Below are 95067 nucleotides of genomic sequence, written 5' to 3'. Positions count from 1 at the left end.
CCAAGAACATTCTGTTGAACGAAGGTCTACGGGCTTGGATGGCTCCTCAAGACCAACCCCACGAGCACTTTGAGTTCCCTGAGGAAGTTCTACCTCGCGGTAACGCTCTGTAAAACAATATTAAGGATGAGTGCTGAATTCTCAATCTTCAGCATTCATCGCTCCTGGTTTATCATCCATCATTTTGAAAGAGGTACTACCCAGTGGTAACACTCTCTAGTAATTCAATAGTTGCGGGAAATCGTGACCAAGAATCATCAGGTTTTGCCTGGTGGGCTGGTAATGCCCGTCTGATCAACCTCTCCGGTAAATTGCTGGGTGCTCACGTTGCCCACTCTGGACTCATTGTCTTCTGGGCTGGAGCTATGACCTTGTTTGAGGTCGCTCACTTTGTACCCGAAAAGCCCATGTACGAACAGGGCTTAATTCTACTGCCTCACCTAGCCACTCTGGGCTGGGGTGTTGGCCCTGGTGGTGAAGTTATCGATACCTTCCCGTACTTTGTGGTCGGTGTGCTGCACTTAATCTCCTCTGCCGTTTTGGGCTTAGGCGGTATCTACCACGCGGTTCGCGGTCCAGAAACCTTAGAAGAGTACTCTTCCTTCTTCGGTTATGACTGGAAAGACAAGAACAAGATGACCACCATTTTGGGTTTCCACCTGATCGTGTTGGGATTGGGTGCCCTCCTGTTGGTTGCCAAGGCGATGTTCTTTGGTGGTGTGTATGATACTTGGGCACCCGGTGGTGGTGACGTTCGTGTCATTACCAACCCGACTCTGAACCCAGCCATTATCTTCGGTTACCTGCTGAAGGCTCCCTTCGGTGGCGAAGGCTGGATTATCAGCGTCAACAACATGGAAGACATCATCGGCGGTCACATTTGGGTCGGTCTGACCTGTATCGCTGGTGGCATTTGGCACATCCTCACCAAGCCCTTCGCTTGGTCTCGTCGCGCCTCCATCTGGTCTGGAGAAGCTTACCTCTCCTACAGCTTAGGTGCACTGTCCCTAATGGGCTTTGTTGCTGCTTGCTTTGTCTGGTTCAACAACACCGCTTACCCCAGCGAATTTTACGGTCCTACTGGCCCTGAGGCTTCTCAAGCTCAAGCCCTGACCTTTTTAATTCGTGACCAACGCCTAGGTGCGAACGTCGGTTCTGCTCAAGGTCCAACCGGTCTAGGTAAATACCTGATGCGCTCTCCTACCGGCGAAATCATCTTCGGTGGTGAAACGATGCGCTTCTGGGATTTCCAAGGCCCCTGGTTGGAGCCTCTACGCGGTCCCAATGGTCTTGACCTGAACAAGATCAACAATGATATTCAACCTTGGCAAGCTCGTCGTGCGGCTGAGTACATGACCCATGCTCCTCTGGGTTCTCTCAACTCGGTGGGTGGCGTGGCTACGGAGATTAACTCCTTCAACTACGTGTCTCCTCGTTCTTGGTTGGCTTGTTTCCACTTTGTGATGGGCTTCTTCTTCCTGGTGGGTCACCTCTGGCACGCGGGTCGCGCTCGTGCGGCGGCGGCTGGATTTGAGAAAGGAATCGACCGTGCTACTGAGCCGGTGCTGTCCATGCCCGACCTTGACTAGGTTGCTAGATTCTCACAAAAGCTAAAGCTGAGATATTTGAAAGGCTCCTGCCTATGCAGGAGCTTTTTCTTTTTCTTACGACTTACGCACAAACACCACCTTTAGAGGCAATCCCTCTGTGGTTGCCCTGCTTTTACCCAAGATGTAGAGGCAAGGCGTAAATTCTTTTCTGGTGAAGCTTAGCCCAAGCTGAACGGGAAAAGAATTGCTCCCCTTGTAAAGCCGAATCCCCAAAAAATTTACAAAAATTATTTTTATTCTTAAGTACTAAAATATATCATCAAGAATCATTATCTTGAAGTTAACTTAAATACAAATTTAATAACAAAAAATAAAAATGAGTCCTCCGAAAAAACCAAGAGCATGTCGGACTTTCTGGCTTGTGGGGGATTGTTACATCCCATAACGAGTTGCAGGCGTCAGTCAGCTATAGCCGAACAACTGTCAATTGCGCCCGCCCAGGCAAAAATCAGCGCACAACAGTAACCGTTACATTGCCTGACTCGATCTAGTCCGTAAAAGATCAGACTGAGGAATAACGATTGGAAAGGACTAGGATGAAGCAGCCATAGTTCATCATTCATCCGAATTTATTCCCACCAACAATAAACCCCTTTTTCCCTAATGATTTAGAAGGAGGTTTAGTTTGAAGATTCTTCTTGTAGATGACGATACTCTGCTTGCCAAGACTAGCCCTACACCGATTCAATGTACCGAAGCTCATCAAATCTACATTACAAATGAATAAACGGAAGTTTCCCGGCACTGCCAATCCGGAAATGCAGACGTAGTAATTATGGATGTTAATGTGCTTGGTGCAGAGTGGAAAGATAAATCAGTCAGTGTAGCAGACTTATCACGCTTGCTTAAAACTCAACCCCCAACGACTCACATTCCCATTATTTTGATGACGGCCTATGCTTTGGTCAATGAACAGCAATATCTGCTAAAAACCTCACAAATTGTTTTTTTATGCTAGACAAATTTTGGACTTTGATTCATTTTTAGAAGAACTTAATCAACTTGTAAAACCAGATAAAATAGAGGAAATTCCTAAGATTTGTAACTGTTGGTTACTCAGGAATTTCTGAAACTTCTTAAAAGGATCGATAAATGTACAATTTGGCTATATTAGATGACAATAGTGGCTTTTGCCAAGTGATGCAATGCTTCTTAAGTAATTATTTTCAAGTCTCTACTTTTACGGAGACAAAATTTTTTTTGGAAGGGATGAAATCGCAGGTATATGATTTAGTTCTTATTGATCTAAGTATTATTCCAAATCAAGAAATGAAAATTTACAATGGTTGTGAATTAATTAAATATTTAAAAGAAACTTTAAAAAACCCTCCTGTACTTGTTTTATTTACAGGATGGATCGCGAGAAATCCTTTGGAAGAAGGTAGAGAAATCTGCCCTTTAGCTGATGGATTTTTAGCGAAAGATTCTGACATTGACGAAATGTTGCAGGAAATTAATAGACTTCTCGCTTCTCGAACAACTTAACAAACCGATAGAAGGTGATAGTTTTTTATTGAAACTTCGGATTCGGATGATTAGAGAACATAGTAAATTAAAAATTTTCTATCAAGCCAATTGTTGGCTGTTAGATTAATCTTCCCAGCTCCCCAACATCAGTCGTCACTTCATTCAATAAGCGACAAAACAACTGACTTGAACAATGAAAGGGAATTTTTAAGGGCAATTACGCTGACTACCTCTAATTCTAGTAGTGTTGAGGGATTGGGACTGGCCGCAACTCGGTTAACGCCTTCTCTTCATCCAGATTTTTCATTGCCATTTCCAAGTCATGGGTTAGTTTTTCAGCGCTTTTCTTGGTTGATTGGGTGCAATAATTCGCCACCTTTAAAGGCTTTCCAATGGTTACTGTGGCATCACAGCGCCAGTGCGGGATAGGATTGCTATAACGAAGGCTAATCGGTACGATGACCAAATTTTGACCCAGTTTACTGGCCTCCGCTTGCAGGGCAATACGAGCCATACCGGGTTTAAGGGGTTGAACATGACCATCCCGGAAAATATCGCCTTCGGGAAAGATTACCAGTGCTTCACCCTGGCGCAGGAGTTCAAGGCTGTGACGGAAACTGCCCACTCCTGGATGCCGAGTATTCACGGGAAATCCTCCCATGCGCCGGATGAACCAACCTTGTATCCCTTTTATTTCATCTTCTGAAACCATGTATCGCAAATCTCGTCCGGTGACATGTTTTCCCGCTGCATAGGGAATGAGCAATGCATCCCAACGAGAACGATGGGTAGGAGCTAAGATAACTGGACCTGTGGTAGGGAGGTTTTCTTGTCCCGTCACTTTCAGATGACGGAAGTAAAGCGGCATGAGAATCCAACGAGCCAAGGGGTAGAGGATCAGAGTTAACCAGTGGCAAACACGGGAAGTAACAGGAGTTGCTTTTGCCGGAGTTAACTTCTCGCCAGTGTATTCTACCCGTTGGGTCCTTACTTGAGTGCGTTCGCGGGAGTCGAGTTGAATCATCAGGTTTCATGCATCCTTCTCTTCACTCTTACCTTAGGGTTTGTGAGCAACTCCTGTCTCCTACTAAGGGGACACTTCTGTCGCTGTCATGAGTAAGATTGTGCGATGCGATATTTATCGGTGACGCCGATGAGTAAACCAAGATTGCAATTGCTGGCGACAGGCTGATTCCATAATTCCAGCAATGACGGGCAATCGATGATTCGAGCAGGCACTCTCAGGAATATTAGCCACGGTGCGGATTGTGCCAGTTTTGGGATCGTCCACTCCATAAACGAGCAAACCCAGCCTTGCTAAAACAATCGCGCCGGCACACATGGGACAAGGTTCTAGAGTCACGTAGAGGGTGCAAGTATTGAGATGCCAGGTTTGTAGCGCTTGCCCTGCCGCCCTCAGAGCGAGAATTTCAGCATGGGCGGTTGGGTCTTTGTCACGCTCTCGGCGATTTTCGGCTACCGCAATGAGGTGATTATTGGCGTCAACGATAACGGCACCGACTGGCACTTCTCCTGCATTGCCCGCTGACTGGGCAAGTACGATCGCACGGCTCATCCATTGTCGATGCACGAGATATACTGGGTCTTCAATGGAGGGTGGGGTAATTTCGGAAACCAAGGATTTTAAGCCGTAGCTGGCTGTGCGAGCAGGGGGTCTAACTGACCTTTCGTATCTAAGGCATGGAGGTCATCACAGCCACCCAAATGCTGGTCGTTGATGAAAATTTGTGGCACTGTCCGACGACCATTCGCCCGTTCAGCCATTTTGCTTCTAGCCGCTTCGTCACCGTCGATTTTGTACTCTGTGTAGTTGACGCCTTTCCACCACAGCAGCATCTTGGCGCGGATGCAGAAGGGGCAAGTTTGCCACGTATAGATTTCAACGTTAGCTTTCACACGGTCTGGATGGCGTCCTAAAAGAGGATTGAGGAAGTCGAGCATCTTCTAAAATTGCGGATTTTATTGGCTTTCATTAAGCCTAAAGCAATTACTTAATTCCTGAATGTAGTGTTAATGTAGCGAGTTGAAACTGGCGATTCTCCATCCACACGAATTCAGTATTCTTGACACTCCTCGGCTTAAAGGCGCGAGCATGCTTTCGTCACGTGGAGCGCAACTCGCCCAATTCCACCCTTTCTGTCATGGTCATACACGTCTTACAGAAGAACGCTCCTTGATCCTCTAAAACTTAGAAAATCTTAAGAATTCTCAGGATTTCAGCTCCAGAGGCACCATTCCGTTGTCATACACCAGAAGTATACTGCTGAGATTGCAGCAAAACTTAACATGACTCTCAGAGTTCACTGACTTCTAGGGGTACCCCCTCTGATAGACTTGAAAACTGGAATAGCCAGACAAAACGTCGCAAAATCAAGCAGTTGGGAGAACGGGTGTCGTGGAAAACACATTAGGTTTAGAGATTATTGAAGTTGTCGAACAAGCCGCGATCGCATCGGCCCGATGGATGGGTAAAGGCGACAAAAACACCGCTGACCATGTGGCAGTGGAAGCCATGCGGGAGCGGATGAACAAAATTTACATGCGCGGTCGCATCGTGATTGGAGAAGGGGAGCGAGACGACGCCCCCATGCTCTACATTGGTGAAGAAGTCGGCATTTGTACCCGCGAGGATGCCCACACCGTCTGCAATCCAGACGAACTGGTTGAGATTGACATTGCCGTTGATCCCTGCGAAGGCACCAACCTAGTCGCTTACGGGCAACCCGGTTCCATGGCTGTGTTGGCAATTGCTGAGAAAGGGGGTTTGTTTGCTGCCCCTGACTTTTACATGAAAAAGCTGGCAGCACCACCACAGGCCGCAGGACATGTCGATATTAACAAGTCAGCCACCGAAAACCTGAAAATTCTCTCTGAGTGCTTGAATCGCTCGATTGAAGAACTGGTCGTCGTGGTGATGAAGCGCGATCGCCATAACGAACTGATTAAAGAAATTCGCGAAGCGGGTGCCAGAGTGCGGCTGATTAGCGACGGGGATGTCTCTGCTGCCATCTCCTGTGCCTTTGCGGGTACCAATATTCATGCTCTGATGGGAATTGGTGCTGCGCCCGAAGGCGTCATCTCAGCCGCCGCGATGCGCTGCTTGGGTGGACACTTCCAGGGTCAATTGATTTATGACCCAGCCGTTGTCAAAACCGGTCTGATTGGGGAAAGCAAAGAGAGCAACCTGGATCGGCTCAAATCCATGAATATTAACGATCCAGACAAGGTGTACAACTCCGACGAACTCGCCTCTGGTCAAACCGTACTGTTTGCGGCGAGTGGAATTACCCCAGGCACTCTGATGGAAGGCGTCCGCTTCTTCCATGGTGGGGCACGCACCCAAAGCCTGGTCATTTCCAGCCAGTCACGGACGGCACGGTTTGTGGACACTATCCATATGTGGGATGAACCTAAGTACATCCAACTGAGGTAGGAATACTGGGTTACAACAAGTTATGAAGGATGAAGTAAGAAGGAGTTCAAACTTCATCCTTCTATGTTCAGAGTTTAATCTCTGGTTTAAATAAACCTTTTTTCCAACACTTCACACACACTTTAACTTCACAAATACTTTATGAACTTTTCCCGCCAGGAAACCCTATCCCAAGAGTGGCTAGGGAAGAAAGCGGGAAAGAAGCTAAATCCGCCCTTTTAACCCAGGCACAAAACTATCAGCTATGGCTGAATAGGGAAACAATTTTGGAACCCAACACAAAGATACAAGCAATTGCCATGTATAGGGTTTGGGTTTCTCAGGGAAAGGAGTGACAAAGCATAGTCTGACTCTGAGAGCATTTTAGGGCTACGGTCAATTAGCCAGCTTGTTTCAGCCCAGAATCTTGGCTAGGGACAAGCTTCATCCCAAGAGTGGGTGAAGCAGTTGACTCGATGGTTAGATAAGTCTAAATTTTTGAGATTAGACGGGTTGAACCATCCCTCATAATATTGACAAATTGACAAACCTCGTGACATCCGACCGCCAAGACGACAAATAGTTGGAGAGAACATGAATATCGCAGTCGTAGGTCTAAGCCACAAGACAGCGCCAGTTGAAGTTCGGGAAAAACTGAGCATTCAAGAAGCGAAAGTGGAAAGCGTGACGCAACAGCTATGTAGTTACCCACACATTGAAGAAGTCGCCATACTCAGCACTTGCAATCGCCTAGAAATTTACATCGTTGCCACAGAAACTGCACAAGGCGTTCAAGAATTGACCCAGTTTCTTTCAGAATTAGGTCAAATTCCCTTACACCAGCTACGACATCACCTGTTTATCTTGTTGCATCAAGATGCCGTGATGCATCTGATGCGCGTGGCAGCCGGTCTTGACAGCTTAGTTTTGGGAGAAGGGCAGATTCTAGCCCAGGTCAAAAATACCCATAAACTCGGTCAACAGTATAAGGGGATCGGACGTCTACTCAACCGACTCTTTAAACAGGCGCTTACGGCTGGTAAGCGCGTCCGCACAGAAACCAGCATTGGGACAGGTGCCGTTTCTATTAGTTCTGCGGCGGTAGAATTGGCTCAGATGAAAGTGCAGAACTTAGCCGCCTGCCGCGTTGCGATTATTGGTGCAGGTAAGATGTCCCGCCTGCTGGTGCAACACCTCTTGGCGAAAGGGGCGGCAAGCATCTCGATTATTAATCGTTCTCAGGGGCGATCCAAAGAATTAGCCAACCAGTTTCCAGATGCCGATCTAGAACTCTATCCTCTTTCGGAAATGATGAGGACGATCGCATCCTCGGATTTGGTGTTTACGAGTACCGCCTCCACTGATCCGTTGCTTGATCGGACAAAGCTGGAAGCCACGCTGGAGCCGCATCAGCCATTGATGTTGTTTGATATCTCTGTACCTCGGAATGTCGCGGCGGATGTGAATGAGCTAGAAAACGTACAAGCCTTTAATGTGGATGACTTGAAAGCCGTGGTGGCGCAGAACCAAGAAAGCCGCCGCAAGATGGCGATGGAAGCCGAAGTGCTTTTAGACGAAGAAGTAGAAGCCTTTGAAGTGTGGTGGCGATCGCTCGATACCGTGAGTACCATTAGCTGCCTGCGCGACAAAATAGAAACCATCCGCGAACAAGAGTTAGAGAAAGCCCTATCGCGCCTAGGGTCAGAATTTGCCGAAAAACATCAAGAAATCATCGAAGCCTTAACACGGGGGATTGTTAATAAAATTCTCCACGACCCGATGGTACAGTTACGGGCAGAGCAAGATATCGAAGCCAGACGCCGAGCCATGCAATCGTTACAAATACTCTTCAACTTGGATAGTGGGGAGCAATTTAGCTAATTAGTCAACAGGGTGGCAAGTTGAAGGTTAATAGGTTGCAGGTTACAGGTTAGAAAACTAGGAGAGATTTTTCAACTTTCAATCTTCAACTTTCTAACCTTCAACTGTTTGATCCATGACTAATGACCAACACAAACCCTTCAAAAACCGAATTTTTCGATTGATTACTTTGCTACTAGGCGTTTGGTTCGCCTGGGATTTACTGTCTCACCTGGTAGCTGAAGTTTTATGGTTCAACGAACTGGGTTACTTACCCGCGTACCTCAAACGCTTGGCATGTCAGCTTGGTGTATGGGTCATAGTGTGCGTTACATCGGCTGGATTTTTACTAGGAAACTTGTTTCTTGCCAATCGCTTTAAGTATTCCGACACCAGCTTAATCTCTAAACTGGCACCTGAGGAACCCACGGTCAGTAGCCAGCGCCTTGCCAGGATGAATTTAAGGCTGCATCCGTTACCCCAAACAGCCCCCCGCTCCATTAGAGAGGGGACGGGCACGGCGTTTCAGGCTGACGTTCCAAAGTCTTCTCTCCCCTTGAACATGCGATCGCTCCTAGTAGCGGTGTTCTTGCTCAGCTTACTGGTAGGGGTGATGCTGCTGCACTACGCGCCGATTGGCGTCTCGCTTTGGCATCGCGACATGAGTCGGCTTAATGTTACGCCCCTACTGCCACAAGCCTTTGATTGGACATCTGTACAAGCGCTGGTTCAGCAACCGTGGAACAAAGAGATTTGGCAGATTGGGGTACTTGTGGTGGTTGTAGTTGCCCTGATTGTGAATCCCCAGTTTTGGTTAACCGCGATCGCTTCAGCCCTTTCGTTGTTCTTTGCGCTGGTTCTATCCGCTCAATGGAGCCGGATTTTACTGTACTTCTACCCCACCCTCTTTGAAGCTAATGAGCCACTCTTCGGTCGTGACATCAGCTTTTATATCTTTAGCTTTCCAGTCTGGCAGCTATTTGACTTTTGGTTAGGCGGACTTTTCCTGTTTGGTTTAGTGGCGGTATTGCTGATTTATCTGCTCTCAGGTGATAGTTTTTCCCAGGGGAAATTTCCCGGATTTTCTCCAAGTCAACTGCGTCACTTGTACGCCTTAGGAGCAGGAACGGTGGCGATAGTCGCTGTCCGCTATTGGCTGTCACGCTACGAATTACTGTATTCCACCCGTGGCGTTACCTACGGTGCTAGCTATACCGATGTCACCGCTCAATTACCCGTCAATACAGCACTAAGCCTCTTAACGGTCGCGATCGCGCTTTGGCTATTCGTACAAACGATTTTTGGGTTCCGGCATTTCCAAACCAGTGGACGCAGGGAACTGATCGCATTGGGACTGTACCTAGGGGTGAGTGTGGTGGCAGGTGTGGCTTTACCAGTCGCACTACAACGCTTCGGTGTTGAACCCAATGAAATAGCCGTCGAACGACCTTATATTGCCCGTAGCATTGCCCTAACCAGAGCCGCATTTGACTTGGAGGATATTGAAGTAGAAACGTTTAATCCCCAAGGCGCACTGACTAATAACATTCTGGAAAACAATGAGCTGACGATTCGTAATATCCGTCTGTGGGATACGCGCCCTATCCTACAAACCAACCGTCAGTTGCAACAAATCCGACCCTACTATAGATTTTCCAATGGGGATATTGACCGTTACACCCTGAAAGTAGACGCCAAGGGTATTTCTCCCCTCGCGGCAAGAACAGAAGGTGAGGGGCAACAGACCGAAAAAACTAATCGCTCTGCTACGGAACCGCTGGCGACGGAACGACAACAAGTAGTGATTTCGGCGCGGGAATTAGACTATCAAGGTGTCCCCCCACAAGCAAAAACCTGGGTTAACCAACACTTAATTTATACTCACGGCTATGGTTTTACTCTCAGCCCTGTCAATACAGTTGCCGAAGGGGGACTCCCAGCCTATTTCGTGAAGGATATTGGCACAGGTGCAGATGGAGGAGTTGAGGGGGCGTTAACGACATCCAGTCCTCTGATTCGGGACAGTATTCCCATTGGTGCGCCTCGAATTTACTACGGAGAGATCGCCAATACTTATGTAATGACTTCCACCAGAGTCAAGGAATTTGACTATCCCAGTGGGGATGAAAACGTCTATAACAGTTACGACGGCACGGGTGGTATTGCGATTGGTTCGCTGTGGCGTAGGGTTTTGTTTGCTCAGTATCTCAACGACTGGCAAATGCTGCTGACACGGGACTTTACACCTCAAACCAAGCTGCTGTTCCGTCGCAACATTAACCAACGGATTCGAGCGATCGCTCCGTTTCTTCAGTATGACCGCGAACCTTACTTGGTGGCTGCCGGTGCTGGTAAAGCCAATGACGCCCAAAAGCCGAATTATCTCTATTGGATTGTCGATGCTTATACGACTAGCGATCGCTACCCCTACTCCGACCCTGGCAAATATGGTTTTAATTACATCCGTAATTCTGTCAAAATCGTCATTGATGCTTACAACGGTTCTACTGACTTTTACATTGCCGATCCCCAAGACCCGATTATTAGGAGCTGGAGCGCGGTTTTCCCGGCACTGTTTAAACCCCTAAGCGCCATGCCCGTTACTCTACAGAGCCATATCCGATATCCCCTGGACTTTTTCAGCGCCCAATCGGAACGGTTGCTGACTTATCATATGACCGACCCCCAGGTATTCTACAATCGGGAAGACCAGTGGCGGATTCCCCAAGAGATTTACGCAGCTAAATCGCAGCCGGTGGAACCCTACTACCTAATCATGAGGCTGCCAACTGCCACCTCAGAAGAGTTTATTTTGCTCCACCCCTATACTCCAGTAACGCGCAATAACTTAATTGGATGGCTGGCGGCTCGATCTGATGGTGACCAATACGGTAATTTGCTGTTATATCAGTTTCCGAAGCAGGAACTTGTCTACGGGCCAGAACAAATCGAAGCTTTAATTAATCAAGACCCGGTCATTTCTCAGCAAATTTCGTTGTGGAATCGCCAGGGGTCACGGGCGATTCAGGGTAATCTGTTGGTGATTCCGATTGAGCGATCGCTGCTTTATGTGGAACCGCTTTATCTGGAAGCGGAGCAAAATAGTCTGCCAACTTTAGTCAGGGTGATTGTGGTTTACGAGAACCGCATTGTCATGGCTCCAACCTTGGAAAAAGCACTCCAAGCCATCTTCCAGCCCCCACAACAGGAAACTCCAGCCATTATTCGTCCGGTAGAAGAACCCAGCGTGCCTTAAGAGCCATGTTCATACGGATGAAAGCTTGGTAATTATTGGATTGGTTCTGAGGGTGGCACCTGTGCGGCCTGTAACTAGCCACAGGAGGGCGCGAACGACATCACGCAGAACGTGGAACTCAGATTCAAGGGGTTTGTCGGATGGGATAGTAACGGGGGTAAAGGTAATACCTTGGCTACCGAAAACGATAGTCGCGATCGCTTTTGCCCTGGACATGTGAAAGTCTGAGGTGATCAGGTATATATGTTGAATATGGCGGCGTTTGAGGTCTTCGACTAAAGAGGTAAAGTTAGTTACGGTATCAACAGCCCGATTGTCGAGGTGAACTCTACTGTCTGGGATGCCTGCGGCGCGAAAAATGGGACGCGCTAGATCGGGGGATGTACCCGAAGAGACCCAGATTTCTAGGGAAGGGTAGTATTTGGCAAATTGGGCAGTGAATTCTTCTCGATCTCGACCTCCGCCGAGGGTAAGGATGCCTTGGGGGTGGGGAGCTTGGTAGGATGCGATCGCAAGACGCATGGGAATGATACTCAGCAGCAGTAAGAAGGCACAGCTAACTAAACCTAACCAGTGAGATTTCCGACACTTGCGACGAAAGCGCTTTATTGGCTGCTCTGATAGAGGCACTATGCGTTGAGGAATGACTTTACTTTGCCGCTAATAATTATGCCCAAAAATTATAGGGGTGTCATTTATTCTCGCTTGAGAGAATTTTAAGGATTCAAGCCTCTGTCAATTCTGGATTGCTACTCTTTGCCAAGGGAGTTTGGGGAATTTCTGCGTAACTCTTGCCCTTGTTAGTGTAGGTGTGCAATCTCTCAGTTTCGATTAAACGAATCGAGAGCATAATTTCTGCAAGCATTCGCTGAAAGGCATAATACCAGCCAGCCCAACCGTCAAGGATGCCTTTGTTCAGGATGAGGCAGTAGAACAGGATCACGAAAGGAGCTAGGATTTTTTGCTGCCGGATGCGATCGCCAAAACTCAGTTCACTATCCGGTGTCTCCAGTAATTTCTTGCTCTCAATAATCATGTATCGGTCTTGCGCCCATAGCCATCGGCTCAGAGGCTTGCGATCATCATGATGAATATACGACGAAAGTTTAGCCGACTTTCCGTTTACATGCAGTTTCTGTGTATGCCCATCATCAAAATAAATCGCTTTTTCTCTTCTAAATAGGGCTTCGCGAGGTGGCAGCAACGTACCGCGAAGCGGCTTGCCAAAAACACAATACTTGAACCGAACAAAATAGCTATCTACTAACGAATCTTTTGCTACAGCCTCAATTTCAACAATTAATTCATCGGTGACTATATAGTCAGCGTCCAGAGAAAGTACCCACTCTGTTTCTACTTGCTGTAAACCATGGTTCCATTGATTGGCGTGGGTATAGAATTCCCGCTGAAATACCTCTACTTGAGGATAGGTCTGCAAAATATCTAGAGTTTTATCCGTGCTGTAACTATCAACGACTACAATCCTTTTTGCCCAAGTAAGCTGTTTCAATGATCGCTCAATATTAGGAGCTTCGTTGTAGGTCAGAATTAAAGGAGTAACTTTTTCAAGCATTGTTATCTACTATCTGTAACATAACCTAAAAACTAATACAGATATTGATTCCTGAATCAGGAATATTAACCTCAAATTAATGGAATAAATTATTGAATTTTTAAAATTTAAACTATTGTATTACAAGGCAGCAATAGGCTGCCTTATAGGGATAAAAATCAATTTTTTCTGAATTCTGGATTCTGAATTCAGACTTCTATCCCTAAGTTAGAGTTAAACTTACTAATATTCTTTAACCATGCTAGTTTTACTTGATGGTTTACTACTCAGTAACTCTTCAAAATCAGCTAGGTAGAGACCAGCTACTTGTTCATAGCTATATTGCAAGGCAGTTTGAGCCGCTTTGAGCCCCATTTGGCAAGTGGTTTCCCAATTCAGTATTGCTGAAGCTAAGGCCATAGAAAGATTTTTGGCAGCATCTGGGCTACGGTGTTCAAAGAAATATCCAGTTTTACCCTCTTCAATAAAATCCCTAAAACAAGCTAAATCTGAAATCACCGGAACAAGGCCAGTAGCCATTGCTTCTAGGGGGGCGACTCCAAAAGACTCTCCTTTCTCAGCTAATGAGGGATAGCAAAACAGATCGGCATCACGGTAAGCGTCAACTAGTTTGTCAAGGTCAAAAATCGCTGGGGAAAACTCCACAGACAACCCTTTAACTTTGGAGTGTAAAGTACGTAGATAGTCTTCACCACCCCCGCCTTGACTCTCTTTAACTGGTCCCAGAATTCGTAACTTTACCTGAGGAAGTTGCTTGGTCAAGATAGCAAAAGCATCCAACAACAGGTGAATTCCCTTTTCTGGATGTATTCTGCCTACGTATAAAATAGTTTTGTTTTCTCTCACAGGACGAGGAGAAATCGGTGGAGAAAATACGCGGGTATCGATGGGATTGGGCATCACTCGAATTCGAGAAGTAGCAGCTGGGTACTGGTGTGCGATCGCTTCTTGTATTGCTCGCGAAGCCGCAGCAATGCGAGTTGCACCTGCGTATAAGTAATATTGCCCCTTAGGAAACCGATTGGCATTAATCACAATCCGACCAGCATTAGGTCGTAGTGCCCATGCGAAGACAGGCAGCCAGAAATCATTGATAACCAAGATATCAGCGCGGGGCAGGACTGGAATCATCGCCAGCGCATAAACCAAGTCTTTGAGCAAATCCCGTGCAATTGAGCGACTTTGGGGAAAGCCGATGTGTCTGGCATACCTCACACCATTGAGAGTCTCTTGCTGAGGCTGACCTGGGTAGGAGCGGCTTAAGATAGTTACCTGGTGACCAATCGCCGCGAATTCTTCTGCCAAACCTTGCCAGAGACGGGGTACTGCACCTCCCTGCAACGGAGGAACCGGAAGCCAAGGACCAGTAACGATAGAAATTTTCACTTTAGCCTCTTTCGTGACACACATCCAACTGAAGACAACCAGGAGGGTCACCGCCGCCAAGAATCCAGCGATAAACACTAGACATATCCTGAGCGATCGCATCCCAAGAGTATTTCGTTTCTACTAGATTTCGCCCTCTCAACCCCATTGCTTTGAGTTCTTGAGAAGATAACTGCATCCCTTCAGCTAAAGCAGACGTCAAAGCTTGCTGGTTATTCTCGATCCACCAACCACACTGGTAAGTGGATAAATCTTGCCAGGGAGCACCCTTGGTCGTTATGGCAGGAACTGCATATGCTAAAGCTTCTGCCACCGCTATGCCAAAGTTTTCTGAATGGGTGGGTAAAACAAACAAATCCGCATTTCCTAAAGCTGCTTTCTTTTCTTCCCCAGTCAGCATTCCCGTAAACGTAACTCGTTCGCTTAAGGACAACTCGGCTGTAAGCGACTCTAATTCAGCTTGGTAACCAATCAAATCTGGCCCAGCAATCAGGAGATGCCAGTCGGTAAACTGAGCAGATAGTTTTTGCCAAACTTGCAGTAAGTGATCTAACCCTTTTTTGGGATGAATCCTGGACAAAAATAACAGCCATTTTTTTGAATAAAGTTCGGGGAATAATTGGGTTAATACTTCTCTACAAGGTTGATTACTCAAGTCAGGAACATGGACGCCATTAGGAATTAGAGCAATCGGTTGCTGAAAGCCAAGATGACGAATAGAACTAGCTTCTTCAACAGAAGTAGCATGAAAAACAGCGGCACTCTTGAGATTTTTTTGTTCGTATAAAATCCAAGCAAGCCACTTCTTGATTCGACTACGCTTTAAAGACCAAGACTCCAGCATTCCTCTGGGAGAAATCAGCAACGGTAGATGATTGCCTACTGCGGATTGACGGGCATAAAGATTGGGAAACATCCACAAGCCGTGGTTGTGAATTAGATTCAATTCGGTGGAGGCTAATTGTCCAAGGGCACGCATCGCTTTGGGGTGAAACCCTCGAAGATACCTAGCAATTGGAGTTGCTGGATAACTGTGTAACATTATTCCTTCTGCTGCTACTTGCTTACCAAGTTGTTGGTAGTCAAGAGTAAATAAATGAGAGATTATCCCTTGTTGAGAAAGGGTTTCAGCCAAGCTCGTGACCGAGAGAGCTGGTCCGCCTATGCGTTCGTTAATGCTTGCTACGACATGGCAAACGTGTGGCTGGTCGACAGCCGTTTTTGGAGGCGAAACAGAAGGAGATGGAACTTCGTTGCAAGAAATCAAGGGAATACCAGCAGATGTTAAAACTCCATGTACAGCTACTGAACATAGCTGTACTACTCATTTCTACAGAACCTCTCCTGGCAATCAGGAAAAGTTTATGGGGAGTAATTGCTCTTGACTTGCTCCCACCAATATTGAAGAATTGCTAGACTCCAGAGACGATACCAAGCCTTTAAAGATATGTTTTTGGGGCAATCAACTTGACGGAAATAGTCATGCCATTCTGTTGTTAGCCATCGTTGGAAGGGGAAGGAAAACCCCTGTTTCAGACGGTTGAGTACGCAACTGGGTAATTCAGGAACAGATTGAATCAACAGCTGCTTTTTGGGAGCGAGGCGAATGTTGCTCTTAATTGAGGCGATCGCGTCAATTAAAACGTGGTCAACGAAAGGAACCCGCAGTTCTAAACCCCAAGCCATACTCATCACATCGCTATCTCGTTGCAGCTGATTACGCATATAGCGACTGATTTCTAGGAGGCTGACTTCATCTTCTAGAGAAGGTAAATTTGGGACGAAACTGTGTGTACCGCGCTTGGGTAACGTCCGATCGGGAAGATAGTGCTGGGCGATCGCGCAGGCTTCTGAATGAGAGAAAATACCTCGCAGACTGCGGTAAGCCGCAGCTGAATTCGGCGTTTGCTGCAAGAAGTCACCCACGCGCATCATTTGTGATGATCTTCCCCAATGGGCTAATGCCATCCCAGTGGCACTCCGGAGCGGATGAATAGCCTGAAGCCGTTGACTCCATTGCACCATTTGCGGGACTTTTTGAAACGACTGGTATCCCCCAAACAGCTCATCTCCGCCCAAACCAGAAAGGACAACTTTTGTCCCGTCGTTGTGAGCAATTTGAGAGACACAGAAAGTATTGAAGCCATCGATAGTTGGTTGATCGATGGCTTCTAAAAATTTGGGGAATAATGCCCGACCCGCTGAAGCCGTGATTTTGTATTCTGTATGCTCGGTGTCAAATTTTTCGGCAACTTTCCTAGCAATTTCCCCCTCATTCCACTCCGCCTCTTCAAAGGCGATTGAGTAGGTGCGTAACTGACTCTTCTGAGTTTCACGGGCTAAGACGAGAACGGCTGTTGAGTCGATGCCGCCACTGAGAAATATACCCACCGGCACATCACTAACAAAGTGATGCTCAATCGAGTCAATCAGGGCAGCGCGAACTTTCTCTTGAGCTTCTGGTAATGAAGTTATTTCTCCACCAAAGTTGATTTGCCAATACTGGTGCTGACTCAGTTCGCCAGATTTCCAATACAGACAATGGGCAGCTTCTAAGCAATGAATTCCCTCAATTAACGTATGTGGTTCTGGTACTGAACCGTTGATCAGATAGCCATACAATCCCTCCGTGCTGAGGCTGAGAGTCGGCAATTTTGAAGCAAGAATGGCTCTGATTTCTGAGGCAAATACGAGGGTTGAACCGCTTTGCCAGTAGTACAGGGGTTTGATACCAAGTGGATCGCGGGCTAGAAAGCCGATTTTTTCTAAGTCATCCCAAATCGCAAAGGCAAACATCCCTCGCAACTGCTTTACACAGTCAGTACCGAAGTGCTGGTAGAGTTTGAGAATGACCTCAGTATCGGTTTGAGAATGGAATTGTTCTCCTCGCGCCATCAGCTTAGAGCGCAATTCTCGGAAATTATAAATTTCGCCATTGAAGGTAATCCAGTAGCGTCCATCAGCACTCGACATCGGCTGATGACCTGCTGGGCTGAGGTCGAGGATGGAAAGGCGAGTGTGAGTGATCGCGGCCTGCCGATCTGTTGAAATATAGATACCCCGATCGTCTGGACCCCGGTGACGCAATGCGCTTTGCATCTGTGCGACCAAAGTTTCCAGGTTGTCTCGATCAGAACCACTAGTCAGGATTCCGGCAATACCACACATATATCAATTCCTTGCGATTAGGTGGACAAGCAGTAGGGTTCTATGTAACTGGCAAGGGTTTGTTGGAAGCGATTGAAGCCAAAGGTATCGATCGCTTTTTGACGTAAGGCTTCAGGTTGGTAGATGAGTGGATGGGGATAAGCGCCTTGTAAAATCTCAATTAGCTTTTGAGCGATCACATTCGTATCATCCGGGTCAACCAAAACTCCCAGTTCCCCGTGACAAAGCGCATCTACCGCACCATCCCGATCTCCTCCCAATGCTGGCTTGCCACAGGCTAGGGCTTCCAGGTAAACGATGCCAAAACCCTCTCGTTTGCTGGGCATTGCGAACACGTCGCACAAGTTGTAATAGTCACCAAGCTCCTGATCAGGAATAAACCCAGCTAACGTCACGCAGTCTTGCAACTGTAATTGAGCGATAAGTTGTTCAATTCGAGGTCGGTCATTGCCTTTTCCAACTAGGATGTAGTGGACATCAGGAATTACTTGACGGATTTGGGGCAGTGCTTCAAGAATGCGGTCATATCCCTTATACCGCTCAGCTTCTGCTAGCCGTGCCACCGTTAAAATAACAGGCTGTTCGGGCTTCAATCCGTATTGTGTTAATAAATGAGTCGGTTTAGGCGCAATTGACCAGCAATTCGCCTCAAACGTACAGGGCAACAGTGATATTTTGGCTGGATCGAGATTTTGCTCTTTAACGATGCGATCGCGAGTGTAACCGCTAATCGAGAGAATTTTATCCGCATGGTGCAGAGCAGTCTGTAAGGCAGGTTTCTCAACATTCCAGCTCTCTACTCCATAAACCGTAATCCAGTAAGGAATACCCGTGAGCTGCTTCAACCAATAGGCTGCTACTGCAAAATTCAGATGATTGACCATCACTAATTTGGGTCGTTGCCAAAGGCCCAATCCCAAAATTTGAGCAGCAAAAGCAGGTGTCCGCAAAGATGAAGTCCAAGTCCCAGAAAAGTGAAACTGTGCATTAGCTGGGCAGGAGAAATCTTCAGGTAAGCGCGTGTCGTGTTTTAAAAAGACTTCGTAGCTGACATTTACCCCTAGCTTTTGTAAGGCTTGTAGCCAAAATTCGGAGTAAACCTGAATACCTCCCTTAAACTCAAATAGATTGGGAAACCATAAGTGAAAATGACTTGGATTTGAGGCTACGGGAAGCATAAAATACAAACTACTCCAACGTTGGATTGAGCAACAATAATTGAGTTTTAATCCGGATACTGGGTCAGTGCAGTAAGATGAGTTAAAGCATCTTTCACTCCTTGAGTAACTTGGGTATAGCTATAATTGGCAATGATTTTGCGGCTTTCTTCGCCCCATCTTTGTAGTCGCTCTCGATCCGAAAAAGCTTCTTTAAGGCAAGCAGCCAGTGCCGACACATCACCAGCCGGAAAAACTAGTCCGTTTCCGTAGGGGTGAATCAAGTCTTGAGCGCAGCCAACGTGAGTACTAGCGATGACAGCACGAGACATACACATGGCTTCGTTGATTACAAGTCCCCAAGTTTCGCTATAGCTAGGTAAGACTACCAAATCACCAGCAGCGTATGTACGAGGCATGAGTGTCTGGTTTTGAAAAGGGGCAAAGTGAATGTATGGATGACTTGCCGCCTGGGTTCTCAGTTCACTTTCTAAAGCTCCAGCTCCTACGAACAGGAGTGATACCTGGGAGAGGTTTGCCTGTAAAAAGGCTTGTAGCAACGTACCTGGTCTTTTTATATCCTCAAATTTCCCAGCAAATAGGATGACGGAGTGGTTTTCGGGAATTCCTAGTTTCTGCTTCCATAGAGTAGCTTGGTGAGTAGCTTCCTCCGCTTGAGCGAAGAAGCGATCATTATCTACGGCATGTGGAGAGAAAAATAGTCTTTGGGGTGGAACACCGTGCTGACGGAAGTAATTATAATTAGCTTTACCAACATAGAGACAGGCTGCAAAACGTCGATAAATTAGGGAGATAAACTTCCGACGCAGCCATTCTTTAGCACCAGTCCTGGATAGAAGCCTATGGGAATCACCCCGGAACAGTAGCGGTGCTTGGCGGCAATTCCAGCGCCAGAGAAAATCATAAAGACTGGCATAGTTATAACTCATCAGAAGTACGACATCCGGTTTGTAAAGATTGACTCGTTCCAACAGGGATGGATTTTGTAATCCCCAAAAGTGATGAGTACCTGGATTAGAGCTTATATTTGGCACAAACTCGTAATCATATCCGGTTAATAGGGGGATATCCCACTGAATGGACTGTTTAAAACCTACGTCTACCTGTTCGCTTACACCAAAATCCCACAGATAAAAAATTTTAATCGAAAAATCATTTTCAGCAACTAGCTGACGAAACCACGGAGCATAGTACTGAATAGGATGAGAAGTAATAATCGCCAGTTTATTCATATAATTAATTTCTATAAATTTGCTATTCGGCAGAAATGAGGTAATTCTCTTGATTAGTACTTGAAAACCCTTTCAATCGATAAACTTTCATGAATACAAAATTAATTCCAACTAAAGTCACGCTAGATTGAAATAGTGCTGCGACATAAACACCAGCAGTCCATTCCGTTTGGGAGGCAAAACTTACTAAGAGAATATTAAAAAGGGAACGAGCGGATAGGACGGGTGTGTTTAAACTCCAACGAGTAGCCTGTCCAAGGGCTGCCCCTAAAATAATTCCAACTCCACCACAACCTAAAAGCCCAAAATTTGCATAAGCTTCAGCTATTAAACCCCAACCAATAGTAGTTGTTAAAGTTCCTTCCTCAGTCTGGAGACCATAATAAATACTTAATATATGAGTACCTTCATGGCTCCGAATTTTATTTGAATTTAAAAACCGAGGAAGTATCAGCTGAGGAAGAATTGAATAAGTTTTTCCATATAAATAAGGTAAATCACTAGGTGTTTTACCCTGAGCAATAAGTAGCATGTGGATTACACTCGATCTCTCTAAAGAAGAGGTTTTCTCCTCAGTTTTAGGCTGTGTTTTATCTTGTCTAAAGTTGTCAAATGAATAACCCACCCATTCGCTATACCAAGCCGGATATTCCCAAGGTTGCAAGAGGCGGCTTTGGTTACCAAACCAATATTTTGCTCGCATCCCGTCTTTGCCAGAGTGCAAGAGTGAGAGACAGACAAAAACTATAAGGATAGTTATTATCGGTATTTGATTGCGACCTAAAACAAAAGCAATCGTACTAACAGAAAAGATAACAATATTTTCTCTTAAAATTAGACCAGCACCACTGCTGATGATTAATAAAAACAAAGCCACTAGAAAATAAATAGCTTGATTCCTTGAAAGTTCTCTTGTTCCTAACCGATAAGATAGAACAAAAACTGATAAGATACTCAGTCCCAAAACAGCACCTCGAATTAGAGTAAAAGCTCCACCCGAAAGGATAAACCAGCCCCCAAGGGAATACATATTAAAGAAAACACCAATAACTAGAATAAATAGGAAAAAACTTTCACCCTTCTTTTCTCGGAGGGCACGATAAGCTTTTGGGTAAGGAGGAGGAGACTTCACAAATTGAAACCAGGTAAAGGTTCCTAATCCTAGAAAGATAGTAACTGTAATGCTTGCAAATAGATGATTTTCCGGAGAATAAGTAATAATTACAGGATGTTTAGTAACTAATGGCAGGGCATGTGTCCAAAGAAAAGTCAGAGCAAATAAGGGATAAACTGGCATTCCCAGCGCTTTTCCTGAACACCAAAGATAAAAAGGATATAAAGAAGCAATCCCAATTAAAATTGCTCCAGCAATACTAAGAATTGAATAGGTGTCTACGGTATAAAGCTCTACGAGGAATAAAACTATAACGCCTACCCAAAAAGCTTTGAGTAAAGGTCGCCGTTGATAACGGACGGCAATTGGATGATTGTTCGATGCTTGGGGAGGTAACTTTAAGTTAATACCCATAAGGTTTAAAGTTTATTCGCGAAACGAAGACACTGGTCAAAGACAGCACATTGCTGACGAGTCATCTCACGCGCCGTATAAGGTTGAAACTCTGACCAGTTAGTTTCAGGCTGATATCCTTTTGGAATAGAAAATAGCCAATTGAGATGAGCCGTTACATCGGTTAGCAAATCTGCTGGATTTTGATTAGAGTTGAACGTAACAATCTGTCCCGCATGACAACGTTGCAGAATATTGACGACAGAACTCTGTTGGTGAAAAAGAGCAAAGATTGGCTTTTGAGCCAGAATGCAAGGGTAGAGTTTGGAGGCTGTGTAGCTTGGGTCGTCGGAACCAATCAGAAGGATGGCGTCGCTGTCTACGAGAATCTGTAAAGCTTCAAAATAAGCAACACGATGAGGGTGTTCTTCTACCAGATCAGCAATTCCTACTTCTTGGGCAATTGGCTCTACTGTTTTAACCGCTCGATCGCCTGGTGCGTAACTGGTGCCGACGAAATGCAGTTTGACTGAATTCCATGGTTCGGGATGGCGATCGCGCTCAGATTGAATGCCTGAAAATAAAGCTCGCAGCGCTAAAGCCATATCGCTCCCAGCTCGACCCACATAAACCCAATGCCGCTTGCCATCCTTGGGGTCAAAGATGGTTTGCTGAACGTTGAGGGAGGGAAGCTGCTTGAAATCAGTTTCAGGCGCACCAAAGGGTAGAACTGTAAATTGGTCTTCGTACAACCAGGGATATCGTTGAAGTAAGGTTTTCGGGTATTCAGACGAAACACTGATTACGTGGCTGGCATGACGCAGGGCCAAAGGTTCAAGCATTTGCGCCTGGAATTGAGCAAAACCATACTTAAATTGACCTCCAGGGGGCATGGAAGACCCCGGACGCTTGTGGTAATCGCTCAGCCAAGGGTCTTGGAAGTCGAGAACATAAGGCACTCCAAAACGCTTGTGCCATTTGGGGCCAAGCGCCATTGCGGTAAACACAGTAGTGGAGAAATAGACGAGATCGAATTTCTCTTTGGCTAGAATGCGATCGCCTGCTCTGAGCAGAGACGGAAAACACCGCAGACCCAGGCTGCTCATACCAATGCGCTTGGTGTATTTGACTGGGAATGCTCCCGTGCGGCAGACGGGTATGTGGCTGGGTACTGTCTGCTCTAATAAGGGGTCACGCACACCCTCAATGCAATCGGGTTGGACAGTCAGAATATGAGATTCCCAGCCAAATTCCTCAAAGTAGGGCAATGACATCCGCACCCGTTGATGGTCAGGAGCGTTAATCGGGGGAAAATGAGGACTGACAATCAAAACTCGATGGCTCAAGGCTTAACCCTCTTACAGGTGCTACCTACTGATACGAGCCTTACGTTACTTAATCAGGACAAAGGAATATCATAGTTGGGTTCATAACGCAAGATTGCTGCGTGTTTTGTCCGCAACATTTGCCCTAATTAGGCTGTGATACAGTTGCTCATACTTATCCAAAATCACTGAAGCTGAGAAGCAATGTTCTGCCCGTTGGCGGCAGTTGTGGCGGTCTATTTGAGGCAAGTTTTGGATGGCGGTGCAAGCTTGCTCTACGTTGTTGACGAGATAGCCATCAGTGCCATGACGCACAATCTCAGGCAAGGCCCCCAAAGGGCAAGAAATAACAGGTGTACCACAGGCTAAAGCTTCGGCAAAGACTATGCCAAAGGGTTCTTCCCATTCAATCGGCACAATCATCGCGGCAGCTTTACCAAGCAAAGCGTTTTTTTGTTCGTCGTTAACAGGCCCGATGTACTCGATGCCATTGTGTCCCAAATGAGGAACAATTTCTTCTTGCCAGTAGCGTCCTTCTTCGCCACTGGTGCCGTGGTTGCCAGCAATTAACAGGCGACGTTTAGTGAGACGAGCAGCTGCGATCGCATTATGCGCTCCTTTAATCTGTTCTACCCGACTCAGGAAAACTAAGGGAGCATCAGGGGCAACGGTGGGCTGGAAGGTGTACTTTTCTATCTCTACGCAATTGTGAATCGGATGCCAAACACCACCAGAGGCTCGACCTTGGCGACAAATATGGTCGCTGCAACCCGTGAACGTGAGGGAATTTCCTGCCAGCTTTACCCCCCAGCTAGTGGTGCGATGGCTGGGGCGGCGTTGGTAGGACATTACCTTGGCAAGGGGAGAGCGTAAAAGCGGCAAAAGATAGAGGATGCGGGAAAAGCTATGTACTAGGTCGGGCTGAAATTGCCGAACGGCTGACCACAATGCAGCAGTGTTCTGCAAGGCATCGAATTTATCTTGGGAACGCAGACCAGGCCAGGGAAATAGTTGATGGGCTGGTGATGTGGAGCCTCGGTGGGCGACTAGTCCGACTGTGTGACCGCGAGCTTGCAGGCTGGTGACTAGAAGATCGACAATGCGCTCAATGCCGCCATAAAGTTGTGGCGGTACAGGCAGTTCAGGGTCAGCAGTGAGTAAGATACGCATTTTAGGCTGTCCAGCGTTTGTCGGCTCGAAGAGGACTATGGCGTGGCACAAAGATAAAATCGGCTTGCCACAAAGCTTGATCTAGAGGACGACGAGTGAGAGCACCGATGTCATAAGCTACCCAATCACGCTCATTGAGCCATGCAACTAGCTCGGCAAATAGAGGCACGTCTTTATAAATATCCAAGAGGTTTACTTCTGCTAGGATTGCCTGCATATTTGGCAGAGATGTCTCAGCGCCCTTAAGCACTTCCAACTCGTAACCTTGAACATCCAGCTTGAGTAAATCAGGACTGCGATCACCAAAATGCTCTTGAACGATTTGGTCTACCGTCCGCACTGGCTGGAAAGTCACTGGGAAGTTTTGAGGACTATGGTCAACTAGCACGGAGGAGCCTGTTTCAGACTCATGAAATGGTATTTTGTCGAGCGCTTTTGCTCCTAGCAAACCTGGGAATACTTGTATGGCTGGGTTACGAGACGCTAGCTGCTGAAGTTGAATGACTTTATGCTCTAGCGGTTCAAAGCAGGCTACCTTGGCATTAGACCATATACCCAGGCAACATTTGGCAAATTCACCTTCATAAGCACCAACATCAAAGATTTGAGCAGGCTGGAAGCCAACCTTAGCAAGGCGTTCTAGCGCAAATGGAATTTGTGGCACTTGCAGCCTGCGGGCGAGGCGCTCACGGATATAGGAGCGAATGGACATACATTTAAAAAGGGGGAAATGAAAACCAGGCGATACTTAGCCACTACGATACCTTCGCCATTACATGAATTTCATGGTCACGGGCAATCACTTCGTAGCTATATCCTCTTTGAGTTAGCCATTCCAGCACTGTTTCTGGAGTCACACCCAATTTAGCTAAGGCGATCGGATGCAGGCTGAGGCATAAGCGCGGTTGATATTGGCGGAGGGTCTGTTCAGCACCTTTCAACACATCCCACTCTGCCCCTTCTACGTCGATTTTGATTAGGGAGGGAATCAATCCTAACTCTGCAACTTCTGCATCCAAAGTATTAACTTGAACGGTTACCTTGTTAAAACCTTCTACTGGTACAAGACCGTTCATTCCTTCTGCTTGTTCAGGTAAGCAATAAAAGTCTGTTGTACCAGGCTTGGCACCACAACAGAGAGTGCGGCAAATCGTTTGCTCTGACCCTCCATTCCATTGCAGATGCTGCATGAAATAAGTGCGAGTAAACTCATGGGGTTCGTAGGCAATGACCCGGCCTTGGGAGCCAATTTTTTGCAGGGCAATTAGAGTGTAAGTGCCAATATGTGCACCAATGTCATAAACTACATCTCCTGGATTTAAGCTGGCGGCAAAGGCACGATAGGATTCAGCTTCTACAGCTTCCCAATTTCGAGTAGCAAAGATTGGATGAAGCCGCAAAGAATGACTCCCGACAGTTACAGGAAGCCCATTTTTACCCGCCAAACTGGTTAAAAGTTTCAAGTAAGGTTGACGCAATAGCCCCCACAGTGGAGTTAAAGAACTTAATCCTGGCGCATGGCGGACAGTTTGGGCAAATAGGCGAAGATTTGAGAGCATGTTAATGATTGATGGGTACTGTATCGTCAACGGCTGCTGTGTCGGCACTTTGACAAGAAACCAGTAGTGACGACCTAACTTGAGCAGCAACTTCAGCAAGAGTAGGAGCAGATTGAGCGATTGCAGAAATTTCTCTCTGGGCTGAATGGGCTACTTCAGGCATTAACATTTCTAGAGCAAGCCTTGCCAAGGATTCTGGAGTTTCAGCTAGAGGTAAATTGCCCTCACGCCAGGTATAACCACGACATCCTGCTGAAGTTGTTACCACCGGAATCTGCCAACCGAGGGCGACTGCCAATTTTGTACTGCACCCTCGTGCGTAGCAAAAAATCGGATGGACAAAGCAACTCCAAGTGCTAGCCTCTTTCTCTAGTTCTTCATCAGAAAGCCTTCCTAGATATTCCACCAGAGGAAAACGCTTTGTAATAGTACTCGCTGCTGCTGTAGGACCGCCTACAATTCTCAGATGCACGTCCTGATCAGCTATTTTTTGAAGTGCTTCCAGAAAAAGAGTTAAACCTTCTACTGTGGGGGGGTGATCTAAAGTACCGACAAAACCGAGTCTTTTTGGATTTGGCTGCCAATTTAAGGGTCGTTCAGAGATGGTACGAGGCAACCAAGTTACCCGTTTTGCACCCAACCAGCGTTCAATTTCTACCTCAAATGGGGCAAGACAAAAGACATGATCGATATCTTGCCGCTGTTTACATTCCGCCACTAACTGTTGGACGAGAATTCTCCAATCAGTAACGTTTGCTTGACTGAAAGCATCACCACCTCCCCTAGCGCGAATCGCGTGGAGGTAATCAACACTGGCTAAACCCACAGAAAATAGGACTATCTTATACTTATTTCCCAATCTGGCACGTAAGGGTTTCACTAAAGCTGATGTTTCTTCTCCATTGAGAAAGATAAAAATAGCACTAATTTTTTCAGCTTTGGCAATAACTTCATCAACTAGGTTAGGTGGCAAAGCATCTGTATAAGGCTCTGGCCATAACTTCCGCTTCAAACGTACCCAAAGCCTACGATCCCACTCATAACTGATAATAGATGTAGTCAATCCTGCTAGTTGTAAAGTTTTCAGATTTTCTTGCGTCCAAATTTGAACCCCTCCACCTGCTGGTTTGAGTGAAGAGGCACTAGAAACAAACACGGATGGGACTGAGTTTAAGGAAAAATTTCTAGGGAATTCCGTCATTATACTTATACGTAATCAACAAAATTTATATCAACCGTGCCTTGTTTCATACCTGCAACCTTAAGGAGATGCTTGATAAATCTTATACTTGGCGAGATGCCCACAAATTGCTTTCTGGAAGTGGATCGCTCAGTGTCCAAGCTTTACCTTCGACTGTTCGCAAGTGGTAACCAAGTCCTTGAAGGTTCTCTACGAGGAGAGACGTTTTTTCTGTAACCTTGGCAGGTGTGCTTAGCACTTCCAAAATTAGATTTTCAACACTATCTGAATAATGCTTCAATCCGTTTATGGCTTCAAGTTCGTAGCCTTCTACATCAATTTTTAATAACTTAACTCTGTTAATTTTATTTTCTTCAAATACATTATCTAGTCTGACTAAAGGAACCTGGAATTTCTGAGATTGGTTGTTTACAGGGTCTAAACAGAGGGAAAGACGAGCTTTATCTGTTGCTGATTGGTTGTGGAGCGCGATCGTACCATTTTGATTGCTGACAGCCGCTACGTAAACTAAAATATTATCAAAATTATTTGCCTGCCAGTTAGTCAAAATTTTATGGCAATTATAAGGTTGAGGTTCTATGGCAATAACCCGTCCACTATCACCAATAAAGTGCCGAGCAATTAAAGTATGAAATCCCACATGGGTACCTACATCTATATAGGTATCTCCTGGAGAAAGGATTTTGCTATATAGAGCAGTTGTTAAAGGTTCTACGCAGCCATCTTTAATGAGCGAAATCTGCGTCCACTCTAGAGGATCTAGCTCCATGATTAACCCGTAGATAACCTTTGAAAGCTTGGGTTTCAATAGGGAGTTTTGGAGTAAACCTCCAATCCGAGCTTTACCTTTAAAGTAAGGTAAATTTAAAAAGGATTGATAAAAGTTTAAGAACATATCTCAAAGTTAGATAATTGATCTAAGTGATATAGTTTGGTTTTTTCTGACGTATTGGAAGTAATTTCCTGCACAAGTTAAATGGAATATGTCACCAGGATATAATCTCTGGAAGAAAATCTTATGCTGTTTAAGCTATACAGCAATGCCTCTAACTTGTCAGGAAATTCACTTATGACTTTTAATGTCGTAGGTCAATGGATGTCTTTTCACACCACCAATGTTCTTCGTGGTCTACAGCTATGACTTTGATTTGGTATCCAGCCATCTCCAGGTATTCCCGAACCTCTGACACGGAATGCCCATAACAGGGTAAGGTTGGGGGATGAACACTGATTAACAACTGTGGTGAGAGTTCTTGTAAAAACTTCTGTGCCCCACGCAAAACTAGAAGTTCTGCCCCCTCAACATCACATTTCAATAGAATTGGTCTACTAGGAGGATTGTTGGCAAAAAATAATCCATCTAAGCTATGGGTTGGAATGGTGCTGTCTGTATTGGTGTCAATGCAGATATAAGCCGTTGTGCCTGGATCGCCGGTGACAGAACTCGTTGATAATAATTCGTGAGTTGTTGCACTTGCTGCGCTCAACCCCAAGCCGCTCAAATGTTGTTCAGAGACGAATCCATGAACTAACTGAAGACGATTTCCACTAGCATACTGACACATCCGCTCGCTAGCTTTCAAACTAGCTAGATCAGAGTCAAATGCGATAACTTCTACTTGTTCACTAGCGAATAGACTAACAATGCTGAAAATACCAACAGCGGAGCCAATGTCTATAAATAGAGCGTTAGGATTCTTTTGTAGCCAACTGACTGTTGCTTTGACTGTTTCAGGTTCATAAGTTTCCCAGTATGCTCCGCAAAACGCAGGGGGCATAGAGACAGTGCAGCAACCACTCACGGAAACGGTAACACCTCTACCTCCAAGATTGAGCAATTGATGGTACGGTTTGCGTAATAATTCCCAAAGCCACTCAGCCCGTTCAATAGCTGGAGCATGTCGAATTGATTGGGCAATAGTACGAATGCTAGTCACAGTTTTGAACCTCTCCTAAAATTTTAAGATAACGTTGAGCGCACTTTTCCAAGGTTAGGTTTTCCAAAATATAGTCACGGGGAGTAAATTTATGACTATTAAGTTTGTCTAAAAATTCTTCTGCCTTTGGAGGAAATTCGCTGATGTTGTTGAACTTAACTCCACAGCGATTATCCCAGTAAGGGACTGAACTAACAGAGGTAAACTTAATCTTGTCAGGGAAATAGGATGGATCTTGCCAAAATCCACCTCGATCCCAAGCTAGGATGGGAACTCCACAGGCGAGAGCCTGTTGATAGGCAATACCTTGAGTTTCATGCTCACAGAGAAATACCATTGCTTTACTTCTACCTAGCAGAGAGTGAAACTCTTCTTCTCGATAGAAGCCATAGCGAATTACTTCTACTTTCAAACCCCACTTCTCCAGACAGGATTTTATAGGAGAAATTAATTCAGTTTCGTAACGGTCATACTCCCACCGAACTTTGTCGTATAGCAGGATATCTATATCTTTTTCATCAATCGGCACAGGTACCCATTTATCTGTGTCGATTCCCACAGGCCATGCGAGGACTTTATCACTGTAGTAGGGTTCAAACATTTTTCTATGCCATTCCCCAGGAACCAAGACTCTGCTGATGGGTAAGCGATTTAGCAGTTCAGGGTCATCACAGGGATGTGAAAAGACGGCGGCTCCAAATACAATCGGGTTTTTCCATTTAATCTTGTCTAGAACATGGGGCTTCCCGATAATACAAGCAACTTCTTCAGGATGTTTTTGAATATAACGATAGTCATTGACTCGGTAAGAAATACCAAGCCGATCTAAACCTGCACAGAGATTTAAAAAAACCCGCGTTTGACCCCCAGGATTTGGTTTGCCACGCATGAGGCGGCGGATGAGGCGACGGGGATAACGGTCTAATGGTAGCCAGCGATCGCCGTCCGGTATTTCATAGAAAAGGTTGAGTGGTTTCATGACACGGCTTCTTGATAGGCGATAATAAGCTTTCTATCTACATTTCGATTTCTGGTAGCACCCATTCCACGATTAGACTTATTAATTTAACGCTGTAAATATATGCAGTTTAGGCACAGAGTTGCGGCGAAATAAAGCCAAAGTATTACGTCTAAATTGCAGAATTTTCTCAGTATTGCGAAACCCTAAGTGAGTGTATAACTTGCCGAGCAATCCAGGTTGAGGGGGTTGAAAATCAGCGTCTAAGCGATAAATCCACTCAGCAACTTCACAAGCTTCATCCAGGTGGGTATACGCAATCCAATGTGCCAAATGCCAGAGCATGTGACAAACTGCTTTACAGCGGCGTGGAGTTAGCTCATTTCTCTCAGCAAGTTTGCTCAGGCACTTCTTGTAGATCGTCAGATGATGTAGATTTGTAGTTGTTGCTCTCATTCCTTGGGGAAATTGTAGGCGGCTTTGGGAATGATGACGATGACAAAGGATAGGTTGTGAATGGATGGCAACCTTAGGGTTTGCCATAGCAACCTCAATGACAAACTGACGGTCATCAAGCGCACCGAACTCTGGGCGGTGGGGAATATCTTTAAGAAATTCTTTACGGAATAAATAAGCCGAGTAATGAGAACTGTCACACTCTCCCAATTGTTGAGCTACAAAGTCATCACACTCAGTCCAGTCAACTTTATGCAGGAGTTTCTCATCTTCTGAATACATTTCGTAGCCACCAACAACTACGTCGGCTTCCTGCGCTATTGCCAGTTCAAATTGTCGATCAATCGCTCCCGGACAGAGCCAATCATCTGAGTCCAGAAAGCGCACGTACTCGCCTTGTGCGATCGCAAAGGCGCGATTTACGGCCCAGCCTTTACCCCAGTTCTCCTGCCGCAGGCTAATGATATCGGGTTGAGTCTGTAGCCATTCCCAAGTACCGTCAGTGCTACCATCATCGACCACAATGATTTCAGTGGAGCATTGAGTGTTGCGACACGACTCTACGCCTTTGGCAAGACACCAAAGACGATTGTATGTAGGAATGATTACAGAAACGTTGGTTGTCATGTTAGGTTTTAGCTGCCTAATGTTTCAGATGGAATCAAAACTGCGGTTAATAATTTCCGAGCTAATCCTAAAGTTGGTCGTTCAATCACTAAATCTGGATGCGTCCAACACGCACTTATTAGGGCTTTTAGGGCTGGCCATTTACCCTGAGTTAAAAATATTTTTTCTATTTCTAACCGGAGATAATGACGTATCCGACGACGGCTAACTGTAGTAAGATAGAGTTTGTCTTTAAATGACTTTACGTGTGCTACTTCCAACAGGGGAAGACTTGCTAACTCTGCCCAAAAAACATTGGTTATTTTAGACCCTTTGGCATCTTTATGATGGCGATAAAACGCTAAAGTTGCATCAAATTTGATAACTTGATAACCATGCTTGATTAATCTATGCCAAAATTCAAAATCCATAGAAAAAACTAGACGCTCACTAAATCGGTGAGGAATAGAATTCTCTGGCTGTGTCCAAAAAGTTGCTGGTTGTGGGCATAGTGCATCATTGCTAATAGCATCAATTAAATTCACTGGAGGTGTAGGAACCTCGATGCTAAAAATTTCCTTAGAGCTATAACCCATTTGACAGTTCCCTAAAATCAGAATGGGTTGTTCTGAGTGAGCTCCTGCAAGGCGTGCTACTTGCTCTAATGATGAGGGTAGAAAACAATCATCACTGTTCAAATAACCCCGCAAAAATCCCGATGCACGTTCAAATCCCTTATTAATGGCATGTGTTTGTCCGTTATCTTTTTCCGAGCGCCACAAAGATATCCAATTCGCGTATTTTTCTAGAATTGAAACGGTGTTGTCGGTAGAACCACCATCCATAACGATGTATTCCAAATTGGGGTAGTTCTGAAGCAACACGGAGCGAATTGTCTCTTCTATAAACTCCCCCTGATTATAGGAAGGCGTGACGATAGTTACTTTAGGCCACGGCTTACCATCTGGCAGGGTTGATGGTAAGGGTGGAGTCTGTTCAGTCCAAGGCCAGCCAGTGTGCCCGTCCGGTGGTGAGGGTAAAGATGAAAGCAGACCTGTTTCCGAGTAAGATACACTCGTTAAGGTAGTACTAGATTTCTCAAGGACTTGATAGTTCATCTGAATGTTTAACTCAGCAGAAGAATGTTAGGTGTAGGGAATCTACTCAGATCAATGCTGGTCTAAGAGCTACCTTGGGCAATTTCCAGGAAGCGATAGCCAAAAGCTTGTATTTCATTGAAATTATTGGCTTTAGCAATAACTTCTTGTTCTAGATCGGGGCCAGCTGAAAGATGTTCCCACCACTCTGCTATTTGGATAGCTAAACTTTCAGGAGAGTTACGTTCAAATAAAAGACTATTCGGAGGATTTTGCTCCAAATGAACGGGTATATCTGAAAGAATAATTGCCTTTCCTAAGCATCTGGCATCCTCAACAACAGTACTCCATCCCTCAAATAGGGAGGGTTGAATCACTGCAAGTGAACGCCGCATGAGCTGAATTTGGGAAAGGCGTGGAATCAGTCCCAGTAGATACACCTGCTTGGCAATATCTAACTGGTGAAGAGTTTGCAGAATCGTATCAATGTAGTCAGGTTGGCGTCGATCATACAGATGACCGGTGCAAACCACGATGGGATAAATTGACTTCTCCTGTAATAGTTTTAGAGCTTTAAAGACAATCAGATGATTTTTGTGTTTCCAGAACTGATTACTTACTAAAAAGAAGCGGTCAGGTAGACAATACTCTTTCTGTATCTGCTGTGCATCTGTTTCATACCATTCAGATGGCGGACAGCTCTTAAAGGATAGAACTTTTGACTTATGCGCTGCTTCTGGGAAAAATTTCTGGAAGTCTGCCTCAGCTGTTTTACTACTCATTACAACACTAGATGCGTAACGAGCCGTGAGTTTATATGAGCTGTCTCTCCATTCAAGCTCTGATTCAGTAAAAAATTGAGGTAAATATTTATGCTGAAAATCGGCGATCCATGCGGCTGAGCGATAGGATTTAGGACTTCCGCATTGAGAGAAGGAGGGATAAAGAAAATCAATATTATTTTTCTCTATCAAAGCATCGAAGCGAGGATTATCTTGCTTAAATAATGTTTCTATTAGCTTCCAGCGAAGACGATTTGATGGCGTTAGAGGCTCTAGATCGACTTCTAGGTCATAAATATCCTTGAGGTACGGAAAAATTTCACTGTACAGACTTGAATCAAGTGATTTGCTAGTAATCAAACACAGTTCAAACGTGGAGCGAACTTCTTCGGGAAGACTACCTAGAGCCAAGATGATATTTTTGATATATTGCGTGCCGCCGATCCAGTCTCGACCGCCTTGCATGATTAGAGCAATTCGTAGGGGTTTTGTCATACACCAACTAACTCCGCACGACACCAGTTTGCAAACGTTTTAACACCCCGTTCTAAGGGGACGGAAGGAGTAAATCCTAGAGTCTTTAATTTCGAGATATCGGCCTGCCAGTTGAGGGGAGTTCCGGCAGGGACAACACCATCAAACTGAGGAGAGCAGTCGGCGTCTAATGCCTCTAGAACCAGATTAGCTAACTGTGCGATCGCAACTTCTCGACCGCTGCCAAGGTTGTAAACTTCTCCTTGCATCGGGGCGGAAGTGGCAACCACGCTCAAGGCTCTGGCAATATCAAGAGCATGGATGAAGTCCCGACTTTCTTGCCCAGTTCCCTGTAAAGTGAGGGAGTTTTGAGTAATGACTTTTTGGCAAATATCCCAGAGGACTTGACGACGTAAGCCGGGGCCATAAGCCGAGAAAATTCTGAGGCTAGCTGTTGGCAAGCCATACACTTTGGCAAACTCTAGACATAACTGCTCACACTGCCATTTGTGGAAGCCATAGGGGGACAGGGGAGCAGAGGACTGAGTTTCGCTCACTGGCAGTGATTCGGGGTTGCCGTAAACTGCTGCACTAGAGAGAAAAATGAAGCGGCAGCTAGGGACATTGAGCCGCAGAGCATTCAGTATCTCAAAGGTCAGCGCTGTACTAGCATAAAAGTCCGCAGCTGGGTCAGTGAGAGATAAACCTACCGAGGCGCGACCCGCACAATGGATGCAAACTTGAGGGGTGCGTTCTTGCAGCAAGCCATTAAGTGCTGGATCTGGCAGTTGCAGGCGTTGATAAGCTGACAGATTAGCTAGGGGGGCATTCTCAGGAGGAGAGTTGTCAATACCAATGACAGACCAGCCTTGCTCTGAGAAATGACGCGCAACGTAGCGACCAATAAAGCCTGCAACACCTGTTATTAAAATGGACTTGGATTGAGTAGTCACAAGCTGTGTTGAATCTCCTTTTCAGATATATTATTTACTACTACAAAGCGACTGCTAGCCTATCAGGGAAAAGTAGCTGTCCATATGGATAATTACTTAAAGTTCCAAAGTTTTAAGTTACTTTTTGACAGCTATAAATGAATAGTGGCGACCAGGACTATTTGACTTTTGAGAGGCATACCAACCATAAAACTGCTGGATAGCTCTGGTGGAAGCCAGACAGCTAGCTATTTTTTCACCAGTGCGCTGAGCCAACCAAAGTTCGACCTTAGCCTGAAATTCTCCTTGAGTCATGGGTGCATAATTAATTGCACTCTCTAGAGGGCCAAGAACTTTTTTCAGCTTTAAGCCCGATGCTTGAATTGCATCTGTATACTCTTTCAAGAGAAAAGCATTTTCTCCACCATAGAGAGAATGCAAGGCATGGGACTCGAAAAAGAGTGGTAAATCTTCTTCTCGGGAAATAACGTGTTCGCGAGTACCGACAAAGACTCCGCCTGGTTTTAATACTCGTGCTGCTTCCCGACAAAGTTGTGTTAAGTCACGGGCATGATGTAACACGGCTCGTCCATAAACAATATCAAAAGTATTGTCTTGAAAGGGTAAGGTTTCGCCGTATTCTTGAATGATTTGAATTGGCAGCTGACTGCAATCGGATAAAGACTGGATAGCTTTCGCACCAACAAGTGGGCTTGGATCGGGTTCCAATGCTGTTACTGTACATCCGGCTTTGGCAAAAGCATAGCTTGAAATCCCTCTGCCTGCCCCCAAATCTAATACATGTCCTGGGATATTCTTTCTCAGCAGTTTTATTAGAGTTAGCCATTCTTCACTATCGCTGAATCGTTCAGCAGCAAGCTCTAATGGGTCATCATAATAACAATAACGTACAAGCTCTTGTTTATCAGGCTGCTCTCTTAACCATTGCACAGCCTCTTCCCATGTTATTAAATTAGCGCTCATTTTCTGGAATCTCCCGAATTACACGAGCTGGATTACCAGCAACAATTGTCCATGCCGGAACATCTTTGGTCACAACTGAACCTGCTCCGACTATTGCACCCTCCCCAATCGTGACCCCTTTGAGAATTACAGAGTTGAAGCCAATCCAAACTTTACTAGATATTTTTACAGGGGCAATTTTCACATGAGTCCAATCTTTTTTGCCGACTCGCCAATTGACTACATCGTCTGCCCGTTGTGAAAAGGATAGGGAGTGAGAATTATGATCGACAATAGTTACCCCCCAGGAAATCATTACGTCGTCGCCAATTTCTATACTTTTTGCTGCAATAATAGAGCCGTTTATAAACGTTTTTTTGCCAATCGATATACGAGCATTTTCTCTGTCAAATTTTAGAGAGCCAGGCACATTAGTCTGTTCTTCTACAGTGACTAAACAGCCATCTTTCAATACTAAGCCTGAAATGTTTAACTCTGAGGAAGCATCGAGCTTAACATTGGAAGGGATTTTATTTTTTAAATTAGATTCGTTATCTAGGTTATTAGCAATTTTACGCAAGAGCCTAGCTATGAAATTTATTGTCTTCATGGGTTACTACTTACCTAGCTATTTCTACCCAAGGAAGATTGAGAAGGACAACTCCATGAGCCTGTCCTTTATACAAGGCCATATTACTTCCTGTCTCTTCAATCTGGAAACTCACAATCGAACTATGATGAGTTAAAACCTCAACATTTGGGATGTGAGCTGCAACCTCGATAGTGTAAGAACCGGGCGCAAGAAATAGAGAAGGAATCTTAATTTGGGAAGCCTGATGACCTGCTGGTACCTCAAATGCTGCACTAGAGGACGATCTATTAGTAGTAAAAATAGGAGTTCCGAATGAATTATAGACTCGCAATGATACTTCCAGGTTTTTGATGGTTTGATGTGCCTGATACTCAAGAATAATTGTTATTGCCTCTCTGGTATCAAACATAGAGGTTATATGGTCTTGGGAATTGAGCAGAGACAAACGCTTAAAACAAAATTTATCATCTGAATTAGTAGAATCAAAAACCACTTCTCCAGACGTTTCAGAGCCGTGCAGTAAGTACTTCGCCGTTATCTGTTCAGCATCACCTTCCATCTCTACATGTCCCTGAATCAACCAAATAGCCCGTTGACATAACGTCGTGATTGTGGACATGGTATGACTGACAAACAATACAGTCCGCCCTTCTTTCCCTACGTCCTCCATCTTCTCTAAACACTTCTTCTGAAATGCAGCATCTCCAACGGCAAGCACCTCATCTACAATCAAAATTTCCGGTTCCAAATGTGCCGCTACCGAAAATGCTAAGCGCACGTACATTCCTGAGGAATACCGCTTCACGGGTGTATCTAAAAACTTCTCTACCTCAGCAAAAGCGACAATTTCATCAAATTTCCTCTTAATCTCAGCCTTGCTCATCCCTAGAATCGCGCCGTTGAGATAGATATTCTCTCTACCCGTTAATTCTGGGTGAAATCCCGTTCCAACTTCCAATAAACTAGCTACACGTCCCTTAATCCGGATACTGCCGTTCGTTGGCTCAGTAATCCGACTTAAAATCTTTAATAAGGTTGATTTACCTGCACCATTGCGACCGATAATGCCAACGCGATCGCCTTGCTTAATTTCAAACGAAACATCCTTCAGTGCCCAAAAGTCGTCAATAGCTGGGTCAGACATCTTTTTGCCAAAAGGCTTTAGAAACTTGCGCCCAGCAGACTTAGCACTATTAGAAATTACATCCCGCAGTGCCGTGTAACGTTCCTGCTTTTGGTGACCAAGGGTATATTTCTTTCCCAGGTTTTCAACCCGAATGACTGTATCAGACATAATTCAGAATAGTTACCACTTTAGGAATGCATGGTTTCTTCTACTTCATCAGGACAAAAAATACTTATAGATTCTGTCAAGCGAGTGCCGCTAGTTTAGTGTCTTGCTAATACTTCCCGATCGCTAAAGGTTTCCTTAGCAATAACCTACCAACAGAGATTTTCTGATAAGTTCTAAATCACATCTGCAAACGTGCGTTCGACCTTCCGAAAATACCAGACGCCACTAATTAAAAAAAGTGCCACTAATCCCATAGAGATTGTAAATCCCGGTAAGTAAAGGTTTGATTCCCCGCCTAAAATTGCCCAGCGGAAACCATCAATTACTCCCACCATAGGATTTAAAGAATAGAGCCAACCCCACTGGGGAAACCGTTCAAGCACGACGCTGCTACTAAATCCAACAGGCGAAATATATAAGCCGAACTGCACAATAAACGGCACAATATAGCGAAAATCGCGGTATTTTACATTCAGTGCCGCCAACCACAACCCCGCACCTATCGAGGCGGCAAAGGCAATACCAATAAACAGCGGTAGCGTCAAAATGCGCCAGGTAGGTACAAAGTTATACCAAGCCATTAGCCCCAGCAAAATCATCCCCGAAACCAGAAAATCCACAAAACTGACAATCACCGCACTGGCAGGTACAATCAAGCGGGGAAAGTAGACTTTGGAAATCAAATTGGCATTACTAATTAAGCTATTACTGCATTCAGACAGGGCATTGGCAAAAAACTGCCAGGGTAGCATGGCTGAAAACACCAAAATCGGGTAAGGCGCACCCTCAGACGGTAACTTTGCCAATGTGCCAAACACCACCGTGAAGACCACCATCGTTAAGAACGGTCGAATCAGCGCCCAAGCCATGCCAATGATTGTCTGCTTGTAGCGCACTAAAATATCGCGCCAAGCCAGGAAGTAAAATAACTCTCGGTATCGCCAGATATCTTTCCAATACTGGCTTTCGCTACGACCGGCTTCGATAATCAGTTCTTTAGTGTGCATCTTGTGGAGTAAAGAATTGCTCAGAATTGTTACAACTGATAATGCTCTGTTGGCATTAAAAGCCGTTGCTCATGCAGCAAGTGTCAGATGGATACGCTACACTTCCACAAAAGGTAGCTGGGTATTGCCCAGCCGATAGAAGACTGGCATTAACTCAAATAAAACCCCTGTCGAGCATCGATTGCTGCTAATGTGAGCGAGCGATCGCTTCTATTCTTTCCTACAGTTCCTACTAACCTGAATCAGGATAAATGCTGAGCGAAGGCTAACGCCAGGGTTTCCCTAGCTCCTGCAATGCCGCTAGGCTAGCGTCACGCCAACACTCGTTACCTTGCGATCGCCCCTTGTTAGGTGCCGTAGGCCATCGCCCAACACGGCTAACCTGTAGCACTTTATGAAATTTACATAAATTACTAATAAAATTTATATTCTTCAACGTTCCAGTAACTATCTGGTGAGTCCAGATTAGTTCTTACTATACGTTTCCCAACATAGCTATACATTGACTGACTCACTGTACGGACTTTAGGAATTTTATTGAGTCTCAATTTCAGTGCAATACTTCTGGGGTAGTTAGGCGACCAGTTTAATAAAGCCCGCATTTGGGTTAGGGATTTTTGAGCTTCTACTAAATATTGCTCAATCTGACGACTCCTTTGATTGGGTTGATAGCGAAATCCACCCAGTGGCGAAGGAGTTCCGTATAAGTCTGCATGGGAGTAAAAGCGAGACCATAGGTCAAAGTCGCCAGCTAAACTAAACTCAGTAGCAATAGAGCCACCCACTTTTTGCCAAAGGTTACGCCTCCAAAATGTCGATTCTTGTTGAATCCAACCTAGAGCCGTTTTATATGAACCAGGTAGATAAAAACCATCAAGATAAGCTTTTCTTGAGTAGCCAATGATCGAACCAATTCCATAACAAAAGCCATGCCAGTCCCAATAAGCGGGAGAGAGGGTGGTTAACCAATCGACTTCAGGCAGTTCAGACATGATACTCGCCACTGTTTTTAGCGTCCAAGAAAAATACATGTCGTCGCTGTTAAGCCATCCCATAATCTCACCACTAGAGTGAGCAAACCCTTTGTTAATGGCATCGTATTGCCCAGCATCAGGTTCGCTACACCAGAAATGAAGATGCTTTTCGTATTTTTTGATAATTTCTACACTACCGTCTGTAGAACCGCCATCAATGATAATGTACTCAAGGTTGGGATATCCCTGGCTGAGAATGCTCTGAATCGTTGCTTCAATAAATTCAGCCTGATTAAAAGAAGGAGTGACTAGAGAAATTTTAGGGAAATCCTTAACCATAACAACTCTGAATCCTTCTTAGCTGAGTAATTTTTTAGTCAGCTCTGCTCTTTGTTCTCGTGTTGCATAAAAATGATATTTTCTTAGCTGGCTTTGCTCACGCACAAAAGCGATATCAACTTGAGACATCGCTCCGTCTAACAAACGGTATTGCAAGTCAAATATATCATACGGGACAAAGCCTAAATTTTTCATAAAACTCAGGCAATCATAGACTTGTGGCCCACCTTTGAAAAACTCAAAAAATGAGACTTCAAGAATAATAAATTCTGTGTCTTTCAAGACTGTCTGTGCGCCCTTTAAGACCTCTAGCTCGGAGCCTTGTGTATCAATTTTTATCAGATATGGGCCTTCACTACCTCGCTCGGAGCAAATATTATCCAGTGTCATTGCAGGAATCGTCCGCTCCACCCCATTGACATCAGAATCCTCATCTTCTTTATAAAGGGATGAGCCTACCAGGTCAGGATGGACGTTGAGCACCAGTTTACCAGGTGTAGCTGTCGCGGCAGCAATAATATATTCAGCTTGCTCCAGCTTATCCACCAAAGAATTAAGGTGGGGGATGTATTCTTCAAGTGGTTCAATAAGGATATGTATGGCTTCAGGAAATACCTCATATAAGGCAAGAGTTCCACTAGCTGCACCAACATCAATGATGGTTTTAGGTTGAAGCCCATTTTGGCAAGCTTGGCGAAGACAACCGTACATTGATGCTCTAGGAGTTTGTTCGATCGCTTGTCTGTGGCGGTAAATCTCAAAACCTAATAATTTCAAAGATTTTCTAATTATTTTTTTGGTTAAATTAAACATTTTATAATCCTTATGTCAAAATGTAATTCTTAATAAAAAATTCAATGAATTCTATTACTTTATCAAAGCTTATTCAGTTGCTGACTGAATGATAAACCTCCACAGTTTTAGCTACAGTTTTATCCCAACTAAAAGTTTTTGCTCTTTGGTGTCCCTTGGTAATTAAGCGTTCGCGTTCTGTGGGATTATCGAGCAAAAACATCATAATATCAGTTAGAGCGCTAACTGACTTGGGGTTAAACATTAAACCAGCATCTCCTACGACTTCAGGAATACTGGAGCAGTTGGATGCAACAACCGGGGTTCCGCAGGACATCGCTTCTAGAGTAGGAATGCCAAAACCTTCATAGAGGGAAGGATAGACAAAAGCAATACTGCAACGATAAAGTTTGGCTAGATGGGCGTCGTTAGCATAGGTGTAGAGTTCAATGCGATCACTTAATTTGAGTTCAGCAATTCGTTTGATCTCTGTTTCCGAAAACGGGTAACCAACAACACAAAGCATAACATCGGGATTAATAGATGCTACGTTAGCAAAAGCTAATAATAAGGTATCAAAGTTTTTATAGCTAGCGTCACGGCTACCTACATAAAGATAGTATGGACGAGAGGGAACGGAGTCATCTCCCCAAGACAGACTTGAATCTATTCCGGCTGCAAGATAAGTAACCGTTATTTTATCTTCCGGTACGGAATACCAGTGCATTAAATCTTTCTTTGTATTTTCAGAAATACAGATTAGTCTATCCGCTGACGAAATGGCTTTACGTTTTAGTTCAACATGTTCACCCTTGGGATCGATTTTGTCACGAAATATTTCATGAACCATATCATAGACTGTCAACACAATAGGATAACGATATTGGTTGAGTTCTTGCTTTGAAAGTAACGAATAGTAGGTTGGATGAGCAAGATCGAAGGAATTGAACGTTGCGATCGTTTGGAAATAATGCTTCTCTAATTGGTGATATAGCCTTACTGGTCGAAATAATTTATACTCCCAAATTTTTAGATTTGAATGAACTGGATAAATAATATTTTGATGCTGAACTATAGTTAAATTAGGAATAAAATTTAGGGGTATCCTACTAATCAAATTAGTAAAATACCGAATCACACCTCCCGGTGTGTGTTCATTATAAATCTTATAAATTTTACCATCATAGAGAATACGCATTATCCCCGCTTTTTATTCCCCTAATATTTTCAAAGAACTGAATTTCACGCTCTCTTGCTATTTCAAATAAATCACTATCTTCAGTATGAAAAACACAAATATCACAGTAACGGTGCCCCAATCGACCTGAGAAATATAAGTGAAGCTCTTCCAAAAGTCTATAGTTATTAATATTGGCAGATAGCATTAAATCTCCAAAATTGTCATAAATTAATAAATTTTTATAACCATAGTTACTCAAATCATCGAAAATAGAAGTTCCATTATCTCCTTGCTCGGCTAAAAAAAATGGGTCATATTCAAAAAAGATGATAGGTTTTGCGCTTTTAAGAAAATCAGCAGCACCTCTGAGGATTTTGCAATCAAAACCGTCAGTGTCCACTTTAATCATTTTAGACTGGCAAAACGATGGATAATCTTTTAAAACATCTGATAGTTTTTTGACTTCTATAATGTTTTCTCCTACCATATTCTCACTGAGATGGGCTGTACCACCCTGTTTTATAGCGGTTCCTCTAATACTATTACTGGATTCTCCTAGGTAGGCTTGAACTATATGAACTTCTGAAAAAAAAGTAGCATTTTTTTCTAATACAGATAAAAACTGCTCATCTCCTTCAATACACAAAATAGGAAATTCAGCTTCTTTTCTCAAAAGAGCAATAGAGTCACCAATATTAGCTCCAACATCAATAAACTTTAGATGTTTATATTTTTCTTTTACATACTTGGCAAGTCTTGCAAGATTTGAAGAGTATAGAGGATAAGTTTTTAGGATAAAGGGTAATTGGTGAGAAAAAGGAAAGAGTAAATCAAAGCCAGCTATTTTATAGCTAATCAAAGGATCGCTCAACTTGATGATTTTATAAAATAGTCTAGTAAAGATGTTCGCCTTGAGCCTATTTAATTGAGTCTCATAAGAGGCATTAAGCACCTGATAGTAAACAAAGTGAAGCCAATAATTAATGCTGTTTTGCATTTTTAAATATAAATATTACATTCAAAAAATACACTGATAAAACAAGATCATAAACATTAAAAAAATTGCCTATACAGCGATATTCTATCATGCTATAAAGCGCAATAATTAATTTTTGAATGCCAAGAAGGAAAAATGACGACCAGGAGTATCCAACTTTTTCGAGAGATGCCAGCCATAAAAGTCTTGTACGAATTCTTGGGAAGCCAGCAAACTAGATAGTTTGGTACCAATGCGAAAATGAGTAAGCATGGATGTAGTCATCGATTGAAACTCTTGTTGGGTCATGGGTGCATAATTAAGTACACTCTCATAATGACCCATCACTTTTTGAATCTTTAATCCTGCTGAGCTAATGGCGTCTGTATACTCTTGCAATAGATACGCGTTTTCTTCTCCGTAGAGAGAGTGTAAAGCGTGAGAATCTAAAAAGATTTGCAGGTCTTCTTTTCTAGAAATGACGTGTTCGCGAGCCGCTAGAAAAACACCACCGCACCTCAAGACTCGTGCGGCCTCTTTACAAAACTGTTTTAGATCTTGGGCGTGATGGAGTACCGCTCGTGCGTACACAACATCAAAATAATTATTTTGAAAGGGTAATGTTTCGCCGTATTCTTGAACAATTTCAATAGGCAAATTGGTCTTATCAACTAAATCCTGAATAGCTTTAGCCCCAACTAACGAACTAGGGTCAGGTTCTAGGGCAGTGACGGAGCATCCAGCTTTAGCAAAGGCATAACTAACAATTCCTCTTCCTGCCCCAATGTCTAATACTTTGCCAGGAAGATGTTTTCGCAATAGATGCTTTATCGCGTTCCATTCCTCGCTATTACTAAACCGCTCAGCCGCTGATTCTAAGGGATCATCGTAATAACAATGATATACAAGTTCTTGTTGATCGGGCTGCTGCCGTAACCAACTTACGGCTTGTTCTAAGGTATAAGGAAATTGGCTATTCATATAAAGTCTCACTTCCACAGCTCTAAAGCAGCAACAGCCCTACTAGCAGCAGCATAGTCAGGGTCATAATCTTTCGTGCTTTCTGGATTAAAATATTTTGTATCATGGATATTGAAACCTTCAAATTTTTGGCAATATTGCTTATTGCTAAGTGTCCAACCACCTGATTCATAGCAGTAATAAGTTTCAATAAACTTATCGGGAGCAAAATTATCGATCAACAGGTTAATCATCTTAGCATCAAACTGTTGATACCAGCCAAAATCTGTGTATTTACCATAAGGTACAGTAATATAAACTTTTCCTCCCGGTTTGGTTACTCTCTTCAGTTCTGTTATAGCTTTCAAAAAATCAAATTTATTTTTTTCGACAAAGTCTGGATTGGATGAATAAATTGAGTTATCCATTCCCAAATGTTCAATAGTTGATATTGAAACAACATCATCAAAGAAATTTTCCTTAAATGGGAGGTCGCGGAGGTCGCAAAATGCATAAGAGATTCGTTTGTGCCAGTAACAATCCGCTTCAGGTTCTAAGGTTACAATTGTAATGTCCTTTTTTAAGAGATTTTGGTGTTGGAGGATATAGCTAAAATTAAGGGCTGAACCCGCATCAAGCAATTTACCCGGTTCTTGAGTAATACGTGAAATAAACCAAGGATATTCAACAACTCTATCATCCAAAAATTCACCATAGCCTTGAGGTAATGGCAAACAATTCTTAAAATCATCTATAAGATGATTGTCATTAAGTGATTGACTAATAAATTTCTCTTTAAATAGAGAATATCCTTCTGTCCAAGGTTTGCGGTTATTGTTTATATATAAATCTATTTGACGCTTTTGCTCTCGGATATAAAGCCAAGTACGCCATTTGTCATAGATTCGCATTATTAAAGATTGAGTATTCATAGAATATTTTTGGATGAGACTTTTAAAACTTAACCATATTAGTTAACTCGGTGTATATTTTTTTTATATTCACACTTACTAAATTAGGGTTTTTCATATTTCTAGGACAGAGGACAGAGTTGAATGTATAATTATCAGCCTCTGTGTCCCTAACGACCAATGGCGAATGTTTTATTTCCCAAATATTAGTGAGTGGCAATGTTGACAAGGGATTTTCACTATTAGAAGTATGTGTTCCATCGATCCCAAAACCGATATTAGATACAAGATTTGAATCAGGCAATATTGCTAGACCATTTTGACACCAGCAGGCATAAACCCACTGATAATCCCACGTATCTACAGCATCCTTAAATACTCGTTCAAAGATGTCTATCCAGTACTTTTGTTCATAGGAATCTTCGCACCAAGAAGAAAGTATTTCTAAAGTTTTATATGGTGACCAAGTTTTTATATGAACATCATAGTGTTTCCAGGCTCTACGCCAAGAAGCCCAGCCCCAAATATGGGGATATTTTGAGAAGTAGTAACTATATTCAGTTCGACTCTGACCAAATTGAAAATTATTCCCGCTAATATGCATAATCCGTTCATCATGTCGGTAATGCTCGATCAGAGTCTGACAAAAATAGAAAAAAGACGGTGCTGGCAAACAATCATCTTCTAAAATAATTGCTTCTTCAACCTGTGAGAAAACCCAATCTAATCCGCTAGAAACGCGATGTTTACATCCCAAATTTATTTCTGAAAAATTAGTTAAAACTTCACAATCCCAATCAACTCGCTCAATAACTGCCCTGGCTTGTCGGCACTTCTCTGCTTCTTCAGGGAAGCGAGGGCCATCCGCAACTACCAGCAACTTCTTCGGTTTAGCTTGAGCGATCGCATCAAAGACAATACTTGTTAAATCAGGGCGATTGAAGATGAGAAAAGCAACAGGTGTATTGAGCATAAGTCAACTTTTTGCTTTGAAAATTAGAGTACAAACAGACTTTGCATATAGCTGATAATCTTGCTTATCCATAAATATAGCTAACTTTGATTCATCGATTTCTTTTAAAGAGGATAAGTTCAGATCTTCGACTAAAACTAGTTTAGGTCTATATTTTCGCCAATCATTTGATTTTAAAACTTGGTAATCTAAACCTTCAACATCAATATTCAAAAAATCAATTTCTTGATTTCCAGGTAAATATTTATCTAATATTTCTGCTAATCTATAAGTCTGCAATTTTTCCTGAGCAATAATCTTATAATGCCTCAGCCCATCCCGCTCATGAGCCGTTTTTTCACAAAAACCATTTAAAGCAGGTTCATTAAATTTGTAATAAGTCAACGTTTGATTGTTATCAGAAATAGGAAATTCTAAATTAATATCCTCAGGTCTAAGTTTATGAAAATTTTCCATACTTCCTGGCATAGCATCAAGATTAATACCTCGCCACCCTTTTAAATAAAAGTAATAGGTATTAGAAAATCGCTGGGGATGATGTGCGCCTACATCCACATAAAAACCTTGGGTTTGTTCGGAAAAAAATCTTGCCAACATCATATCCTCACCTTCCTGGGAGTAGGAGAGATTATGATAAAGATATAGCTCTTTGGGATAAAGATAAAATTGCTCAGGAAAACAAGTTACTTGAAAGGCTACTTTTAATCTTCTTAACGCACCCCTAATGGTTGGCATGGATAGACTTATTTCCTATAAAATGAATTCAAGAGTTTACTCTGGGTTTGCCACTTGAACTAAACTACCAATCCCATATTCTGGCTGTAGTTCAGAGCGAGATTTTAGAGAAAAACTTCGATCTAAGAATATAGAAGTTGTCCAGGTGTAATAATTAATTGGGCCTAATCCCGTAAAGTCAACTTGAATTAAACCTGCCTCTCTTAAACAGGTTGTTGTCTTAGGAAACCAATCCGAGTTATCCAGTATGATTAACCCACCTGGGGCAAGGCATTGAACAGCTACCTCAGCACAGGATAGTCTGTGAACACCATCAATTACAATTACATCATACTTTCTATGCTCTTTAAAAATTGAATTAACATAATCCTTCTCCTCTTCAATTAGAAGTAGTTCTTGATTTGAATTCATTTCGCTTTTTAGGGATACATACCATTCCTTATCGCTTTCGATGCTAATTACACTTCTAGCTTTTTTAGCCCAAAACAAAGAACTATTTCCAGCCCCATACTCAAAAATATCCTTATCTTGATAATCTAGTTGATTTAAATATTCAAAAGCTGGATAAGTATACCAAGGAATTGGATCTCCTGCTTTACTCAAGGGCTTGTTTTCCTGAACAGATAGCAAGTGACCATATTCTATCTCAACAGTTTCTATTGTCCAGAGGAATCTATCAATTCCAATAGTTTTTATGTGATTCCATATTTTTTGAAATTTACGAGCATTATAAACTTCTTTCCATACTTTAGATTTCAGAGAAGTCGGAACAAGCTTTTTAATAATTTGAGGTGGCGAATATAGCATTTTGCTGATCTACTTTGATTAAGCTTGCTTAACTAACTATATTGAAAAATATTTTATAAAAGCGCTTGCAAATTTGGCTTAACTCCCCAACTGGCTTCAACCAGGCAAACCCCATGAGTGATTTGTGGCACCTCACCACACCCATAAAAATCTCCATCAAGGACGGTAAAATTGGCGGCATCTTCCATGAAATCTAAATAAAGTCCATCAAAACCCTGATTGGGCATCACACTATAGGTGATTTTGTAGGTGGATGGGGGTAAAGGCAAGCGTCTAATTTGGCATACAAAAGCTCCCTTTTCAGGGAGAATCCCAAAATCTTCCTGAGATAAACGATTATGTTGAAGAAAAACAGCTACATCTAACTGAGTTTTCACGATAAGACCAATCAGAATATTTGTGAGTTTAATAGGTGAATAATTCTCAAAATAAAAGTATATATTTAATTCTTGTCCACAAGTTACAGCATCGAGAAGATTTCCCTCTTTGTCTCTGATTTCAATCGCGACAACCCTAACTTCACCTGAACCTTGCCGATCAGTTCGTTCTTTTAGAGAACTCACACTTGTGGATAAATTCGTTAGGTACTGGGTTAAGCATTCGGTTTGGCTACCGATATACTGTAGCTTTCCTTGATGTAGGACAATACCGTGTTGACACAATTTTTCGACAGCTGCCATATTATGACTCACAAATAAAACGGTTCGCCCTTCTTTCCCCACATCTTCCATCTTCCCCAAGCACTTTTTCTGAAACGCTGCATCCCCTACCGCTAGCACCTCATCCACAATTAAAATCTCAGGTTCTAAATGAGCGGCTACTGCAAAGGCTAAACGCACATACATGCCAGAAGAATAACGCTTAACAGGCGTATCAAGAAACTTTTCAACTTCCGCAAAAGCGACAATCTCATCAAATTTCTTTTTGATTTCTACCTTACTCATCCCCAGAATGGCACCGTTAAGATAGATATTCTCTCTCCCCGTCAACTCTGGATGAAAGCCTGTTCCCACTTCTAAAAGACTGGCAACTCGCCCTTTAATCGAAATACGCCCAGTCGTCGGCTCCGTAATTCGGCTTAAAATTTTTAAGAGCGTGGATTTTCCTGCGCCGTTACGACCAATAATCCCAACGCGCTCGCCTTGCTGAATTTCAAACGACACATCCTTGAGTGCCCAAAACTCTTCAACGGTTGGGTCAACAATCTTTTCTTTTGAGGGCTTCCACAACTTATGCCCCAATGACTTGGCACCATTAGATATTACATCTCGAAGTGAGATGTAACCCTCTTGTCTCTGGTGACCAATGATGTACTTCTTACTCAGGCTTTCAACCCGAATCACCGTATCAGACATTACAGCAATCTCCAAGAAAGCCCACAGCCTTTAGGTGTGGAATTGCTGCATACTCCAAGAGTACACCAAATGAGTTTACAAGTGAAACGAGGGATTCGTCATCCTGATCTTCGGAGGAATTAGTGTAGCGATGCAAGTCAAGCGCACATCACAACCGATGAGGCGAGAGTATGCCCCATTTTAAATGACATCGGCGAATGTGCGTTCTACCTTACGAAAATACCAAATACCCGTCGCCAACAGCACAATAACGAATCCCACAGACAGCATAAATCCCGACCAATAAATCTGGGTTGTTTCCCCTATAATCGCCCAACGGAAGCCATCAATCACCCCCACCATGGGATTGAGCGAATAAATGAAGCGCCATTGTTGGGGCACAATACTACTACTAAAACCAACCGGCGAGATGTATAAGCCAAATTGCACAATAAACGTTACAATATAGCGAAAATCTCGATATTTGACATTCAGTGCTGCCAACCACAGCCCTCCACCCATCGAGGCTGCAAACGCAATAAGAATAAACAACGGTAGCGTCAAAATTCGCCAACTGGGTATGAAATTATACCACGCCATCAACGCCAGCATGATCATCCCAGAAATCAGAAAATCCACAAAGCTGACAATCACACTACTGGCAGGCACAATCAGACGGGGAAAGTAGACTTTAGCAATTAAGTTTGCATTGCCAATCAAGCTATTACTGCATTCACTCAGGGCATTGGCGAAAAACTGCCAGGGTAGCATTGCTGCAAACACCAGAATAGGGTATGGCACACCCTCAGAGGGTAATTTTGCCAATGTACCAAACACAATGGTGAACACAACCATCGTGAGAAAGGGTCGAATCAGCGCCCATGCCATACCAATCACCGTCTGCTTGTAACGCACCAAGATGTCCCGCCAAGCCAAGAAGTAAAACAATTCCCGATAGCGCCACAGGTCCTTCCAATACTGGCTTTCGGCGCGACCCGCCTCGATAATCAGTTCCTTCGTATGCATGGTAAAAGCCCCTACACTTAATTCAAGAAGTATCCAGTCTGAATGATGAAGCAGGACTCCCTAGTATGTGAACTCATCCCAGAGTCTGTCACGCCATAGGGTTTCATTTTCAGCTTTTATACTTCAGCCCTTTCAAGTTTATTTGTGAAGAGGAACCGATTGACCCGTAATCGGTTCTATGGGGCGAGAGGAAAATGATTCCATTGCCTCCCCAGCCGCTTCACACAACACCTGCGAGTACTGTTGGGCAATCAAATCAGGGGTAAAGTTGGACTGTAGATAGCGACGCCCTGCCTGACCCATCTGCTTGGTCAGTGGGCTATCGGCGGCTAAGCGACGAATAAAAGCGGCTAAACCTTCAGCATCGCCGTTACTGAACGCCTCTCCACAGCCAGACTCCTGAAGCATAGCTCGCAGATAGGAATGTGGTTCGCAAATAATGGCTAAGGGACGCCCTGCTGCCAAGGCGGCATAAAGCTTACTGGGGGCAACCAACCCTTCCATCCCAGGACTGACGCTGACCAAGGACAAGTCACAGGCGGTCAGAGAATAGGGCAGGTTTTGTTTATCTTGGTAGGGCAAGAACTGGCAATTGTGCAAGCCTAGCTGACTCGCTTCTGCCCGGAATCCTTCACGCTTCGCCCCATTGCCGATGAAGACAAACTGAATCGGCTGATCTTTTAAAAGTTTAGCGGCGGCCAGGATGGTTTCCATATCATGGCAGCGACCCATATTGCCCGAATAGAGAACCGTAAAGGTATCCACCAGATTGAAGGCTTTGGCAAACCAATTTTGATGTTTGGCGATTGGGACGATTTGATTGGGGTCAGCCCAATTATGAATTACGCTAATTTTATCCTTAATTTCTGGGCATTTGGCGACAACCCGGTCTTTCATCGTAGAGCTAAGAACGATGACTTTTTGTGCCCGTCGCCAAACGTGACGGTTGACGGTATCCCAAAGTCGGACGGCCCAATGTTCGTGAGAAACAACTTTGAGTTCGACGGCAACATCCGGATATAGATCGTAAAGCAGGCAAACATAGGGTAAACCAAAAGTCTTGTGAACTAGGTACCCTAGAAGGGGTAAGAAGGGAGGAGCGGTGGTCAGGAGTAATACATCGCCACGACTACGGGTTCGGAGTAAATGAACTCCCGAACGCAGGCAAAAAAGGAGCCCATTCAGGGCTTTACCACGAATGCGCTTTGACCAAATTCGAGTCATCCGCGATCGCTTAATTTTCACCTGCTCTAAGTGTTCGATCGCTGGAGCGGACTCTTTGTTATATGCATAACCCGGCTGTCCTGTAAATATGTCAACGGGTAGACCCTGACGCCCCAACTGAAGTGCTAGTTCTTCGATTAGCTGCCCCGTTGCAGCGTAATCAGGCGGAAAAAACTGCGTAATGATTGACAGTTTGATCCGTCTGTTGTTTCGTACCAAAGTATTTCCTTTACTCATTTCGCCTCGCTACTGAGTCGGGTGGGCTTATGAACTATCTTTCCCTTTTTCTGTTGATTTGCGATCAAGCTTCAACAAGCAGTGGGAATTGCAGGTTAAATTCTGAGAATAACGCTTCTCAAGGTCTTGGGGCTGGTTTTATCCAAACTATCTCTACTCAGTTTTGATCTGTTTTCCGGAATAGATTGGTTTAAAAGTAATTACAAATGAATCGAGTCTAACTTGTCATTCGTCAATTGGACGTAAAGCTTACCTCCTATGTTGCCTGGTTTGCTTACTCTTTATAAAAGCGATTAAAAGTTTTATTTACCAAGACCAAGTTGTTTATCCTGACGGACGGGTTAAGAGCTGTATCAGTAATTGGTAAGACTTGATCGCTCGGTCTATCCTCAGCTCAGTTTTTCTGAATTTGAGGAGAATAAAGGTTACTTTTCTCACGCCAACTGTAGCGTTTTTGAATTATGGGTCTAGATGGAGAGTATCAACCGTTGCTGCCCAATGACAACGGTAAGCAGCTATCTCACTTGTCTCCACTCTACACAGCGGAGTTGTCTGAGCTTGACCAAGACAAACTCGATCTGGGTAAGGTTTTGGCGATCGCCCGTCGGCGATTAATTATTATTGCCGGTGTGGCGATCGCCGTTGGCTCTGGGGTGGCTGCCAAGGTCATGAAACAGGTTCCCAGATATGAGGGCAAATTTCAACTGCTGGTCGGTTCAGTTTCGGGTGCAGATAAGGTTGATGAACTAACTCAAGCCCTCAGCAAAAACACCAATATCCCCATGGAGAGTCCAGACTACGAGACCCAGATTCAGGTCTTGTGGAGTCCTCAGGTGATGTCTCCGATTGTCAAGCAAATTCAAAAGCGATATCCGGACATTAACTACGACATGCTGCGGGGTCAGTTGGGGATTTCCCGACTGGCAGAGACTAAAATTTTAGAAGTTCGCTATCAGGATTCAGACCCGGAAAAAATTCAGTTCATCTTAGAGCAAGTCGCCCAAGGCTACATCAAGTACTCGGAGACAGAACAGCGAACCAGCCTCAGTCAAGGTCTGAAGTTTGTCAATGGACAGACAGAGCAGCTCAAAAAACGAGTGAATGAGCTTCAGCAGGATATCCAGAAATTGCGGCAGAATTACAAAATTGTCGATCCAGAAACTCAAGGTCAACTGTTGACCAATCGTGTCGGCGATATTACCAGACAACGACAAGAGACCGAAAGCCAGCTAGGTGAAGCACAAAAGCTCTACGTCGAGCTAGAAACTCAGTTATCGGAGTTAGGGGTAACACCAGAGCAAGCGATCGTTTCGTCAGCACTCTCGGAAGCCCCTCGCTACCAACAGTTACTTAACCAGCTTGCTGAAGTTAAGAGTAAGATTGCCAAAGAGTCAGCGCGGCTACAAGACGACAACCCGATCATGCAGAGGCTGCGCGACGAAGAACGCAGATTAGAACCCTTGGTAGAGCAGGAAGCGTTAACGGTTGTGGGCAATGGAGCTTCTGGCGTCCCCGACAATCCTGAATCCCTGGCTTCCCCCAGTTCAATTCGCCAGGATTTGACGAAAAAGCTGGTTGATACCAAGAACCAATTGCAGGTTCTTCAAGTTCGCCGCCAAGAAATTGCTAACGCTGAACGTCGGCTCAGTCAGCAACTCACCGATCTACCCGTTGTCGCTCGTTTCTACACCGATTTACAGCGGCAGCTCAGTGTTGCAACAGAAAGCTTGAGCCGCTTTCTCGCCGTTCAGGAGAAGCTGCAAATTGAGGACTCTCAAAAGACTCCGGCTTGGCAGAAGATATCCGAGCCACAAAAGCCCCAAGCCCCCATCTCACCTAACGTCCCGCGTGGTTTGGTTCTCGCTGGCATTGCCGGGTTACTAGCTGGAGCCGGTGCCGGATTTTTAGCGGAAAAGCTAGACAAGGTTTTCCACTCACCGGATGAACTCAAAGATAGCACCGGTTTACCCATCTTGGGCACGATTCCATTTACCAAAGATCTGAAGAAACGTGCTACAGCGCCCTCTGTCAATGTGATGCCAGATGCCGAGCGTCAAACGATTAGATTTGGAGGTTCATCTTATGGGTATAATTCTTCTCCCTTTTTAGAGTCGTTTCGCACTCTCCACACCAACCTGCAATTTATCAGTCCGGATCAACCGATTCGTTCGTTGGTGATTAGTTCCTCAACACCCGCAGATGGCAAATCCACTGTTACCACATTCCTGGCTCAAGCCGCAGCAGCGATGGGATTACGGGTGTTGCTGGTGGATGCGGATTTGCGGCGTCCTCGCATCCATGAAACGACGGATTTGCCTAATGTCTGGGGACTCAGCAATGTGATTTCCAGCGAAATCCATGTGGATGATGTGATCCAGCGATGCTCCTTTGGAGCCGATTCCCTAACACCCACAGATGATAATTTGTTTGTGCTGACAGCCGGTCAAATTCCTCCCGATCCGACTCGACTTCTGGCTTCTAAAAAGATGCGGCATTTAGTTGAGCGCTTCCAAGAGCAATTTGACTTAGTCCTTTTTGATACACCCCCTCTGCTGGGTTTAGCGGATGCGAGAATTCTCGCGGCTCATACCGATGGGATTGCCTTGGTGGTGGGACTGGGAAAAACGGATCGTGCGGTGTTGACCGAAGTGTTGTATGGATTGAGAACCTCTCGCGCTCGTGTCCTGGGATTGATTGCCAATGGTGTTAAAAACTACACGACGAGTACCTATGACCAATATCTGCGATATTACACCCAAGATCCCCAGAGGCAAAAGCTGAGTCGGCGTTGAGTTTTGGCGGCGGCACACAGTTAAACTACCGTGCAACCGGGAAGCGCTTTCCTTGCCCGATCGCCTCATAAACAGAGGTAAGGTTAAGAGCGATCGCACTCCAAGAATAACGACGACTCACCAATCGTTTGCCATTTTCACCCAGTTCAGTACGACGGTTTGGCGAGATGAGTAACTCTTGTATTGCCCTCACCAAGGTATCCAACTCTCCTTTAACCACTAATCCCGCATTGGCTTCGGCAATATCTGGAGCAATTTGAACATCGGGAGTCACAATCACGGGCACTCCTGCCGCCATGGCTTCAGCTACAGCAATACCAAAGTTTTCCGAAAACGAAGGTAAAACAAAAATATCCGAACCTTGTAGCAACAAATCTTTATCGGCACCCGTAACAAAACCCGGTATCGTTGTCCGCCTAGCTAAACCCAGAGATGAGACTAAATGAGTGAGGTAGGCAAGATAGTCCGATTCTCCTGAACCCGCCAAAATTAGATGAAAATCGTAGTTGAGGCTGGTGAGTTTCGAGAGTGCTTGTAACAACAAATCAGGGCGTTTCTTGGGGTGGAGGCGAGACAGAAACAGAACTATCGGGGTTCCCGGTTTAATGTTATACCTCTCGCGGATGCTTTGCTTAGACTGAAATTGGTAAGTCGGCAGATTGACCCCGTAAGGAACCACAAAGGTAGGAGCCTGTACTCCAAAATTGCGAACATCCCGTGATTCTTCTGGCGTTGCACAGTGGATGGCTACAGCTTGGTTGAGGTTATGGCGTTCGATGGGGGAATAGACTTGCTTTTTAAGGCGTCTATGATTGAGTGCCCAAGGAGTCAACATGCCATAAGGCGTTGCGATGTAAGGAATTTTGTGGAATCTCGCCAGTGCAGCAGCACAAGTGGGAGCGTAGGAAAAGAGGTAGTGAGTATGAACTAAGTCATATTCTGTCAAATGTTCCCCTAACCAGCCCGTTAAAGCCGTAGAGAAAATAAATTCCTTCATCGGAAGGAAAATTCGGGGCAAAAACCATACGGGAACATGCTCATATTGAACTCGTTGATATAACGGCACATCTAACACCTCAGACCCGTTATCATTGGTTGTTACAATTTCCGTATCACACCCTTTCTCCCGTAAAGCTCTGACGATCTCCAGCAGGATTTGAGTGGGGCCTCCTTTTACCTTTGCTAGGGAAGGAATGACGTGGAGTAATTTCATTTTTAGCATTCTTTATTAAGTCATATAAGCTTTGATTAAAGCGTTCCCTAGAGAAAAAATCAATAACTTTGTGTCGTAATTATTCTTTTGGATAGATGAAGTAATTTGGCTCAGCTCCTTAGAAAAGGACTAACGCTCCTAGTTCTTGTTAAGGCAAACAGGCCGGTAAATTTTGAGCCGTACACAGTCGCTCAAAGAGCAAATCTGCGATCGCTTGATGACCGGAAACCGTTAGGTGTATTCCATCGGGTTGATAAAAGGTTTCTACTGTCTTTTTCGGCAGAGTTGACCAAGCTTGGTGAGCGTCGATGACGCTGACTTGTAAAGAATTGAGCAACTCAAGAAATTCTGGCTTGTACGTTGGCACATTGAAACTTGGAAGCAGATTGTTCAGATTAGGCGTAAACAGGACAAAAATAGGACGTTGTTGAGTACGAACCCAAGTGACAAGCGCGTTCAAGTTTTGTAGATTCTGCTGAAATTGCTGATCCAGTTCTTGGACGGAAGGCCGCGAAACGTTAGCTGGGGGAGAACCTAAGCGCAAAAGATTGGCTAATCTAGGCCATGCGTAGCGAGTCAGAGCCTCCTGAATTGCCAAAAGTGGGGGTCGATCTGGGTAGGATGGATCGTGTCCGACGCGAGCGCTAGTACTGGTGGGTTGCACTAGGTCGTCAGTACCAATTTGTGAGATCACCGCCTCACTCTCAAATGTGCCAAACTTGCGGAGATAGGCTAACTGGTTACCAATTGCCCAAGACCCTGCTGAAGCATTGATTACTTCTACTGGTTGTTTTTTGGCAGCTAATCGCGCCTCAAAAAGTGCTGAAATGGTTTGCGTTTGATCGGTGAGGGTGCCACCGTTGATAATGGAGTCACCTGTGAGCAAAATCCTCAAAGTGCCTTGAGGCTTAGGGGTAGTAACGGGTTGAGAGCGTTGAGAGTACTCGTTGTACTTAATGGTTTTGCCAAAGCGGAATACGGTTTGATTGGGTCGATAGCGGTAGCCTATATCCGCATCCGCTTGAAATAACACCGGGCTACCTAATCCCAACGCCAGCCGTAAGATCAACTCAATGACAAGTAAGGCGGCAACTGTACACCCCGGTATCCAGTATTTGGCAGGAAATTTCATGGTAGAAGGATGAAAAGTTTCTTAGCTCATGGATTGGAATAAGATTCAAGAATTTTAGAGTTTTTAATTAAATCACCTAAGGTTTTCTGAAAGCACTCAAATGAAAATTTTTCAATAACTTTTTGTCGTAATAATTCGGGTTCATAAATTAGAGAGTTTGGATAAGTGCCTTGCAAAATTTGAAGGATTGTTTTTGCGATCGCCTCCACATCATCCGGGTTAACTAAGGCTCCCAGTTCCCCCTGACATAAGGCATCAATTGCTCCATCTTGATTCCCCCCTAAGGTAGGTTTTCCACAAGCTAAGGCTTCCAGATAGACAATTCCAAATCCTTCCCCCTTACTCGGCATCACAAAAACATCACAGAGATTGTAATGGTCGCACAGTTCGCGATCGGGGACAAATCCCGCCAATGTGACACAATCTTTTAAATTTAGCTGATTAATGACCTGTTCAATCCGGGGGCGGTCATCTCCTTCACCCACTAAAATGTAGTGGATGTTGGGAATAGATGAGCGAATTTCTGGTAAAGCGTGGAGGATTTGGTCATAGCCTTTGTAGCGATCGGAACTCGATAAACGACCAACCGTTAAGAGAATGGGTTGTTTAGGTTCTAAGCCATAACGTTGGAGTAAATAATCTGGTTTGGGACTAATTTTAAAACGTTTGGCATCAAAGGTAACGGGTAAGAGGCTGATTTTATCAAGGGAAAGATTTTGTTCATCAATTAAGCGATCGCGGGTATAGGTACCGATCGAGATGACCTTGCCTGCTGAATGGAGGGCTTTAATTTTTCCTGGATCTCGAACCTCCCAAGCATCTGTACCATAGACAATAATCCAATAAGGAATTCTTGTCAGTTTATGAATCCAGAATGCGACAGGTGAAAAATTAATATGACCACATAATATTAAGTTTGGTTTTTTTTTCAAGACTCCGGAAATGAGGGTGAGCGAAAAATAGGGTGTTTGTAAAAATCGGGGCAGGTTTCCACTAAAGATAAATGAGAGATGTGGGGAAGGCCATTTATCTTGAGAAGAGCATCTGTCAAGTTTGTCAAAGATGGACAATTTTAAACTAGGGAATTCATTGATTAACCCTTTTATAACATCCTGTAAATAGACTTGAATTCCTCCCTTAAACTCAAATAGATTAGGAACCCACAGGTGAAAAGACATGACAGTTTTAGTCTTTTGCATAAGTTCTGTTATATAGATGTTTTAGACCTTGATGAACTAAGCCTAACTGTGGTTTAAAATCTGCAACATCTGACTGGCTAATTTCTGACGATATCGCTCCCACGTTAGCTGTTCAGCTTGGCGACGAGCAGCACGACCCATTTCGGCTAATTCTAAGGGATGTTGATAGCACCACTCTAGTTTTTCTTTTAACATTTCTGTATCGCGAATTGGTACAATAAAGCCTTCTATGCCATCGGTAATAATATCAGAACCGCCAGCATTTGGCGTGGTAATTAGCGGAATTCCACAAGCTAATGCCTCTAATTGCACTAAGGCAAGTCCTTCAACCAGAGAAGGGAGTACTAAAACATTGGCTGAGCTATAGTACTGATTTAATGAGGCATGAGGTACGGATGAAATATAACGGATTTGCTCGGTGTATCGCTCTAACCAGCCTTCCGGAAAATCATTGATTCCTACCAATAAAAGCTCAGATTGAGAAAAATTTAATTCCTGCCAAGCTTGTAATAAATAGTGAACACCTTTACGAGGCTCTACACGACCGACAAATAACACTCGAAAAAATTTATCATTTTTAGGTTGTGGTTGGAAATAATCAATTGGTGCACCGAAAGTAATTACACTTATCTTGTCTTTATTTACGCCTGCCTCAAGTAAGGAATTCTGAACAAAGGAAGAGGGGGCAAAAATGTGGTCGGCTAATTGAATTTCCTCCTCTTTTCGCTCAAGTTTCCACGTCGGTTCTTGAGTTACTTGCAACGCTGAAGCTAAGTTGGGAAATCGTTCAGCTTCTTGTGCCAATAGAGCGTGACTTGTGCGATAAAAGGCGATGGGTAGATCGTATAAGCACAGGATACCTTGCTGTTTTGCCATCTGGAATATCGTAGCCGCACTATCTTCGTAAGCATAGACGGCATCCAACTCTTGGAGATGATGTTCGGCGACGTGACGATCCAGTGAGAGATAGATGTGATCGACGAGTTCTTGATAGCTGAAACCCAAGCGGCGATATAAACCTGTTTTCACAAGGATAAGCCGTATGACTTCCTGCCAGGGATGCGTCCGCATCAGTGTACCTGGGGGGGGAACCCAAGTTCTGCGTCCTAATTCCTGCGTGACACGGTCTTTAATTTTCTTGGGTAGTAGAGTTAAGTAAGGTGAAAAAGAGCCTTCAGGATTATAGGCAATGGTCGTAATAATTTCCTTGAGTAATCCAATTTCTGATAAAGCGATCGCACAATTTCGGGAGTTAGGATTACCTGTAGGATGAATTAGGGAAATACGAGGATAGGACATGTTCCTGCCAAAATTGTTGTTCTCTTTGCCAGTTTTCTATTTGTTCCAATCGAGGTAGCAAAAAGATAAAGCTGCTGAGAAACCAATAGTAAACGGCGTAGGTATGGTGAAATACCAGGAACCCATTGATTTGGATGAGCTGGAGTAAGAAAGCCACGAGTGCTAATTCGCGCAAGAATCGTGTTTTTAAGCTCAAAAAGGTACGTAGAAGCATAATTAGAATACTTACCCTCAAACCATACCAAAAAAGAAAGCCGAGGGGGCCTAACTCTAAAGCAATTCTGCCCATTTCTGGTTCAAAATAAGTTGGAATAACTTCACCCGGTGGTAAATTCAAGATTAGGCGAATTGTGGGGGCAGCTTGATGGGTTGCGCCAGTGCCAAAGCCATCCAGTTCTTTATATTTGATAAAGTCAATAGGCTCCGTGAAACTGAGTAAAATTCGTCCAGATACATCTTTATTAGATGTTGTACGCAGCCAAAAAGCTTCGATTGCCGGACTAAACCAGATAAAGCCAGCAATTGCAACAATTATAGTAGGCACAATTAACTTTTTGAGCAGACGCACTGCGCTGGAAGGTCGAGTCAATCCTTTCGCACAGAAATAACCTATTAAAAATAAAACTTCAGCTAAAATTGTGGTACGAGAACCAGTCATGAAGGAATTAATGCTCACTAAAAATAGGGCTATAACACCGATAATTTGCCATTTTAGCGACTGTTTGACTGAAAGCAGGGCTATCAGTAAGGCAAAGCAGACTATCAGATAGACAGCGTAGTTATTAATATAGGAAAAGGTGCCCGTGATGCGGACTGCTGATGTTGCTCCGAATGTAGCTTTTCCGACTGCTGCTTCGTCAGCATAAGCATTAATAAAACTGTCATAAGGGCTAAAGAACTGAACAATACCGATGAGGCCACAAGGTATAGTTAGCAGGAGGTGCGATCGCAAAAATTTGAAAAGTTCATCTTCTGACTCAAACAAATATGGAATCATCCAAATCAAGGGGATGTATACCAGATAGCCTCTGAGTCCAAAAATGCCAACTAACGGCGACCCTAAGCTAGGATTAAACGCCTGGAAAATGCACCAGCCCATAGCAATAAATATCAAAACATTAACAATTTGTCTTCCTCCTTTTTTGGGTAACTTGTCTTTAGGAACTGAGAAGGCATAAAAATTCAAATATGCACCGATCAATACCACATCTTTGAGAAAATAAATCATCTCACTAGCCTGAGGCAGTACCCACTTTCGCAGTGCGCCCTCAAAAACTAGAAGAATAAAGACAGCTTTTACGGAACGACGCCACTTCAAAGCTGAAAGATAAAAGATAACGACACAAGCGAATAGAGCAATTACCAGCTTCACTCAATGAACCTTTAGAGATTTTATAGATTAATTAATTGATTCAGCAATTGTCAAAAGTGAGGGGTAGTTCTTTTTTAGATTACTGAGCCGATAGGCAATTTTGACGGCTTGATGCTGAGAAACTATGGAGCCAAGCGTTTTCAACAGAAAAGGGCCATAAATAAGATCTTGGTGAACAGGACGCCAGCCGCAGTAAACTAGAAGATTAGTGATAGTTTGAAATGTCCAGCATTGAAAATGTTGATTAGAATCTGGCTTTAAACTCGGTTTTAAATCGACTTCTACGGGAAGGATAAGAATTAATTGACCTCCCGGTTTGAGGTAGCGATGAAAATTTTTCAAATCTTCTGCTGGTGTTGGTGAATGTTCCAGTGAGTGAGAAGAAAGTAAAAAATCAAAATAGTTTTTAGGAATACTTTCTACACGGTTTAAAGCCTTTTTTCCATTTTGGTTCAAAAAATTAACAGCATAGTCTGAATAATCAAAAAATGTAACATTTTTTAGAGCGGCTGAAACCTGTCCTAAACCACAGCCAAAATCTAAAACCGATGAATCAGAATCGAGTTTGTTTTGCTCAAAAATTATGTTTTTCCAATATAAAGAAAGAATTTCATAATATTTTTTATCTGCAAATATTTGTGCATAATGACTACTATAATAATCTTGGTTATACAAGTCTAAGTTCCTCATTTGATTAATTCATGGGTTTAATAAATTAACAAAATATTGAAATCGATCATTGATGTTTCTCTAAACTTCCCTCCCTTAAACTTACTTAGCGATGATTTAATAAAGACTTATATATATTTATATATTTTTCCGTCAGATGTAATTCATCAAATTTTTCAACTTGAAAAGAAGAATTTTCTAGTTGTTGTTTAGCCAATGACTCATCAGTGAGAAGTTTTATCATACATTCATAAAGCGATTCGTAGTCTCCATTCTTAAATTTCAAACCAGCGTTACCTACACATTCTGCATGGCCTCCAAACTCAGATACAATAATATTTTTACCAGCCGCCAATAATTCTAAGGCTACTCCTCCCATCGGTTCTTCCCAAACTGAGGGAACAACAGCAATCTTGCTTTGAGCAATAATTTCTATTAAGTCTTTACCATATTGAGAACCTAAGAAAAATACATGCTCGGTAAGTTGTAGTTCTGATACCAGCTTTCCCAAGTCTGATCTTATATTCCCTTCGCCTACAATAGCCAGTTTTTTTCCTCGGCCATTAGGAGAAAAAAGTAGTAAATGAAATGCCTTAATTAAATCGGGGACACCCTTCTCACTAACTAAGCGACCCACATAGATATAATCATATTTTTTAGATACTCCGTTTTTTGATAATTTGAATTGATTGAGGGGATAGGGAGTGTAGGATACGATTTGATTTTTTAAAGGTTGTCGTTTAGCCACCCACTCTGTAGCCGCAATATTCAAATCTACCTGAGCAGCAACATAACGCCTAATTCCTAACTTAATAGACTCACGTAAAAAGTGAATTAAACCTTTTTTTTGAAAGTGGTAAATTAAGGAAGGTATGGGAGTGAGGGGAGCTGGTTCACCATCTACCCAACCCAAACCATCAACACAGGAAACTTGATAGCCATTGTGTGTCCAAATGAAAGGTTTATTATTCAATTTGGCAAAAGGAAACAGGGCAATACTTGCACCATTGGAATGTACTAAGTCACATTGACGTGTCAGATCAAATCGCTCTCTCAGTTTTGGCTGTCTAACCACTCTATAACTCCGGTTATCTTCTTGCTCAGAAGGCGTTTCTGTGACAACGATGCATTCCTGTCCTAACCGAACAATATTTTCAGCGAGTGTAGCCGTGATAGTCTCAACGCCACCCAAAGAAGGCCAAAATACAGAAGAGTAGAGCAAAATTTTCATCCGATTCTTGGGCTATTCTTAGTCTGCAATTAACTTGACGACGCTATCCCAGCAAATTATCTAACTACGATGTAATATTTCCAGAGTTCAGCTTTGGTTTTTGAAAGTAATAAGCTTCTTTGTCAATCTGTACCAGATGCACGGGATGGTTCAACTGACTGATAAATTCATCAGTGGCTAACCGACTCCCTTGAAAATAACCATAATCGTTTAACAGTACATAACCCCCAGGTTGAACGGATTCATAAAATTTCTCTAAAGACAGTTTGACGGGATTATAGAAATCACAATCAATGTGTAATAATGCAATTTTCACTCGTTCTGCTAGAGGAAATGTATCCTCGAATAACCCAACGACAATCGTATATTGTTCCTCTGGAACCTTTAGCCGATGCATAATTCGGCGAGTTTGCTTCTCAGAGCCAATATAAGAACCTGTAAGCGAACGCGAAGAATCATCATCCTTTTCCATGGTTTCTGGCATCCCTGCAAACGAGTCATAGAGCCATAGCTTGCGGCTAAATTTAGAACGCTTTGCTTCGTAACCTAATACACCTGCACTCCCTCCCCGGTAAACACCACACTCGACAAAATCGCCAGGAATTTCTTCCCGTTCTAATCGCTGCGCTAGTTCTTGTAAGAAGAAAAGATTGATATAAGAAAGAAGAGAATGGGGACGTACTGTTCTAAACGGTTCGGGTAAGCCAAAGTACCGAAGATCGTATGCCACTTCTAGCAGGGGCTGAGGTGATATTTTTTGCAGTTTAGTTTTGGCAGACTGTCTTAACATGAAGATACTGATGCACTGAGTGAAACGTTAGAGTGATAGCAATTCTCATTGCTTTAGACCGCTACGTACTTAAACACGCGACCTTGGTTCGGCGCATCTTTTTCTCCCATAAAACTTCCGATTCATACAGTAGTCGAGCTGCTGGTTGCTACCTTGTTCATAGTCTCCGCCAACGTAAGCTTTGTAACCACACTGCTTGACGCCCTCCTCACCGTGTTTCATGGTGGGTTCGTAATTGCGGATGTAATAGTCTACCAACTTCTTCATGGATTGAAACATCGCAACTAGCTCCTTTGAATTCAACTAATCTTACTAATACCCACTCCCTAATTGTTTGCTAGCAGTGCCGCAAAAGTTTGAGCTTGTAGTGATAGGTTATGGGTTTGATACCAAGCGTGAGCCTGATCGGCAATCGCCTGCAATGATTCTAATGATTTTATGCCGTCTGTCTTGTGATGCGGAGTCCAAAAGTGTTTTCCCTCAATGATTCCATCAACCGGAAAAGGACTGCCTACATGGCTAACAGGAAGTAAACCGTGAGCGCAGTAGGCAGCATATATCGTTGATTTTGCCAGAAACTCAGGGGTGTAGTTGAAGAAAGCGGCGAGAGACTTTAACAAGAAACCACTGATTTCGGCAGCCGATCGCTCTCCCAGTTCCACTACAGGTACGCCGTTCATAGAAGATAAATTTAAACCCGTTCTTGCACCGATATCCCAGATTTCTTCAATCCCTAGTAACTCGCACGTTAGCTGCAACTCTGCCCAAGATTCGCGATACACTCGTCCTCGATTGCTGGGACTGCCAAAGACGACAATACGTTTTTCACGCTGAGTTAAGGAAGACACGCGATCAGGTTCTCCGATGTTGGAGAACACGGGTAGGGTAGGAATTTGGGTATGTTTGCCGGAACTTAGGTCATAGAGTGATTTAGCATAGTTTTGTCGGCTGGTGAGAATGCGATCGCTCAGCCTCGACAAACGAATCGCCAAATTCTTTTGCAGGGGTGATAGCCAAAAAGAACTCGTCCATGGTGGCCCAAAGGCATAGAGTTCATGGAACATGGTAACCAGAAACCGATTGACACCTGTAGTTCGCCAACGCTGTAAGCCATCGATTAACCATACGGGACAACCGCGTTTCGCATAGCCATAACCTACATAATGCAGTAACACTGAGGCGGGTGAATAATCTATATCGTTTAGGGATGATAACACAGCGGCTCCAGAACGCCTCGGTAGGGCGCTAATGGGAAACCCCTCAATTTCCCTTTCTCCCTCCCAATTTGGATCACTGACGACAAAATGCGTTTCTTGGTTAAATTCTCGACGCAGTTGACGAGCAAGATTTAAAGCATAATCCCCCAAACCATCAATGGCTGGGGGAAGCGTTGGTACAACTTGGATAATTTCCATCAAATCACTAGGTCTGGAGGAACTTTATCTGTAGGGTGTATCGAGACACATCATAACTAAGCTTTCCCCCATTTAACTTGCCATTTGAGCACTCGCCGTTTTTTGTGAAATAGGCAGGATGCCTTGCAAGCTATCCAAGTTCCATCTACAACCGCTGACGGTTAGAAGTGTCACCGAGGTCGTAAAACGGTTATACGAGGTTCACATTTCCGTCATATTTACTGATTATCCTGATAGTTGAGCAGAATTGAATTAATGGATCTGCTCCTCACACCACAGACAAAGTAGGCTCTCTTGTTGAGGTAGAAGGCAAGAGAGCTTTTTTCTTTTCTTTCTTTTCTTTTTTTTCGCCGCCTTAATTATAAGATCGTTCCAATTTCCTTTAAATGGACACGGGTAAAGGGTTCAGACGCACCCAGTGTATACTGTTCAATTAAGCCTTCGCGTCGGATGGAGACACTATCTCCTTCTTTAATCACCACAATGGAGTGGTCAAAAATATCTCGTGTCAGTATCATTTCCGTCTCCGTGGGATTATCCAGCACAACCATATTACTGCCGTGATAAAACATACCATCCCGTTCCAAAATGTCTTCCCCATACTCGGCAATTAATAGGTCAAGCTTGGGATTACGCACCAGGTTTTGCACGTTGGTATTATAATCCCGATGCAGGATTTTTTCGGAACGATTGACAAAGACGGCATCGCGACATACAGCGCCAATTGTCCAGTCTGGGTGTTGCAGAAGAATATGGTCAATCGTTTCTTGCAGGTCTTGAACGGAAATCCGGTTAAAGGTGATAATCGGAATCCTGGCAGCAGTACCCGACTCAAAGAAGGTGTCAAGGATATGTGAGGGCACATCCACGCTTTCACCCACAGCCGGTCTAAGATGCATCGAAATGCCTGGAGCTGCATTGATTTCAATAATGCCAAAGTTGCCAGATTTCCAGGATTTTGCCAAACTTTGGGCAATCACATCAATGCCTAGACAAGTCAGCTTAAAGTGCTGTGCGATGTCTTGCGCCAGGATAATATTGTCAGGGTGAACCGTGCGTGTGGCATCAATACTCAAGCCTCCCGCTGACAGATTCGCGACTTTACGAAGATAGACGGTGCGGTCTTTTTCAACCACGCTATTCGTTGATAAGCCTTGCTCATGCAGATACCGTTCCATCGACTCATCCGACTGAATCTTACCCAGAGGTGAGGTGGCGGAGTCTGTCCGTTCGGGCTTGCGGTTTTCTCGCTCAATTAACTGTGCGATCGTTGACTGGCCATCACCCACGACTGAGGCGGGACGGCGTTCTGTCGCGGCGACAAATCTACCATTAACACAAAGTACGCGAAAATCAACCCCAGAGATACTTTTCTCAACAATGATCTCGATCGCTTGGTTCTCAGGAATGGCATCGACAGCCCGATCAAAGGCAAATTCGAGTTCTTCGGCGTTTTGCACCTCGGCTGTCACGCCAATTCCTTTATGACCGGCTACAGGTTTGACGGCGACAGGATAACCAATCTTTTCGGCTACCTTCAAAGCTTCCTTACAGGAGACAACAACATCCCCTTTCGGTACAGGAAAGCCGAGATTGCTCAGAAATGCCTTACAGTCATCCTTACGGGTGGTAAAGTCTGAGTCTAGATGGCTATCACAGTCAAAGGTCGTTGCGCTACCGCGAACTTGATTTTTCCCATAGCCATATTGCATGAGTCCTTCATCCCACAGATAAAAGGCAGGAATCCCCTGATCCCCGGCGGTACGGAGCAAGGCGTAGACAGTCGGGCCACCGTAGACAGACCGCCGGAACATATCCTGAAGCGCTTTGATCTGTTCCTCAAATAAAAACTCTTCACCTTGAGTGATGGCTTCAAACCAGTCCCAAACGGCGTAAACGATGCCTCGCTGAGTACGGGCATGAACGGTTTGGACGCTAATCCTGACGTAATCCTTATAGGGTTTGAGATTCCAGCGCTCCAGGTGCAGCCCCATGTCGAGTTTTCCCGCTTCCGATACCGTTCGCGCGAACAGCTCTGCGAAGGAGTCGGCGGTTTTGTGCCCCACCTCTGGGAAGCGATCGCTAATAATGGCAACATAGTCCTCAATCGGTCGAGGCGCTAAATGCCCAGTCAAGGCAAAATCAAAGACTAGCGCCGCTGTCTCTAAGTAGGGATTGGGTCCGATGTAATGCTGGATGTTGAAAATATCGAAACCATCGGTCTTTCTAGCATTGATCCGAAGAGTATCCGCGTTTATCTCTAAAATCATTAATGATCTCCCTATCTCTAAATCTCTAAATATTCAAGAATCTATAGACTGACTCGTACTGACAAGAAACTTGTAATCGTGAGGTCGTGTTGAGCCTTGAGGGCGACGACTCAGTCCATGGATTGAACTTAAAGGTTGGTTTTCTTAGCCGCTTTTTACCTGAATCTTGCTCCCAATTGAACTTATCTTAATGACCGCTCTCTTTTCCTCTACCGCAGGATATCTAGAGATTCAATCCTGAGGGTCTTTTGTTAAGAGAAAATAAAAAATGTGTTGCAGGTGACAGACAAGGAGAAAATAGTACCAAGGACTGCAACTCAAAACCAGGCGTTACAGGATCGGCGCTTTCACAAGGCGCATAAATGTATGCCTGTTCAACTTCACTAACCCTCAAGGGCTGGGCTAGCACTTTGTATTTATTTGACGAGGCTTCTCAAAGGTAATTATTCCTACGCAAAGAGTGCAAATGCGACCAACCAAGGCGATGCGGTGATCGCCCTAGCCTTCCAGTTCGGCTCAAAGAGCTTATAGCTGAAGCGATAGTGCGTTTTGCGCGACGGCTTAAGGGTTCGGGCTGAGCTATCAAGTGGCGTTACGAGGGTTTAGTGGAATTACACCCAAAATTCACTCCTCTCACTCACGCTCTACTCACTCAAAAGAGGAGGTATCTTTGTTGCTCAATCCTGGGAAAGACGGATTTTGTATCAAAGGATACAACTTTTGAGGGAGGTTAGAGAAACCCACGCGATCGAATAAATAGAAGAAAGCCTTAGGAGGCAGTAGAGATGAATAGCACAAAAACTTCTCTGAGAGATGAAGTCCGAGAACTTGCTGAACAAGCGTTTCACCTCAAACTAATTTCTGGCTATGGCGATGGTCAATATAGCGACGAGTACCAGATTGTTGCCAACGGCAAACCTAAGCATTTTCCCCTAGAGCGTGCGCGCTTGCTTTTAGAAAACTTGATTGCCAGCCAGCAGCACAATCACTACAGTTTCCATTAAGAAACTGAATTGAAGGCTAAAAAGGGAGTCTGTGTTATGAATTACACACTCGGGCTTCACACCTCATCCTTAACGAATAAATCCTTGCGTTTCGCTCACATATTTCAGCTTTAATTAAACCTGTTTCCCCTTTGACCCTTACTCGAAGGGTCTTTTTTATGATTGAAACTTTTTTGAGTTTCTGTATAAAAATCTACCGTTCGGCTGTTTAAGGCGTCAAACTTGTCAGGCTTAATAGAAAGGAATGAACTAAAGGCTCAAGAGACTATGGCGGTCAGCGAAACGAACAGACAATTGGTGATTATTGGCGGAGCGGAAGACAAGCAAGGAGACTGCACAATTCTTCGGGAATTTGTGCGACGCTCTGGGGGAGTCAATGCTCGAATTATTGTGATGACAGTGGCAACTGAACTGCCCAGGGAAGTCGGCGAAGACTATATGCGAATATTCGAGCGACTGGGGGTTGAGGATGTTCGCATTGTTGATACCGTTGAGCGGGAAGATGCCAGTTCATCCACCTACTTAGAAGCAATTGAGAAGGCTACGGGTGTATTTTTTACCGGTGGCAATCAGGCTCGTATTACCAGTGTTCTGAGGGACACTGAGCTCCACAAGCTGCTTCACAAACGGCTGACTGAAGGGCTTGTGATTGGAGGCACCAGTGCGGGAGCCGCCATGATGCCGGATATGATGATTGTAGAAGGAGATTCCGAGACCAATCCTCGCATCGAAATTGTGGAAATGGAGCCGGGGATGGCATTCCTTCCAGGGGTCGTGATTGACCAGCATTTTGCTCAGCGCGGACGTATCGGACGCTTACTCTCCGCTGTGGCACAACAGCCGGTTAACTTAGGATTTGGGATTGATGAAAACACAGCCATTGTGGTGACTAATAATCAGATTGAGGTTGTTGGAGAAGGCGCTATTACCGTTCTTGATGTATCAGGAATTACTCATACCAACCTGGGTCAAATTTTAAAGGATGAAGACTTAGCCCTGTGTGGCGTTAAGCTTCATATCCTGCCCCATGGCTATCGCTTTGATTTGGCTTCTCGTCAAGCAATTGTTGAAAACAACGTTTCCACAACGAACGAAACTGACAGTCAACCGCAAGAGATGCCGTTAGTGGAATCGGCTTAGAGTATCGATTCAATCATCCAATTGGAGGAATAAGGTAAGGGGATGGGGAGATTATGGACATGATTCTTCCTATCTCCTCAAGAGGAACTATATTTTTTGCTCCATCCGCTGTTCTATCCAAGATTTTTACGAGTTTTTCTGGCTAGAGCCAAGCTAATTCCCATACACCCGGCTGCCATTACCGGGTAACAGCATTAGCATCCTGGGATTAATCCGCTGTCCCACAGTGACTTCAATTTCTCCATCCCAGTCCTCGATGGAAAGCACTTGGTCATTGCTGCCTCGATAGTCAAAATATTGACAATGTTCTCCTGTGCGCCTTAAGGTGGTGCCGATGCGAGTCATGGTTGCCATGCCTGACTCCACACAACGGTAAGTTTCACCGGCAAAGGTGAGTTGCTTAGGGGGTTGCTGGCTAACTTCCAGTTGAGTCGTCGGTTCTAGTAAGGCCACCTCAACACGGTCATCTTCATCGACAGAAAGCCAACGAATGCGATCCCCATCTTGAAGGAGATACTCAAACCAGGTATATTCATTATCCTCATAGGTGAGGCGTCCTTCCACAACCCAATCCGTATCCATATACTGCACAATATCCCCAATTTCCAGGGTAAACACCGTGCGCTCTACAGGTGGCAGATTCCGACTGCCGTCAGTGCCTGGTAGGGCACCCCGTTGCTGAAGTACAAACAGGACAATTCCAGCACTCACAATGGCAATGATTCCAATCCAAACAAATAGCATATTTAGTAAGCCGCCCAGCGAGGGTCAGACTGGTAGCGTACAATCACGGGGTGGGAGAGGCGATTGACCTCAACATTCCCTAATTTGACATCCCCCGGTAGCTGGAACAAAGTGTGCAGCATGGGTTGAGTCAGAAAACGAGTTGGCACTGATAACTTTAGGCTGTCTGATTGAATCGACTTCCTCGACGCCAATACAAAACCCCAAGGGCCGAAACTAGGGACATCCACAACATAGGGATGTACGGATAGTCCCACATCTGCCAGCGTTGCCGCAATACAGCTAAAGACTTTGGGTGCAAAAAAGGGACTAGAAGCCTGAGTCACTAAGACGCCTGTATCTGCCAGTCGGGACAAAAGACGGCGGTAAAATCCTTCGGCATAAAGCTTGGCAATAATCTCCTGATCGGGGTCGGGAAAATCAGCAATAATTACATCAAAAGTTTCGTTCAGGGCGGGTGCACTCACAAAAGCATCGGCAAATAACACCTCCACACGAGGGTCAGCAAACGCCTTGGCATTCACCTGTACCAACTGGGGGTGATGGCGTGCCAAGTTCACAACGGCAGCATCTAGATCAATCAGCACTACCCGTTCTACCTCTGGCCACTTCAGCACTTCCCGCAGTGCCATCCCATCACCAGCACCGAGCACCAAAACCCGGCGCTTCCCCGTACTGGCACTCATGGCCGGATGCACTAAGGCTTCATGGTAGCGGTATTCATCGAATGTGGAGAATTGCAAATCGCCGTTGAGGAAGAGGCGCACATCGTTTGCCTGTCGTGTCAAGACGATACGTTGATAGGGGGATTGGATGCGGGTGATAACGGGGGCGTTATAAAGCGTGTTTTCCAAAGCATTGCTGATGGGTATGGATAACGGGGCTAAGGCACACAACAGAACACCGATTAATAACCCTATGCGTCCCCAGAAGCGCAGTTTGGGAAATCGCCACCCGATCGCAAATACCATAAAAGCAGGTAAAGCGCCCAAAACAAAGGCCGTGGGAAACATCCCAATCAGCGGTAGCAAAAGGACAGGAAAGGCGAGGGAACCTAACAGTGCACCCACATAATCCAGCGCTAAAACACCAGCTAAAGCCTCACGCACACCTTCCTCTAGTTCCAGCATCCGTGTCAGCAACGGCACTTCCAGTCCGGCGAGTATTCCCAGCACAATCGTGACGAAGAATAAACCCAGCCAGATAGAACCATTGTTGACAAACAGAGCAAACAGTCCTAAAGGCAAAACAGCCGTGAGGGGGGCAATCAGCAGTTCTATTTTGACAAAGGCTAACAGGAGTTTGCGTTGTAGAGACTGGGAACTGCTATCTACGGCAATGAACTGACTCAGGTAAGAACCGATACCCATGGCCGCTAAGAAGACGCCAACCGAGACGCCATAGGCTAAAGCTTGATTGCCAACGAGGTAACTGGCAAGGGTTCCCAGTAGGAGTTCTACTGCCAGTCCACAGCTAGAGGAAACAGCCGCAGCCGCGAGGAGTAGCCAACGTTGGTCGCGACGGAGAGAGGGACGCCGAGGATGAGTTGGAGATGACTCGACTTCTGGGCTGTTAGGTGGGATTGCGTCTTGCATCGTCTATTTTCCGGTACTCGGACCGCCCCCTCGAAAGTTACCATAAGCTGAACGATTGGGAAGGGGGTCCCAAGTGCCTCGGTAGTAATAACCAGAGATGTAGGTGCTATGCCGGGGCCAGTAGTTGCTCTGTCTTTCTTCTCGCAGAGTGAGGGCTGAGCGCTGAGTATAACTGGCGGTAATGGTAAATAGCGCGATGATGAGCGTGGCGGCTGTCAAAATCTTAGTCAACATGGCAGGAATGTGTATTTTGCAAAGGGGTATCACAATACTTTTCGGTTAAGACTGGATTCCGCCAACCCTGCTGTTCCAGAGGGGTTAAGAAATATCTGGTTTCCCTTTTTCAGCCAGAGCTAAGCGTGAGGATGAGCAGAGTAAAGGGGCTATTGCGAGGTTGAACATGACTAACCGAGAAGTGTTGAGCGGTGTCACGGAACAGTAAAATTGTGTGTTCTCATGCCGGGGGACTATCCTGGGGAAAACCGGATGCTGGACTCATGGATGAGTCAATCTTTACAACCTCGACGCTTTTCAGAGTACGGGTACCATCACGGACGGTGAGCGTTGTGCTATCGACAGGCGCATCGGGCAAGACTTCCACATGGAAACCGTAGGAACTGCGGGGTTCCAAAATGAAGAATGTCTGTAAACGACCCGTGGCTCCCTTAATCTTGTCTTCGTCTTTGTTAAAGCTGAGATGCACAGGAAAGGAGCGAGTATAGATTTGTTCGCCATAGGGGTCGTTCAGCCAGAGGCGAACCTCTAGTTGGGGTGGGGAGGTTGCGTCGGAGGCGACATCGACGTTGACGCGCACCAATCGACCCGCTCCACCGACTGTAGCGCGCTCGCTGGGGTCGCTATCCTGGATAGTTTTGGCGATCGCTTTTTTGCCCGTGAGTGGAGTGGCGAATAAGGCTAGAAGAGCCAGAGATGAAGTGCCAACCAAACCTGCCCACAGATAGCGTGTATCTACAGCGCCATTTTGCACGATGACTTCAAACGGCACGGGTTGATCTAGTTCTTGCCCCGATGCATTGCCATACTCCAAAACGGCAATCGTGATCGTCACCGTTTCATCCTGCTTGGCACGGACATCAAGTCCTCCTAACAAGTCTTCTTCTTGCCAACTACCAGACTCCCCCTCCTCATACCAAGTGCCGGATTCGTTCCAGGCTTGTTTCATAGCAGAGGCGAAGGGCTTACCTTGGCGATCGAGTAGCTGAATTTCGTAGGTTACCCATGTGTTTGCTGGAAGCAATGCTTTGACTTCGACGCGAAGCGCACCGATCATTTGCCGCCGGATGGTAAGTGGTGCTAGTTGAACGGGTTCGTCTTCGCTGGCATTGACAGTTGTCGATAGCAGTGTTCTCTGGAATGAGGCGGCACTGAGCAAGGCTAAAAACACCAGGAGCGCTGCCGCCAGAGCCATATAGGGCCAGGGGTCGATAAAGCGAGTGGTGCGCTGAGTTTGGATAGTCACTGGCTTTGGTTCTTTGTCTATAAATGATTATCTACACGGTGCCAACAGGGATTTCCAGAATAGCATCGTGATTACTGAGTTAATTTGTGCAAGCGACTTACAACCTGTAGGAGTAGGGTGGGTTGTAGTGCATTAACGTTAGGATGTTCGAGCTTGTACTGACCGAAAGCGCGATCGGCGAGGTCGCTACCTTAGTAAGACAGACCAAAACCTGATTCTCGATACTGTGGAACAACAATAGAAAGTTATGGAACACCAGAACAAGCTGCGAAAGCTTTAGTTACCTATCTCTTCGTTAGTTATTTTTGGAAATTCATTACTATTTTTTAAAAACAGTGTTGAATTGTTCTGACCTTTGTTGCCATGACTCTATATTCGCGAAAATCAAATCCTAACCTTCCGCTAACACCTTTAAACGCTCTCGATTTAACAACTTAATCCTCGAACCATCGATCGCAATCAACCCATCCTGACTCATCTTGGCAAACACCCGTGATAGAGTCTCTGGAATCGTCCCCAAAAAAGCGGCTAATTGAGTCTTCGTCATATCGAGTTCCACCTCCTCACCCTTGCCGTTGCGCTCGCTTAAATACAGCAAATAGACCGCCAGTCGTCCTGGTACTTCCTTAAACGAAAGGTTTTCAATAATTTGAGCCATTCGGCGCAAGTGACGGGCGGAAACAGCTAACATCGCGATCGCTAAAGTCGAGTGTTGCTCTAGAAGTGCCAAAAAAGCGCTTCGAGGGAAGAACAACAGCTCACTTTTCTCGACAGCAGCCGCAGAAGCGGGAAAACATTGACCATCAAATACTGGCACCTCGGCAAAATGGTCTCCAGCTCCGAAAAAGTGTAATATCTGTTCTTTGCCGTCATTCGAGAGTTTGTAGACTTTGACTCTCCCCAACTTGACCACAAAAAATCCTCTGCCTTCATCTCCTTCCGCAAAAATTACCTCACCTTTGCGATAAGTTTTGGCGATCGCAATCTGGGCTAAGGCATCGAGTTGATCTTCAGGTAGACCTCGCCACAGTTGGATATTAGCGATAAATTCTCTAAGTGCAGATGATTTATCGCTCACTATTTCTGTATCTTTGGTTTTATTCACATCTCGCATTTGATGTTCTCAATCGTCGTTTACCACCAGTGTCTCCAAACTTGACTTAAGTCAAGGCGCTTTCCTTTTACCACTCCTAGAGTAGGCATAGATGAGACAAGAAGGAAGTGAGCTATGTTTTGCAGCCAGTGTGAACAAACCGCCAGAGGACAAGGATGCGAACAATGGGGCGCTTGTGGTAAAAGTCCAGAAGTCGATGCATTACAAGATTTGTTGACCCACTGCCTGCGAGGACTAGGGGAAGTTGCGATCGCAGCGCATCAGTTGGGTATCCGCAGCCGCGAAGCCGATATCTTTAGCTGTGAAACGCTCTTTTCTACCTTAACGAACGTTAACTTTGACCCAGAGTGTTTTGTCCAGTATATTCAGCGGGCGATCGCACTACGTGATGACTTAAAAGCAAAAATCCAGCTCACTGGCATACCCGTAGAATTTACTAATCTCTCATCCTTCCAACCTGCTGACACTTTAGAAGCCTTAGTCCAACAAGGCAAGGATATCGAATTTGAGTTTATCAGCAGCTCTGCCAAAAACGTCGATATTTTCTCCCTCAAACTCACCATCCTTTATGGACTTAAAGGTATTGCCGCCTACGCCTATCACGCCCAAGAACTGGGTCAAGAAGATGACCGCGTTTATAACTTCTGCCACGAAGGTTTAGCAGCACTCGGTCGCCAAGACATCAACCTCGATGAGTGGGTCAACATGGCGCTGAAGTTGGGCGAAATCAACCTGCGAGTCATGGAACTCCTCGACGCAGGCAACACCAGCACTTACGGTCATCCTGTCCCCACCCCGGTTCCCCTCAATGCCAAACAAGGCAAAGCCATCCTGATCTCTGGACACGACCTTAAACACCTGGAAGAACTGCTCAAACAAACCGAAAATACGGGAATTTCCATCTACACCCACGGGGAAATGTTACCTGCTCACGGCTACCCCCGCTTAAAGCAGCAATACCCCCATCTTTACGGACATTACGGCACCGCATGGCAGAATCAGGTGCGGGAATTTGCTCAATTCCCTGGGCCAATTGTAATGACCACCAATTGCTTGATGCCGCCTCATGATGCTTACAGCAACCGCGTTTTCACCCTTGGGCCTGTTGGTTGGCCTGGACTCAAGCACTTGGAAACCGATGACTATACATCCGTGATCCAACAAGCGTTAGAACTACCAGGATTTACGGCAGATGATGAACCACGCCAAGTCGTAACCGGTTTTGCTCGCAACGCCGTCCTGAGTGTGGCGGGTGAAGTGATTGAAGCCGTCAAACGCGGAGATATTCGCCACTTCTTCTTAGTCGGCGGTTGCGATGGTGCCAAGTCAGGACGCAGCTACTACAGCGAGTTTGTGGAAAAAGTGCCTCAAGATTGTGTGGTGCTGACTCTCGCTTGCGGTAAGTTTCGCTTCTTCGACAAAGACTTAGGAGACATTGGTGGTATTCCCCGCTTAATGGATGTGGGTCAATGCAACGATGCTTACTCCGCGATTCAAATTGCTCTAGCGTTGGCGAATGCCTTCAATGTAGATGTGAATCAGTTGCCCTTGTCCATGATTCTCTCTTGGTACGAACAGAAGGCTGTATCGATTTTGCTGACACTACTGTATCTAGGAATTCAGGATATCCGCTTAGGGCCAACTCTGCCAGCCTTTATTTCTCCGAATGTGTTCAAATTGCTATCGGAAAAATACAACCTTAAGCCCATTACAACGCCAGATGAGGATTTAGCGGCTTGTCTGGGTTAGGGGATTGGGATATACACGGCTCAAACATCGGATTGCACCGCTTCTGACGCTGGTAGAGAGAGAGCATCCCGAATTTGTCGAGTCACATTTTTCGCTCCCCTGAATCCCCCCGATGTCTTGGGGGGAAATCATTTTTATGGAGCCAATATTAGGAGCGAAAAGAGCAGCCAGTAACCTGTACTAACTCCCCAGTGTCACATTCTCAGGGAAACAAACTCTCGTACCCCCTAAGCCACAATACCCACCTGGATTTTTGGCGAGATATTGTTGATGGTAGCCTTCTGCGTAGTAAAACTCAGGAGCCGCGATAATTTCTGTTGTAGTCTTCCCAAAACCTGATGCTTTTAGAGCTTGCTCATAGGCGTCCCGCGAGGCTTCAGCCAATTTCTTTTGGCTTTCGGAATAGACGTAAATTCCCGAACGATATTGAGTGCCAACATCATTTCCTTGACGCATTCCTTGGGTAGGATCGTGGCTTTCCCAGAAAGCTTTTAAAAGTGTTTCGTAACTAATGACTTTTGGGTTAAACACCACGTAGACCACTTCATTGTGACCCGTCATGCCCGAACAGACTTCTTTGTAGGTGGGGTTTGGAGTGACTCCGGCTGCATAGCCAACAGCGGTGGTGAAAACCCCCTCAAGCTGCCAAAATTTGCGTTCTGCTCCCCAGAAACACCCCATACCAAACATTGCGATTTCCATTCCCTCTGGATAAGGAGGCTTGAGGGGATTACCGTTGACAAAGTGATGAGCAGGTACTGGCATGGCTTCTGCCCGTCCCGGCAATGCCTCTTGGGAAGAGGGAATACTGTGCTTTTTACCAAATCCAAATAGCATCGTTAACTTTAACTCTGATTTTGAGATAATTATTTACCTTCCTTAATAATAGCTTGTCTCCTTGTTCTGGAGGGTTACACAATTAACCGAGGTCATGCATCCCATCATTGCTCCCTAAAGACAAGACAGGGGCACGATGAAGATTACCGTACCCCAGAAACTATATGCTTGCATTCGATTTAAAATCGCTAGAATTAGCGATCGCGATATGAAAAACTGCACCCTCGCCTACTAACCAGATAAAATGTCGTAAATCTCCGCCAGCAGGGATGTTAACGGATGAGCTTACGGAGAAAACTCGATAGCCGCCACTCTACTCGTATTGATCACTGTTCCCTGTCTACCAACATTCCCGTGCTGGAAAAACAAGCAGGCGAGTAAAATAAATCCTAACAGGGACAAGCTGAACTCGACAAAAACCGGGAGAGTAATAGTACGTTCCATAAAAACCTTGCGCTCATAACCTAGAGCGATCATTCATCAACAGATCCACGACTAGGTTTAAGGAACTCTGGTTGTGGTCTACCTACCAAGATATAAGTACAGGTACCTGAATACCTCAGTAAATTCTCGGAACTTATCATCTATCCAATGGACTAATTCTAGGAGAATACCCTGAGGACATTTGCTCAACTGTGTTGCAAGCCGACTAAACTGGTTGGTAATGTGTAAAGCGCTCTTAGCGCCTTGCTCTTCCCCGACTGCCTTACTAACCAACCCTTAGAGATTGCAAATTTTGGCGATGACAGATGCTCCAACGATTAAGCTTGATCAATTTTTGAAATGGGTTGGTGCCGCCCAGACGGGTGGTGAAGCTAAATTAATGATTCAAGGTGGCGAAGTGCAAGTGAACGGCGCTACCGAGACTCGACGCGCCCGAAAATTGGTAGAAGGGGATGCCGTCATGGTGAACCGACAAATTTACAAGGTACAGTTTCCCTGAGTTCAGCTAAGGTTATGACGCGTGAGAAATGCCAGGGAGGGAGATCAACAACCAGTCTTGTTGCCAATCTTGGGTATTTGTTTCAATGTCCATCGGGTTCGGATAACTGCCAAAGTTGGATTTCATAACAAAGATGCTGCTCAAACAGCTGACGTGCCTCTAAGCCTTCCACAACCAGCTTTTTCACCCAGCGACGAAAGATCCAGCGCAGAAGTTGGTGCAACGGCGGAACCGTGATCGCAATCAAATCTGCAATATAGTTGATCGTGTTCATGCCAAATCGGCGGAAAGTGTCAACATACAGATCGATTGTTGGCACAATTTGGGCAGAAATATCCTCAGATTTGACTAAACTGAACCCAGCCTGCATTAATGCTGCATGAAGCTCTGTGACAACATGACAGTTAGAAAAAATTCCTTCCTGATAACTGGCATCAGAGCGCATCATATCAGCAAGTAGAAGGTAGCCACCACCGCTAAGAAGATTGGCTGCACCTCGCGCAATATCGACAGCAGCCATATACTGGCTACTTTCACTCAACAGGATGAGATCATAGGGGTGGGTTGCCTTGAAATTTTCAAAGTTCGTTAGGTGGAAGATGGCCTGACCGTAGGTACACTTGAGAAACCGCTCTTGTTGGAAAGGATCGGGTGCGAGTCCTTCAACGACAAAGCCACGCTCAAGCAGGTAAGCTGCATTTCCCCCAATACCACAGCCAACATCCAACACCGTATGAGTCCCTGGGGGAATGAACTCCAATAGTTTAGCTGCATAAGCTTCCTGAGCAATGCGTAGCCGTCCAATCGTTAGTTCCTCTGCGGGAACAGGTAAAGTTTCCCAATACCCATAATGAAGATAAGGCGAATCTGTCAGCCCCAGGTAGTAATTAAGCGCTGCATTTTGGTAGCGAGTTACTTTTGAAATAGAGATTGATTCTGGCTTCTGCATTAAGAAAATTGGGTAAATTTTAGGATCTCAGGCAGGGTTGAAATTCTTCCCAGCGATTGCCTACCTGTTCATAACATTCAGCCGGAGAAATTGCCAAATGTTGTAACAAATTAATATCGATTTGACCATTACCGCTAACGAGAAACACGATGGATTCATTGGGATCATAAGTAGCAATGATCTGGAGGATATTGGAAACAGCAGTTTGATCTAATTCTAGGGGTTCAAAATAAGCGGATGCCTGTAGTTGGGAAACAAATTGCAAGTCATACTCTACATGATCCACGCTCCAATTGACAGAGCCGTTTATAGGCGTCTCTACTTGGCAAACAAGGATGCCTCGTCCTACGTTTAAAAAGCCCTCCCAGGCTGTGTAGCCGATCGCCAAAATATTCTGGTGAATAAACAAGTTCTGCCAGTAGCCAAAACTGCCCTGCCAGACACTATCTTGGATTCGCATTCGCTTTCTCCCCTGTCCCTGCACTGGCTAGACCCAGTTTAGCAATGTATTCTTTTATCATTAAATATAACTTTTGTCAATAGGTAGTTCCTGCTGTGATTTTTGCTAACGATAACCCTTTTGCGATCGCCCTCTTCGCGACTCCTCAGGAATTTCTACAATTAATCAAGATATATTAAATAAGCGATCGCGGCATGGATTGGCAAGAAGTATCAAGTAGTTGGGTTTTAATTCCTCCACGTCCCAAAGGGATTGTGCATTTTCTGGGAGGCGCTTTCGTAGCGACAGCCCCCCAAGTAACCTATCGGTGGATACTAGAACAATTGGGGCGTCAGGGGTATGCTGTGATTGCAACGCCGTTTGTGAATACGCTGAATCATACAGCGATCGCACGAGATGTACTCAACCAATTCGAGACAACGCTATACCGCTTACAGGCAAAATCTGTTTTAAGTAAACGCTATCTGCCCATCTATGGTATGGGACACAGCATGGGTTGCAAATTGCATTTGCTGATCGGGAGTCTGTTTTCAGTGGAACGTGCGGGGAATATCTTGATTTCCTTCAACAACTATCCAGCCAAGCGTGCCATTCCTTTTATTGAGCAGATTAATCTCAATCCCACCTTCGAGATCGAGTTTACACCCTCACCCATAGAAACCAACGAGCTAATTGCTGAGCGCTACCAAGTCCGCCGCAATCTACTCATTAAATTTACCAACGATGACATTGACCAAACAGCTAGCTTAATCCAAGTCCTGCAACAACGCTTCCCCGATATGGTTGGAATGCGAATGCTACCGGGCAATCATTTAACTCCCTTAGGGCAAGATGTTAGCTGGAAAACGGGAGATGTTTTTACTCCCTTTGACGCGATTGGTCAATGGATGAAACAAGAAGTGTATCGTGACTTGAATCAGTTGCAACGAGAAATCCTGCGATGGCTAGAGCCTTTTTCAGCTACCTGAATTGTCCCGTTTAGGCTTTGTAAAGTGTAATTCACGTCCGTCATTGCAACAAACCAGCCAACCCTAACTTCAGCTTTATTGCAGTTCAACAAGATGTTGCCAGCCTTATGCGTGAGTCAGATTATTTCTGTTGGCCTTGAAATGAACTGAGATTGAACTCCAAAAACGCTGCGCCCCTCTGCGTGACCCTTTCCGATCTCTGCGTTAAAAAACATAGTATTGGGATGCTAACGAATTCTATCTCACTGGTGTGAACATCCCCTTGATGCTCTACTGGGAAAAAAACGATCGCATAACGACATGATTGTTGTTAGCGATCGTCAACCTCGTACTTTCTGTGTAAGGCTGGTACACAAAACCCCTAACACCGAGTGTCCGTTAGGCGATTAACTTCGCTAATACTGTGGTCAACTTATTACCCAGTTGTTCAACCGCCGTCTGTTGCATCGAGTCTTTCAACTTGCCATCGGGATCAAATGCCTCATAGGCTTTAGAAATGGCCTTCTGATCTGGTAATACCAAAACGCCAATACTGCTGAGAATGGAACGGACATGAGTTAAACCACGTAAGCCTCCTAACGCTCCTGGTGAGGCACTCATCAAGATAGCAACCTTATCTTTAAAACAAGCTAACATTGACTCTCCTGGCTCTGGACGCGATGCCCAATCGATCGTATTTTTCAGCAGTGGCGTAATCGAGCTATTGTACTCCGGTGCTGCAATCAACAAGCCTTGATGGGCAATCATCAGTTGCTTAAAGGTTTTGACATGAGTGGGAATCCCCTCTTTGGCTTCCAAGTCTTCGTCAAATAGCGGCATCGGTAAATCGCGCAAGTCTATATAAGTTACTTCTGCGCCTGCTGCCCGAGCTCCCTCGGCGGCAATCTTCACCAGTGTTTTGTTGTACGAAGCTTCACGAGCACTGCCTGCAAAGGCCAAGATTTTAGGTACGTTTGTCATGGTTGACTCCTGAAATTGGTTTGGAATAATACCTATTGGGTTTGAGTTTGACACATATTCACTGGGATGAGATAGAAGCGGCTCGCGTGCGTTATGGGAAAGGAAGCGATCACTAAAGTTGGCCGAGTTACAACCGTTGCGGGTTGTGGATGGTTCGATTGTGACTGTTCACCTGAAACAGACGATAGGCGCTGGCGATCGCTATTTCTTACAATTTTGTTGGGATTCGTCCTGATGCAGTCAGAGTTTCCACGAATAAGGGAATGGTAGATGCACCCTGATTAAATCCCTGGCGAACACGCTGGGGGTTTTTATTTGTGGGTGATTGGCTGACAAGGATTTGCTAGCATCCTGGATTACGGTCGTCTAAAATTTAAATTGGTGCAAAACATCTGGCTCAAATAATACGACTTTTTGATGTTTAGGAAATTCTCCCTGGATAAGCCTGACAGCAACTTGACCAATAGTTTCACTAAATATAATCTGCTTGAATAAAAGATTATTGGTAAAAGACATGAGGTGAAAAGCCGTACCACATTCTCCTTCCCAGCCAAAATCTACATTGAGTTTGATATGGTGCATTTCATGAATGCAGCGAAAAATAAGATTTATTTCTGAGCCTAACAGTTCTGAATTGTTAAATAAGCGAGTCACCAACATTTTTCCTTGGCGAACATCAGCATGAATATCTTCTAATGATAATTCTGGCCCCCTAAAGTAAGGTTCAAATTCAACATATTGAAAATCTATTCCCTGCAATTCTACCTGTGCTAGATCGATAATAAATTGACGAAAATTCTTGACTACAGAAGAAGACATATCATAGCCTGGAGAAGCCACATAATGCCGAGAAATGTCTTCAATATTCATGAGAGATATATCCATAGATGCTGCTAGATGTTTCACTGACCCATTTGTTGTTCTCTTCAGCTCTTGCCAAACAGGGTCATTTTTAACATCATTTAATTGTGGGGCTTCTAAGGAATAAAATCTTCGAGGTAAATACGGAAATTGAGTTTCAGTTTTTTTAAATCGTGATGAAATTACTAAGTAAAACCGTAATTTTACGTAGATAATCTGCCTGGATATGGCTGATAGAAATCTGCGTCTATAAACCCTTAACTTTGATATGTCAATAGTAGTGCTGAGTCCAGCGATTAAACTGGAAAGGAAACCCGTCAAGATGGAGTTCATCAAGTGACAGGAACGAAGAAACGTTAAAAGTTAAGAGGTTTCAAGAGTTGAGGATTCGCAGATTGAACATTGACAGTTTTTAGACAGATCAACATTTAACCCAACGCCTAGCGCTGGGTAAACAGCATCAGCTACACTGTCTAACTTTCAACTTTTCAATCTGATGTTTACCACATACCCGTTGAATTTACAGTAGCTTATCTAACTATTGATGATGGTTGCATAACCACTGGAGCATGAGCTGATTTACAGCCTCCGGTTTCTCATCGTGGGGACAGTGACCGGCGTTGGCAATGCTAACAAACTCAACATCCTTACCTGTCTCACTCTGCTGTTGGTAGATTGCCGCACCAGCAATTGGCGTCCAAGGGTCATTTTCTCCCCAAATGACCAAGAGGGGATGCTCTACTTTGGGTAACAGTTCTGTTGGAGAAGGGCCTGGAGGGGCGGTGAGAACGGAAGCGAATACTCGTTGAGCACCAGGGTCACAAGAAGGTGTGTATATTAAGTCTACGAGTTCCTCGGTAATGGCTTCGCGATCGCGGTAGACTTGCATCAGGGTACGGCGAATACGCGGTTTCTGGCGAATGAGGTTAAACAGGAGTGGCCCTGTAACTTGAGAACTGACAAACTTTGTAAACATTCCCATGACTAAACGTAAGGGAAGAGTGAACTCATCCGGGCGGTGATTGAGTCCACCGGCACAGTTGATTAAAACGCCACCGGCAGCTATTTCCGGCTCATACGTCACTACCATCAAACTGAGGAGAGCACCGATAGAGTTACCGATAAATACAGTAGGTTCCTGGATATGGGCGTGCCAAAAATCTTTTAGCTGTTGCTGCCACAACTCTAAGGTATAGTCCAATGCGGGTTTATCTGAACCGCCAAATCCCAGCAAGTCAATTGCAAACACCCGGTAGCCAGCTTCTGCGAGTACCGGAATATTTTTGCGCCAATGACCAATCGATGCGCCAAAACCATGAATCAGCACTAAAGGCTTACCAGTACCCATTACGGTGTATTGGATTTGATGGCCCTGCCATGTCCAAACGTGCTTTTCAATAGTATTTGTCGATATCAGGAGTGGAGTTGTCACGGAACTTCATGAAGATTTTTTTAACTCCTTCTAGGATAACCAAGTTTTATGAAGATTCTTAGTGGAGATAGGATGCCGCGATTTCTTAACCTCTACTCTGAAGCAAGTGAGGCTCAACAGTATCTAATGCACTGGATATGACCTTCCGCCACATTGTGTCATAGCCTTAGCATAAGTCTGCGTTTGCTGCCATGGGGCAATCACCCCATTTTGTATTACAGTGTATAGCAGCAGGAGCCTTAATCGACTTGATCGGGCAATCTACTCTCCTTTGTGTATTACGCCTAGGGAAAGCAGAAGTGTGGCTTTTAGGGACTAGGGCAATCACCCCGCGTCCTGTATTACACTTAACTCGGTAAAATGAGTTTTGGCGGTAGCGGGAACGTGAAAACTCTGAGCGATAGGGAGTACTTGTTCTGATTCCCTCTGCTCACTATTGCTTCTTGTAAGTACCATAACCCTGCTATCTGTGTCTGGTGCAATGCTTTCTTTATCAGGAGAATCTACATGGGCTTAACAGACCGCAGTCGATTAGGTGGCATCAAAAGTAGACAACAACGCCTACAACGAAAGCTGGAAAAGATCGACCAAAAACCTCAATCCGTTTCTACTTCAGCGTCAGAGATTATATCTGTATCTGATGATTCATCGGCTCAGAAAAATGCTTGGGAAAAATATATGTTTGCCAAAGCTATTTATGAGGAAACCAGAGAGATGGAGCATTGGCTATACATGCAAAAGTGTATTTCTGAGTACGAAAAAACCTTGAAGTCAAAGGTCAACATCAAAGCTTAATGAGGACTGGGTAACTAGAGCTTTTCTAGGATTCAGATTTAGGCTTGTAGCGTAGCACCTTGATCAAAATCTTAATACTTGCTTTTTTTGACTTTTATGGCCTTAAAAAACACTTCCATTGGGGTCGCTGAAAGACTGTTGTAAAAGCTAAAAGCTGAAGTCTGAGGGAGGGAATCAGGAGGCTATAAAGCTGGAGCATCCGTATTATAGCCTTCTTAAATGAGCCAAGAATAGGATTCGCTTCTAGGAAAATTCGTAATACAAGCGTAAGATTTTTGAGGACGTATCAAATAGATAATCTGTGTTACCAGAGATTGTGAGATCACACCTCCCTAAAGACTAGCTTCTCACTGACATACCTCAGCTAATAGAGAACTAGACAACCCCTGACAACGGTGAGTAAACCCGCTTGTTTTTGTTGAGATTTATTAACATAATAAAAGGGAATTTAAAAAAAATATTCTAATATTTACAGGATATGGCTTTATCTTCACATAATATTCACATTTCCTGACTAATGATAGCTAATAGAGAGACTTTTAATCAGGAGAATCTACATGAGTTTAACAGAACGTAGTCGATTGGGTTGCATCAAAAGTAGACAAAAGCGCCTACAACGTAAACTGGAAAAGATTGATCAAAATTCTCAACCCGCTTTAGATCCAGATGATGCATTGGTACCCAAGCAAGATTTAACCACTCAAAAAAAAGCTTGGGAAAAATATCTGTTTGCTAAATCTATTTATGAGGAGACTAGAGATATGGATCATTGGCGATACATGCAAAAATGTATTTCTGAGTACGAAAAAGCGTTGAAAGCCAATTTAGGCATCAAAGCCATTTGAAGACACAAGAAATTCATTTCGATTGGCAACTCAATTTTTGCAAGCTGTGTCCGACCCAAGCAACGGCAAGAAACCCCAAAAGCAGCCAGATAACCACAATCACAAGGGCGGCTACCCAGCTTGTCGGCTTAGGGTCATTCATTGCTCCTTCCGCCTTGTCACGGCACTCCCTTAAAACCGTTGGGGGAATCATTTAAGTACCAGAACTATCCCCAACGGCACTAATACCAAATCATCCACATAACCGAGGATGGGAATCAGATCTGGAATCAGATCTATGGGACTAAAAGCATAAGCCACAACAAAGCCTGCAAAAACTCTGGCGTACCAAGGTACTCTAGCGTCTTTACAGGCTATATACATAGCATAGGTTTCTTTTTTAAGTTGCCTAACCCGTCGCTTCCAGGTTTGCATGTTGGGGACTTTCGCGCAGAAAATTCCTCATCCCAACACGGCTGAAACCGGCTGTTTCAAAGCTTCTCTCAGCAGTTCTGCCTTATCAGTTTGCTCCCAAGGTAGATCCAAATCATTACGCCCAAAATGACCGTAAGCCGCAATATTTTGATAAAAACGACCGCCACGTTCTGCGGGTAACCGACGCAGATTAAACGCCTGGATAATCCCAGCCGGACGGAGTTCAAAATGCTGTTTAGCCAGTTCCAGCAATCGTTCTTCTGCGATTTTGGCAGTACCAAATGTTTCTACCATGATACTGACGGGTCGAGCCACTCCGATCGCATAACTCACCTGAACTTCACATTTCTCCGCCAGACCCGCTGCCACAATATTTTTCGCCATATAGCGGCAAGCATAAGCCGCAGATCGGTCTACCTTGGTGGGGTCTTTGCCGGAGAACGCACCGCCCCCATGACGGGAGTAGCCACCATAGGTATCCACAATAATTTTACGACCGGTCAGACCTGAATCCCCCTGAGGGCCACCAATGACAAATTTGCCAGTTGGGTTAACCAGGAAGCGAGTTTGGTTATCGGGTTGAATTTCGAGGTCGGTGAAAATCGGTTGCACCACCATTGACCACAGATCTTCTCTAATCTTGGCTTGAACAGCCTCATCACTCGTAATATCGCCGATGGTGGCGGTATGTTGGGTGGAAATCAAAATCGTGTCAATCCCAACGGGTTTTCCGTCTTCGTAGATTACACTAACTTGGGTTTTTCCATCCGGGCGGAGATAGGGTAACTCCCCCAATTTCCGCACTTCTGCCAAACGCCGAGAGATTCTGTGGGCGAGGCTGATGGGCAAGGGCATCATTTCGGGCGTTTCGTTGCAAGCAAACCCAAACATCAGACCTTGATCGCCAGCACCGATCGCATCTAATTCATCTTCACTGAGTTCTTCCCGGCTTTCCTGCGCGGTTGTCACGCCTTGAGCAATATCAGGAGATTGCTCATCTAAAGCCACTAAGACAGCACAGCTATTAGCCGAGAAGCCATTATCGGCATGAGTGTAGCCAATTTCAGCAATTTTCTTGCGTGCCAAATCGACAAAATTAACCTGGGCTTTGGAGGTGATTTCACCAGTAATCAGAACCAAGCCCGTGTTAACAACAACCTCAGCCGCAACACGGCTGTGGTCGTCTAAAGTCAGTAAGGCATCCAAAATGGTATCAGAAATCTGATCGCAGATTTTGTCAGGATGACCTTCAGTAACCGATTCAGAGGTAAATAAGTAACGACGTGACAATGCTCAATTCTCCTTGAGTGGTGACTGGCTCAATGAAGGGTTTGGGCTAATTTCAGCCACAGTAGCCTTTCCCTTCCATCAGAACAACATTAGCCTGCAATCATAGCAGCAATTGCAGCTTTTGGTAGCTCGATTAGCTGTCTCTTGAAGAACTCTTTAAAAAGTTGGGGCAACTCCTAGCCCCAATTTCCCTTATTTTCAATCTAAAAATAGTTTGTTAAATCTCAAGTAGCCGTTCTAGCAAATTTTTAGGTTAGATTTGAGCTAAAGCTTCTGCTCAATCCTTAATTCTGGAAGTCCCTCTAGTTTTTCCAGAGGCTGAACGTCTTCTGACAAGGGCATGAGAATTGTTAAGCCACCAGGAATACACTCAACATCAATCGGTGTCATGCCAATAATTTCCCCATCGAGAACGACTTTCTGAGGTGGCTCGGTGGTCACTTTGATGCGTCTGGCTCGCAGATAGCCAATGTCATCCCGTTCCGCAGCATCCCCTCTCAAAGCCGTTTGGAGTAGATGGTAGGCTGATGCGATCGCACCGGCTGCGCTGGCGGGGGCGACTACGGTTAAATCGAGCAGTCCATCATCACAAATAATACCGGCTGGGCCTTGAGCTAAGACAGAGGTTGGGGGCGCAGCATTGGCGATTGTTACAGCGCCGGCGGTAAGCGTAATCACTTTCTCCTGTGTTTCGATCCTCGCTTCAAACGACTCAAACTCCCGTAATTGTTTTACCCCTGCCATAATGTAAGCCAACATGCCAAAGCGGTTTTTCGTGTCTCGATCCGCCTTTTCTACCATTTCTGCCTCAAAGCCAATACCCGCCAGCAACACCATCGGCTTACCATTGCACAAAGCCGCATCGACCACTTTTGGTCTTCCCTGCAAAATAGTCTCACAGGCGGCTTCAATGGTGTTGGGCAGTGTTAGCGCTGAGGCAAAAGCATTGGCGGTACCCCGCGAAATCACACCTAAGGGAATACTTGTTCCGACCACAGCTTCCGCCGCCGCTGAGATCGTGCCATCACCGCCAGAGACAATAATCATATGAACACCGCGTTCAACCGCCTCACGCGCCAATTGACCCGCATCCACTTCAGGTGTCGTCAAACGAATATCCAGCGCAATTTCTGGCTCTAGAAGAGACTGGATTGTCAACAAATCTTGCTCTGGGTCACCTTGACCAGCAACTGGATTGAAAATCAGGCAAGCAGAACGCTGAATAGTCATGGTCAGTTTTCAGTCGTCGGTTATTGTTTTGGGAGTTGGGGTGCGCTTCTTTAGCGTAGATTTCGGGCTGGGGTTGGTTCAAGCCATGAGTTCCTAGCCCTGTACTGAAATCTGGAGTCAGCTCACCTTCCTAATGCTCACCAAATCCCGTCCCGCATTGCCTCTCCCTTAAGAGGGGCCTTGCTGGAGTTCCACGTCATGATGATCATCAATATTGACTGTTCCTTAACTTAAACGGATGCCTTGCCGTTTCAACAAGCCTCCTCAATCTGACTGACACGGCGCAAGTTTAAGATGTCACTCATTTTTTTGATTTGGCAAAAGCTACGCTCCAGTTGTTGATGATCGCAAATGTCGATACACATATCGATGACCGCCGGCCTTCCTTCTTGAGTTCTGACCTGGGCATTGCGAACATTGATATTTTGGTCACTCAAGCGAGATAAGATATCTTTGAAAACGCCAACTCGGTCAATGACCTCGATTTGAATATTCACCGGGTAAGTTTGGGGACGCCCATGAGCGACATCGGTGGGATTCCAACTCACAGGTATGACCCGTTCTCCAGGTACGCTCTCCACATTCAGACAACCCTGGCGATGAATGGAAATGCCGCGTGTGCGCGTCACGACTCCAATAATCGCTTCACCCGGAATAGGATTACAGCAACCCGCTAGGTGATGGAGTAACCCTTCGACGCCAGCAATGGGTTCGATTTTTTTCGCCCCTGCCGTTGATGCAGGTTTAGCTGCCGGTATTTGGGGAACTGGAGGCTCTTGGGGTTCTGTTTCTAGGGGTTGCCGAGCTTTTACGGCTTCCCGCAGACGCTTGACAACTAAGTTTAAGGTCAACTCGCCGTAACCCAACGCAGCTAGTAAATCTTCGACGCTGTGGTAGTTACATCGCTCTGCCGCGGCCTGCATGGGTTCAGATTTGAGCAAAGCCTCAAAGCCTCTTTTGCCCAGTTCTTTTTCCAGGAGTTCTTTCCCGCGAGCCACATTGGCGTCCCGATGCGATCGCTTGTACCATTGCCGAATCCGATTTCGGGCACTAGGTGTGGCCACAAAGTTCAGCCAATCCAGACTGGGATGGCTATTTTCTTTGGTGATAATCTCCACAATATCCCCGTTATTCAAGGGAGTATCCAGTACCCTCCACCGTCCATTCACGCGAGCACCGGCACAATGGTTCCCGACTTCCGAGTGAATGCGGTAAGCAAAATCAACGGGTGTTGCTCCGCGCGAGAGCGGAATCACATCTCCATTCGGCGTAAACACATAAACATCATCATCAAATAAATTGTCTTTGATGGTGTCCATGTATTCCTGAGCATCTTTCAGGTCATTCTGCCATTCCAGTAACTGCCGCAGCCAAGTAAACTTTTCATCTTCCGCCGAAATTCGGTTATTACTGGAGCCACCGCTTTCCTTGTACTTCCAGTGTGCGGCAATTCCATATTCAGCGATCTGATGCATTTCCAGGGTGCGAATTTGCACCTCAATTGGACGACCCGATGGCCCAATCACCCCGGTATGCAAAGACTGATAGCGGTTCGGCTTCGGTAAACCGATGTAGTCTTTAAACCGGCCTGGAATCGGTCGAAAAGCATCGTGAACGACCGCTAATGCCCGATAACAATCTTCCTTCGTCTGCAAAATTAGTCGCATAGCAGCTAGATCGTAAATTTCATGAAATCCCTTTTGCTGCCGTTGCATTTTTTGATATATTCCATAGAGGTGCTTGGGACGCCCACTAACCTCTAGGCAATGAATTTCAGTGGACTCCATGCGTTCCCGCAAAATTTCTCCGACCTTACTTAAGCGAGTTTCCCGATCCGTTCGTCGCTCTGCCACCAGTTGTTGCATCTGCCGATAGGATTCGGGTTCGAGATACTTAAACGCCAAATCTTCTAGCTCCCATTTGACGCGCCCAATTCCCAGGCGATTGGCTAGAGGTGCGAAGATTTCTCGTGTTTCTTGGGAGATACTACGCTGTTTCGGCGGACTCAAGTGTTCTAATGTCCGCATATTGTGCAGTCTATCTGCCAATTTCACCACAATCACCCGAATATCGGCGGCCATGGCAAGGAACATGCGGCGGAAATTTTCCGCTTGACGTTCGGTTTTACTGGAGAAGTTAAACTTAGAAAGTTTGGTTACGCCTTCCACCAGCCGCCGAACCTCGACTCCAAATCGAGATTCTATCTCTTCGGGAGTGACTTCTGTATCCTCAACCACATCGTGTAGAAACCCAGCGGCAATCATCACGCTGCTGCCGCCTAAATCCCGTAACAAACCCGCCACTGCTACAGGATGAGCAATGTAAGGTTCTCCTGAGGCTCGGTACTGACCCTCATGCAGTTGGTAAGCAAATTCAAAAGCTCGACTGATTAGGTTAATATCGTCAGGGACTGGTTCATTAGCGGCGGCGGAGGTGGCTAAGATACATTCGTGTAACCAATCTGGAACATCGAAGTTAAACCGGGAAGTGGTAGCGATAGCGTCCATAATTCTTTGTCTAACCAATAAAAAATAGAAATGAGTTTAGCGCAACTGCCTTGAGATTATCAGTAGTGATCTGTTCGGTTGGTTCAATTTCTTCCTTTCTTATCAAGGTAACGTGTTAGAGAATGAAGCTTTGTACGCTCCGTCAAGCGGTTTAAGAGCGTAGGCTGACACGATGGGGACATGAGTGAGTGTACTTGAAGCGAGAAGACTCCTCGGCTCATCTCATCGCTTCGTCGTCAATAACAGCCTGCTCTCTGGTTTGAGCCTTGAGGAGCGGGCTGTGGAGTGACTCGAACCAAGCGTGCAGCCTAAACTGTAATTTTCGGATTAGTGACTGGGGATCGGGGATCGGTGATGGAGGTTTGGGTTCCCAGCCGCCATCGTCCCTAATGCCCATCGGCGCTTGAGTTAGAAGGGACTCCGAGTGCCCCAGTTCCCAGTCCCTAAAAGTCACGCAATACGATTCAGACTGCAACTTGGTGTTAATCGCCTTTATTAGTAAAGACAAAATTCTTTACATTGATTTTAAACCAACACGAGCCAGAATGTTGCCACTATTACATTTCCAACAGTATCAGGCGTTTCAACAGGCTTTGGAACAACAGCTCAAGACGATTACAGTTCCCGATTGGCAGGAAGTAGCACTCCGAGATAGTTACCAAAACGTTCAACAACTGTTTCACAGTCAAATTGCGAGGCTGAGTGCAGAGGACTTCGCACCCGAACATGCACCTCGATGGCAATCGCTTCAGACGGAAATTTATAAACAAATGCGGCTATTGGAGACCGATATGATGCTGTTGCAGGCATCGCGCAGTTCTACAACATCCCAGCGTCGGGTTTTGAGCGTGCGCGATCGCCTCAATACCCTGATTCAATACTGCCAAGCGTTGCTTCAACTCTAACACTGCCCGGACAATAGGGATCATATTACTGGTGTTAAAGTACTCATCATCAAAACAGAGTGGAACAGGGGAGAACAATTAATAAGATGGTGTAAACGGAAGCGATATTAGGTATCCCCATAAGATCGTCACTCTCGCGCATTCTCCAGTAGATTGAAAAGGGAAAGTAGACATTTTGAGGAAGAAAAATCTGTGCAGTGTCCGAAATGCAAGAAGGTAATGCTATTGGACGGTGTTCTAAGCGAGGATTTGGCTGTCAAGTACTGCCAGGAGTGCAAAGGCACCTGGATTCCCGCCAAGGAGTACGAAGCTTGGCAGACTGATCAAATTGGAAATCCACAGAGAACAGAGGTGCCCTCTGGAACGATCAATGTGGATTTTGTTCTGTCTCCTTTCGATACAAAAGCCGCCTTGTGTCCAGAGTGTCAGCGCTATCTTTCTCGCGCTAAGGTTAACCTCAAGACGCCGTTTTATGTAGAGCGATGTATGCAGTGCCGGGGGATTTGGTGCGATTACGGAGAGTGGGATGTTCTGGAGCAACTCGGCTTGCATACAACCATTGAGCAGTTATTTTCTAATGAATGGCAGTCACGAACTCGAGAGCGGCAATTCTTTGATCAAGAGCGTCAAGCCACCATCGACAAACTAGGGAGCGAACTGGCTACCAGTGTGTTTGAACTTGCTGACGCTTTAGCCCAGCATCCTAACGGAGATTTTGGTGTTGCCTACTTGATGCGGCGAGTCACAGCTAACCGTCAACCCCCTAATGCCAAAACTCAACAGTAAGGAAAAGGATGAGAATGTTCAACGTTAAGAGGTTGAAGGTTGAAGGACTACAAGTCCTCACAGACGAATGATATGATGTCCGGCTGATTACCCTTACCCTTAATAAAAGTATGTTTGTAGTGATCGCTTGGGCACCCATTCCCAGAGAACTCACATTCCTCACTACGAACTCCCGCATCGTGTAGTTCTAGAGAGCGGACATGATATGATGCATGACTAACAATGAGTGAAGCCCTGTTTTGTGTAGAGAATTTGCGGGTTGCCTATCCCAACAGCCGTTCGGTGACAATGAATCGCTGGGCGGTTGATGATGTCTCTTTTACCTTGGATGCTGGGGAACGCCTGGGATTGGTGGGAGAATCCGGTTGTGGCAAGTCAACGTTGGGACGGGCGGCAATGCGCTTGTTACCCGCTTCCACCCAAATTGAGGGGCGGGTGAGGTTTGCAGGGCAGTCAGTTTTTGATTTGACACCCAAACAGCTGCGTCAGTTTCGCGGGGAAGCGGTGGCGTTGGTGTTTCAAGACCCCATGACTCGACTTGACCCCCTCATGACGATTGGGGAACACTGCATTGAAACCTTGAGGGCACACCAACCGCAGTTGAATCGAAGCCAATGCAAGGCAAGGGCGCTGGAAACACTGGATGCGGTGAAAATTCCCGCCAACCGTTGGTCGCAGTATCCCCATGAGTTTAGTGGCGGGATGCGGCAACGTGTGGCGATCGCACTGGCTCTATTGCTGAATCCCAAACTGATTGTGGCAGATGAACCCACCACATCGCTAGATGTCACGGTTTCCGCCCAGATTTTAAAAGAATTAACGCGACTGTGCCAGGAACGAGAGATGGCGCTGTTACTGATTTCTCACGACTTGGCAATGGTTGGGGAATATTGCGATCGCATTGCGGTCATGTATAACGGACGCATGGTGGAAAGTGGGGCAGTGAAAGCCATATTCCGCCATCCTGAGCATGAGTATACGCGATCGCTCCTACAAGCCGCACTGCATATTCAAGCGGTTGGTGATGAGGAGAATCATACAGAAGGGGAGAATTCCCTATCCAAAAGCGATCCCCCCGTACCTGTCCTGGAAAAAGGGGAGAATCCAAAATCTAAAATCGACAATCCTCTACTGCGGATTAAAAACTTAAAGCAGTATTACACCTTAGAAAGCAATCTGATTGAACAACTGCTTTCCAAAGAGAAGGGGAATCGTGTTATCAAAGCAGTCGATAATGTGAGCTTCGACCTCTATCCAGGTGAAATTTTCGGACTGGTAGGAGAATCAGGCTGTGGGAAAAGTACCCTCTCCCGTACCATTTTGCAGTTGATTCGCCCAACAGCAGGCACCGTTGAATTTATGGGACAGAATTTAGCCCAAATGGATCGCCAATCCTTAAGGGCAATTCGCCGTCAAATTCAAATGGTATTTCAAGACCCTCATGCTTGTCTTAATCCTTTAATGACGGTGGGGCAAAGTATTGCTGATCCCTTATTTATTCACCAACTGGCGACCTCCACAGAGGCGAAAAGTCAGGTGAGGCAAATGCTGGAGCGAGTTGGGTTGACCCCCACAGAGGAGTACTCTAATCGCTATCCTGCGGATTTATCGGGGGGACAACAGCAACGAGTGGCGATCGCGCGTGCTTTAATCACCCGCCCCAGTCTGTTAATCTGTGATGAGCCGGTGAGTATGCTGGATGCGAGTGTCCAATCTCAGGTACTGGAGTTGATGCTGGAGTTGAAGCAAGAATTTAACCTCACCTATTTATTCATTACTCATGACCTTTGGTTAGCGAGATTTTTGTGCGATCGCATTGCCGTCATGAATAGTGGTCAAATTGTGGAAATTGGCCCAACTCAGAAACTTTTCACCCATCCCGAGCACCCCTACACTCAGACACTCTTACAATCTGCTCCCCTCCTAGCCACACAGCAACTCTGAAATGGGAATAGGTAGACAAGGAGAAACAAAAAAAGCCCCTGATCCTATTGAATCCGTTAGCATCGCAATTAAATCAGCTTGGGCTTCAAAAACGCTGTGTCACTCTGCGTTACCCTCTGCGTTAAAAAATAGTATTCCCATGCCAACAGATTCGATATCACTCTTGTTCAAGAGCCAATTCCAATTCTTTTTCTAAGAACTTGCGCTGAGCAATTTCTGCTTGTAATTGTTCGTTAACCTGATTCAAGGCTTTGTTGGCTTGACTTAATTGTTCGGTCAGCTTGGCAACCTCAGCTTCTAGTCGCTCATTTTGTCTTTGCAAAAGGGCTTCAGATTGCTGTTGTTCGATATTGTCATGGAAGACAAGAACAGCTCCTAGGACTTTTCCCAGCTCATTTTTAATCGGTGCAGCGCTATCATTAATAGGGATTTCTGTACCCTCTTTAGTAATCAATAAGGTATGGTTTTCTAGCCCTACAATCGTTCCTTGTTGAAGTGCTAATCTTACCGGATTCTCAACAACAGCTCGTGTTTTTTCGTTAATCGTTTGGAAAACATGGGTTAAATCGTTACCCATCACCTCTTCCAAACTCCAGCAAGTTAGCGCTTCGGCAACAGGATTCATAAACGTAATTAAGCCTTGAGAGTCGGTTGTAATCACCGCATCTCCAATACTTTTTAGGGTGGTTGCCAGCCACTCTTCTCTCTCCCGTAACTGTTGCTCCATTTGATATTTATAGAGAGCCACTTCAATTGTTGTGGCTAAATCTCTCGCTTCAAAAGGCTTAAGAATGTACCCATAGGGTTCCGTAAGTTTAGCCCGATTGAGCGTTTCTTCATTGGTGTAAGCAGTTAGATATACAACGGGTATTTGGAATTGAGTACGAATTTGTGCAGCGGCTTCAATTCCATCAACTTTTCCTTCGAGTTTAATATCCATCAAAACCAATTCGGGGCGAGTTTCTTCAACTACAGCAATCACTTCTTCTCCCGAAGCCACATTTGCCACGACATTATAACCTAGCCCTTCCAATCTCCTTTGAATATTCAGGGCAACAATTCCTTCATCCTCAACAATTAACAGTCTAGCTCTCACAATTCTCCTTTTAAGCTTCTGAACTTCGACTCTCTGATAAATCGACTCGAAACTGACTGCCTCTATTTCGATCAATTTCAATTGTGCCTTTCAATTGTTTTGTCAGAACTTTCACTAACTGAAGTCCTAAAGACTTAACATTTTTTAAGTCCCAATCCATAGGTAAACCCACGCCATCATCTTTGACGATCAAGGTCAAATGCTGGTGATGCCCAGAGTGTAGAGAGATACTGATTGTCCCCCTTTGGTTATCGGGGAAAGCATACTTGAGTGCATTAGAGACTAACTCGTTAATAATTAACCCGCAAGGAATTGCGGTGTCAATATTGAGATTAACTTCATCAATATTTAGTTTTAAGGTGATATTGCCTGAATTTAATCCGTAGGCTTTGAACAAATATTTAACCAAGCTTTCAGTATACTCAGCAAAATTAATTTTGGCAAAGTTCTTAGATTGATACAGTTTTTCATGAACGAGAGCCATTGATTTAACGCGATTTTGACTCTCTCGAAACACCTCTAGCATCGTGAATTCTTCAATTTGCTGAGATTGTAAGTCGAGCAGGCTGGAAATTACCTGTAAGTTATTTTTAACTCGATGGTGAATTTCTTGAAGTAAGACTTCTTTTTCCCGTAGCGACGCTTGAATTTGGGCTTCTGCCAGTTTACGTTCTGTAATATCAATTCCCACTGAAACAGCAAGGGAATTCTGATGGTACTTTTGAGTGGCAATCAAATAATGTCGGGTCGCGGTATTGACTTTTGCTTCAACGACGTGGTGACCTGTTGGGGCAGAGTCGGCGAGGAACTGAGTCATAAATTGAGCAAACTCAGGGCTATTTTTGAGAAAACTCAGTTCTTGACCAACAAAAGCATCTGGAGGTAAATTGAAGGTATTAGCCATATACTGGTTAACCCCTAGGTATTTCCCATCAGAACCAACCCAACAAACAAAACCTGGCATGGCATCTAAAACTGCCCGAAGTTGCTCTTTTGTCTGTTGCAGTTCTGACTCCATTGCTTCCAGGGTATTGGCATCAGTCACGACGGCAAAACTACCTTGAGTGAGAATAGTATTTGGATAGAAATTAATTAAATTGCGGATTAACTCGTTCTGGGTTATGAGTGACTTTTGTACCTTATGAC

At 44.8% G+C, this 95067-nt stretch carries 84 protein-coding genes and 2 pseudogenes (1 of these 86 only partly in view); 18 read left to right on the top strand and 68 right to left on the bottom strand.

Annotated features, from left to right (window positions below):
* The 4 genes from NDI48_10815 to NDI48_10800 form a co-directional block, all read left to right on the top strand.
* On the top strand, window positions 1-113 hold a 113-nt coding region (locus tag NDI48_10815), incomplete at its 5' end, for a photosystem II protein D2 (GenBank protein MEP0831698.1).
* Between the two features lie 90 nt (window positions 114-203).
* Window positions 204-1589 carry a photosystem II reaction center protein CP43 gene (psbC, locus tag NDI48_10810; protein ID MEP0831697.1) on the top strand — a complete coding sequence of 462 codons (1386 nt, stop codon included), beginning with the start codon at window positions 204-206 and terminating at the stop codon, window positions 1587-1589.
* Between the two features lie 796 nt (window positions 1590-2385).
* Complete coding sequence (locus NDI48_10805) at window positions 2386-2568, top strand: hypothetical protein (protein ID MEP0831696.1); 183 nt, start codon at window positions 2386-2388, stop codon at window positions 2566-2568.
* A gap of 134 nt (window positions 2569-2702) precedes the next feature.
* Window positions 2703-3095 (top strand): response regulator, encoded by a 393-nt coding sequence (locus NDI48_10800; protein ID MEP0831695.1) that lies wholly within the window; start codon window positions 2703-2705, stop codon window positions 3093-3095.
* A gap of 220 nt (window positions 3096-3315) precedes the next feature.
* Here NDI48_10800 and NDI48_10795 read toward each other — a convergent pair whose 3' ends face one another.
* The 3 genes from NDI48_10795 to grxC all read right to left on the bottom strand — a co-directional run bounded on the left by NDI48_10795 (window position 3316) and on the right by grxC (window position 5039).
* Entirely contained in the window at window positions 3316-4101 is a 786-nt protein-coding gene (locus NDI48_10795) for a 1-acyl-sn-glycerol-3-phosphate acyltransferase (GenBank protein ID MEP0831694.1), read from the bottom strand.
* Window positions 4102-4215: 114 nt separating this feature from the next.
* Window positions 4216-4653 (bottom strand): nucleoside deaminase, encoded by a 438-nt coding sequence (locus NDI48_10790; protein ID MEP0831693.1) that lies wholly within the window; start codon window positions 4651-4653, stop codon window positions 4216-4218.
* Between the two features lie 68 nt (window positions 4654-4721).
* Window positions 4722-5039 (bottom strand): glutaredoxin 3, encoded by a 318-nt coding sequence (grxC, locus tag NDI48_10785; GenBank protein ID MEP0831692.1) that lies wholly within the window; start codon window positions 5037-5039, stop codon window positions 4722-4724.
* Window positions 5040-5493: 454 nt separating this feature from the next.
* On the opposite strand from grxC, the gene glpX reads away from it, so the two are divergent.
* From glpX to NDI48_10770, 3 genes are all read left to right on the top strand, one after another.
* Window positions 5494-6531: a class II fructose-bisphosphatase gene (gene glpX, locus NDI48_10780; protein MEP0831691.1), complete on the top strand. Its 1038-nt coding sequence runs from the start codon at window positions 5494-5496 to the stop codon at window positions 6529-6531.
* Window positions 6532-7104: 573 nt separating this feature from the next.
* Entirely contained in the window at window positions 7105-8391 is a 1287-nt protein-coding gene (locus tag NDI48_10775; protein ID MEP0831690.1) for a glutamyl-tRNA reductase, read from the top strand.
* A 115-nt stretch (window positions 8392-8506) separates the two neighbouring features.
* Window positions 8507-11626 (top strand): UPF0182 family protein, encoded by a 3120-nt coding sequence (locus tag NDI48_10770; protein MEP0831689.1) that lies wholly within the window; start codon window positions 8507-8509, stop codon window positions 11624-11626.
* A 9-nt stretch (window positions 11627-11635) separates the two neighbouring features.
* Here NDI48_10770 and NDI48_10765 read toward each other — a convergent pair whose 3' ends face one another.
* The 36 genes and pseudogenes from NDI48_10765 to NDI48_10590 all read right to left on the bottom strand — a co-directional run bounded on the left by NDI48_10765 (window position 11636) and on the right by NDI48_10590 (window position 50491).
* Window positions 11636-12148, bottom strand: coding sequence for a YdcF family protein (locus NDI48_10765; GenBank protein ID MEP0831688.1), 513 nt, complete (start codon window positions 12146-12148; stop codon window positions 11636-11638).
* Window positions 12149-12350: 202 nt separating this feature from the next.
* Window positions 12351-13199 (bottom strand): glycosyltransferase family 2 protein, encoded by an 849-nt coding sequence (locus NDI48_10760; protein ID MEP0831687.1) that lies wholly within the window; start codon window positions 13197-13199, stop codon window positions 12351-12353.
* A 222-nt stretch (window positions 13200-13421) separates the two neighbouring features.
* Window positions 13422-14663 carry a glycosyltransferase family 4 protein gene (locus tag NDI48_10755; protein ID MEP0831686.1) on the bottom strand — a complete coding sequence of 414 codons (1242 nt, stop codon included), beginning with the start codon at window positions 14661-14663 and terminating at the stop codon, window positions 13422-13424.
* Window positions 14587-15849: a glycosyltransferase gene (locus NDI48_10750; GenBank protein MEP0831685.1), complete on the bottom strand. Its 1263-nt coding sequence runs from the start codon at window positions 15847-15849 to the stop codon at window positions 14587-14589. The genes NDI48_10755 and NDI48_10750 overlap by 77 nt, the downstream gene beginning before the upstream one ends.
* Window positions 15850-15947: 98 nt before the next feature.
* Window positions 15948-17753, bottom strand: a complete 1806-nt coding sequence (asnB, locus tag NDI48_10745) for an asparagine synthase (glutamine-hydrolyzing) (GenBank protein ID MEP0831684.1) — start codon at window positions 17751-17753, stop codon at window positions 15948-15950.
* A gap of 17 nt (window positions 17754-17770) precedes the next feature.
* Window positions 17771-18931 (bottom strand): glycosyltransferase, encoded by a 1161-nt coding sequence (locus NDI48_10740; GenBank protein MEP0831683.1) that lies wholly within the window; start codon window positions 18929-18931, stop codon window positions 17771-17773.
* 47 nt (window positions 18932-18978) lie between these two features.
* Window positions 18979-20163 (bottom strand): glycosyltransferase family 4 protein, encoded by a 1185-nt coding sequence (locus NDI48_10735; protein MEP0831682.1) that lies wholly within the window; start codon window positions 20161-20163, stop codon window positions 18979-18981.
* Between the two features lie 22 nt (window positions 20164-20185).
* On the bottom strand, window positions 20186-21691 hold the full coding sequence (locus tag NDI48_10730; GenBank protein MEP0831681.1) for a hypothetical protein: 1506 nt from the start codon (window positions 21689-21691) through the stop codon (window positions 20186-20188).
* A 5-nt stretch (window positions 21692-21696) separates the two neighbouring features.
* Complete coding sequence (locus NDI48_10725; GenBank protein MEP0831680.1) at window positions 21697-23016, bottom strand: hypothetical protein; 1320 nt, start codon at window positions 23014-23016, stop codon at window positions 21697-21699.
* 81 nt (window positions 23017-23097) lie between these two features.
* Window positions 23098-24165, bottom strand: coding sequence for a glycosyltransferase (locus tag NDI48_10720; protein ID MEP0831679.1), 1068 nt, complete (start codon window positions 24163-24165; stop codon window positions 23098-23100).
* 1 nt (window position 24166) lies between these two features.
* Window positions 24167-24877 (bottom strand): FkbM family methyltransferase, encoded by a 711-nt coding sequence (locus NDI48_10715; protein ID MEP0831678.1) that lies wholly within the window; start codon window positions 24875-24877, stop codon window positions 24167-24169.
* 43 nt (window positions 24878-24920) lie between these two features.
* A complete protein-coding gene (locus NDI48_10710; protein ID MEP0831677.1) occupies window positions 24921-25724 on the bottom strand; it encodes an FkbM family methyltransferase in 804 nt (267 codons plus the stop codon).
* 1 nt (window position 25725) lies between these two features.
* On the bottom strand, window positions 25726-26880 hold the full coding sequence (locus tag NDI48_10705) for a glycosyltransferase (protein ID MEP0831676.1): 1155 nt from the start codon (window positions 26878-26880) through the stop codon (window positions 25726-25728).
* 127 nt (window positions 26881-27007) lie between these two features.
* Complete coding sequence (locus NDI48_10700) at window positions 27008-27733, bottom strand: FkbM family methyltransferase (protein MEP0831675.1); 726 nt, start codon at window positions 27731-27733, stop codon at window positions 27008-27010.
* Window positions 27734-28001: 268 nt separating this feature from the next.
* Window positions 28002-28862, bottom strand: a complete 861-nt coding sequence (locus NDI48_10695) for an FkbM family methyltransferase (protein MEP0831674.1) — start codon at window positions 28860-28862, stop codon at window positions 28002-28004.
* Window positions 28855-29841 (bottom strand): glycosyltransferase, encoded by a 987-nt coding sequence (locus NDI48_10690; GenBank protein ID MEP0831673.1) that lies wholly within the window; start codon window positions 29839-29841, stop codon window positions 28855-28857. The genes NDI48_10695 and NDI48_10690 overlap by 8 nt, the downstream gene beginning before the upstream one ends.
* Window positions 29842-29922: 81 nt before the next feature.
* Window positions 29923-30903 (bottom strand): glycosyltransferase, encoded by a 981-nt coding sequence (locus tag NDI48_10685; protein ID MEP0831672.1) that lies wholly within the window; start codon window positions 30901-30903, stop codon window positions 29923-29925.
* An 8-nt stretch (window positions 30904-30911) separates the two neighbouring features.
* Window positions 30912-32000 carry a glycosyltransferase gene (locus tag NDI48_10680; protein ID MEP0831671.1) on the bottom strand — a complete coding sequence of 363 codons (1089 nt, stop codon included), beginning with the start codon at window positions 31998-32000 and terminating at the stop codon, window positions 30912-30914.
* Between the two features lie 62 nt (window positions 32001-32062).
* Entirely contained in the window at window positions 32063-33256 is a 1194-nt protein-coding gene (locus NDI48_10675; GenBank protein ID MEP0831670.1) for a glycosyltransferase family 4 protein, read from the bottom strand.
* Window positions 33253-34188, bottom strand: a complete 936-nt coding sequence (locus NDI48_10670) for an NAD-dependent epimerase/dehydratase family protein (protein MEP0831669.1) — start codon at window positions 34186-34188, stop codon at window positions 33253-33255. The genes NDI48_10675 and NDI48_10670 overlap by 4 nt, the downstream gene beginning before the upstream one ends.
* Before the next feature lie 117 nt (window positions 34189-34305).
* Window positions 34306-35151, bottom strand: coding sequence for a class I SAM-dependent methyltransferase (locus tag NDI48_10665; GenBank protein ID MEP0831668.1), 846 nt, complete (start codon window positions 35149-35151; stop codon window positions 34306-34308).
* Window positions 35141-35323 (bottom strand): annotated as a pseudogene (locus NDI48_10660) (sugar O-acetyltransferase). Before NDI48_10660 ends, NDI48_10665 begins: the two are co-directional and overlap by 11 nt.
* 427 nt (window positions 35324-35750) lie before the next feature.
* Window positions 35751-37016 carry an ABC transporter ATP-binding protein gene (locus tag NDI48_10655; protein ID MEP0831667.1) on the bottom strand — a complete coding sequence of 422 codons (1266 nt, stop codon included), beginning with the start codon at window positions 37014-37016 and terminating at the stop codon, window positions 35751-35753.
* Window positions 37017-37189: 173 nt separating this feature from the next.
* Complete coding sequence (locus NDI48_10650) at window positions 37190-38023, bottom strand: ABC transporter permease (GenBank protein ID MEP0831666.1); 834 nt, start codon at window positions 38021-38023, stop codon at window positions 37190-37192.
* A 413-nt stretch (window positions 38024-38436) separates the two neighbouring features.
* Entirely contained in the window at window positions 38437-39336 is a 900-nt protein-coding gene (locus NDI48_10645; GenBank protein MEP0831665.1) for a glycosyltransferase, read from the bottom strand.
* An 18-nt stretch (window positions 39337-39354) separates the two neighbouring features.
* A complete protein-coding gene (locus tag NDI48_10640; GenBank protein MEP0831664.1) occupies window positions 39355-40149 on the bottom strand; it encodes an FkbM family methyltransferase in 795 nt (264 codons plus the stop codon).
* Between the two features lie 73 nt (window positions 40150-40222).
* Window positions 40223-41326, bottom strand: a complete 1104-nt coding sequence (locus NDI48_10635) for a glycosyltransferase family 4 protein (GenBank protein ID MEP0831663.1) — start codon at window positions 41324-41326, stop codon at window positions 40223-40225.
* Window positions 41310-42305: an FkbM family methyltransferase gene (locus NDI48_10630; GenBank protein ID MEP0831662.1), complete on the bottom strand. Its 996-nt coding sequence runs from the start codon at window positions 42303-42305 to the stop codon at window positions 41310-41312. The genes NDI48_10635 and NDI48_10630 overlap by 17 nt, the downstream gene beginning before the upstream one ends.
* Window positions 42306-42413: 108 nt before the next feature.
* Window positions 42414-43265: a class I SAM-dependent methyltransferase gene (locus NDI48_10625; GenBank protein ID MEP0831661.1), complete on the bottom strand. Its 852-nt coding sequence runs from the start codon at window positions 43263-43265 to the stop codon at window positions 42414-42416.
* An 8-nt stretch (window positions 43266-43273) separates the two neighbouring features.
* Window positions 43274-44176, bottom strand: a complete 903-nt coding sequence (locus NDI48_10620) for a class I SAM-dependent methyltransferase (GenBank protein ID MEP0831660.1) — start codon at window positions 44174-44176, stop codon at window positions 43274-43276.
* Between the two features lie 22 nt (window positions 44177-44198).
* Window positions 44199-45128, bottom strand: a complete 930-nt coding sequence (locus tag NDI48_10615; protein ID MEP0831659.1) for a glycosyltransferase family 2 protein — start codon at window positions 45126-45128, stop codon at window positions 44199-44201.
* Between the two features lie 3 nt (window positions 45129-45131).
* Window positions 45132-45863, bottom strand: coding sequence for an FkbM family methyltransferase (locus NDI48_10610; GenBank protein ID MEP0831658.1), 732 nt, complete (start codon window positions 45861-45863; stop codon window positions 45132-45134).
* Between the two features lie 36 nt (window positions 45864-45899).
* Window positions 45900-46670, bottom strand: a complete 771-nt coding sequence (locus tag NDI48_10605; protein MEP0831657.1) for a hypothetical protein — start codon at window positions 46668-46670, stop codon at window positions 45900-45902.
* Between the two features lie 53 nt (window positions 46671-46723).
* Complete coding sequence (locus tag NDI48_10600; GenBank protein MEP0831656.1) at window positions 46724-48025, bottom strand: ABC transporter ATP-binding protein; 1302 nt, start codon at window positions 48023-48025, stop codon at window positions 46724-46726.
* A gap of 180 nt (window positions 48026-48205) precedes the next feature.
* The gene (locus tag NDI48_10595; GenBank protein ID MEP0831655.1) at window positions 48206-49030 is read right to left on the bottom strand and encodes an ABC transporter permease; all 825 of its coding nucleotides are present in this window, start codon (window positions 49028-49030) and stop codon (window positions 48206-48208) included.
* Window positions 49031-49168: 138 nt separating this feature from the next.
* Complete coding sequence (locus NDI48_10590; GenBank protein MEP0831654.1) at window positions 49169-50491, bottom strand: glycosyltransferase family 4 protein; 1323 nt, start codon at window positions 50489-50491, stop codon at window positions 49169-49171.
* A gap of 461 nt (window positions 50492-50952) precedes the next feature.
* Between NDI48_10590 and NDI48_10585 the strand changes: the two genes are divergently transcribed.
* Window positions 50953-53283, top strand: coding sequence for a polysaccharide biosynthesis tyrosine autokinase (locus tag NDI48_10585; protein ID MEP0831653.1), 2331 nt, complete (start codon window positions 50953-50955; stop codon window positions 53281-53283).
* 25 nt (window positions 53284-53308) lie between these two features.
* Here NDI48_10585 and NDI48_10580 read toward each other — a convergent pair whose 3' ends face one another.
* From NDI48_10580 to NDI48_10530, 11 genes are all read right to left on the bottom strand, one after another.
* On the bottom strand, window positions 53309-54496 hold the full coding sequence (locus NDI48_10580; GenBank protein ID MEP0831652.1) for a glycosyltransferase: 1188 nt from the start codon (window positions 54494-54496) through the stop codon (window positions 53309-53311).
* 148 nt (window positions 54497-54644) lie between these two features.
* Entirely contained in the window at window positions 54645-55628 is a 984-nt protein-coding gene (locus NDI48_10575) for an SGNH/GDSL hydrolase family protein (GenBank protein MEP0831651.1), read from the bottom strand.
* Between the two features lie 26 nt (window positions 55629-55654).
* A complete protein-coding gene (locus tag NDI48_10570; GenBank protein MEP0831650.1) occupies window positions 55655-56560 on the bottom strand; it encodes a glycosyltransferase in 906 nt (301 codons plus the stop codon).
* Between the two features lie 309 nt (window positions 56561-56869).
* Complete coding sequence (locus NDI48_10565; protein ID MEP0831649.1) at window positions 56870-58126, bottom strand: glycosyltransferase family 4 protein; 1257 nt, start codon at window positions 58124-58126, stop codon at window positions 56870-56872.
* Window positions 58086-59498, bottom strand: coding sequence for an O-antigen polysaccharide polymerase Wzy (locus tag NDI48_10560; GenBank protein ID MEP0831648.1), 1413 nt, complete (start codon window positions 59496-59498; stop codon window positions 58086-58088). The genes NDI48_10565 and NDI48_10560 overlap by 41 nt, the downstream gene beginning before the upstream one ends.
* Window positions 59499-59525: 27 nt before the next feature.
* Window positions 59526-60173 (bottom strand): class I SAM-dependent methyltransferase, encoded by a 648-nt coding sequence (locus tag NDI48_10555; protein ID MEP0831647.1) that lies wholly within the window; start codon window positions 60171-60173, stop codon window positions 59526-59528.
* A 100-nt stretch (window positions 60174-60273) separates the two neighbouring features.
* Window positions 60274-61398, bottom strand: a complete 1125-nt coding sequence (locus NDI48_10550) for a glycosyltransferase family 4 protein (GenBank protein ID MEP0831646.1) — start codon at window positions 61396-61398, stop codon at window positions 60274-60276.
* Between the two features lie 64 nt (window positions 61399-61462).
* Entirely contained in the window at window positions 61463-62188 is a 726-nt protein-coding gene (locus tag NDI48_10545; GenBank protein ID MEP0831645.1) for a TylF/MycF family methyltransferase, read from the bottom strand.
* A 69-nt stretch (window positions 62189-62257) separates the two neighbouring features.
* Window positions 62258-62467: a hypothetical protein gene (locus NDI48_10540; protein MEP0831644.1), complete on the bottom strand. Its 210-nt coding sequence runs from the start codon at window positions 62465-62467 to the stop codon at window positions 62258-62260.
* A 47-nt stretch (window positions 62468-62514) separates the two neighbouring features.
* A complete protein-coding gene (locus tag NDI48_10535) occupies window positions 62515-63603 on the bottom strand; it encodes a glycosyltransferase family 4 protein (GenBank protein ID MEP0831643.1) in 1089 nt (362 codons plus the stop codon).
* 359 nt (window positions 63604-63962) lie between these two features.
* On the bottom strand, window positions 63963-65873 hold the full coding sequence (locus tag NDI48_10530; GenBank protein MEP0831642.1) for a cyanophycin synthetase: 1911 nt from the start codon (window positions 65871-65873) through the stop codon (window positions 63963-63965).
* A 785-nt stretch (window positions 65874-66658) separates the two neighbouring features.
* Here NDI48_10530 and NDI48_10525 point away from each other — a divergent pair.
* Window positions 66659-66877 (top strand): hypothetical protein, encoded by a 219-nt coding sequence (locus NDI48_10525; protein ID MEP0831641.1) that lies wholly within the window; start codon window positions 66659-66661, stop codon window positions 66875-66877.
* Window positions 66878-67144: 267 nt separating this feature from the next.
* On the top strand, window positions 67145-68017 hold the full coding sequence (locus NDI48_10520; GenBank protein ID MEP0831640.1) for a cyanophycinase: 873 nt from the start codon (window positions 67145-67147) through the stop codon (window positions 68015-68017).
* Between the two features lie 153 nt (window positions 68018-68170).
* On the opposite strand, the gene NDI48_10515 is transcribed toward NDI48_10520, so the two are convergent.
* From NDI48_10515 to NDI48_10495, 5 genes are all read right to left on the bottom strand, one after another.
* Complete coding sequence (locus NDI48_10515) at window positions 68171-68761, bottom strand: DUF4178 domain-containing protein (GenBank protein ID MEP0831639.1); 591 nt, start codon at window positions 68759-68761, stop codon at window positions 68171-68173.
* 2 nt (window positions 68762-68763) lie between these two features.
* Entirely contained in the window at window positions 68764-70356 is a 1593-nt protein-coding gene (locus NDI48_10510) for a polyamine aminopropyltransferase (GenBank protein ID MEP0831638.1), read from the bottom strand.
* 3 nt (window positions 70357-70359) lie between these two features.
* Window positions 70360-70590: a hypothetical protein gene (locus NDI48_10505; GenBank protein ID MEP0831637.1), complete on the bottom strand. Its 231-nt coding sequence runs from the start codon at window positions 70588-70590 to the stop codon at window positions 70360-70362.
* A 220-nt stretch (window positions 70591-70810) separates the two neighbouring features.
* On the bottom strand, window positions 70811-71836 hold the full coding sequence (locus tag NDI48_10500) for a hypothetical protein (GenBank protein ID MEP0831636.1): 1026 nt from the start codon (window positions 71834-71836) through the stop codon (window positions 70811-70813).
* A 391-nt stretch (window positions 71837-72227) separates the two neighbouring features.
* Entirely contained in the window at window positions 72228-72941 is a 714-nt protein-coding gene (locus NDI48_10495) for a Crp/Fnr family transcriptional regulator (protein MEP0831635.1), read from the bottom strand.
* A 123-nt stretch (window positions 72942-73064) separates the two neighbouring features.
* Here NDI48_10495 and hcp point away from each other — a divergent pair, with 123 nt between their 5' ends.
* Window positions 73065-74699, top strand: a complete 1635-nt coding sequence (gene hcp, locus NDI48_10490; GenBank protein ID MEP0831634.1) for a hydroxylamine reductase — start codon at window positions 73065-73067, stop codon at window positions 74697-74699.
* Between the two features lie 180 nt (window positions 74700-74879).
* On the opposite strand, the gene msrA is transcribed toward hcp, so the two are convergent.
* The gene (gene msrA, locus NDI48_10485; GenBank protein ID MEP0831633.1) at window positions 74880-75536 is read right to left on the bottom strand and encodes a peptide-methionine (S)-S-oxide reductase MsrA; all 657 of its coding nucleotides are present in this window, start codon (window positions 75534-75536) and stop codon (window positions 74880-74882) included.
* A 285-nt stretch (window positions 75537-75821) separates the two neighbouring features.
* The gene (locus NDI48_10480; GenBank protein MEP0831632.1) at window positions 75822-75980 is read right to left on the bottom strand and encodes a hypothetical protein; all 159 of its coding nucleotides are present in this window, start codon (window positions 75978-75980) and stop codon (window positions 75822-75824) included.
* A 298-nt stretch (window positions 75981-76278) separates the two neighbouring features.
* On the opposite strand from NDI48_10480, the gene NDI48_10475 reads away from it, so the two are divergent.
* Window positions 76279-76479, top strand: coding sequence for an RNA-binding S4 domain-containing protein (locus NDI48_10475; GenBank protein MEP0831631.1), 201 nt, complete (start codon window positions 76279-76281; stop codon window positions 76477-76479).
* Window positions 76480-76561: 82 nt separating this feature from the next.
* Here NDI48_10475 and NDI48_10470 read toward each other — a convergent pair whose 3' ends face one another.
* On the bottom strand, window positions 76562-77428 hold the full coding sequence (locus tag NDI48_10470) for a methyltransferase domain-containing protein (GenBank protein ID MEP0831630.1): 867 nt from the start codon (window positions 77426-77428) through the stop codon (window positions 76562-76564).
* A 19-nt stretch (window positions 77429-77447) separates the two neighbouring features.
* The gene (locus NDI48_10465) at window positions 77448-77888 is read right to left on the bottom strand and encodes a hypothetical protein (GenBank protein MEP0831629.1); all 441 of its coding nucleotides are present in this window, start codon (window positions 77886-77888) and stop codon (window positions 77448-77450) included.
* Window positions 77889-78082: 194 nt separating this feature from the next.
* Between NDI48_10465 and NDI48_10460 the strand changes: the two genes are divergently transcribed.
* Window positions 78083-78856: a DUF1350 family protein gene (locus NDI48_10460; GenBank protein ID MEP0831628.1), complete on the top strand. Its 774-nt coding sequence runs from the start codon at window positions 78083-78085 to the stop codon at window positions 78854-78856.
* A 378-nt stretch (window positions 78857-79234) separates the two neighbouring features.
* Here the strand turns inward: NDI48_10460 and NDI48_10455 are convergent, their stop codons facing one another.
* The 3 genes from NDI48_10455 to NDI48_10445 all read right to left on the bottom strand — a co-directional run bounded on the left by NDI48_10455 (window position 79235) and on the right by NDI48_10445 (window position 82109).
* Window positions 79235-79816, bottom strand: coding sequence for an NAD(P)H-dependent oxidoreductase (locus tag NDI48_10455; GenBank protein MEP0831627.1), 582 nt, complete (start codon window positions 79814-79816; stop codon window positions 79235-79237).
* 366 nt (window positions 79817-80182) lie between these two features.
* Complete coding sequence (locus NDI48_10450) at window positions 80183-80686, bottom strand: hypothetical protein (GenBank protein ID MEP0831626.1); 504 nt, start codon at window positions 80684-80686, stop codon at window positions 80183-80185.
* A 529-nt stretch (window positions 80687-81215) separates the two neighbouring features.
* Window positions 81216-82109: an alpha/beta fold hydrolase gene (locus NDI48_10445; protein ID MEP0831625.1), complete on the bottom strand. Its 894-nt coding sequence runs from the start codon at window positions 82107-82109 to the stop codon at window positions 81216-81218.
* Between the two features lie 507 nt (window positions 82110-82616).
* On the opposite strand from NDI48_10445, the gene NDI48_10440 reads away from it, so the two are divergent.
* Both NDI48_10440 and NDI48_10435 read left to right on the top strand, forming a co-directional pair.
* On the top strand, window positions 82617-82904 hold the full coding sequence (locus tag NDI48_10440; protein MEP0831624.1) for a hypothetical protein: 288 nt from the start codon (window positions 82617-82619) through the stop codon (window positions 82902-82904).
* Window positions 82905-83461: 557 nt separating this feature from the next.
* Window positions 83462-83749, top strand: a complete 288-nt coding sequence (locus NDI48_10435) for a hypothetical protein (protein MEP0831623.1) — start codon at window positions 83462-83464, stop codon at window positions 83747-83749.
* Between the two features lie 13 nt (window positions 83750-83762).
* Here the strand turns inward: NDI48_10435 and NDI48_10430 are convergent.
* The 4 genes and pseudogenes from NDI48_10430 to NDI48_10415 form a co-directional block, all read right to left on the bottom strand.
* Window positions 83763-84163: pseudogene (locus NDI48_10430) on the bottom strand (DUF1232 domain-containing protein).
* Between the two features lie 27 nt (window positions 84164-84190).
* Complete coding sequence (gene metK / locus NDI48_10425; protein MEP0831622.1) at window positions 84191-85453, bottom strand: methionine adenosyltransferase; 1263 nt, start codon at window positions 85451-85453, stop codon at window positions 84191-84193.
* A gap of 264 nt (window positions 85454-85717) precedes the next feature.
* Entirely contained in the window at window positions 85718-86683 is a 966-nt protein-coding gene (locus NDI48_10420; protein MEP0831621.1) for a YegS/Rv2252/BmrU family lipid kinase, read from the bottom strand.
* 251 nt (window positions 86684-86934) lie between these two features.
* On the bottom strand, window positions 86935-89190 hold the full coding sequence (locus NDI48_10415; protein ID MEP0831620.1) for a bifunctional (p)ppGpp synthetase/guanosine-3',5'-bis(diphosphate) 3'-pyrophosphohydrolase: 2256 nt from the start codon (window positions 89188-89190) through the stop codon (window positions 86935-86937).
* 545 nt (window positions 89191-89735) lie between these two features.
* On the opposite strand from NDI48_10415, the gene patD reads away from it, so the two are divergent.
* The 3 genes from patD to NDI48_10400 all read left to right on the top strand — a co-directional run bounded on the left by patD (window position 89736) and on the right by NDI48_10400 (window position 92825).
* Entirely contained in the window at window positions 89736-90095 is a 360-nt protein-coding gene (gene patD / locus NDI48_10410; GenBank protein MEP0831619.1) for a heterocyst frequency control protein PatD, read from the top strand.
* Window positions 90096-90287: 192 nt separating this feature from the next.
* A complete protein-coding gene (locus NDI48_10405; GenBank protein ID MEP0831618.1) occupies window positions 90288-90881 on the top strand; it encodes a zf-TFIIB domain-containing protein in 594 nt (197 codons plus the stop codon).
* Between the two features lie 222 nt (window positions 90882-91103).
* A complete protein-coding gene (locus tag NDI48_10400; protein MEP0831617.1) occupies window positions 91104-92825 on the top strand; it encodes an ABC transporter ATP-binding protein in 1722 nt (573 codons plus the stop codon).
* Between the two features lie 157 nt (window positions 92826-92982).
* On the opposite strand, the gene NDI48_10395 is transcribed toward NDI48_10400, so the two are convergent.
* Window positions 92983-93921, bottom strand: a complete 939-nt coding sequence (locus tag NDI48_10395) for a response regulator (protein MEP0831616.1) — start codon at window positions 93919-93921, stop codon at window positions 92983-92985.
* 10 nt (window positions 93922-93931) lie between these two features.
* Window positions 93932-95067, bottom strand: the 3' portion of a protein-coding gene (locus tag NDI48_10390; protein ID MEP0831615.1) for an ATP-binding protein. 127 nt of this gene lie beyond the right edge of the window; only the last 1136 of its 1263 coding nucleotides appear in the window; its start codon lies beyond the right edge, outside the window; it ends in the stop codon at window positions 93932-93934.

It is taken from the genome of Microcoleus sp. AS-A8 (assembly GCA_039962225.1).
Taxonomy (GTDB): domain Bacteria; phylum Cyanobacteriota; class Cyanobacteriia; order Cyanobacteriales; family Coleofasciculaceae; genus Allocoleopsis.
The sequence above is the reverse complement of the archived record's forward strand: the minus strand, read 5'-3'. Positions and strand labels throughout refer to the sequence as shown.

Coding starts and splice junctions, on each gene's coding strand:
- NDI48_10735 (MEP0831682.1), bottom strand. CDS start 20,163: ATGAATAAACTGGCGATTATTACTTCTCATCCTATTCAGTACTATGCT.
- NDI48_10480 (MEP0831632.1), bottom strand. CDS start 75,980: ATGGAACGTACTATTACTCTCCCGGTTTTTGTCGAGTTCAGCTTGTCC.
- NDI48_10625 (MEP0831661.1), bottom strand. CDS start 43,265: ATGAATAGCCAATTTCCTTATACCTTAGAACAAGCCGTAAGTTGGTTA.
- NDI48_10685 (MEP0831672.1), bottom strand. CDS start 30,903: ATGACAACCAACGTTTCTGTAATCATTCCTACATACAATCGTCTTTGG.
- NDI48_10775 (MEP0831690.1), top strand. CDS start 7,105: ATGAATATCGCAGTCGTAGGTCTAAGCCACAAGACAGCGCCAGTTGAA.
- NDI48_10530 (MEP0831642.1), bottom strand. CDS start 65,873: ATGATTTTAGAGATAAACGCGGATACTCTTCGGATCAATGCTAGAAAG.
- NDI48_10470 (MEP0831630.1), bottom strand. CDS start 77,428: ATGCAGAAGCCAGAATCAATCTCTATTTCAAAAGTAACTCGCTACCAA.
- NDI48_10540 (MEP0831644.1), bottom strand. CDS start 62,467: ATGTTTCAATCCATGAAGAAGTTGGTAGACTATTACATCCGCAATTAC.
- grxC (MEP0831692.1), bottom strand. CDS start 5,039: ATGCTCGACTTCCTCAATCCTCTTTTAGGACGCCATCCAGACCGTGTG.
- NDI48_10615 (MEP0831659.1), bottom strand. CDS start 45,128: ATGCTCAATACACCTGTTGCTTTTCTCATCTTCAATCGCCCTGATTTA.
- NDI48_10715 (MEP0831678.1), bottom strand. CDS start 24,877: ATGTCCATTCGCTCCTATATCCGTGAGCGCCTCGCCCGCAGGCTGCAA.
- NDI48_10420 (MEP0831621.1), bottom strand. CDS start 86,683: ATGACTATTCAGCGTTCTGCTTGCCTGATTTTCAATCCAGTTGCTGGT.
- NDI48_10400 (MEP0831617.1), top strand. CDS start 91,104: ATGAGTGAAGCCCTGTTTTGTGTAGAGAATTTGCGGGTTGCCTATCCC.
- NDI48_10655 (MEP0831667.1), bottom strand. CDS start 37,016: ATGTCTGATACAGTCATTCGGGTTGAAAACCTGGGAAAGAAATATACC.
- NDI48_10640 (MEP0831664.1), bottom strand. CDS start 40,149: ATGTTTAATTTAACCAAAAAAATAATTAGAAAATCTTTGAAATTATTA.
- NDI48_10605 (MEP0831657.1), bottom strand. CDS start 46,670: ATGCTATATTCGCCACCTCAAATTATTAAAAAGCTTGTTCCGACTTCT.
- NDI48_10800 (MEP0831695.1), top strand. CDS start 2,703: ATGTACAATTTGGCTATATTAGATGACAATAGTGGCTTTTGCCAAGTG.
- NDI48_10585 (MEP0831653.1), top strand. CDS start 50,953: ATGGGTCTAGATGGAGAGTATCAACCGTTGCTGCCCAATGACAACGGT.
- NDI48_10710 (MEP0831677.1), bottom strand. CDS start 25,724: ATGCTCTCAAATCTTCGCCTATTTGCCCAAACTGTCCGCCATGCGCCA.
- NDI48_10545 (MEP0831645.1), bottom strand. CDS start 62,188: ATGTTAAGACAGTCTGCCAAAACTAAACTGCAAAAAATATCACCTCAG.
- NDI48_10520 (MEP0831640.1), top strand. CDS start 67,145: ATGGCGGTCAGCGAAACGAACAGACAATTGGTGATTATTGGCGGAGCG.
- NDI48_10505 (MEP0831637.1), bottom strand. CDS start 70,590: ATGTTGACTAAGATTTTGACAGCCGCCACGCTCATCATCGCGCTATTT.
- NDI48_10720 (MEP0831679.1), bottom strand. CDS start 24,165: ATGCGTATCTTACTCACTGCTGACCCTGAACTGCCTGTACCGCCACAA.
- NDI48_10740 (MEP0831683.1), bottom strand. CDS start 18,931: ATGCTTCCCGTAGCCTCAAATCCAAGTCATTTTCACTTATGGTTTCCC.
- NDI48_10645 (MEP0831665.1), bottom strand. CDS start 39,336: ATGGTTAAGGATTTCCCTAAAATTTCTCTAGTCACTCCTTCTTTTAAT.
- NDI48_10435 (MEP0831623.1), top strand. CDS start 83,462: ATGAGTTTAACAGAACGTAGTCGATTGGGTTGCATCAAAAGTAGACAA.
- msrA (MEP0831633.1), bottom strand. CDS start 75,536: ATGCTATTTGGATTTGGTAAAAAGCACAGTATTCCCTCTTCCCAAGAG.
- NDI48_10550 (MEP0831646.1), bottom strand. CDS start 61,398: ATGAAAATTTTGCTCTACTCTTCTGTATTTTGGCCTTCTTTGGGTGGC.
- NDI48_10475 (MEP0831631.1), top strand. CDS start 76,279: ATGACAGATGCTCCAACGATTAAGCTTGATCAATTTTTGAAATGGGTT.
- NDI48_10450 (MEP0831626.1), bottom strand. CDS start 80,686: ATGAATATTGAAGACATTTCTCGGCATTATGTGGCTTCTCCAGGCTAT.
- NDI48_10600 (MEP0831656.1), bottom strand. CDS start 48,025: ATGTCTGATACGGTGATTCGGGTTGAAAGCCTGAGTAAGAAGTACATC.
- NDI48_10415 (MEP0831620.1), bottom strand. CDS start 89,190: ATGGACGCTATCGCTACCACTTCCCGGTTTAACTTCGATGTTCCAGAT.
- NDI48_10805 (MEP0831696.1), top strand. CDS start 2,386: ATGGATGTTAATGTGCTTGGTGCAGAGTGGAAAGATAAATCAGTCAGT.
- NDI48_10525 (MEP0831641.1), top strand. CDS start 66,659: ATGAATAGCACAAAAACTTCTCTGAGAGATGAAGTCCGAGAACTTGCT.
- NDI48_10580 (MEP0831652.1), bottom strand. CDS start 54,496: ATGAAATTACTCCACGTCATTCCTTCCCTAGCAAAGGTAAAAGGAGGC.
- NDI48_10575 (MEP0831651.1), bottom strand. CDS start 55,628: ATGAAATTTCCTGCCAAATACTGGATACCGGGGTGTACAGTTGCCGCC.
- NDI48_10465 (MEP0831629.1), bottom strand. CDS start 77,888: ATGCGAATCCAAGATAGTGTCTGGCAGGGCAGTTTTGGCTACTGGCAG.
- NDI48_10790 (MEP0831693.1), bottom strand. CDS start 4,653: ATGAGCCGTGCGATCGTACTTGCCCAGTCAGCGGGCAATGCAGGAGAA.
- NDI48_10440 (MEP0831624.1), top strand. CDS start 82,617: ATGGGCTTAACAGACCGCAGTCGATTAGGTGGCATCAAAAGTAGACAA.
- NDI48_10665 (MEP0831668.1), bottom strand. CDS start 35,151: ATGAGCGCTAATTTAATAACATGGGAAGAGGCTGTGCAATGGTTAAGA.
- asnB (MEP0831684.1), bottom strand. CDS start 17,753: ATGTGTGGTATTGCCGGAATCCTGACTAGTGGTTCTGATCGAGACAAC.
- NDI48_10610 (MEP0831658.1), bottom strand. CDS start 45,863: ATGCCAACCATTAGGGGTGCGTTAAGAAGATTAAAAGTAGCCTTTCAA.
- NDI48_10635 (MEP0831663.1), bottom strand. CDS start 41,326: ATGCGTATTCTCTATGATGGTAAAATTTATAAGATTTATAATGAACAC.
- patD (MEP0831619.1), top strand. CDS start 89,736: ATGTTGCCACTATTACATTTCCAACAGTATCAGGCGTTTCAACAGGCT.
- NDI48_10460 (MEP0831628.1), top strand. CDS start 78,083: ATGGATTGGCAAGAAGTATCAAGTAGTTGGGTTTTAATTCCTCCACGT.
- NDI48_10675 (MEP0831670.1), bottom strand. CDS start 33,256: ATGACAAAACCCCTACGAATTGCTCTAATCATGCAAGGCGGTCGAGAC.
- NDI48_10620 (MEP0831660.1), bottom strand. CDS start 44,176: ATGAATACTCAATCTTTAATAATGCGAATCTATGACAAATGGCGTACT.
- NDI48_10565 (MEP0831649.1), bottom strand. CDS start 58,126: ATGTCCTATCCTCGTATTTCCCTAATTCATCCTACAGGTAATCCTAAC.
- NDI48_10690 (MEP0831673.1), bottom strand. CDS start 29,841: ATGAAACCACTCAACCTTTTCTATGAAATACCGGACGGCGATCGCTGG.
- NDI48_10455 (MEP0831627.1), bottom strand. CDS start 79,816: ATGACAAACGTACCTAAAATCTTGGCCTTTGCAGGCAGTGCTCGTGAA.
- NDI48_10730 (MEP0831681.1), bottom strand. CDS start 21,691: ATGGGTATTAACTTAAAGTTACCTCCCCAAGCATCGAACAATCATCCA.
- NDI48_10795 (MEP0831694.1), bottom strand. CDS start 4,101: ATGATTCAACTCGACTCCCGCGAACGCACTCAAGTAAGGACCCAACGG.
- NDI48_10510 (MEP0831638.1), bottom strand. CDS start 70,356: ATGCAAGACGCAATCCCACCTAACAGCCCAGAAGTCGAGTCATCTCCA.
- NDI48_10650 (MEP0831666.1), bottom strand. CDS start 38,023: ATGCACACTAAAGAACTGATTATCGAAGCCGGTCGTAGCGAAAGCCAG.
- NDI48_10515 (MEP0831639.1), bottom strand. CDS start 68,761: ATGCTATTTGTTTGGATTGGAATCATTGCCATTGTGAGTGCTGGAATT.
- NDI48_10595 (MEP0831655.1), bottom strand. CDS start 49,030: ATGCATACGAAGGAACTGATTATCGAGGCGGGTCGCGCCGAAAGCCAG.
- NDI48_10760 (MEP0831687.1), bottom strand. CDS start 13,199: ATGCTTGAAAAAGTTACTCCTTTAATTCTGACCTACAACGAAGCTCCT.
- NDI48_10680 (MEP0831671.1), bottom strand. CDS start 32,000: ATGAACTATCAAGTCCTTGAGAAATCTAGTACTACCTTAACGAGTGTA.
- hcp (MEP0831634.1), top strand. CDS start 73,065: ATGTTTTGCAGCCAGTGTGAACAAACCGCCAGAGGACAAGGATGCGAA.
- NDI48_10535 (MEP0831643.1), bottom strand. CDS start 63,603: ATGGAAATTATCCAAGTTGTACCAACGCTTCCCCCAGCCATTGATGGT.
- NDI48_10765 (MEP0831688.1), bottom strand. CDS start 12,148: ATGCGTCTTGCGATCGCATCCTACCAAGCTCCCCACCCCCAAGGCATC.
- NDI48_10630 (MEP0831662.1), bottom strand. CDS start 42,305: ATGCAAAACAGCATTAATTATTGGCTTCACTTTGTTTACTATCAGGTG.
- NDI48_10590 (MEP0831654.1), bottom strand. CDS start 50,491: ATGAGTAAAGGAAATACTTTGGTACGAAACAACAGACGGATCAAACTG.
- NDI48_10770 (MEP0831689.1), top strand. CDS start 8,507: ATGACTAATGACCAACACAAACCCTTCAAAAACCGAATTTTTCGATTG.